106 protein-coding genes and 15 pseudogenes (2 of these 121 running past the window's edge) are annotated in these 111,274 nt (G+C 61.9%); 54 read left to right on the top strand and 67 right to left on the bottom strand.

The window, feature by feature from the left end; genetic code table 11:
• The 7 genes from KZO24_RS27640 to KZO24_RS27670 form a co-directional block, all read right to left on the bottom strand.
• On the bottom strand, positions 1-1,693 hold the 5' portion of the coding sequence (locus KZO24_RS27640; protein WP_486488267.1) for a TonB-dependent receptor. It extends 521 nt beyond the left edge of the window; the window shows 1,693 of its 2,214 coding nt (coding positions 1-1,693); the start codon lies at positions 1,691-1,693; the stop codon falls past the left edge of the window.
• Positions 1,694-1,791: 98 nt separating this feature from the next.
• A complete protein-coding gene (locus KZO24_RS27645) occupies positions 1,792-2,652 on the bottom strand; it encodes a CPBP family intramembrane glutamic endopeptidase (RefSeq protein ID WP_486488268.1) in 861 nt (286 codons plus the stop codon).
• A 121-nt stretch (positions 2,653-2,773) separates the two neighbouring features.
• Positions 2,774-3,028, bottom strand: a complete 255-nt coding sequence (locus KZO24_RS27650; RefSeq protein WP_486488269.1) for a hypothetical protein — start codon at positions 3,026-3,028, stop codon at positions 2,774-2,776.
• Positions 3,025-3,522 carry a hypothetical protein gene (locus KZO24_RS27655; protein ID WP_486488270.1) on the bottom strand — a complete coding sequence of 166 codons (498 nt, stop codon included), beginning with the start codon at positions 3,520-3,522 and terminating at the stop codon, positions 3,025-3,027. The genes KZO24_RS27650 and KZO24_RS27655 overlap by 4 nt, the downstream gene beginning before the upstream one ends.
• Before the next feature lie 48 nt (positions 3,523-3,570).
• Positions 3,571-5,187: a serine hydrolase gene (locus KZO24_RS27660; protein WP_486488271.1), complete on the bottom strand. Its 1,617-nt coding sequence runs from the start codon at positions 5,185-5,187 to the stop codon at positions 3,571-3,573.
• 147 nt (positions 5,188-5,334) lie between these two features.
• Positions 5,335-6,339 (bottom strand): dicarboxylate transporter/tellurite-resistance protein TehA, encoded by a 1,005-nt coding sequence (gene tehA / locus KZO24_RS27665; RefSeq protein WP_486488272.1) that lies wholly within the window; start codon positions 6,337-6,339, stop codon positions 5,335-5,337.
• Between the two features lie 149 nt (positions 6,340-6,488).
• Positions 6,489-6,923, bottom strand: coding sequence for a PPC domain-containing DNA-binding protein (locus KZO24_RS27670; RefSeq protein ID WP_486488273.1), 435 nt, complete (start codon positions 6,921-6,923; stop codon positions 6,489-6,491).
• A gap of 264 nt (positions 6,924-7,187) precedes the next feature.
• Here KZO24_RS27670 and KZO24_RS27675 point away from each other — a divergent pair, with 264 nt between their 5' ends.
• Positions 7,188-7,382, top strand: coding sequence for a hypothetical protein (locus KZO24_RS27675; RefSeq protein ID WP_486488274.1), 195 nt, complete (start codon positions 7,188-7,190; stop codon positions 7,380-7,382).
• Positions 7,383-7,406: 24 nt separating this feature from the next.
• Here KZO24_RS27675 and KZO24_RS27680 read toward each other — a convergent pair whose 3' ends face one another.
• Positions 7,407-8,099 (bottom strand): 2OG-Fe dioxygenase family protein, encoded by a 693-nt coding sequence (locus tag KZO24_RS27680; protein WP_486488275.1) that lies wholly within the window; start codon positions 8,097-8,099, stop codon positions 7,407-7,409.
• A gap of 209 nt (positions 8,100-8,308) precedes the next feature.
• On the opposite strand from KZO24_RS27680, the gene KZO24_RS27685 reads away from it, so the two are divergent.
• On the top strand, positions 8,309-9,742 hold the full coding sequence (locus tag KZO24_RS27685) for a catalase (protein ID WP_486488276.1): 1,434 nt from the start codon (positions 8,309-8,311) through the stop codon (positions 9,740-9,742).
• A gap of 284 nt (positions 9,743-10,026) precedes the next feature.
• Here the strand turns inward: KZO24_RS27685 and KZO24_RS27690 are convergent, their stop codons facing one another.
• Together KZO24_RS27690 and KZO24_RS27695 are read right to left on the bottom strand one after the other, a co-directional pair.
• Positions 10,027-10,650 carry a TonB-dependent receptor gene (locus tag KZO24_RS27690; RefSeq protein WP_486488277.1) on the bottom strand — a complete coding sequence of 208 codons (624 nt, stop codon included), beginning with the start codon at positions 10,648-10,650 and terminating at the stop codon, positions 10,027-10,029.
• Positions 10,651-10,947: 297 nt separating this feature from the next.
• Positions 10,948-12,117, bottom strand: coding sequence for an ROK family protein (locus tag KZO24_RS27695; RefSeq protein ID WP_486488278.1), 1,170 nt, complete (start codon positions 12,115-12,117; stop codon positions 10,948-10,950).
• 266 nt (positions 12,118-12,383) lie between these two features.
• On the opposite strand from KZO24_RS27695, the gene KZO24_RS27700 reads away from it, so the two are divergent.
• Both KZO24_RS27700 and modA read left to right on the top strand, forming a co-directional pair.
• The gene (locus tag KZO24_RS27700) at positions 12,384-13,007 is read left to right on the top strand and encodes a plasmid pRiA4b ORF-3 family protein (protein ID WP_486488279.1); all 624 of its coding nucleotides are present in this window, start codon (positions 12,384-12,386) and stop codon (positions 13,005-13,007) included.
• 140 nt (positions 13,008-13,147) lie between these two features.
• Positions 13,148-13,831 (top strand): molybdate ABC transporter substrate-binding protein, encoded by a 684-nt coding sequence (modA, locus tag KZO24_RS27705; protein ID WP_486488280.1) that lies wholly within the window; start codon positions 13,148-13,150, stop codon positions 13,829-13,831.
• Between the two features lie 320 nt (positions 13,832-14,151).
• On the opposite strand, the pseudogene KZO24_RS27710 reads toward modA, so the two are convergent.
• The 4 genes and pseudogenes from KZO24_RS27710 to KZO24_RS27725 form a co-directional block, all read right to left on the bottom strand.
• Positions 14,152-14,325: pseudogene (locus tag KZO24_RS27710) on the bottom strand (hypothetical protein); the annotation flags it as partial.
• Between the two features lie 12 nt (positions 14,326-14,337).
• Positions 14,338-14,430: a hypothetical protein gene (locus KZO24_RS27715; RefSeq protein WP_486488281.1), complete on the bottom strand. Its 93-nt coding sequence runs from the start codon at positions 14,428-14,430 to the stop codon at positions 14,338-14,340.
• 200 nt (positions 14,431-14,630) lie between these two features.
• Positions 14,631-15,200 (bottom strand): annotated as a pseudogene (locus tag KZO24_RS27720) (SDR family NAD(P)-dependent oxidoreductase); the annotation flags it as partial.
• A 517-nt stretch (positions 15,201-15,717) separates the two neighbouring features.
• The gene (locus tag KZO24_RS27725; protein WP_486488282.1) at positions 15,718-16,362 is read right to left on the bottom strand and encodes an alpha/beta hydrolase; all 645 of its coding nucleotides are present in this window, start codon (positions 16,360-16,362) and stop codon (positions 15,718-15,720) included.
• A gap of 328 nt (positions 16,363-16,690) precedes the next feature.
• Between KZO24_RS27725 and KZO24_RS27730 the strand changes: the two genes are divergently transcribed.
• A complete protein-coding gene (locus tag KZO24_RS27730; protein ID WP_486488283.1) occupies positions 16,691-17,146 on the top strand; it encodes a nuclear transport factor 2 family protein in 456 nt (151 codons plus the stop codon).
• Positions 17,147-17,348: 202 nt separating this feature from the next.
• On the opposite strand, the gene KZO24_RS27735 is transcribed toward KZO24_RS27730, so the two are convergent.
• Both KZO24_RS27735 and KZO24_RS27740 read right to left on the bottom strand, forming a co-directional pair.
• A complete protein-coding gene (locus KZO24_RS27735) occupies positions 17,349-18,779 on the bottom strand; it encodes a dihydrolipoyl dehydrogenase (RefSeq protein ID WP_486488284.1) in 1,431 nt (476 codons plus the stop codon).
• 42 nt (positions 18,780-18,821) lie between these two features.
• Positions 18,822-19,580: a hypothetical protein gene (locus tag KZO24_RS27740; protein ID WP_486488285.1), complete on the bottom strand. Its 759-nt coding sequence runs from the start codon at positions 19,578-19,580 to the stop codon at positions 18,822-18,824.
• A gap of 399 nt (positions 19,581-19,979) precedes the next feature.
• On the opposite strand from KZO24_RS27740, the gene dinB (KZO24_RS27745) reads away from it, so the two are divergent.
• A complete protein-coding gene (gene dinB, locus KZO24_RS27745) occupies positions 19,980-21,083 on the top strand; it encodes a DNA polymerase IV (RefSeq protein WP_486488286.1) in 1,104 nt (367 codons plus the stop codon).
• Positions 21,083-21,664: an alpha-ketoglutarate-dependent dioxygenase AlkB family protein gene (locus KZO24_RS27750; protein ID WP_486488287.1), complete on the top strand. Its 582-nt coding sequence runs from the start codon at positions 21,083-21,085 to the stop codon at positions 21,662-21,664. Before dinB (KZO24_RS27745) ends, KZO24_RS27750 begins: the two co-directional genes overlap by 1 nt.
• A 129-nt stretch (positions 21,665-21,793) precedes the next feature.
• Here KZO24_RS27750 and ltrA (KZO24_RS27755) read toward each other — a convergent pair whose 3' ends face one another.
• From ltrA (KZO24_RS27755) to KZO24_RS27765, 3 genes are all read right to left on the bottom strand, one after another.
• Positions 21,794-23,116 carry a group II intron reverse transcriptase/maturase gene (gene ltrA / locus KZO24_RS27755; RefSeq protein ID WP_486486653.1) on the bottom strand — a complete coding sequence of 441 codons (1,323 nt, stop codon included), beginning with the start codon at positions 23,114-23,116 and terminating at the stop codon, positions 21,794-21,796.
• Positions 23,117-23,804: 688 nt separating this feature from the next.
• Positions 23,805-24,704 (bottom strand): ImmA/IrrE family metallo-endopeptidase, encoded by a 900-nt coding sequence (locus KZO24_RS27760; RefSeq protein ID WP_486488288.1) that lies wholly within the window; start codon positions 24,702-24,704, stop codon positions 23,805-23,807.
• Positions 24,701-24,925 carry a helix-turn-helix domain-containing protein gene (locus KZO24_RS27765; RefSeq protein WP_486488424.1) on the bottom strand — a complete coding sequence of 75 codons (225 nt, stop codon included), beginning with the start codon at positions 24,923-24,925 and terminating at the stop codon, positions 24,701-24,703. The genes KZO24_RS27760 and KZO24_RS27765 overlap by 4 nt, the downstream gene beginning before the upstream one ends.
• A gap of 228 nt (positions 24,926-25,153) precedes the next feature.
• Here KZO24_RS27765 and KZO24_RS27770 point away from each other — a divergent pair, with 228 nt between their 5' ends.
• From KZO24_RS27770 to istB, 7 genes and pseudogenes are all read left to right on the top strand, one after another.
• Positions 25,154-25,396, top strand: a complete 243-nt coding sequence (locus KZO24_RS27770; protein WP_486488289.1) for a DUF2188 domain-containing protein — start codon at positions 25,154-25,156, stop codon at positions 25,394-25,396.
• 19 nt (positions 25,397-25,415) lie between these two features.
• The gene (locus tag KZO24_RS27775; RefSeq protein ID WP_486488290.1) at positions 25,416-25,694 is read left to right on the top strand and encodes a multiubiquitin domain-containing protein; all 279 of its coding nucleotides are present in this window, start codon (positions 25,416-25,418) and stop codon (positions 25,692-25,694) included.
• Positions 25,669-26,859 (top strand): ThiF family adenylyltransferase, encoded by a 1,191-nt coding sequence (locus KZO24_RS27780; protein WP_486488291.1) that lies wholly within the window; start codon positions 25,669-25,671, stop codon positions 26,857-26,859. Before KZO24_RS27775 ends, KZO24_RS27780 begins: the two co-directional genes overlap by 26 nt.
• Positions 26,856-27,308, top strand: a complete 453-nt coding sequence (locus KZO24_RS27785) for a ubiquitination-like system serine protease family protein (protein ID WP_486488292.1) — start codon at positions 26,856-26,858, stop codon at positions 27,306-27,308. Before KZO24_RS27780 ends, KZO24_RS27785 begins: the two co-directional genes overlap by 4 nt.
• A 6-nt stretch (positions 27,309-27,314) precedes the next feature.
• Positions 27,315-27,818, top strand: a complete 504-nt coding sequence (locus KZO24_RS27790) for a hypothetical protein (protein WP_486488293.1) — start codon at positions 27,315-27,317, stop codon at positions 27,816-27,818.
• A 135-nt stretch (positions 27,819-27,953) separates the two neighbouring features.
• A pseudogene (gene istA, locus KZO24_RS27795) lies at positions 27,954-29,446 on the top strand (IS21 family transposase).
• A complete protein-coding gene (gene istB, locus KZO24_RS27800; protein WP_486488294.1) occupies positions 29,443-30,210 on the top strand; it encodes an IS21-like element ISSsp5 family helper ATPase IstB in 768 nt (255 codons plus the stop codon). Before istA ends, istB begins: the two are co-directional and overlap by 4 nt.
• A gap of 72 nt (positions 30,211-30,282) precedes the next feature.
• On the opposite strand, the gene ltrA (KZO24_RS27805) is transcribed toward istB, so the two are convergent.
• From ltrA (KZO24_RS27805) to KZO24_RS27815, 3 genes are all read right to left on the bottom strand, one after another.
• Complete coding sequence (gene ltrA / locus KZO24_RS27805) at positions 30,283-31,764, bottom strand: group II intron reverse transcriptase/maturase (RefSeq protein WP_486488425.1); 1,482 nt, start codon at positions 31,762-31,764, stop codon at positions 30,283-30,285.
• Between the two features lie 855 nt (positions 31,765-32,619).
• Positions 32,620-33,618 carry a Ros/MucR family transcriptional regulator gene (locus tag KZO24_RS27810; protein WP_486488295.1) on the bottom strand — a complete coding sequence of 333 codons (999 nt, stop codon included), beginning with the start codon at positions 33,616-33,618 and terminating at the stop codon, positions 32,620-32,622.
• Between the two features lie 455 nt (positions 33,619-34,073).
• Positions 34,074-34,337, bottom strand: a complete 264-nt coding sequence (locus tag KZO24_RS27815; protein WP_486488296.1) for a hypothetical protein — start codon at positions 34,335-34,337, stop codon at positions 34,074-34,076.
• Positions 34,338-34,523: 186 nt separating this feature from the next.
• Between KZO24_RS27815 and KZO24_RS27820 the strand changes: the two genes are divergently transcribed.
• From KZO24_RS27820 to KZO24_RS27830, 3 genes are all read left to right on the top strand, one after another.
• Positions 34,524-35,312, top strand: a complete 789-nt coding sequence (locus KZO24_RS27820; RefSeq protein ID WP_486488297.1) for a hypothetical protein — start codon at positions 34,524-34,526, stop codon at positions 35,310-35,312.
• A 473-nt stretch (positions 35,313-35,785) separates the two neighbouring features.
• Positions 35,786-36,244, top strand: a complete 459-nt coding sequence (locus KZO24_RS27825) for a hypothetical protein (RefSeq protein WP_486488298.1) — start codon at positions 35,786-35,788, stop codon at positions 36,242-36,244.
• Between the two features lie 148 nt (positions 36,245-36,392).
• Entirely contained in the window at positions 36,393-36,575 is a 183-nt protein-coding gene (locus tag KZO24_RS27830) for a DUF6771 family protein (protein WP_486488299.1), read from the top strand.
• Between the two features lie 291 nt (positions 36,576-36,866).
• Here the strand turns inward: KZO24_RS27830 and KZO24_RS27835 are convergent, their stop codons facing one another.
• On the bottom strand, positions 36,867-37,607 hold the full coding sequence (locus KZO24_RS27835; protein ID WP_486488300.1) for an IS4/Tn5 family transposase DNA-binding protein: 741 nt from the start codon (positions 37,605-37,607) through the stop codon (positions 36,867-36,869).
• A gap of 14 nt (positions 37,608-37,621) precedes the next feature.
• Positions 37,622-38,203: a hypothetical protein gene (locus tag KZO24_RS27840; RefSeq protein WP_486488301.1), complete on the bottom strand. Its 582-nt coding sequence runs from the start codon at positions 38,201-38,203 to the stop codon at positions 37,622-37,624.
• 743 nt (positions 38,204-38,946) lie between these two features.
• Between KZO24_RS27840 and KZO24_RS27845 the strand changes: the two genes are divergently transcribed.
• Positions 38,947-39,135 (top strand): DUF3253 domain-containing protein, encoded by a 189-nt coding sequence (locus KZO24_RS27845; protein ID WP_486488426.1) that lies wholly within the window; start codon positions 38,947-38,949, stop codon positions 39,133-39,135.
• A gap of 158 nt (positions 39,136-39,293) precedes the next feature.
• On the opposite strand, the gene KZO24_RS27850 is transcribed toward KZO24_RS27845, so the two are convergent.
• Positions 39,294-39,863, bottom strand: a complete 570-nt coding sequence (locus KZO24_RS27850; protein ID WP_486488302.1) for a type 1 glutamine amidotransferase domain-containing protein — start codon at positions 39,861-39,863, stop codon at positions 39,294-39,296.
• A 541-nt stretch (positions 39,864-40,404) separates the two neighbouring features.
• Here KZO24_RS27850 and KZO24_RS27855 point away from each other — a divergent pair.
• A complete protein-coding gene (locus tag KZO24_RS27855; RefSeq protein WP_486488303.1) occupies positions 40,405-40,632 on the top strand; it encodes a DUF3072 domain-containing protein in 228 nt (75 codons plus the stop codon).
• A gap of 57 nt (positions 40,633-40,689) precedes the next feature.
• Here the strand turns inward: KZO24_RS27855 and KZO24_RS27860 are convergent, their stop codons facing one another.
• A complete protein-coding gene (locus KZO24_RS27860; RefSeq protein ID WP_486488304.1) occupies positions 40,690-41,178 on the bottom strand; it encodes a cupin domain-containing protein in 489 nt (162 codons plus the stop codon).
• 124 nt (positions 41,179-41,302) lie between these two features.
• On the opposite strand from KZO24_RS27860, the gene KZO24_RS27865 reads away from it, so the two are divergent.
• On the top strand, positions 41,303-41,527 hold the full coding sequence (locus KZO24_RS27865; RefSeq protein WP_486488305.1) for a hypothetical protein: 225 nt from the start codon (positions 41,303-41,305) through the stop codon (positions 41,525-41,527).
• On the opposite strand, the gene KZO24_RS27870 is transcribed toward KZO24_RS27865, so the two are convergent.
• Entirely contained in the window at positions 41,524-41,988 is a 465-nt protein-coding gene (locus KZO24_RS27870) for a ribonuclease E inhibitor RraB (RefSeq protein WP_486488306.1), read from the bottom strand. The genes KZO24_RS27865 and KZO24_RS27870 overlap by 4 nt on opposite strands.
• Before the next feature lie 43 nt (positions 41,989-42,031).
• On the bottom strand, positions 42,032-42,286 hold the full coding sequence (locus tag KZO24_RS27875; RefSeq protein WP_486488307.1) for a hypothetical protein: 255 nt from the start codon (positions 42,284-42,286) through the stop codon (positions 42,032-42,034).
• Between the two features lie 303 nt (positions 42,287-42,589).
• Here KZO24_RS27875 and KZO24_RS27880 point away from each other — a divergent pair, with 303 nt between their 5' ends.
• The 5 genes from KZO24_RS27880 to KZO24_RS27900 all read left to right on the top strand — a co-directional run bounded on the left by KZO24_RS27880 (position 42,590) and on the right by KZO24_RS27900 (position 47,069).
• A complete protein-coding gene (locus tag KZO24_RS27880; RefSeq protein ID WP_486488308.1) occupies positions 42,590-43,165 on the top strand; it encodes an SRPBCC family protein in 576 nt (191 codons plus the stop codon).
• Positions 43,165-44,355, top strand: a complete 1,191-nt coding sequence (locus KZO24_RS27885; protein ID WP_486488309.1) for a zinc-dependent alcohol dehydrogenase — start codon at positions 43,165-43,167, stop codon at positions 44,353-44,355. The genes KZO24_RS27880 and KZO24_RS27885 overlap by 1 nt, the downstream gene beginning before the upstream one ends.
• 11 nt (positions 44,356-44,366) lie before the next feature.
• A complete protein-coding gene (locus KZO24_RS27890) occupies positions 44,367-45,149 on the top strand; it encodes an SDR family NAD(P)-dependent oxidoreductase (protein ID WP_486488310.1) in 783 nt (260 codons plus the stop codon).
• A 44-nt stretch (positions 45,150-45,193) separates the two neighbouring features.
• On the top strand, positions 45,194-46,012 hold the full coding sequence (locus tag KZO24_RS27895; RefSeq protein WP_486488311.1) for an alpha/beta fold hydrolase: 819 nt from the start codon (positions 45,194-45,196) through the stop codon (positions 46,010-46,012).
• Positions 46,013-46,094: 82 nt separating this feature from the next.
• Positions 46,095-47,069: an SDR family oxidoreductase gene (locus KZO24_RS27900; RefSeq protein WP_486488312.1), complete on the top strand. Its 975-nt coding sequence runs from the start codon at positions 46,095-46,097 to the stop codon at positions 47,067-47,069.
• A gap of 67 nt (positions 47,070-47,136) precedes the next feature.
• Here KZO24_RS27900 and KZO24_RS27905 read toward each other — a convergent pair whose 3' ends face one another.
• From KZO24_RS27905 to KZO24_RS27925, 5 genes and pseudogenes are all read right to left on the bottom strand, one after another.
• The gene (locus KZO24_RS27905) at positions 47,137-47,433 is read right to left on the bottom strand and encodes a plasmid stabilization protein (protein ID WP_103098015.1); all 297 of its coding nucleotides are present in this window, start codon (positions 47,431-47,433) and stop codon (positions 47,137-47,139) included.
• Between the two features lie 20 nt (positions 47,434-47,453).
• Complete coding sequence (locus KZO24_RS27910; RefSeq protein WP_232491426.1) at positions 47,454-47,720, bottom strand: DUF2171 domain-containing protein; 267 nt, start codon at positions 47,718-47,720, stop codon at positions 47,454-47,456.
• 36 nt (positions 47,721-47,756) lie between these two features.
• Positions 47,757-48,047, bottom strand: a complete 291-nt coding sequence (locus KZO24_RS27915; protein WP_486488313.1) for a DUF3175 domain-containing protein — start codon at positions 48,045-48,047, stop codon at positions 47,757-47,759.
• Positions 48,048-48,063: 16 nt separating this feature from the next.
• Positions 48,064-48,450 (bottom strand): annotated as a pseudogene (locus tag KZO24_RS27920) (four-helix bundle copper-binding protein).
• 265 nt (positions 48,451-48,715) lie between these two features.
• Positions 48,716-49,327 carry a response regulator gene (locus KZO24_RS27925; RefSeq protein ID WP_486488314.1) on the bottom strand — a complete coding sequence of 204 codons (612 nt, stop codon included), beginning with the start codon at positions 49,325-49,327 and terminating at the stop codon, positions 48,716-48,718.
• Between the two features lie 808 nt (positions 49,328-50,135).
• Between KZO24_RS27925 and KZO24_RS27930 the strand changes: the two genes are divergently transcribed.
• The 4 genes and pseudogenes from KZO24_RS27930 to KZO24_RS27945 all read left to right on the top strand — a co-directional run bounded on the left by KZO24_RS27930 (position 50,136) and on the right by KZO24_RS27945 (position 56,458).
• Complete coding sequence (locus tag KZO24_RS27930) at positions 50,136-51,338, top strand: DUF6504 family protein (protein WP_486488315.1); 1,203 nt, start codon at positions 50,136-50,138, stop codon at positions 51,336-51,338.
• Positions 51,338-54,595: pseudogene (locus KZO24_RS27935) on the top strand (error-prone DNA polymerase). The gene KZO24_RS27930 and the pseudogene KZO24_RS27935 overlap by 1 nt, the downstream one beginning before the upstream one ends.
• A gap of 107 nt (positions 54,596-54,702) precedes the next feature.
• Complete coding sequence (locus tag KZO24_RS27940) at positions 54,703-55,578, top strand: 3'-5' exonuclease (RefSeq protein WP_486488316.1); 876 nt, start codon at positions 54,703-54,705, stop codon at positions 55,576-55,578.
• 67 nt (positions 55,579-55,645) lie between these two features.
• The gene (locus KZO24_RS27945) at positions 55,646-56,458 is read left to right on the top strand and encodes a S1/P1 nuclease (RefSeq protein WP_486488317.1); all 813 of its coding nucleotides are present in this window, start codon (positions 55,646-55,648) and stop codon (positions 56,456-56,458) included.
• A 16-nt stretch (positions 56,459-56,474) separates the two neighbouring features.
• Here KZO24_RS27945 and KZO24_RS27950 read toward each other — a convergent pair whose 3' ends face one another.
• The 5 genes and pseudogenes from KZO24_RS27950 to KZO24_RS27970 form a co-directional block, all read right to left on the bottom strand.
• Positions 56,475-57,317 carry an aldo/keto reductase gene (locus tag KZO24_RS27950; RefSeq protein WP_486488427.1) on the bottom strand — a complete coding sequence of 281 codons (843 nt, stop codon included), beginning with the start codon at positions 57,315-57,317 and terminating at the stop codon, positions 56,475-56,477.
• Between the two features lie 140 nt (positions 57,318-57,457).
• Positions 57,458-57,946, bottom strand: a complete 489-nt coding sequence (locus KZO24_RS27955) for an alpha-ketoglutarate-dependent dioxygenase AlkB (protein ID WP_486488318.1) — start codon at positions 57,944-57,946, stop codon at positions 57,458-57,460.
• Positions 57,946-59,040: a DNA polymerase IV gene (gene dinB / locus KZO24_RS27960; protein ID WP_486488319.1), complete on the bottom strand. Its 1,095-nt coding sequence runs from the start codon at positions 59,038-59,040 to the stop codon at positions 57,946-57,948. The genes KZO24_RS27955 and dinB (KZO24_RS27960) overlap by 1 nt, the downstream gene beginning before the upstream one ends.
• A 76-nt stretch (positions 59,041-59,116) precedes the next feature.
• Positions 59,117-59,200: pseudogene (locus KZO24_RS27965) on the bottom strand (short-chain dehydrogenase); the annotation flags it as partial.
• Positions 59,201-59,523: 323 nt separating this feature from the next.
• Positions 59,524-59,793 (bottom strand): integration host factor subunit alpha, encoded by a 270-nt coding sequence (locus KZO24_RS27970; protein ID WP_486488320.1) that lies wholly within the window; start codon positions 59,791-59,793, stop codon positions 59,524-59,526.
• A 358-nt stretch (positions 59,794-60,151) separates the two neighbouring features.
• Between KZO24_RS27970 and KZO24_RS27975 the strand changes: the two genes are divergently transcribed.
• Positions 60,152-60,397: a hypothetical protein gene (locus KZO24_RS27975; RefSeq protein WP_486488321.1), complete on the top strand. Its 246-nt coding sequence runs from the start codon at positions 60,152-60,154 to the stop codon at positions 60,395-60,397.
• A gap of 139 nt (positions 60,398-60,536) precedes the next feature.
• Here the strand turns inward: KZO24_RS27975 and KZO24_RS27980 are convergent, their stop codons facing one another.
• Positions 60,537-62,330 carry a putative bifunctional diguanylate cyclase/phosphodiesterase gene (locus KZO24_RS27980; protein ID WP_486488428.1) on the bottom strand — a complete coding sequence of 598 codons (1,794 nt, stop codon included), beginning with the start codon at positions 62,328-62,330 and terminating at the stop codon, positions 60,537-60,539.
• A 216-nt stretch (positions 62,331-62,546) separates the two neighbouring features.
• Here KZO24_RS27980 and KZO24_RS27985 point away from each other — a divergent pair, with 216 nt between their 5' ends.
• On the top strand, positions 62,547-63,626 hold the full coding sequence (locus KZO24_RS27985; protein WP_486486303.1) for an IS630 family transposase: 1,080 nt from the start codon (positions 62,547-62,549) through the stop codon (positions 63,624-63,626).
• A 285-nt stretch (positions 63,627-63,911) separates the two neighbouring features.
• Entirely contained in the window at positions 63,912-64,982 is a 1,071-nt protein-coding gene (locus KZO24_RS27990) for a PAS domain S-box protein (RefSeq protein WP_486488322.1), read from the top strand.
• 25 nt (positions 64,983-65,007) lie between these two features.
• Here the strand turns inward: KZO24_RS27990 and KZO24_RS27995 are convergent, their stop codons facing one another.
• The 4 genes from KZO24_RS27995 to KZO24_RS28010 are packed head-to-tail and all read right to left on the bottom strand — an operon-like array spanning position 65,008 to position 67,474.
• The gene (locus tag KZO24_RS27995) at positions 65,008-65,820 is read right to left on the bottom strand and encodes a trypsin-like peptidase domain-containing protein (RefSeq protein WP_486488323.1); all 813 of its coding nucleotides are present in this window, start codon (positions 65,818-65,820) and stop codon (positions 65,008-65,010) included.
• A 43-nt stretch (positions 65,821-65,863) separates the two neighbouring features.
• Positions 65,864-66,109: a hypothetical protein gene (locus KZO24_RS28000; RefSeq protein WP_486488324.1), complete on the bottom strand. Its 246-nt coding sequence runs from the start codon at positions 66,107-66,109 to the stop codon at positions 65,864-65,866.
• Positions 66,106-66,747: an HdeD family acid-resistance protein gene (locus KZO24_RS28005; RefSeq protein WP_486488325.1), complete on the bottom strand. Its 642-nt coding sequence runs from the start codon at positions 66,745-66,747 to the stop codon at positions 66,106-66,108. The genes KZO24_RS28000 and KZO24_RS28005 overlap by 4 nt, the downstream gene beginning before the upstream one ends.
• Before the next feature lie 16 nt (positions 66,748-66,763).
• Positions 66,764-67,474 (bottom strand): Bax inhibitor-1/YccA family protein, encoded by a 711-nt coding sequence (locus KZO24_RS28010; RefSeq protein ID WP_486488429.1) that lies wholly within the window; start codon positions 67,472-67,474, stop codon positions 66,764-66,766.
• Positions 67,475-67,836: 362 nt separating this feature from the next.
• Here KZO24_RS28010 and KZO24_RS28015 point away from each other — a divergent pair, with 362 nt between their 5' ends.
• From KZO24_RS28015 to KZO24_RS28025, 3 genes are all read left to right on the top strand, one after another.
• Positions 67,837-68,310 (top strand): Hsp20 family protein, encoded by a 474-nt coding sequence (locus KZO24_RS28015; RefSeq protein WP_486488326.1) that lies wholly within the window; start codon positions 67,837-67,839, stop codon positions 68,308-68,310.
• Between the two features lie 83 nt (positions 68,311-68,393).
• Positions 68,394-68,915, top strand: coding sequence for an Hsp20/alpha crystallin family protein (locus KZO24_RS28020; protein ID WP_486488430.1), 522 nt, complete (start codon positions 68,394-68,396; stop codon positions 68,913-68,915).
• Positions 68,916-69,460: 545 nt separating this feature from the next.
• Complete coding sequence (locus KZO24_RS28025; protein ID WP_486488327.1) at positions 69,461-69,832, top strand: response regulator; 372 nt, start codon at positions 69,461-69,463, stop codon at positions 69,830-69,832.
• A 51-nt stretch (positions 69,833-69,883) separates the two neighbouring features.
• Here KZO24_RS28025 and KZO24_RS28030 read toward each other — a convergent pair whose 3' ends face one another.
• Genes KZO24_RS28030 through KZO24_RS28040 form a run of 3 tightly spaced genes read right to left on the bottom strand, consistent with a single transcriptional unit; the run spans position 69,884 to position 70,743 of the window.
• Entirely contained in the window at positions 69,884-70,243 is a 360-nt protein-coding gene (locus KZO24_RS28030; protein ID WP_486488328.1) for a hypothetical protein, read from the bottom strand.
• Entirely contained in the window at positions 70,240-70,509 is a 270-nt protein-coding gene (locus tag KZO24_RS28035; RefSeq protein ID WP_486488329.1) for an usg protein, read from the bottom strand. Before KZO24_RS28035 ends, KZO24_RS28030 begins: the two co-directional genes overlap by 4 nt.
• A 9-nt stretch (positions 70,510-70,518) precedes the next feature.
• Positions 70,519-70,743, bottom strand: coding sequence for a hypothetical protein (locus KZO24_RS28040; RefSeq protein WP_486488330.1), 225 nt, complete (start codon positions 70,741-70,743; stop codon positions 70,519-70,521).
• 272 nt (positions 70,744-71,015) lie between these two features.
• On the opposite strand from KZO24_RS28040, the gene groES (KZO24_RS28045) reads away from it, so the two are divergent.
• From groES (KZO24_RS28045) to KZO24_RS28055, 3 genes and pseudogenes are all read left to right on the top strand, one after another.
• A complete protein-coding gene (gene groES, locus KZO24_RS28045) occupies positions 71,016-71,330 on the top strand; it encodes a co-chaperone GroES (protein WP_133494694.1) in 315 nt (104 codons plus the stop codon).
• A gap of 55 nt (positions 71,331-71,385) precedes the next feature.
• Positions 71,386-73,004 (top strand): annotated as a pseudogene (groL, locus tag KZO24_RS28050) (chaperonin GroEL).
• Between the two features lie 55 nt (positions 73,005-73,059).
• A complete protein-coding gene (locus KZO24_RS28055) occupies positions 73,060-74,157 on the top strand; it encodes a calcium:cation antiporter (RefSeq protein ID WP_486488331.1) in 1,098 nt (365 codons plus the stop codon).
• A 388-nt stretch (positions 74,158-74,545) separates the two neighbouring features.
• Here KZO24_RS28055 and KZO24_RS28060 read toward each other — a convergent pair whose 3' ends face one another.
• The 8 genes and pseudogenes from KZO24_RS28060 to KZO24_RS28095 form a co-directional block, all read right to left on the bottom strand.
• Entirely contained in the window at positions 74,546-75,007 is a 462-nt protein-coding gene (locus tag KZO24_RS28060; RefSeq protein ID WP_486488332.1) for a DNA polymerase Y subunit UmuC family protein, read from the bottom strand.
• Entirely contained in the window at positions 75,001-75,819 is an 819-nt protein-coding gene (locus KZO24_RS28065) for a Y-family DNA polymerase (protein WP_486488333.1), read from the bottom strand. The genes KZO24_RS28060 and KZO24_RS28065 overlap by 7 nt, the downstream gene beginning before the upstream one ends.
• Entirely contained in the window at positions 75,734-76,414 is a 681-nt protein-coding gene (locus KZO24_RS28070; RefSeq protein ID WP_486488431.1) for an ImuA family protein, read from the bottom strand. The genes KZO24_RS28065 and KZO24_RS28070 overlap by 86 nt, the downstream gene beginning before the upstream one ends.
• 414 nt (positions 76,415-76,828) lie before the next feature.
• Positions 76,829-77,071: a type II toxin-antitoxin system RelE/ParE family toxin gene (locus KZO24_RS28075; RefSeq protein ID WP_486488334.1), complete on the bottom strand. Its 243-nt coding sequence runs from the start codon at positions 77,069-77,071 to the stop codon at positions 76,829-76,831.
• Between the two features lie 547 nt (positions 77,072-77,618).
• Complete coding sequence (pncB, locus tag KZO24_RS28080) at positions 77,619-78,923, bottom strand: nicotinate phosphoribosyltransferase (protein WP_486488432.1); 1,305 nt, start codon at positions 78,921-78,923, stop codon at positions 77,619-77,621.
• A gap of 12 nt (positions 78,924-78,935) precedes the next feature.
• Positions 78,936-79,825, bottom strand: a pseudogene (locus KZO24_RS28085) (NAD(+)/NADH kinase); the annotation flags it as partial.
• A 9-nt stretch (positions 79,826-79,834) separates the two neighbouring features.
• Positions 79,835-80,797, bottom strand: a pseudogene (locus KZO24_RS28090) (SPFH domain-containing protein).
• Positions 80,798-80,813: 16 nt separating this feature from the next.
• A pseudogene (locus tag KZO24_RS28095) lies at positions 80,814-80,975 on the bottom strand (NrtR DNA-binding winged helix domain-containing protein); the annotation flags it as partial.
• A 173-nt stretch (positions 80,976-81,148) separates the two neighbouring features.
• Between KZO24_RS28095 and ligD the strand changes: the two are divergent.
• Positions 81,149-83,668 (top strand): annotated as a pseudogene (ligD, locus tag KZO24_RS28100) (DNA ligase D).
• 15 nt (positions 83,669-83,683) lie between these two features.
• On the opposite strand, the gene KZO24_RS28105 reads toward ligD, so the two are convergent.
• The 3 genes and pseudogenes from KZO24_RS28105 to KZO24_RS28115 form a co-directional block, all read right to left on the bottom strand.
• Positions 83,684-84,061 carry a response regulator gene (locus KZO24_RS28105; RefSeq protein WP_486488335.1) on the bottom strand — a complete coding sequence of 126 codons (378 nt, stop codon included), beginning with the start codon at positions 84,059-84,061 and terminating at the stop codon, positions 83,684-83,686.
• On the bottom strand, positions 84,058-85,038 hold the full coding sequence (locus KZO24_RS28110; RefSeq protein WP_486488433.1) for a sensor histidine kinase: 981 nt from the start codon (positions 85,036-85,038) through the stop codon (positions 84,058-84,060). Before KZO24_RS28110 ends, KZO24_RS28105 begins: the two co-directional genes overlap by 4 nt.
• 75 nt (positions 85,039-85,113) lie before the next feature.
• Positions 85,114-85,539, bottom strand: a pseudogene (locus KZO24_RS28115) (PAS domain-containing protein); the annotation flags it as partial.
• A 1,389-nt stretch (positions 85,540-86,928) separates the two neighbouring features.
• Here KZO24_RS28115 and KZO24_RS28120 point away from each other — a divergent pair.
• A pseudogene (locus tag KZO24_RS28120) lies at positions 86,929-87,036 on the top strand (transposase); the annotation flags it as partial.
• Between the two features lie 486 nt (positions 87,037-87,522).
• Here the strand turns inward: KZO24_RS28120 and KZO24_RS28125 are convergent.
• Entirely contained in the window at positions 87,523-88,893 is a 1,371-nt protein-coding gene (locus KZO24_RS28125) for a replication protein RepA (RefSeq protein WP_486488336.1), read from the bottom strand.
• Positions 88,894-89,648: 755 nt separating this feature from the next.
• Here KZO24_RS28125 and KZO24_RS28130 point away from each other — a divergent pair.
• Both KZO24_RS28130 and KZO24_RS28135 read left to right on the top strand, forming a co-directional pair.
• Positions 89,649-90,608 carry an AAA family ATPase gene (locus KZO24_RS28130; protein ID WP_486488337.1) on the top strand — a complete coding sequence of 320 codons (960 nt, stop codon included), beginning with the start codon at positions 89,649-89,651 and terminating at the stop codon, positions 90,606-90,608.
• 1,296 nt (positions 90,609-91,904) lie between these two features.
• Complete coding sequence (locus KZO24_RS28135) at positions 91,905-92,828, top strand: ParB/RepB/Spo0J family partition protein (protein ID WP_486488338.1); 924 nt, start codon at positions 91,905-91,907, stop codon at positions 92,826-92,828.
• 1,162 nt (positions 92,829-93,990) lie between these two features.
• Here KZO24_RS28135 and KZO24_RS28140 read toward each other — a convergent pair.
• The 5 genes and pseudogenes from KZO24_RS28140 to KZO24_RS28160 form a co-directional block, all read right to left on the bottom strand.
• Complete coding sequence (locus KZO24_RS28140) at positions 93,991-94,509, bottom strand: hypothetical protein (protein WP_486488462.1); 519 nt, start codon at positions 94,507-94,509, stop codon at positions 93,991-93,993.
• Positions 94,510-94,749: 240 nt separating this feature from the next.
• Positions 94,750-95,124, bottom strand: a pseudogene (locus KZO24_RS28145) (TniQ family protein); the annotation flags it as partial.
• Positions 95,121-96,044, bottom strand: coding sequence for a TniB family NTP-binding protein (locus KZO24_RS28150; RefSeq protein ID WP_486488339.1), 924 nt, complete (start codon positions 96,042-96,044; stop codon positions 95,121-95,123). The pseudogene KZO24_RS28145 and the gene KZO24_RS28150, both read right to left, overlap by 4 nt.
• Positions 96,041-96,580, bottom strand: coding sequence for a Mu transposase C-terminal domain-containing protein (locus KZO24_RS28155; RefSeq protein WP_486488340.1), 540 nt, complete (start codon positions 96,578-96,580; stop codon positions 96,041-96,043). The genes KZO24_RS28150 and KZO24_RS28155 overlap by 4 nt, the downstream gene beginning before the upstream one ends.
• The gene (locus tag KZO24_RS28160) at positions 96,558-97,697 is read right to left on the bottom strand and encodes a DNA-binding domain-containing protein (protein WP_486488341.1); all 1,140 of its coding nucleotides are present in this window, start codon (positions 97,695-97,697) and stop codon (positions 96,558-96,560) included. Before KZO24_RS28160 ends, KZO24_RS28155 begins: the two co-directional genes overlap by 23 nt.
• A 312-nt stretch (positions 97,698-98,009) precedes the next feature.
• Here KZO24_RS28160 and KZO24_RS28165 point away from each other — a divergent pair, with 312 nt between their 5' ends.
• Together KZO24_RS28165 and KZO24_RS28170 are read left to right on the top strand one after the other, a co-directional pair.
• The gene (locus KZO24_RS28165) at positions 98,010-99,158 is read left to right on the top strand and encodes a tyrosine-type recombinase/integrase (protein WP_486488434.1); all 1,149 of its coding nucleotides are present in this window, start codon (positions 98,010-98,012) and stop codon (positions 99,156-99,158) included.
• Positions 99,159-99,199: 41 nt separating this feature from the next.
• Positions 99,200-99,856 (top strand): IS4 family transposase, encoded by a 657-nt coding sequence (locus KZO24_RS28170; protein WP_486488342.1) that lies wholly within the window; start codon positions 99,200-99,202, stop codon positions 99,854-99,856.
• Positions 99,857-100,192: 336 nt separating this feature from the next.
• Here the strand turns inward: KZO24_RS28170 and KZO24_RS28175 are convergent, their stop codons facing one another.
• On the bottom strand, positions 100,193-100,504 hold the full coding sequence (locus KZO24_RS28175) for a hypothetical protein (RefSeq protein WP_486488343.1): 312 nt from the start codon (positions 100,502-100,504) through the stop codon (positions 100,193-100,195).
• Between KZO24_RS28175 and KZO24_RS28180 the strand changes: the two genes are divergently transcribed.
• From KZO24_RS28180 to KZO24_RS28195, 4 genes and pseudogenes are all read left to right on the top strand, one after another.
• Complete coding sequence (locus KZO24_RS28180) at positions 100,493-101,116, top strand: YbhB/YbcL family Raf kinase inhibitor-like protein (protein WP_486488344.1); 624 nt, start codon at positions 100,493-100,495, stop codon at positions 101,114-101,116. The genes KZO24_RS28175 and KZO24_RS28180 overlap by 12 nt on opposite strands.
• An 80-nt stretch (positions 101,117-101,196) precedes the next feature.
• On the top strand, positions 101,197-102,324 hold the full coding sequence (locus tag KZO24_RS28185; RefSeq protein WP_486488345.1) for an IS5 family transposase: 1,128 nt from the start codon (positions 101,197-101,199) through the stop codon (positions 102,322-102,324).
• A 146-nt stretch (positions 102,325-102,470) separates the two neighbouring features.
• A pseudogene (locus tag KZO24_RS28190) lies at positions 102,471-102,964 on the top strand (nucleoside deaminase).
• Between the two features lie 1,095 nt (positions 102,965-104,059).
• Positions 104,060-104,506, top strand: a complete 447-nt coding sequence (locus KZO24_RS28195) for a ferritin-like domain-containing protein (RefSeq protein ID WP_486488346.1) — start codon at positions 104,060-104,062, stop codon at positions 104,504-104,506.
• A gap of 325 nt (positions 104,507-104,831) precedes the next feature.
• On the opposite strand, the gene KZO24_RS28200 is transcribed toward KZO24_RS28195, so the two are convergent.
• The gene (locus KZO24_RS28200) at positions 104,832-105,062 is read right to left on the bottom strand and encodes a hypothetical protein (RefSeq protein WP_486488347.1); all 231 of its coding nucleotides are present in this window, start codon (positions 105,060-105,062) and stop codon (positions 104,832-104,834) included.
• Between the two features lie 261 nt (positions 105,063-105,323).
• On the opposite strand from KZO24_RS28200, the gene KZO24_RS28205 reads away from it, so the two are divergent.
• Entirely contained in the window at positions 105,324-105,797 is a 474-nt protein-coding gene (locus KZO24_RS28205; RefSeq protein WP_486488435.1) for an Hsp20 family protein, read from the top strand.
• Between the two features lie 874 nt (positions 105,798-106,671).
• On the opposite strand, the gene KZO24_RS28210 is transcribed toward KZO24_RS28205, so the two are convergent.
• On the bottom strand, positions 106,672-106,908 hold the full coding sequence (locus KZO24_RS28210) for a hypothetical protein (protein ID WP_486488348.1): 237 nt from the start codon (positions 106,906-106,908) through the stop codon (positions 106,672-106,674).
• 271 nt (positions 106,909-107,179) lie between these two features.
• Between KZO24_RS28210 and groES (KZO24_RS28215) the strand changes: the two genes are divergently transcribed.
• From groES (KZO24_RS28215) to KZO24_RS28235, 5 genes are all read left to right on the top strand, one after another.
• A complete protein-coding gene (groES, locus tag KZO24_RS28215) occupies positions 107,180-107,494 on the top strand; it encodes a co-chaperone GroES (RefSeq protein WP_486488349.1) in 315 nt (104 codons plus the stop codon).
• Positions 107,495-107,549: 55 nt separating this feature from the next.
• The gene (gene groL / locus KZO24_RS28220; RefSeq protein ID WP_486488350.1) at positions 107,550-109,172 is read left to right on the top strand and encodes a chaperonin GroEL; all 1,623 of its coding nucleotides are present in this window, start codon (positions 107,550-107,552) and stop codon (positions 109,170-109,172) included.
• A gap of 56 nt (positions 109,173-109,228) precedes the next feature.
• The gene (locus KZO24_RS28225) at positions 109,229-109,414 is read left to right on the top strand and encodes a DUF465 domain-containing protein (protein ID WP_486488351.1); all 186 of its coding nucleotides are present in this window, start codon (positions 109,229-109,231) and stop codon (positions 109,412-109,414) included.
• A 448-nt stretch (positions 109,415-109,862) separates the two neighbouring features.
• The gene (locus KZO24_RS28230; protein WP_486488352.1) at positions 109,863-110,153 is read left to right on the top strand and encodes an EAL domain-containing protein; all 291 of its coding nucleotides are present in this window, start codon (positions 109,863-109,865) and stop codon (positions 110,151-110,153) included.
• Positions 110,150-110,614 carry an EAL domain-containing protein gene (locus KZO24_RS28235; protein ID WP_486488353.1) on the top strand — a complete coding sequence of 155 codons (465 nt, stop codon included), beginning with the start codon at positions 110,150-110,152 and terminating at the stop codon, positions 110,612-110,614. Before KZO24_RS28230 ends, KZO24_RS28235 begins: the two co-directional genes overlap by 4 nt.
• A gap of 306 nt (positions 110,615-110,920) precedes the next feature.
• On the opposite strand, the gene KZO24_RS28240 is transcribed toward KZO24_RS28235, so the two are convergent.
• Positions 110,921-111,274, bottom strand: partial view of a PRC-barrel domain-containing protein gene (locus tag KZO24_RS28240; protein ID WP_486488354.1) — the 3' portion only. Its footprint extends 198 nt past the window's final position; only the last 354 of its 552 coding nucleotides appear in the window; the start codon falls outside the window, past its right edge — the gene reads right to left on this strand; it ends in the stop codon at positions 110,921-110,923.

Below are 111,274 nucleotides of genomic sequence, written 5' to 3' on the forward strand. Positions count from 1 at the left end.
GGATCAGGACGGTATTGGCGTCGACGTCCTGCACCTGCATGTCGGAATAGTCGTAGTGGAAGGCGCTCGCCCTGAGATACGCCATCGGACCGAAGTCCAGCTTCGTGCCGATCTCATACGACCAGAGGCTCTCCGGCTTGAAGGGGGTGTTCTGCCCGCTACCGACGTTGTAGCCGCCGCCCTTGAAGCCCCGGGAGGCGGTCGCATAGACCAGAGTTCCTGCCGTCGGCCGATATTCCAATGCCGCCTTGGGCGTGAAAGAGCGGAACCGCACAGGCGGCAACCGAGCATCATTCTGTAGCGCGAAGCCGACGAAATCGAGCAGGTTCGTGCCCGCGTGCCGATCCTGCGAGTAGCGTCCGCCCAAGGTTACCGCGAGCTTCGAGCCCACAGGAAGGGTCGCCTCCCCGAACGCAGCCCATGTGTCGGTCGCAGTGCTGCCATTCGCCTTCAGCAGGCAGCAGTCCGCGACGCCCTGCCCGCCCAAATATGCGGCGAGGAACGGGAAGAAGAACTCGTTCCGGATCGCGTTCCTCTCGCGAAAATAGGACAGACCGGCGACATAGCGCACGCGCGACCGGTCGGGATCGGAGGTCAGGATGATATCCTGGGTGACCTGCTCGGCCCGCTCCTGCTTGAACTGGGATTCGCCCAGCACCGTGCTGTTCGTGAGATCGTCGTAGTTTCGCGGACGGGTCCGGCGATATGCGCTCGTCCAGCTCAGTGTGCTGCCACCGAGATCGATAGCCACCGTGCTGCGCAGTCCCCAGTTCTTCGGCCTGTTGTATGGCATGATCGAGGTGGAGACCTGCCGGCGGCCATATTCACCGACCTCCCCCATCCCAACCCTCGCGTTGAACAACGGGCTATTATCGTAGCCGGGCCCGGAGAAGTGGAAGACGACCGCACGATCATCGGCGCTATAATAGTCGCCGGACAGATCGACCGTGACGTCCGGAGCCGGCCGCCACCTCAGTGAGAGGCGGGTCGTGACGTCGTGCTGATCCTCAGCATGGCGGATGATCTCCCCGCCGTCGGCGGTGCGGCCGAAGTAGAGGCGCGTATAGCCGGAATGATTGTTGCTGCCGACGGCCCAACGGAAGCTGAGGTTCGAGGTGATCGGTCCGCCGACGGCACCGACGACATCGACGTTGCTGTAGTTTCCCACCGTAGCCGATACGTCGCCTGTCCAGGTATCACTCGGGCTCCGGCTGACCAGGCTGATCGCTCCCGCCGTCGCGTTGCGTCCATAGAGCGTTCCCTGCGGGCCTTTGAGAACCTCCACGCGTTCGACATCGAACAACGCTGGAGCGATCGCCGACGGCCGGGACAGGTAGACGCCATCGGAATAGACGCCGATGCTGCTGTCGAAGCCGCCGATGAACGTGACCGCGCCCACGCCGCGGATGAAGAGCTGCGTCTCACCTTGATAGGCGGTCATCTGCATGCCGCTCTCGATTCTGGCCAATCCCTCAAACGTTCTCACGCTGGAGGCGCGCAGCCGGTCGGCGGTCAGGACGTCGATCGACGCCGGCACGTCTCGTTCGGCGCTCGGGCGGCGCTGGGCAGTCACGACGATCTCGGCCTCGCCGTCACCAGTTTGACTGTCGCTCGGTGCCATCGTCACGGAAGGCGCGCCGTCCTGCGCCAAAGCGGCACTGGACCAACACCCCGCCACGACGATGAATGCCATCGTCCTCGAAATCGCCACCCCGTCGAAACCCCGCCGCGCAATTGACCTCATGTGCGTTTCCGTGCCCCGGCCGCCCATTCCGATCATAACCTAGTGCATCAGGCCTTTGAACGAAAGAGGAACGCCCCACATATTCCGAAGTGATCCGCGCAACGACTGATCGGTCGAACGTCAGGTGGCGGCCGAGAGAGCCCGCGACTCCCGTCGTAGGACCGCCAGTGTCGCGGTGAATGCCGCGGCTCCGATGACGACCGCAACCAGCGAGCCCTCCGGCCCGAAAGGTCCCCCGTCACCCAAGACTGGAAGCCAGCCTTTGGAACGCTGACGAGAAGACTGCCGTCGCTCGACATCCCCGACACCGGCGCACCGAAGATACCGCCTTGTGCGAAGTTCCATCCCGCGTGGACACCGACCGACAGCCAGATCCGACCGGTCAGGAGATAGAAGCCGGCAAGCATTAGCCCCGCCTCGACCGCGATCGCCGCAGCCGTTATGATGGATGCATGGGGGTTCGCGAGATGTGCGCCGCCGAACAGAAGGGCGGAAAGGACGAGTGCCGGCCTTACGCGGATGGCGCATGCGAGCATGCGGAAGATCACCAGACGCGCAAGCAGTTCCTCCAGCATTCCGGTGCCCAATGCTTCGCGAACGTCGTGAGGAAAGTCCGACCATCGGCCGGTCGTGATTTCATAGGCTCCAGCCAGCCAAAGACCGCCCACGACAAGCGTCATCAACACGATGCCTAGCGCCACGCCTCCAACAAGTTCAGCCGGCATCCGACGGAGCGCAAGCTCCTCGACCCGGCGGCGCTCGAACCGCTGGACGAGACCAGCATATGCGCCATAGGCGAGCCCGACGGTGATGAATGCGATCCCCAGCAACAGCGTCCGGTTCGGCGCGACGCTGCGGACGATCGATTGAAGCGACAGGATCATCACCAGGACGATGAGAAGGCCCACGAGCCAGGCGAAACTGCGTAGCGGACTACGCGGTCCCGGCTTCAGGACCCCACTCGCCACGGGCAGATGTCGGGCGAGCCAAGCGGTCGCCGGCGGCTCGACCGGTCCCACCTGACGCCGTCTATGAAGCTTTCGCATAGGTGTAGCCCGCCTCCTGCAGCTCCACGAGATACGCCACGACACTGGGAACCAAAACGACGTCGTCGATCAAATTGTTCGTCAGGTCGGCGGCCACTGTATCGGGGTTACCGGTGCCCGACTTCGAGATGATCCCCCGCGCGATCGCGTGGATGGAATCATGGCACGCCACCATCACCGCGCCTCGACGCTGCAAGGTCGCGATGTTGTTGTTGCCGGCACCATAGAAGCCGTTCACGCTCTGGCGATCGTCGGCAGGAGACACCCCTCCCTCTCGGACACGAAGGAATTGCGGACGATCTGGCCACCAGCGTTCGCTGCCAGACCGTATCGATCCCACGTCGCCTGGTTGAACAGTGCCAGATGAGCGGTGCCATGAACGGCAGCGACCGGCAGGAAGTCGGGGTGGCCATGAGCGAACACCTGACCGTTCATCGCCTCGCGCATCAGGTTGAGCCACGGCGCGGCGATGTCCGAACTCTCCCACATCTGCTTCCTGTCGCCGCGATAGGAGAGCAGCAGGTCGGATGCCTCGTGATCCCACAGGTCACGTCGATCGATCATGAACGGCACTGTGTCGAAGCTGCGCCGGCGCGGAGCGGCCCGAAGCCGCCGCGAGAGTTCGGCGAGCGCACCGGATCCCGAAGCCAATGCGTTGCCAGCACCTGTCGAGCTGGCCTGACCAAATGCCGCACCCGGCATGGCCAGCAGCGCCGCGGCGCCGCCGAGCATCGTGAACGCGCGGCGCCGATCGAGGGGTGTTCGAACATCCCGGCCTCCTCAGTATGCGTAGACATTGGCGGCACGGCGCGCGATGCCGTCCATGAACATCGTCATGGCTCCGATCGTCGCTGGGTCCTCGATCTGATAGCGGGCAGCGAGCGTGTCGAGATTGGGGTAGCCGACCCAGGTGCGTCCGCGTGCATCCTCCCAAACCAGCATCCGCAGGGGCAGATCGAGGCCAATCGCCTGCGTCTCGGTCATGAGCTTGGTCCCCACCTTGGGGTTCCCAAAGGTGATGACGGTCGTCGGCCGCAGCTTGAGGTCCACGCCCTGCGCATTGGCGGCGTGGTCGACGGTCGCGAACACGGGGACCTTCGCGTCGGCAAGCGCGCTGCGTATCCGCGCGACCGTCTCGGCCGGGCCGTATTTGCTCTCCTCGACGACGATCTGCGCCTGGTCGACGCCCGGCCCGAGATCCGCCTTGTATGCCTGGGCGATCTGGCGGGCGAGGATCGTCAGATCGACACCCTCCTTGTTGGTCAGGAGCGTGACGCAGACGAGTTCGTCAGACGCCGTGAAACGGCTGAGGTAGGAGCTGAACCCAGGAGAATCCCCCTTCACCTCCATGAAGCCAGGATGGTGGGTGAACTCCCATCCGATCATCGCGGGGACCACTGTGCCATTGGCCAGCTTGCTCGGCATGTAGACGACGTCGCGATCCGCCAGCTCCTTGATCAGAACCGAACCGGCTAGGCCGATGTCCCACTTGCTGATGTCCTCGGCCGACGACCAGAGATCGCCGAAACCGAAGAGATTGGACGACGCCTCGGGTGCGACCTTCGTCGTCTGGCCGCCGACCATCCGGTAGCCGGTGGCCGGCTCGACCGGATTGATGAAGGGCTCCTCGGACTTGAAGTGCGAGTGCTGATTGTCGTTCGGATGCGCCGCCGGACGGTCGATCCTGGCACGCGCGCCAAACTCGTCGGCGAACATGGTGCTCTCGAGATGCATCGCGTCGATCTGGTGGCGACGGACGAACTCGCGATAGGGCACGCCGCTCGAATGCTGGACGACGAGCGCCAGCAGCGTCGCATCCGTCGCGCTCAGCGCGACCTGCGTTCCGCTCTTGAAGCGCAACGGCTCGGCCCGCACCAGGTTGAGAAGCTCGTGCGGCTTGTATTGCTTGGCCTCATCGATGTGCGCCCGATAGTCGGGAATGCCGGAGCTGTGCTGCATGAGTTGGAGAATGGTGATGCGGCTCCATGCCGCCGGGAGTTCAGGCACATACTTCGAAGCCGGATCCGACAGCTTCAGCTTCCCGGCCTCCTTCAGCTGCATGATCGCGACAGCGGTGAACGCCTGGGTGACCGGACCGATGTTCCACATGGTCTTGGTCGACGCGAGCTCGTCCAGCTCCAGGCTCGTCTTCCCATATCCGGCCGACCGGGGAATGTAGGGCGCCTGCACGATTGCCATCGTCAGTCCGGGCAGCTTGTGCTTCTCGATGAAGTCGGCGACCAGCTTGTCGATGGTTTCCCCGTAGGTGGCCAGCCGGTAGTCGCCGCGAGCGATCGGCAGGACCGGCGCCTGAGCCGTCTGGGCCATCGAAGCCGAGGGGACCATCGACGCGAGCGCGGCGGTGAGCACGAGGCGAGTGGAAAAGCTGGAGCGCATGTTCGTCCTTCCCTGCATGAGTTCGGCGCTTCGGGCGCCGAGAGTGGATGGACGCATCATTCGCAAGCGTGGGGCGGACCGGCCATTGGACGCTCGGCGAGTCCGCCCCCGACTTCGGTAGTGTCACACCTGACGTCGGTGTGGGCCTCAGCCCGCCTGGCCCACGGGAACGACGGCAGCGGCTGGCGCAGCCGCGGGCGGAACGAGTCGCCCACGGACAAGGAGGGCCAGCGTCCCGATGGCGATGCCGACGACGACAATGTTCGCCAGGAGGAACACGATCGGCGCGAGCGTGGCTATAGCACCTCCCGAATCCACCGGAGCCAGATGCACCATCGCGCCGGCGAGCGCCGTCGCGCCAAAGGTGAATGCCCAATAGCCCGGCCCGAAGGGCTGCTCTGCGATCCAGCGCGACAGGCGGATTAGCAGCATTGCCTGAAGAAGCCCGTAGCCAATAAGCAGATGCACCACGAGATCGGGGCTACCGTTTCCGACGGCCAGGTAGCTGACCGCTCCGACCGCCGGCGGGGCCAGCTGAATCCCGAGCGTCGGTCTCAGCGCGGGCGGCATGGATCCCGCGGTGTAGAGGCGCAGCAGCAGCACGGATTCCACGGCAAGCCAGGTGAAGAAGCCGGCGCCGAAGGCGAGCTGTCCCCACTCCTTCCATCCCAGGGAGGCCGCGACGGTGCCGGTGACGAAGCCGCCCGCGACCATCGGAAGGTAGAGAACAGGCGTGGTGGTACCGGGCGCACGACCGCCCTGCCAGAGGAGCCCTGTTCGCCACAGTGCGAAGAACAACGTGAAGCCGGCGCCAAGGAGGAACAGCGTGACCGCCAACGGACGTGAATAGACCAGCGCGCCCTGCGCGATGAGCAGCGTGCTGACGCCGGCGAGGCCGATGAAGCAGCACTGGACCGGATGCTCCGCCTCCTGCGCGGCGGCGGCCGGCGCCCAGACCCACTTCAGCGCGTAAAGGATTACGATTAGTAGCCACGCCGCAGACGCAGCGGCGAAGATGACATCCGCGACGACGGCCGGCGTTCCCCAGGCCGCATGCGCGGCCCGCCAAGCATTCGACAGCCCGGCGAGGCCAAGGACTATGCCGAAGAAGGATGCTGGAATGAGCGGTGGTCCGCCCGACTGTGTGCCCATGGGCGAATTCCTTTCTGACGCGCAGGATTGGCCGAGCAGGCGGCGTTCCTGCTGCTAGCGACGCCTGGCATCAGTCAGGGTGGGCCCTGACGAACTCGCGGCCAATCTGGACGGTGGTATGGCCGTCGCTGCCGAAGGTCGGGGCCAGCCTAGGGCAGATGGAGCACGTTGCCGCCCACGGAGAGCTCGACCCGGCGCTCGAGGCGCTCGGAATGCACGGTCACAGTGATCTCGAACGACCCCTTGCCTACGGTCAGTGCGAGCGCATGCCCACCCACAACGCCGAAGAGGACGTCACCGCCGCTGGCGTGGGCGTGAACCGATGGCTTGCCCTCCTTCCAGGCGAGCGTGCCGTTCAGGTTGGTGATCTCGAGCCGCTGGAAGTCCCCCGGATCATAGGCACCCTTCTCATGATTGAAGAAGCCGAAGCGAGCCTTCTCGACGAAGCCGAACCCGGAGATGCTTGCGCACGGGATGTCCTCCGCCTGCGTGATCGCCTCGAGGTGGGCGATGACGTCGTCGTCCTCTCTCAGAACCATCAGGTATCCCGTCGGGGTAGCTATATACCGGCGTGCGTCGCTCATCTCGTGCCTTCCTTCATCGCCCCCGAGCGATCTGCCACCGCAGGCCCGCAGCTGCCAATCCAGACGCTGGTATGGTGCCGGTTACGACCCGCGCGTCACGACGGTCTGCTCTGTCGAGTTTGACGGAACTCCGACGGCGTCCTGCCGGTCGATCTACGGAAGCTGTTGAAGAGATGCTGCGCATGGCTGCAACCGACGAATTTGAAGCCGAGCGCTTCCCAGCGACTAATCGTCGATCAGGCCGCCCCCGAGCCCGGTGTCGGCATGACCGTGCACGAGGCCATGCAGAAGATATGCGCCAACGTCATTAACGCGGGACTCATCAGGCGTCAGATCGCGGCCGGCGTCTTCGATCTTGAACTGATCGACAGCCTCCTCGGCCAGGCCATGGGCAGCAGCTACAAGGCCTCCGAGATCCTGATCGGCATCCACGAAGTCCCGGTCCGCCGGACCGCGTGACGACACGGCGATCGGCAAATAGTCTCAGCGGTTCAAAGCGCCGCTCCACGTTACCACGAGAACGTCGCGATGCGCCGCCCGATCCGGATAGACGGCACTGATCGCCGTCACGCCGTGCCGGATCCTCCGGTCGTCAAGCAGCACGGCCTCACCCGGATCGCGCAGGACGAAATCGTCCATGCGACCAGCCTCGTCGACAACCCGCGTCGACCCCGCCTGGACGTTGAGACGGTCAATGAGCATGACGAGCACCCAATCGACGCCGTCGCGGTGCATCCCCTCCGGCGTCGGCAGTCCGGGATCATCCCCACGTGCCTCGATCCGGAATTGATGAAGTTCTCCATTCCAGCGCGGATCGGCAGCTCCGGCCTCCACATGTGAGAAAATGCGGGTGCACGTCGAGATGATCCGGCGCGTGAGCCGGTGGTCGGTCAGCACATGGGTCGCAGGTTCGAACCACCGGTCCGTCCCGCCGTTCAACGCATTGTAGTTCGTGCTCTGGAAATGAGGCTGGTGGGGCTTTCGAACGATCTCGTCACCGTCGAACGCGAAGGCCGCATACCGCCTGCGGCGATACCGCCCGCCGTCGGCCATGTGCTGGTCGAGGGGCATGCCCTCCCACTGCCCCGCAAAGCTCGCAAACTCGTCCCGGTCGATGTTGCCGACCAGGCCGCGCAGATCATCCGCTGTGAGATGGACATAACCGGTCTCCAGCAACTCGCTGGCGATCCAGTTCGCGATTTCGATCTTCGTTTCGATGTTCGTGACCTCTGACGATACCCATCAAATCGGCGTTGGCACTCATGGGCGCAAGTTCCCTCCCGCCATACCTTGGTCGGTCACCGACCACACCCTTGGCGAATGCCTCTCGGAGCGAGCCCGGACTACCCTCGCGCCAACGAAGCATGATTCACGAGGGACACGACATGGCGCGAACCGATCTGACCACAGCCGCGGGCACGCCCGTCGTCGACAACGTCAACATCATGACGGCGGGACCACGCGGCCCCGCCCTCCTCCAGGACGTTTGGCTCATCGAGAAGCTCGCCCATTTCGACCGCGAGGTGATCCCGGAGCGCCGCATGCATGCCAAGGGCTGGGGTGCCTTCGGCACGTTCACGGTGACACACGACATCTCGGCCTTCACTAAGGCAAATATCTTCTCCGAGATCGGCAAGGAGACGCCGCTGTTCATGCGCTTCTCGACGGTCGCGGGGGAGCGCGGGGCCGCCGACGCCGAACGCGACATCCGGGGCTTTTCGGTCAAGTTCTACACCGAGGAAGGCAACTGGGACGTCGTCGGCAACAACACGCCCGTCTTCTTCTTCCGCGACCCTCTCCGCTTCCCCGATCTTAACCACGTGGTGAAGCGCGATCCGCGCACCGGTCTCCGGAGCGCCCAGAACAACTGGGACTTTTGGAGCCTGCTCCCCGAGGCCCTCCACCAGGTGACCATCGTCATGTCCGACCGCGGCATCCCACGCGGCTTCCGGCACATGCATGGCTTCGGCAGCCACACCTACAGCATGATCGACGCCGAGAACCGGCGCGTATGGGTGAAATTCCACTTCCGCTGCCGCCAGGGCGTCGAAAACCTGACGGACGCCGAGGCTGAGGCCGTCGTCAGCAAGGACCGCGAGAGCAGCGGACGTGATCTCTTGGAGGCCATCGACGCCGGCGACTTCCCGCGCTGGCAGTTGTGCATCCAGGTCATGACCGAGGATCAGGCGCGCGAGCACCGGCACAACCCCTTCGATCTCACGAAGGTCTGGCCCAAGGGTGAGTATCCTCTGATCCCGGTCGGCGAGGTCGAACTTAACCGGAACCCGGAGAACTTCTTCGCCGACGTCGAGCAAGCAGCCTTCACGCCCGCCAACATCGTCCCCGGCATCGGCTTCTCGCCCGACAAGATGCTCCAGGCGCGCCTCTTCTCCTATGGTGACGCGGCCCGCTACCGCCTCGGAGTCAACCATCACTCGATCCCGGTCAACGCGCCGAGGTGCCCATTCCACAGCTATCACCGCGACGGGCAGATGAGGGTCGACGGCAACCTCGGTGGCACCACGCCATACTGGCCCAACAGCGCCGGCGAGTGGCAGGATCATCCTGAGCTGAAGGAGACACCGCTGCCGATCGGCGATCTCGCCGACCATTGGGACCACCGTGTCGACGAAGACTATTTCGAGCAGCCGGGCATCCTCTTCCGCAACATGGACGAGGCGGCGAAGCGGCGGCTTTTCGAGAACACTGCGCGGGCGATTAGCGATGCCAGCGACGAGGTGAAGCAGCGCCATATCGCTAACTGCACCTCCGCCGATCCGGCCTATGGGGCGGGTGTCGCTGCGGCGATCGGTCTTTGACCGACAGTCGTTGCCGGCGGTCTCCGCCGCTGCTCCGCTCAGGACGGTCTACAAGCCGATCCTCGGGCGGTGCCGGCGGCGACTGAAGGCTTGGCCGCTCAGCTTCAACCCGGACCAATTCGATCTCATCTCCGAATTGGGTTCTGGCCCCTAGTTCTCCGTGACGACACGGTCCGCATAGGCCTGCTGCGCATCACGGACAGCTGCAGCGTGCTCTCTAGACCAGCCCCGAAGACATCACCGCGATCCTCTGCACCCACATCCATCCCGACCACACCAACGGACTAATCGACGCAGCTGGAGAGCTGTTCGGTGATCGGGCCGGAGACAGTGCCCTTGACGCGGTACTCGTCCTGCTCGGCGATGGTCGCGTCGGCGTGGGCGGTCAGGTGGTCGGATGGGCGCGCGGTGACGACGCTGATGACGCCGCCCGTCGCGTTCTTGCCGAACAGCGTGCCCTGCGGCCCGCGCAGCACCTCGACCCGTTCGAGGTCGGCGAGATCGACGAACCCCTGCGCCTGGCGCGCCATGACCACGCCGTCTATCACGGTCGAGACCGACGATTCCGAGCCCTGGTTGAACAGCGAAGTGCCGATGCCGCGCACCCGGAAGGTGGAGTTCGAGACGTTGTTGCCCTGCGTGTAGGTCAGCGAAGGCACTGCCGCGACGAGGCCGCTGGTGTCGTTGATCTGCTGCCGGCTCAGCGTCTCGGCGGACAGCGCGCTCACCGCGAGGGGAACGTCCTGAAGCCGCTCGGTGCGCTTCTGGGCTGTCACAACGATCTCGCCGCCAGCTTCGCCCTGCGCAGGTCCCTCCTGCGCCAGCGCTGCGGCGGGGCACAGGGCAGAGCCGCCCATCAGGGCCGCCAACAGAGCCTGCTTCATCGAGTGCGAATTGATGGATTTCACTTGCATGTTCCCCCGAGAATACGCACGCGCAGGACCTCCGCCAGAAGCCGATACTTCTCGCGTGCCGCGCATGCGGAACCGAAATGTGGACCGAATTGCCGGCGTCTGCCGGCGCTAGATCGCTTTGCTCATTTGGACACCGCCCTGATTTTTCGACTCGACATCAACCTGGCGTGATCACCTCGGCATGCCGGTGGCGAACGGGCGCAATCGCCACGTTCGCCATTTCTCTACCTAACCGATAGAATTAAGTTTGGTCAATGAACTAAAGCTCGCGACGGCAAAAGCATCGCTTTATCAACCAGTGGGGGCGTACCGGTACAACGCTTCCAGCGCGAGCGAGGCGGCACCTTTCCAGTAATCTTCCTCGGCTATCGTGCGGAATTCCACGCTGGTGCAGGGCAATAACGTTCGCAGCGTCTGCGCGGCGAGCGCGGAGTGGAACGCCGGGCTGATGAGGCCCGGCAGGGCTGCGGCGGCGGTGACGATCAAGACCCGGCCAGGATCGCTCTCGTTAATGTGCCCGGCAACGGCCGTGCCGAGCGCCCTCCCCGCGGTTTCGAACAGTGCCACCGCGGCCGCATCCCCCGCTCGAGCGCGGTCGACGAGGTCGACGAATTGCACACTCATAGTGGCAGCCGCCTCGCCCTGCGCGTGGCGAAGGATGCCCATGACGCTGGCATAGGCGGCGAGGCAGCCCGACCCGCCGCAGAAGCACGGCCGGCCGCCCTCAAAGGCGACCTTAACGTGGGCGAACTCGGAATTCATGCCATGGGTGCCGGTCTGGAGCAGTCCGCCGCGATATCGCGCAGCGCCCATCCCACGCTCCAACAGGGCGATGCACGAGAAGTCGTCGGCGATTTCGCCCGTGCCGAACCAGTGCTCTGCACGGGCGACGACGCTGGCACGGTTGTCGACCGTGACAGGAAATCCAAGCCTCGCGGCGACGCGCGAGCCGATCGCCTGGGGCTCGTGCCAGCCGTGCTGCGGCATCCAGTGTACGACACCGCGATACCGGTCCACCTGCGCGGGCAGCACGACTGCCGCATGACGCAGGAGCATGCGCGCAATGCCGCTGCGCCCGATCGCGGCGTCGATCACCTCTGCTGCCCGGTCCGCGAGACGGTTGAGCCCGGGATCGCCGAGGTCGCCGAACTCAGAATAGACCCGCTCGCCATTGAGATCGATTACGTCGAGCGAAACCTGACCATCGCTCAGCGGGATCAGGGCGATAGCGTATGCGGCCTCCGCCACGATCCGCAGGTCGATACGTGGCCGCCCCCGGGCCGAAGCGGCACCGGGCAGTTCGGCCAGTACACCTTTACGAACGAGCTCCGCCGTCAGCTCGGTGACCATGCCTTTGGAAAGTCCGGTGGCCTGGACCAGTTCGACCCGCGAGATAGCTCCGGCGCGGCGCACATGTTTCAAGAGCCGAACCCGGCTGGCGTCCTGTTCGATGGGAGTCACGCCCTGCTTCTAGTGGCCCGATCCCGATGCGCGCAATGATATTGCACCGGCGACGCTGGGCAAGGGATGTCCGAGGCCAACCGAGATTTAAGCGCATCGAGAATTTTCAATGATATTTGCAGGGCCCGCCCTCAAAGACGACCTTCAAGGTTCCATCCCGGCTCGCCCAAACTCGCCTTTCGTTCACGCGGGTTTCCATTTCCGGCCACCGATGGCCGGATGGCCTCGCGCTTGCAGGATTTTGTCGCGCGGGGCATGGTCCGGCTATGCGCAAGCCCTACGATCCCTACGCCTATATCATCCGCCTCGAAGCCCGGATTTCCGGCATCGAACCAGCGATCCACCGCACGTTGGAGCTGCCCAAGGATCTTAACTTCGCGCAGCTTCACGAGGTGTTGCAGGCGGCATTCGGGTGGACCGACAGCCACCTGCACCAGTTCTATGTCGGGGGCCTGATCATCGGGGCGCCGGAGGCCATTGAGGATGCGGCCTATGGTCCAAGGGTGTTTGAAGCTACGGACGTCCAGCTCAAGGATCTTACGTTCCCCTATGAGGTGGATCCGACGCTCACCATCACCTATCAATACGACTTTGGCGATAACTGGCAGCACAGACTGGTGCTGCGCCGGGGCGAGGTCGAGGATGCGGTCAAGTATCCCCGCTGCATCGTCGGCGATCGAGCGGCCCCGCCAGAGGATGTCGGCGGATACCGAGGATATGCCGACTTCTTCGAGGCATGGCTTGATGCCAAGCATGAAGAGCACAAGGCGGTGCGCCGATGGGCGGGTAAGAAGTTCGATCCAGAACGCTTCGACCTTGATGCGACCAACAAGGCCATCACCAAGGCCATGCGCGCTTGCGGAGGCGATTACCGGCAAAGGCAAATCTAAGCCGATTTTTAGATTGTGACCTTCCCCATCCTATTGAAGTATCTCCGCCCTGATTCCGGACATTCCCGAGGTACCAACCTGGTCCCCGAAATCGCTCGTTCGTCCAGGGATAGCATTCCGAGAAATGTGCCTATGGGCTTGTGCTCAAGCGATACGAAACCGAGACAGGCGTCCATGTCGATCTGAAGACCGGTCCTGCAGGATTGATGCGCGAGAAGATCGAGGCCGGCGACAAAGTCGACCTTTTCGTCTCCGCCAACATGACGCATCCGCAAAAGCTCCACGACGAGGGCAAGGCTAGCGCCGTCACAGTATTCGCGCGCAACCGGCTATGCGTCTATGCCGTGCCGGAAGTCGGCATGACGACCGCCAACGTGCTCGACCGCCTGCTCGACTCCAAGGTCCGCATCGGTACGTCCACGCCCAAGGCGGACCCTGGCGGGGATTATGCGCAGGAACTGTTCGACAAGGCCGACACCGTCCGCCCCGGCGCAACAGCCCGGCTGAAGGTGAAGGCCAGGGCCGTGGTTGGTGCGACCGTCGAGCCGGCAGTCGTCAAAGGCAAGAACCAGCGAGAAGCCATGCTCGAACGCGGCACCGACGTGTCGATCGGCTACTGCAGTTCGCGCAACACGACGCCTGACCCAAGCGTCACCAAAGTAGAGTTGCCGCCCGAACTTGCCGTCACGGCGGACTACGGCATGGCCATCGTCACGACCGGCAAGGATGCGCCAAGGGAGGCAGCTGCGGCTCGATTGGCTCTTTTCCTGCTCTCTCCTGCCACGCAGAGCATTTTGCCGGGGTATGGATTTAGCCTGCGATAATAGGACGCACATGCCGCCGGGAGAGCCGTCGGCGAACGCTCAGCGCCGGCCAGCGTCAGAGGCAGGATGTCGCCTGCAAAGCCGGGGTGGATGCCGCAGCCGTGGAACGATACGTTGCCCTCGCGGCAAGCCACTTCGATACGCGCGGTCTCCTCGGGCAGCCACTTGTTTGGCAGGAACGGACCGGCCGGCGACACGACGTTCTTGCCCGAGGCAAGCAGCTGGCACACCTGCTCCAGCGGCGGCGTCATCATGCTGGGCGAGAAAAGAACGCAGTCGGCCTCCATCGCCAGGATCGCGTCGATGTCGTCGGTCGCGCTGACGCCGGTGGCGGGCAGGCCAACCAGGTCTCCGGCATCCTTGCCGACCTTTTCCGGATTGGTAACGTAGACCCCGACAAGGTCTATCACCGGATTCTCGATGAAGTATCGGAGCGCAGCGCTGCCGACCGTGCCGGTGGCCCACTGGATGACGCGATAGGTCTGTTCAGTCATGATGCGTTATCCTCAGTTCAGGCCGCGGCTCTGGCCGCCATCGACGCGGTAATTGGCGCCGGTGATGAAACCGGAAAGCGGGCTGGCGAGCAGGCATGCCACCATGGCCAGTTCGGACGGCTTGCCGACCCGGCCGACGGGCGGAATCTCGAACACCTGCGCCTCGCCGAAGCGCTGGCAGACGTCCCGAAGCTCATGTCGGGATCGCCGAACTTTTCGCGCCCGAAGCGCAGCAAACCGTCGACCATGATAATGCCGGGCGTGAGGATGTTGGCCGTCACGCCGACGCCGCGCAGCGATCCCGCAAGGCTCACGGTGAAGTTGTTGAGCGCAGCCTTCGCGGCGGAATAGTCCGCGCCCATGTAATTGGGCTGCATCGCCACAGCGCTCGACACGTTGACGATGCGCCCGAAGCCCGCCGCCACCATGTCGGGCACGCACAGCTGGCACAGCTGCACTGCGCCTAGCGTGTTCGCGCGGTAGTTCGACAGAAAGTCGGTCGCGTCGATCTCCACCGGCGCCTTGGACGAGTTGCCTTCCGAATTGCCGCCGGCATTGTTGATCAGTATTTCAACGTAGCCGCCGAGCGCTGCGACCGCCTCGGCATGGACGGCCTGCGCGCCGCCATCATCGGCAAGCTCACCGATGGCGATCCCGGCCGCACCTATAGTGTTGGCGACGGCCTGAGCACGGTCGCGATTGCGGCCGTGGACGACAACCTGCGCGCCCTCCTCGGCCAGCATGCGGGCGATGGCCTCGCCGATGCCGCTACTGCTGCCGGTGACCAGCGCGCGCCGTCCTGCCAGGTTCAGGTCCATCCGTGTCTCTCCCAATCGCTTGCCGCGCAGACACCACGATGCGTGCCACCGTTCCATTCCCAAATGGGGATCCGCCGCCGGCCTGTCTCCGGGTGGCCGCCCTATTCATAGACAGGAACCTAGCCGCCGCGTCCGCAGCGGTCGCCAAGAGTTGGGTTGCGGCAAAAGCAGGGGTTGACGAACAGTTCAGCAAATGTCTGAAGTTGGTCGCGACCTGCCGGATGCCCCCTGCTCTGTCCGGCGATCTCCCCTTGTGAGACGCTCAGCGATCAAATCTTGGTCCCTCGATACAGACCGTCTGGTTCCAACAGCTCGCGACCGAGCCCGGACGTTCAGGCTCGCCCCAAGAATGGCTGATCTTGCCCCGAGCCACCGTTCGACGGGTTCTATGACCGGCCGGGTGACCCAGCGCACGGTCACACATGAGTGGATTCACGCTGGACGAGCTCTACGTCCAGCGTGACACGCCGTGTCGGCCGGGGGGATCTGCGGTTGTCGCAGGATGTTCTCGACGAGATGGACGTCGTGGCGGGCACCTGAAATCTGCCGCTGTCAGAGGGTGGACGCGCGGTGTTCAACCGATCACGGTCCCGGCGAATGCCGCAGCTGCCTCAAGGCCATCCTGCCCGACGCTGTGGCCCAGCCCTGGCGAGACGTGCATCTCGACAGGCACGCCAGCTGCCGTGAGTGCGGCGTTGGCAAGATCCATGGAACGGAACGGCACGACCTCGTCTTGCGTACCGTGGATCAGCAGGACCGGAGGGCGGCTGCGGATATCCCCTTCCAGCAAATCCGGTGCGACCAGCATGCCCGAAATCCCGACGATCCCGGCGACGGTTTCTTTCCGGCGCAACCCGACGTGGAGTGCCATCATCGTCCCCTGACTGAACCCGACGAGTAGCAGGCGGTCGCCGGTCAACCCGGCCGCTTCAAGTTCTGCAGTAAGGAAAGCATCGAGAGCCGGCGCCGCAGCTGCCGCGCCAGCCGCACGTTCCGCCGGCGAGAAGGTATCGATCGGCCACCACTGGTAAGCGGCTGCCATGTGAGGGATGTGCGAAGGGGCATTTGGCGCCACAAAGGCCGCATCCGGCAAGGCGGGCTGGATCATGCGTGCCAGCGAGATCAGATCTTCGCCATTGGAGCCGTATCCATGAAGCAGGACCACCAGTCCTTTGGGGGCCGTGCCGGAGAGCGTGGCGAGGCGGGGGCCGTCGAGCATCAGGATAATCCTTTTAGATTGGCGATCTCAGCATAAATGCCTGCATCATGAAATGCGAGGATCCGACCCATTGTCCCCTTCCCGCCATCGACCCTTTGTCGCCATTCCGCCCCCAATTTTTCGTTCCTAGGTGCGGTCCGTCCGCTAAGCGGCAGTCGCGACCAGACCCAGTCATTCGGCACCGCCTCGGCGAGCAGCCCCTTCTGAAGAAAGCTTCCGATCGCGCTGGCCGAGCGGATGATCCAGAAAGCGCTCGAGAGCTCGCCATTGCCCGCGGCAACAATTCGAAGCAATATATGCGTGGACACTTCAGTCGAGGAGGAAGTGCATGCTCAAGAAAATCGTATTGCTTGGGGCGCTCCTTGGTGCCGTACCCGCTCTTGCGCAACTTGCTCCCGGCGTTCGGATGCCGACGGAGATCGGCGCAGCTTACGGAAGACTGGGAAAAGCCATGAAGGCTCATGACGCTGCAGGTGTTAGGACCGTTTGGGCCGAAGATTTCGTCGTCAATTCGCCAAACAACACCGTGATCGGACGCGAGGATGTGATTCGCGTCATGGAGCGAGACTTTCTCGATTATAGGGACTTCCATAAGCACATCACCTTCGTCGGTGAGAAACCGGAGGTGACGATCGTTATGGGATATGACACGATGATCCCGATCAAGGGTCCAGGCGCTGGTAAGCAGGTTATGCGGCCATTCACCGACATCTGGGCAAAGCGAAGCGCGGGCTGGCAACTGATCGCCCGTCAGGCGACAATCGCTTCGGCGGAGAAGGAGTGAGATCGTCTGCAAGCTCGGCAGCAGGCGACCCATCCTTGCCGCTCAGACCCCAAACTCTGATGCCCAGGTCCGGTCCGGCCGCTTCCGGCAGATCTCGATCAACACACGCCGTCCCAAGGGGGTGCGGGCATGCCCCCCCGCCGGAACCGACCCTTCTCCACGCCGACATCTAGCTGGCTGCCAAGCGTGTAGAAACATACCTTCAGCCACCGGCAGGTGTACCTGCATCCTGATCAGGCGGGAAAGCGATCGGGGTCGCTGCGCAGATCGTACGCAGCGCCTGTTTAAGTCCCTCCTCGACGGTTGGGTGATAGAACGGCATGTTCAGCAGCTGTGTCGCTGTGAGGCCAGACTGCACCGCCCAGGCAAGCATGTGTGCCAGATGCTCGCCTGCAGGCGCGATGAGGTCGGCGCCGATCAGCCTGCCGTCGGGCGCTGCTGCATAGAGCGTCAGCGTCCCGCGGTTGACCCCATCCACCCGCGAGCGGCCCTGGTCCGAGAAGTCTGCCGTGCCGGTGACGGCCGCGTCCTCCTCCGCCTCGCCGATGGTCGCCAGGACCGGCTCGGTGAAGGTGATGGCGAAAGGCGTGTAGCGCTCCACGGTGATAGGCGCTGGCAGGGCGGCGGCATTGCGTCCGGCGATGGCGCCTTCGTGCGAAGCCTCGTGCAGGAGCGGCAGGTCCGCCGCCGCATCGCCGGCAAGGAAGACGCCGCTCTGCCCGCAACGCATCGTCGCGCGCTCATGCCGGGGAACGCCGCGATCGTCCAGTTCCAGTCCGGTACTGTCGAGGCCAAGCCCCTCGATCTGCGGCTTGCGTCCGACCGCGACCAGCACCTTGTCGAATATCGCCTCACCCTCGCTCGCACCGGTCCAGCTGAGACGGGCACCGTCGGGGTCAACGTGCGGAGTAACATCGACGCCGAGGTGAAGGGCCAGGTTCTCTGTCAACACGTCGCACAGTTGAGCGTGGACTTTTTTGCAGCGTACCTTGGCCATGCGCTCGTCCTTGTCGAATAGCGTGACTTCTACCCCAAGGTGGGCGAACGCCTGCGCCAGTTCGAGCCCAATGGCACCGGAACCGATCACCGCAAGACGCCTTGGCAGGTCAGCCAGCTCGAAAACCGTATCGCTAGTCAGCGCGGCTTCGCCCAGTGCCGCGAAAGGTTCTGGCAGGATCGGCGCGGACCCGGTCGCGATAACGACCGCACGCGCTTCTACCGCGCGCCCGTCATCGAGTATGAGGCGTTGCGGTCCATCGAAACGGGCGCGGGCTTTGATTTTCACGCCCTCTGGCAGGTGGTCGATGGACTCGCGGATGAGGCGCGCGAAGCGGTCGCGCTCTTCACGGACCCGCCGCAGGACCGCAGGCCCATCGACCCGCATGCCTTCAATCTCGATGCCGAACAAACTCGCACGCCCGATCCTTGCGGCTTCGCGGCTCGCGGCAATCAACAGCTTGGAGGGCATGCACCCCACCTGCGCGCATGTCGTGCCGCCGAAAGCAGGGTCGATCAGCAAGGTCGAAGCTCCGTTCTTGCGGGCAGCACGCTCGGCAGCGAGCCCGGCCGTCCCCGCGCCGATCACCGCAACGTCGGTCCGTAGAACCGTCGCGTGGGCTTGGTGGTCGTTCATGGGTGAGTGTCTTCCTTATAGTCGTGGGGCAATTTTCAGGGATCAACCGTGTCGCGCCCGGTGTTGGTCAAGTGTCTCGCGGATGGCTAAGAGCGCGCGGGTCACTTCATCGCTCCATCCGCCTGGCGGCAGGCGGCGCACGGCGGAATGAGCGGCGCAGACAATCTGAGTAGTCGCCCACTTTTCGGCCAGATGGTAAGTCCATGCGACGAAATCGTCGACAGCACCGGGACGATGCTGCAGCGCTTTTCCCAGCATAGGATGAAAGCGGAGCCGCGACTGGGGAAGGACGCTGCCGAGCAAGCCGGGCGCTGCAAGCACCATCAGCGTATCGTCGACATGGACGATCCCACTCGGTCGGTGCCGCACGAGAACGGAAGAGGCATGGACGCTGTCGTCGCCGGTCACGAGATCGAGCCCGGCGGGAACCGAAAAGTCCAGATCCTCGAACATGCCCTGGGTTGCCACGTTCTCGATGGTCTCCTCTTCCCAGGGCAGTTCCGGTGCCTGTTCGCGATGCCGCCTCGTGCCAAACAACTTCGCGCGGGGCGCCAGTTCATGGGCCGCCGTGCAATGCAGGGTGTGAAATGGATGAACGTTGACGATCGTGTCGATCGCGGCGCCGTTTTCGGTCATTTCCAGCAGCGCCTCGCGATCAGCGCCCGATACGCCATAGCTGTCGATCAGCGTGAAGCGCCCACCGGTCCGGCGCACCAATGACATTTGCGTGCCCAGTTCGATGATCTTGGCGACTTTGAACGAGCCTCGGAAGTTCCAGAAGTTCTCGGCAAGTTGCTTCATGTTCGGCTTGGCTCCGCCCCTGATAGTGCGATCGATTGACCGAGGGGATACGCGTGCAAGTCCTGGAAGCCGCCATCGTTCCTGTTCAATATGCCCGAGATTGGGCAGAGGCCGTGCGCAGTGGTGTAACGATAAGCTGTAACGAGACGATGGCCGGAAATCGCGGACGCGGGCCCAGACGGCACTCGACGGAGTGCGACTTACCCTGCTTGAACTGCCCGGCGCTATTCCGCATCCTGCCGATCTCGATTGAATGTTCAGACTCCGCATGCTCAGCGCACGACCACAAAAAGTTGGAAATCGGCTGTAGGTCGCATTCCCCGGCCGACAAAGATTTCCCCACGAAACGGCGAGCAGATATTTGTTCTCAATATGTTCCGGCCATGCTAGCCTGTGGCTATGGTGGAATCAGCTATCCGCAAGATCATCCATGTGGACATGGATGCTTTCTTCGCATCGGTGGAGCAGCGCGATGACTCGACACTGCGGGGGCGCCCTGTGGCCGTCGGTCATGGCGCGGCACGAGGCGTTGTTGCAGCCGCCAGCTACGAGGCGCGGAAGTTCGGCGTGAAATCCGCACTGCCGTCGGTCACCGCGCTACGTCGGTGCCCCGACCTGATTTTCGTGCCACCTCGGTTTGACGTCTATCGGGACGTGTCCCGACAGATCCATGAAGTGTTCGCTCGCTACAGTGATCTGATCCAACCTCTTTCGCTGGATGAAGCGTACCTCGACGTGACGGCAAACAAGGCCGGGATCGAGACGGCCTGGAAGACGGCGAAGGCGATCCGCGCGGCAATCCTGGAGGAGACCGGGCTGACGGCTTCAGCCGGGGTCTCATACAACAAGTTTCTGGCCAAGCTGGCGTCGGACCAACGCAAGCCGAATGGGCAATTCGCGGTCACCCCGGATATGGGCGCCGCTTGGGTCGAGACCTTGCCGGTCAGCCGCTTCCATGGGGTGGGTCCAGTAACGGCCGACAAAATGAAACGCCTTGGCATCGAGATCGGGGCAGACCTGCGGGCAAAATCGTTGGATTTCCTACAGCAGCACTTCGGGAGTTCGGCAGAATGGTATTTCGCGATCGTGCGCGGCATCGACCACCGGCCGGTCAATCCCAATCGCATCCGCAAATCGTCGGGGTCGGAAACGACGTTCGATCGTGATCTAACGGAGCCCAACGAGATTGAAGCAGGCATCTTGCAGATGGCTGACGATGTCTGGCGATGGTGTGAATCCCGACAGGCGTTCGGGCGAACTGTGACGGTGAAGATCAAATACGGGGACTTCAAACAGATCACGCGCCGACGCAGCCAACCCAACCCCATCGCATCCCACGAGAACCTGCGGAATTCTGCCATTGATCTTGTTCGTACCCTGCTTCCACCTGCCAAGGGCATCAGGCTGGTCGGCGTCACGGTGTCGAATTTCGTAGAGGCCGAAACGAAGGACGGGGCCGCGGAAATCGAATTGCCGATCTTTGTGGAGGATCAGGCGGCTTGATGCCCGACTTATTCGACACCCCAGTGTTGCCCGGCTTGGCTGAGAGGCAGAACATCTTGGACCGGGCGGAAGAACGAATACTTATCGGTAAAATTGACCAGACTGATCTCACGCCCTTCAAGTTCCAGAGTTGGACCGGCAAGCGGCTGACCATTTCGTTCGGCTGGTGCTATGACTTTGAGGTCGGACGGCCGATGGAGGCACCGCCAATTCCTGACTGGTTGGCGCCGTTCCGCGATCGAGCGGCGCAATTCGCGGATCTGGATTCGGAACAACTGATACAGGCGTTGCTAATCCGCTATGATCCGGGCGCGGGTGTTGGCTGGCACAGAGATCGTCCGGTCTACGAACACATCGCCGGGATATCGCTAGGTGAACCTGCCACCATCGGTTCCGCCGCCGACGCGGCAAAGGGTTCCAGCGGGCATCAATGCTGTTGGAGGCACGGACTGGTTATCACATCAGCGAATCTGCTCGATATGAATGGGAACACAGCATCGCCGAGATGGAGCGGCCACGATGGTCGATCACATTCCGAAGTTTATCGTCGAAAAAGTGAAGCGTCCTGCGCACTTCGGTAGAGTCAGGAAGTGGCGCGGTGTCGTGCGGCGCGCCTGTGGGGCTTGCCAGACGATCCGTTTCCACTCCCTGCTCATCGAACCGGACGTGCAGATCTCCCGCATCCGGCTCTCGGACAAGATATCACGCCTTCACCCACGGCGGGCTGCGGCCAAGTTCGCCAGACGTACGAGGCCGAAGCGCTCGTACAGCTCAGGGTCGTGATAGGCTCCCTCGCGCTTTCGTCTGGTCTTGTGCTTGGCCCGCAGCCACCGGCGCAACCGCACCACTGTGTAACTGTCGATAGCCCGATATGCCCTGCTCGTGGTTCCAACCGAGAAGTAGTTGGCCCATCCGCGCAGCACCCGGTTCATCTTGGCCACAAGGTATGTGGTATCCTGCCATGTACGCGCTCGGTCTGTCAGCTCGTGGATCGTAGCGATCACGCGCTGGATGCTTTTCTTTGATGGCCGGTGGCCCATGTAGGCTTTGCCGGTTTTCGCGGAGTACATCCGACCAAACGTGTATCCCAGAAAGTCGAACGTCTCGTCCGGCACCTTACAGATACGTGTCTTTTCCTCATTCACTGTCAGCTTCAGCTTTTCCATGATCCTGCGCATGTGATCTAGCGCAGCTTCCGCATTGCCCTTCGCACACAGGATCACGAGATCATCAGCATAGGTGACGAGCCGCGCGCCTAGACGTTGCCCAAGACCGAGCTTCCGCCACCCCAAAACGAACCGGCGCATGTAGAGATTTGCCAGCAGTGGTGAGATGGGTGATCCTTGCGGGATGCCGCGCCGCTGATCGCGGGCCTGCGTCGTTCGTGTCTTCCTGCCCTTGTCATCCGTTTCTTCGACAGCGCATTCCAGCCAGGATTTGATCAGATGCAGAACGCGCGGATCAACGATCCGGCGCGATACCGATTTCATCAGCTCAAGGTGGGGGATGCTGCCGAAGTAGTCGGCAAGGTCGGCGTCCACGACATCCGGTCGGCCATAGAACAGTTGCTCCTCCACCTCGACCACGGCCTGCTGGGCGTTGCGCCCGGCTCGGTAGGCGTAGATCTCGGGTGGGAGGTCGGCTTCAAAGATCGGTTCAAGCACCAGCATCGCTGCCGTCATGCAGACCCGATCCCGCACGGTGGAAATGCCCAGCGGCCTGAGTTTGCCGTTGGCTTTTGGTATGTAGACCCGTCTGATCGGTTCCGGTCGGTACGTCTCCTCTTTGAGCGCAAGCGCCAGTTCCGCCAGCCATCGCTCGACGCCGTAGTCCTCGATACCCGCAAAGTCCTGACCATCCACACCCGGCGCGCCCCTGTTGGAACGACACTGGGCATAGGCATGAGCCAGAATGTCATTGCGGCTAATCTTGTCGTACAGCGCGTAGAACCGATAGCCGACTTCTGCCTTCGCTTTCGCGTGCAACGCCTTCTGCAGTTTCTGGACGCTTATCGGAGTTGATAGGTTACCCAATCTCCTGCCCCTCACCACTTGCTGCGTTCATCTTGAACTGAGGCTCCTTCCCTCCACCGACATTACCCGGCTTCCTCGGTACTACGGGCCTCTCCGCCACCCCATTGCGCCCTTCCCTCCCTCGCGGGCGTCCAGTTGCCGATCACCCGGCACGCGATGGGGCTTCCCGTGTTGCGTGCACTTTCCTTGCGTACATGCTGTCGCCACTACCCCGGTGCAGCAGACGGGTTCAACGTCGCTCAAACTCGCCCGTCCATATCAACCTTCCCCGTAAGGGTTAACGGGTCGGCCTGCACATCGTCCTTTTCGAGGATTGCTCAGCGTTCACTCACGTTGCGGCCTGTACGCTCGCACGGTCACCTACGTGACCGTTATCCGGGGGCTTCAGACATTTCGTCACCTCCACGCCTGCCCCGGTTGCTTCCGGCTGGAGCATCGCCGGGTGGGCCTCTCACCCACTAGAAAGTGCCGCCTTTGCACGGCGCACACCCATTCCGGCCGCTTGCGATCGTAATTCTTCTTCTCAGAAGCGGACATAATTTCTTCTGTCCGTCGCGGACAAATTATGTCAGCGATTGCGGACGTTCCGGCATGGCTCCTTCTTAAGCCTATCCATTCACGGAGCTGACGGTCATTCATGTTGTGCGTCAGCGCAGCCTTGCGGTTGAGCCGGGGCGCTTAGTCCGCTCTAACTTCGGCCCAGCCGCCGCTGCATTAGATCAAGCGCGTCCTCAGTCGGTTCTTCATCGAGCCGGTTGCGCCACTCGGCCTCTTCGAGGTGGAGCAGCGAGATCGTGAAGTCATAGTGATCAGATGCGAGCGCGATCTCTTCGCACGGTTCGGCGAACCAAACTCCTGCATCATGCTCGGCGAAACCACCGTTCAGGATGCCGGGACTCGCTGCTATTGAAAGTGAAGGAATCGCGATGGGCGGACGCCCCGACGTCTTGAAATATGCTCCCGTTCTGAGCGCGGGGCCGCTCGATCGCGCCCAAAGGATGTACCCGTCGCGCGAGACGACCAGAACCGACCTGCGCTCGGTCAATTGAAGCCAGCGAAGCGTCGCTGCGATAAGCGATACGTCGTAGCGCTTTGCGCTTCGTCCAATATCGTCGAGCGTCGGCTTCTCCCTGGGGGTGATTTGCAAGGAAAAATCATCACGTGGCATGAGCAGCGCGACAGCAAACTCGTTCGCCTGCTGCTCGATTTGAGCATACTCGCTATCCCAGCGAACCATATCCTGATCGCCGCACTCCAGACCGTCTGGATGTGCAAGTCGATGCAGGAGGTAATGCCCGAATTCATGACCAAGGGTGAAGTTGATCCGTCCGGCCGACCTGATCGCATCGTTGTAGATAATCGCCCAACCCTTTTTGCCAGAGGGAGCGCAATACAGCGCGCCATCGAAGCCGGGCAGCGAAGCGCCCTTCACGAGCGTGATCGGCTCGTCCGGATATCGCTGCGCGGAATATTCCCGAGCTAGCTGAGGAACGTTCACCGGAAAGCGATCGGGCGTGCCACCATACACTTTGTTGAGCATGGTCGTGATGGAGTTAGCCCAACGGTTTGGCGACCACCCTTCGGTCATGAGTCTTCATCCCAGAGTTTTATGATTTGCCGAACCTTGGCTTTAGCGGACGAGTCCATCTTGCGATACTGGCGGTAAAACCGCGCATCTGCCGCGTCTTCCTGCGACATCTCTTCGCCTTCATCAAGTAGGAACTCGATGGTCGTGTCGAGCTGTTCAGCGATCTTTGCCAGCTTTTCAGCCGAGGGGCGGGGAGGGTTCTTGTTCTCCAGTTCCCAGATGTAGCTCTTGCTTGAACCCGCAAGCTCAGCGAGCTTATCGAGCGTTAGTTTTTTTCCTTACGCAGTTTCCTAATCTTATCCCCGAGGATGTTCGCCAAAACTTGTCTCTCCGCGTGTCGTGTTCGGTGTAGACGTATTTTATAGGCTTGACTCGCGAATGGCAACCGAGTCAGAATGTTCGGAGTAGAGGTACACCGCGTGCCTGAAAAGTTATACGGACAGACTGAAATGGGCAAAGGTCCCGATTCTCATCATGTAGTTCCCAACCCAGATGGCGGTTGGGACGTGAAGCGCGGTGGTGCGAGCCGCGCCAGCGTTCACACGGATACGAAGCAGCAGGCGGTCGATCGCGGTCGTGAGATCAGCCGAAACCAGGGCACCGAGCTTCGCATCCACAACAAGGACGGGAAGATCGCCAGCAGCGACAGCCATGGCAATGACCCCAATCCGCCCCGCGACAAGAACAACTAACCTGGAAGGAAGACATTCAATGACGAACGAACATGCAGCCGAAAAGGGCGGGAAGCCAGATCCAAAGACCGTGACCATCATCGTGAACGGCACCGAGTACGAGGTGGCGAAGGGCAAGATCACTTACGAGGAACTGCTCGTGCTGATCGAAGCGCCGGAGTTGCCCGAGAACCAGCGCTACCAGGTCATGTACAGCAAGGGCAACGGCCCGAAGCCGACCGGCACCCTCATGGAGGGCGAGTCCGTCGAGGTGAAAAAGGAAATGGAATTCGATGTCACACCGGCTAATCGCTCGTAGTCCCGACCTGCTCGCAATGCGGAATGACGGGTACAATCTCGAGATCCGTAACGGCTATCTGTTGGTCAAGGACGTTCCATACGTAACGGCTTCGGCGACAGTGCGCGAGGACGGCGTACTGATCGCGAAGCTCGATACCCAAGTGGTCGAAGGGCAGGAGCAAACGCGAAAGCCCGACAATCACGTCGCCTACTGGACCGGGGAGCATCCGTGCCATGCGGACGGCAGCAAGCTGCGCAGCTTCGAAAATCCGAGCGAGGCCCAGGATTTCGGCGGTGGCGTGAAGGCGGATTTTACGTTCTCGGCGTGTAACAATTACCGCGACTACGAGCATAAGATGCTCGGCTATCTCGGCTGGATAGTCGGCGAAGCGCGCAAGTTGCGCGACGTGACCGCGCAGCCCCACCCCGTCTACGCGACCGATGAAGAGGATGATGACATCTTCCACTACATCGACACGGCTTCGAGCCGCGTGCACATCGGCGCTGATAACGAAAAGCTGGAAAACCAGCGTGTCGCGATCATCGGCGTGGGTGGAACGGGGTCTTACATTCTGGATTTGATTGCCAAGACGCGCGTCGCGGAAATCCTTCTGTTCGACGGCGACAGCTTCGATACGCACAACGCCTTCCGCGCTCCTGGCGCATGGTCGCTCGCGGAACTGGAAGCCAAGAAATCAAAGGTGGAAAACCTTTACGACATCTACTCGAAGCTTCGCCGCAAGGGACTCGTGAAGCACGATGATGCATTGACGTCCGAGAACCTGCACCTGCTCGACGGGATCACCTTCGCGTTCATATGCATGGACAACGGCAAGGCCAAGCGTGCCATCGTGGATTGGCTGATCGCGAACGATGTAGCCTTCATCGAGGTTGGCATGGGCATCATCCGCGCACAGGCCGGGCTTCAGGGCATCGTACGCGTCGTCAGCAGCACGACTGAGAAACGGGATCATATCGACTCCCGGATTTCCTTCGGCACGGACGACGAGGCCGAAAACGAGTATTCCACCAACATCCAGATCGCCGAACTGAACTCGCTCAACGCGGCGCTTGCCGTCATTCGCTGGAAGCGCATGATCGGGTTTTACCGTGACGCCGGACGGGAGTATGCGACGACGTACCAGATCGCGACCGGAGAACTTTGCAACGAGGAGCGCGCGTGACGAGACGGGACCGGCTTGCGCATGCTTACGTAGAATTCATCCCGAAGGAGATCGACGAGGGCGTTCTTTATATCTCGCCGCGGTTCAACACCGCCACGCACCGCTGCTGCTGCGGATGCGGTTTCAAAGTCGTGACCCCTTTAAATCCTGCGAAATGGCATCTGGTCGATCACGGGGACACCGTCTCGCTGGCTCCGTCTATCGGCCTCGGCGCATTAGCTTGTCGGTCCCACTACTGGATCAGGCGAGGTCGTGTCGATTGGTACGCGGACATGACGGAAGCGCAGACGCGCCGCGCCCAGCGGCACGACGAATATGCGAGCCGCGTCCTGACCGGCGAGATCAAGCCCCCGCCCCCGGACACGACCGTCGCCAGTCAAGCCGCAAGGCCGGCCCGGCTTCCTGGCTGCTCTCAAGGCATGGTGGCACTCACTCTGGCGCTGAGGTGATCGCAAATGGAAGGTCATACGCATCGAGGCAAATGGTCATCGGCTGGCGTGCCCCACCGGGGCTGGCGCTGCGCGGGTATCGATGATCTTGGCGAGCCTGCCAAAGTTTGCGCGATGTGCGAGTGCGTCGAGATACGATACGTGCACTACATGGAGCATCCCGATTACCGCCAGACACTGGGCGTGGGTTGCGTCTGTGCCGAACATATGGAGGGTGACTACGTTGGGCCGCGCGAGCGCGAGACGCGCCTCAAGAACGAAACCCGCCGCAGATCGAAATGGATCGACCGGAAATGGCGAACGTCCCCTGCGGGCGTTTCCTTTCTAAACACGGATGGTTTCAACATCCAGGTGTTCGAGATGGAGGATGCGAAGCCGGGCTGGATGATCACGATCATGCGCCGAGAGACGCTTGATTGTGTACGTGGCCGAAAGCGCTTCTCATCAATTGAGAAAGCAAAACTTGCGGCTTTCGACGCCTTGATGTGGGCGAAGATCAAACTTTCCTGAGTGTGAGGAGATCGCGTGAGAACGGCGGTGGAATAGTCGGCCACGGTAGCGGCGGGATAGGTCCGCTGCGGGCGGCGTAAAAGTCGTCCACCTTGAAGCCTTTCTGCTTGGCAGGGAGGACTGGGGATTTTCAGCGTGGAACTCTATCTGAAGGTACGTCTGGCTTGCGCGGAAGGGCTGAGCCAGCGCAGCGCGGCGAAGCGTTTCAATGTGTCGCGCGACACGGTGCGCAAGATGCTGTCGTTTTCATCGCCGCCTGGTTACCGGCGCCAGGCAGCGCCTTGCCGTCCGAAGCTGGACGGGTTTGTAGCGATCATCGATGGCTGGCTCGACGGGGACCGGGGCGTTCCACGCAAGCAGCGCCATACGGCGAAGCGGGTATTCGATCGCCTGCGCCAGGAGCATGGGTTCACCGGCGGCTATACGATCATCAAGGATTACGTCCGGGAGCGCGAGCAGCGTAGCCGGGAGATGTTCGTGCCGCTGGCCCACCCGGCGGGCGATGCGCAGGCTGATTTTGGGGAAGCGCTGGTGGAGATCGGCGGGGTCACGCAGAAGGCGCACTTCTTCGTGCTCGATCTGCCGCACAGTGACGGGTGCTATGTGCGTGCTTACCCGGCGGCGGTGGCCGAAGCCTGGGTCGACGGTCACGTCCATGCCTTCGCCTTTTTCGGCGGGGTGCCCCGCTCGATCGTCTACGATAACGATCGCTGCCTGGTGGCGAAGATCCTGCCCGACGGCACGAGGCAGCGCGCATCGCTGTTCAGCGCTTTCCTGTCGCATTACGTGATCCGCGATCGCTACGCACGCCCGGGCAAGGGGAACGAGAAGGGCAATGTGGAAGGGCTGGTGGGCTATTGCCGGCGTAACTTCATGGTGCCGATCCCGCAGTTCCCGACATGGGAGGCGTTCAACCTGTGGCTCGAGGAGCAGTGCCGCAAACGCCAGAGAGACAAGCTGCGCGGGGAGAGCGAGACGATCGGCGAACGCCTGGTGCGTGATCTGGCCGCGATGCAGCCCCTTCCAGCCTCCCCTTCGAGGCTTGTGACCAGACCAGCGGACGTGTCTCGTCACAGTCCCTGGTGCGTTACAAGACCAACGACTATTCGGTGCCGGTGGCCTGGGGGCATCAGGAAATCTGGGTCCGGGGTTATGTCGATGAGGTGGTGATCGGCTGCCGCAGCGAGGTCATCGCCCGGCATCCCCGTTGCTGGCGGCGGGACGAGGTCATCTTCGATCCGCTTCATTATCTCCCGCTGATCGAACAGAAGATCAATGCGCTGGACCAGGCGGCGCCGCTGCAGGGATGGGAACTGCCCGAGGCGTTCGCGACACTGCAACGCCTGATGGAAGCGCGCATGCACAAGCATGGCAAGCGCGAGTATGTGCAGGTGCTGCGCTTGCTGGAGAGCTTCGATATCGCCGATCTCCAGGCGGCGGTGGAGCAGGCTATCGACCTGGGCGCCGTCGGCTTCGATGCCGTCAAGCATCTCGTCCTGTGCCGGGTCGAACGCGTGCCGCCCAGGTTGGACCTGGACGTCTATCCCTTCCTCCCACGCACCAAAGTCGAGAAGACCTTTGCCAGAGCCTACATGAGCTTGCTCTCCGATGGGCAGAAGGCCGCATGAGCGGTCAGGCCCCCGAGATCCTGCTCGCCCACCATCTCAAGTCGCTCAAGCTGCCCACCTGCCTTCGTGAGCATCAGAAACTGGCCCGGCAATGCGCGGCCGAAGGCCTCGACCATATCCGCTTCCTCGCCCGGCTCATCGAGATGGAGATGATCGACAGGGAGCGTCGCATGGTGGAGCGGCGCATCAAGACCGCACGCTTCCCCGCGGTCAAAAGCCTCGACAGCTTCGACTTCACCGCCATCCCCCGACTCAACAAGATGCAGGTGCTCGAGATGGCGCGCTGCGAATGGATCGAGCGCCGCGAGAACGCCATCGCTCTGGGGCCATCGGGCACGGGCAAAACACATGTGGCCCTCGGACTGGGGCTGGCGGCATGCCAGAAAGGGCTGTCCGTCGGCTTCACCACCGCCGCCGCGTTGGTCAGCGAGATGATGGAAGCCCGCGACGAGCGACGCCTCCTGCGCTTCCAGAAGCAGATGGCTGGATACAAGCTGCTGATCATCGACGAACTGGGCTTCGTGCCGCTCTCCAAGACCGGGGCCGAATTGCTGTTCGAGCTGATCTCACAGCGCTATGAACGCGGCTCGACTTTCATCACCAGCAATCTGCCCTTTGACGAATGGACCGAGACCTTCGGATCCGAACGTCTCACCGGCGCGCTCCTCGACCGGTTGACCCATTACGTCAGCATCCTGGAGATGAATGGCGAGAGCTACCGTCTCGCCCATAGCCGCGCCCGCAAGTCAAAAACCAACCCTTGAAAATCGAGCCAACGCCCGGGGAGTGGCCCTCGGGGTCGAGTAGCCGCGGCGGATTACTCCACCGCGGCTCTCTCAGAACCGGACATGCGGACCACGCATCCGGCTCCTTGGGTCGATATCAGAGTGCCAGTACGAACTGGTCATTGACCCGTGGGGGTTTAGCTCGTGCCATCGAGCTTTGAGCGAGATCAGTCGTCCATGGAACCATGAAGGAGGGTAAGCCCTCACGATCCCGGGTCGATTGGATTTCGCCCAGTTCCCTTTTCCGCAATACGCGGTGCCACCAGCGGCTTTGCGACTGACCCCGCGCGACAAAAGGTACCGGAATAAGAAGCGCGGACGCTTCTTTTGACGCACGATGATCGCCCTGAGCCGACGGCGAACGTGGGCGTCAATGACCCCCAGTTCAGACGCCACCTCTGCGGTACAGAGGCGGTAATATGCCGACCATCCGTTCAGGTATCGACCAAGGTCGGCCATACAGGTCATGATCGATCTCCCCCAGTTGGGCGGAGTCATGTCCCGAATAGTCGTCAGCAGTCGACGCTTCGTTTTGCGGGACAGCGCGACCTCGATTGAGGACACACCATCTGTGCAGCGGAAGCAAAAGCCGAGGAAGTGGACCTGCTCCGGTTTCCGGATGTCGCTTTTCTCCTCATTGACCTGAAGGCGCAATCGCTTCTCCAGAAAACGCCGAAGAGATGCCATGACACGGATCCCGGCTCGCTCACTGCGCACAAAGACGTTGGCGTCATCGGCGTAGCGGACGAAACGTAGCCCGCGCCGCGCCATCTCCTGATCGAACTCGTCGAGAACGATGTTTGATAGAAATGGCGAAAGCGGGCCGCCTTGCGGAGTTCCTTCAACGACTTCGATACGTGTGCCATCCGGCATCACCACGGCCGACTTCAGCATTCGTCGTATCAGGTTGAGAATCCGCCGGTCGGCCACCCGCTGACTCATTCGATCCAGCAGGCGTTGGTGATGAACCCGGTCAAAAAATTGCGCCAGATCCAGATCAACCACCGTCCGAAAGCCCTCTTCCAGATATTCAGTCGCTTCAGCAATTGCCGTATGAGCACCACGATTACGACGGAACCCATGACTGCTGGGATGGAAGGTTGGTTCAAATATCGGCTCCAGAATCTGGAGAACCGCCTGTTGAACCACCCTCGTTCTCACATTGGGAATGCCCAGACCGCGCTGACCTCCACCGGGTTTGGGAATCCAGACCCGACGAATATCCCCTGGGTAAAAGCGTTCCGCCAACAGTACACTGCGCAGTTCAGTCAACAGACGCGGAGCTTGCGCTTCGGCCTCCTCAACCGTCTGGCCGTCGATCCCCGGTGCCCCCTTATTGCGTACAACGGACAGTAGCGCCCGCGCGAGATTTGCCTCGGACGCTACCGCCTCCAGCAGCCGATTTGAATCGGCTGCCCGGGTGGAAGAACTTGTCATGGTTTTGTGCTTCGCTGTGTGCAGTAGCCATGACCGACGCTCGGGTTCGCCCGAACCTCCGACATCGCCACCCCCTCGCGGGCTGTCGGCGAACACGAAGCTCAATTGATGATGTCCTTTCCTTCTCAACCCATCTCTCCCTTTGCTCAGCCGACTTTCACCGGCTTCATCGCTCCTACGGAGAGATCCGACTTCTGCAGGGGCATCGGCGGTCGTCGTTTCCTCCTACCCGCCTACCGCTCACGCGGACCCCAACAGATCTCCCGGGGTAAGAACACTGGATATGCCGCCGCCGCCGCCCTCACTACCGCCCCGGTCTCGGTTGGATTTTGGGCGTCGCGTTTGTAGGCACGCTCACCCGACCGGATCGGCCTGTCCAAGGGTTCACTCGCGTTCGGTGCTGCGGTTCGTCTAAGACTTCCTCCCCACACGGCCTCGCGGCATCAGCGCCTTGCGCATCTCACGATGGGCACGCTGCGTGCAGTTGTCTTCGACTTACGGTTGCTACCAACTCGCCCCGTAAAGGACTTTCACCTCCTATCCAGTGCCCATGCCCGGCACACCTACGCCCTCACGCCACTCCCCGGGCGTGCGCCACACTGGCCTGCTTTTACTCCGCCCCGTGGCCGACTTTTGCGCCGCCGTTGACAATCGCGGATGGGTCACCCGTTGGGCCAGTTGGCGTCCCTCGGCTCGGTGGACGAATGGCAAGTTCTGATGAGGCCACGGAGAGCGAGGAACGGCTGAAATGGCGGCGGTAACTGACGTCAGCACCGCTGAGCCCAGAATGTCGGCTATTCCAGTATCATTGCTCCGAAGCCGACCGTCGCAAAGGTCCCAGGGCCGGTCATTCCGGATGCACTGCGCATGGCCCCCGATCCGGCTAGTCTACGCAGCGGGATCGTCACCCGGCCACCTCGCCGCCAAGCGACAGGGTGGCCGATGTTTCGATTACTTGGCCTTCGCAGCGGGACGCTTCCACCGCGTCTTGGCGCCAGGAACTGCGGCCGGGGTCTCGGTTGCAGCGCCTGTGTCGGCGGCGTCTTTTCCAAACAGATCCAACTTGCCGCGGCGCTTCGGCTTTTCTGCGGCGGCCGGGGCGTCGGCGGTTTCCGCGGCCGCGGTTTCTGCGGGCGAGCTTTCTTCCGACACCGGGGCAGCCGCTTCGGACTTTGCCGCAGACTTCGGCGTCCGCGCCATGCGCTTCGTGGGTTGCTTCTTGGGCGCTGCGCCGCGTGCCGGAGCCTTCGCGGCAGTCTTCGTCGCAGCCGGCGGCGCGACGGGAGTTTCGACGGCCTGCTCGGCGACCTGCGGCTCAACTGGACTGTCCGCTACCTTTGCGACCGGCGCCGTCATCGTTTCCGCTGAAGTGGCGGTGAGTTTCGGGGTCGCTTTCGCTTTGCGAGCAGGCGCCTTGGCGGCCTTTACCGCAGACGTCTTGGGAGCCTGCTTCTTCGGCTTGGCGGCAACGGGTGCGCCAACGTCGCTCACTCCCCCAATTTCGGCGCCGGCTACAGCATCTGCTGGTACGGCCGGGTCTGTCGCCTTCTTGTTACCGAGACCGATCCGTTCTGCGATTTCCCGGCGCTTGGCTGCGAAGGACGGAGCAACCATAGGATAGCTGGCCGGCAGACCGTAGCGTTCGCGGTAGGTTTCCGGGGTCAGGCCGTGCCGCGTCAGGTGACGCTTGAGCGTCTTGTAGGGCTTGCCATCGATAAGGCTGATAAGGTGATCGGGCGACGCCAGGCTCTTACGCGCCGTTACGGCCGGCGTGAAAGTCGGCTTTTCTGCTTCCGGCTCCACCGGCACTGCATTCTGCGTCAAGGCAGCCCGTGTCGACTGGATGAGCCCCGCGAGCTCTGCCGACGGCACCGTGTTGTTGGATAGGTATGCGCTCAGCAGTTCGACAGTCAGCGATGCAATGTCGGACTGCTTTTCGGTTTCGGCCATGCTTGCGTGCTTCCCTATTTTCGGCAACCGGCGGTGCCATTTGAATGCCAGCGGCATTTGGCAGCCGAAAACATTCCAACTGCATCCTCGCAGCAAATAGACCCGAGAAGTAAATTTTCATAGTCTTCGTACTACGCCGCACTCGGACCGACAGGTTCGCCGAACTCGGGCGCGTTATGATGTCCGACCGAGACGCTCACTGGCAATAGCGCCCGCTTGCGAACATGCCCGCCGGGCATATCGACGAGACGTCGAGAGAGAGAAGCGGGCCGCACCGAAGAACCTTGCCCGCTGATGTTGTGCGAGCCAGGATCTACCATACTTTTGAAGAGTCAGAGCCGATCAATCGTCGATGGGAACGACGCCATGAGAGCGCTTATACTTGAAGATCAACACCGGATTGTCATCACGATATTTAGGTGCTTCGGGGATCCAAATGGCAATGGTGGGTCATGTCAGTGGTCACTATCATCGAGTGCATCGTCCGGGTCTTGGTCGTCCGGGTCTTGGTCGTCCTCCTCTGGGTCATCGAAAACCAACGGGTCGAGATCAAGTTCAGCGATAACTTCGAGTTTGCCCCCAGCGACGACTATCTGGTCCCCATCTTCAAGCTCGACAACCGTTGTCTCGGATTCCTTGCCGGACTTGACGCTCACCACATCATCACCGTCAATCTCGATTTCGTCACCTTCAGGTGTTTCGAACGTCGATACAGTCATATTTGCTTGAGTTCCTCAGTTTCGCGTCTCGAGCCCGCCAACCGGACTATCGTTCCCCAGCTTCGAGCAAACCTGCGCCACCCCCACGTGATCCCTACATTATGGAGATTGGCTGGCCACGCAATCGGTTGTACGCCCGTATCAAGCCGCTCGATATGCTGCGGCTTGCAGTGGAGAACCGGGGCGATGCGCTTCGCAAGTGGCGCGACTTTTGGCCTCGCGATTGCCTGTATGATGGCGGCGATCGCCCATGCTGCAACGGCGGATTCGCCAATGGCTCCGCTCGACCTCAGGAAAGCGTTTGCCACCCGTTCACCTTGGCGACTGACAGCGACGCAGGGCCCGATGGTCGAGGATCCAGCCGGCCAGCTAGCGCCTGGCGCGATAAACCTATGCCTGAGCAACGACGCTGGCCGGAGCTGTGACCCAACACCGAACCTTGCGCTGCGCCTTACAAGCGATGGCGACGTGTTCGCGCAACCGCACTTCCTGCTTCGAGCTCAGGTCGTCCGGCCTCCCGGCATGCCCCGATTTCTTCTGCTGGAGCTCGCCAGCTTCCATGCTGGAAATGGCGACCAGCGCGTATCTTTGCAGCTGTACACCTATGATCAGGCGAAAGACTTTTTCCGGCTCGCATACGCGCATCGCACAGGGCGAAATAACAACCAGGAGATTCGTTACATCGAAGCTGGCCCGCTGTCCGGCGTTGTTATCGCCTCGGCCCCGACCAGCGACGCTCCCTTCGGATACTGGATCACAGTCGATCGTCCGAATGGCAGCGGAGTGTATCGGCAGGTACTTCGGTTCCGGAGTGCCACAACCTATGGCGACGGTAATCCGCTAGCGGTCATCGATTCCGAGATGCCCAATATCCAGCGACGGCTGGGGATCTGGCATCCAGGCATGGCGCTTCCGCTGCCAGCCAGAGCCTGCCCGCGCGCCCACCTTGTTCGCGGGGCGCTCTGGTGCGATTGAATTTCCCGTACTATTATCGTTACGGAAGCGGCCGGACCGCTCGCATCCAAGGCATCGGGACCTTCAAGAATCTCGTTCCTGCCGATGGCTGTGAATCGATCGCGAATAGGCGAGGCCAACCTGTAATAAACCGGGGCACGCACCCAGTCGGCGATACTCGTGCTGCCATATCGCTGCGGGTGTTACGCCCGCCACCGCCGGCGTCTTCACCGAAAGGAGCCACTGCGCCTGGCCCGCGGATTTCTCTATCGCGGCGGGCGTGTCGGCGCCCGTGCCTCCACGCCTAGTTCGGGAATAGCGATCGCCGGGCAATGCATTGTAAAGCCCGCCATCTTCATGGCATCGCTTTCGATCGTGATCGGGCAGGGCCGCCCTTCCTGCCGCGATGACAGCGCTGTTGGCGCGGGATACGATCGACAACGCTAATGTGTTCGGCAGCTAATTTCTAAAACTATCTCAGGCGGGACGTTCAAGTGCACAAAATTCGTGATCGTGTTGGCTTGGCGCGAGCGAACGCGAGCATCGGCGATATGCAAACGCTGGTTGGTATTGCGGTGTTATTGCTGAGCTGTGAGAGCCACATAGCGGTTGCTCATCGTCTAGACCCAAAACCGAAAGCCGAACGCGAAGCTGGCATACCGCATTCCTGCGAATACGCTCCGACCTTGTTGGTCCAGCATTCCAGCCTCCCGGCATCGCGTAGAGGCGGCGTTACAGCAACCCTGGAGGCGCAGGACGATGCACAGGCAACGTTCGGACTGTTCAGCGAGGCAAACCGGATTATCGCACTTGGGTGGGTCAGGATCGATTGGACAACGAACCAGCTGCTGGACCTGACCGACGATATCGAAGCGCCCAACCGACTGACGTTTCGACCTGAAGACTGGGATCGGGTGGCCTTCTGCTTGCGGAAGCTACCAAGTACGCCCTAACCGACGCTGCGCCCGGCAATGGCGGCGGAGGCGACAATGCACTAACTATCTATCCGGACCACCCGGTGGAGGCTGCTCAAAATCGCGATCACAATAGGACCCAAACCTCGCTAGCCATGGCAAATGGGTGCAGCTTATAGGCGCGGGTATGAATGACACACTCACACCCGTTATCCTTCAGTGCATCGCGCGCGCTCCGCAATGGGTCCGCCATGATCTGGAGTCCAAAGATCCCGTGATCCGCGTCCGTGCCGAGGAGACTCTTGCGGCGCAGATCGGCGCGGCCCTTCGTCAGAACAAAGACATCAAATTAGGCCAACCGACTGCCTGACCACTCCTCAGCCCGCAGCCGATAGCTGGGAAGCGCCACGCCTGACGCATCTTGTTACCGGAACGATTTCTTACGTCCGTGATATCGGGAAATAAGGAGATTTGGAAATAATCGGCAATATTATCGGAGCGATTGGTGGCAACCAGGCCGCCAAGCATTCCCAGGGGCTCAACGGAACAGTTGGAGCGTTACTCGGGCTCGCCGCACCGGCCATGCTACGTCGCCTGCGCCCTCTCGGATTGCTGGCTGCCGTCGGCAGCGGCAATGCCTACAAGAATGCAACGACCGGCGCTAGGCCAACAAGCTCGTCGCCGCAAACCGACCGCTTTCCAAGAGCCTACCCCTACGCAGGCTTGAACGGTCAACGCAGCTGCGCACGAGGAATTTGGTACCGAGCTCTTCAGCCAAGCAATAAAGCTCATAAATATCGCTTTCCCGGTCTCCGATATGTACACATCGCCCCGGCTCTCCAGCCAATTCGGTAGACCGGCGCAAATTATCAAGCCAACGGATACTTTCCTTTTGATCAATGGGAATTCGAGTCAAATTGACCCTGCGCTTGAGCTCTGCTGTTCCCTTGAACTTGGAACGTGACCAGAATTTCGCGGCTGTGAGACCCAACGGCAGTCCCTCTGGCGTAATTGCAAGGCTGACATGCATCAAAAGCCCGCAGATCGTGAACTTCTGGAACCGACCATCCTTCAACTTGCGACCAGTCGAACTCTTCGTAAATCCGATCTTATCCGGATCCGCGCGCTTGAAATTGAATTCGGTGGTATCCTGCAAGATGAGAATGGGACCTTCGGTTGCCTGGATGCGCAAGGCGGATGCTGCAAAATGCCCTTCCAGGATTTTGTCTTCGCTCACGTTCTCGTTCGAGAAGAAGCGGTAGGCCGCCTTAGTATTTGACCAGTCCTGAAAAGCCGTTGGCAGGGATTGCCCGGGGCGCTCTTCAAGTGCTTCAAGCATCACTCCAAGTCGTCGGTTCAGCCGCACGTCACCCAAATTGGTCTCGGCCGTTTCCTTGTCCACCCAGCTATGTTCCATCACGGCACCTCACTATCCGAAGGTGCCGGAGAATGAATCATGGGTGATTCCCGCCAGGCAATGGGTCCGCGGCAGGCGCGAATCAAGCGCGCGACCACTTGTGGGTAAGAGCAAGCCGGCACAGCCCGACCGGCTTGCCGGATCATGTCGGCCCCAAACACGCCCATTCCCGTCGCGAGACCGATGGCCGCCAGCAATTGGTCGCTCTGTGGCGGCATGACGATTCCAAATTGGCCGAGGGCATAGGGCAGCAGGAACCCGGCCAGCGTCACGGTGGGCGGCACCGCCATCCACCAGCGCCATAGCGTTCGTCCTGCAAATAGTCGCACCCCGGCGACCAAAGGGATGTTGGAGGCCGTGAGCGCCGCAACGAGTAACGATCGAATGAGCACGTCCTGCGGCCGGTTGATCCACTCCAGTCCGGCAAGACCCACGCAGTAAAGAAGCAGGCTCGCAGCCCAAAGCAGGTTATGAAGCTCATCTTTGCGCCCGCGCCACAGCGACAGGAAGATGACCGTAAACGTCACCGATGCCAGTACGCTGCACAGGCGCAAGGTCGCAAGATCGATCGAAGTCAGCATGTCCCGGCGCCCGCATACGCCCGATAGGTTAACAATGGTTCCGGCTTCCGCTGGTTCGCGGCGAATGCGCATTCGGCGTCGGGCTTCCTTCCCAGACCCCCGCGCTTCATCGGCATCAAGGTAAACCATCGGACTATCGCAAATTATAACCTCCGCGGACCGGCCGCCCAACCCAATCGAAACCATATGAGGGCACAGGGGATTAAGGGCTTATCGACACGCCGCAGGAGAAGTCAGAGTGGCCAGCCAACCGATAGAGCATCCCGGGAATGACAATCCGGGTGACGTCCCTGTTGAATATCCTGAGCCGGGCAGTCCGGGCGCACCCGATGACGTTCCACCCGTCGGTCCCGACTTTGATCAGCCGGACACGGCACCTGTCGAACTTCCCCCGCCTGACTGACAGGCCTTCAGCTCACAGCCCACGACCTCGGGCTCCTAGGAGCTGAATTCTTTGAAGTAAGCAGCGCCGCTTTCAGTGCTGAAAAGGTGATGACGCCGAGCACAAGAGCGTAGTGCTGGCGGGTAGCGCCGGGGCGGACTGAGCAGCCCTCGCCGATCTCTTGGGAATTACACGCCAGAGACTCGGGCCGCTGGCATCGCCTCGGCACGGTGAATGCCTCCTGCGGTCAAACCGACTCCAAAATCCTTCCTGATGATGGGCAATCGATCCCCGAAAACGTGAAACCCACCAAGTGAAACCGGATGCTCGAAAGGCAATCTTGCAATTGCTTGGCGAACGCATGGAGGGTGCAACAATCTGCCCGAGCGAAGTCGCTCGCGCCATAGCATCTGAGGATCAATGGCGAGAGGCGATGCCGGCGGTCCATGCTGCGGTCGATGAGATGCCAGCCGATGGCATCATCAATTTAAGCTGGAAAGGCCGGAATCTGAACAGGCGAAGCGGGGCATACCGTATCAGACTACGATAGATCGGCCTGTTGCAGAAATCGCCCGGACACCGGTGATCGCCTCCGAAGAGATGAACCGGAAGTGATGTGCAATCCACACCCCCTGCGTCGGACAAGCAGAGTTCCAGCCTGTTTTGTCGGGTGGGACCACCGATTGAGCCAGCCCCACCCGCTGCTCATCAGACGCTGCGTGCCTGCGCAGGATGCCTGCCTTCCGCGAATTCCTCGATCAATTTCGCGCAGAAGGCGGGAAGGTCGTCCGGGGTCCGGCTGGTGATCAGGCCTTCGTCCACGACGACCTCCTCGTCGATCCAACGGCCTCCGGCGTTCTCGATGTCGGTACGAACGGATGGGAACGATGTGACGGTCCGCCCGTCGAGAACGCCGGCCTCCACCAGTACCCAAGGAGCGTGGCAGATGGCGCCGACGGGCTTGCCGGCCTCGAAGAAATCCCGCACGAACCGCACGGCTTCCTCGCTACTGCGCAACTTATCCGAGCCGACGCTCCCGCCAGGGATGACAAGTGCGTCAAAGTCGTCCGCAGATACTTCGGTGAACGTCTTGTCCACGGGATAGCTGCTCCCTGGGTCAAGATCGTTGTTGTTCGTCTGCGCGGTCCCGCTCTCCAGACCTATTGCGGTGACCTTCGCACCAGCCTGTTCCAGTGCTTCCTTGGGCTTGACGAACTCGGGCTCTTCCGTGCCGCGTGGCGCAATGAGAATGGCGATCGCACGATTGTCGAGGGACATGGCATCTCCTGTCGAGTGGTGGGCGCCGCCGCCATTCCGATGGTACGGAAGGCTATGCGCCCGGCTTCCAGTGAACTGCCTAACGCGGCTCTTGATCCGCTCGGCCCGAGATCGTGCTGTGTCTTTGCGTGGGACTGCCCCACAGGCAAGGCGCTCTGATCCAGCCTTCCTGTCACGCATGTCGCGGGGGAACGTGCCGCGAGGGCACCGCCAGATTCGCCAATGGGTGCCGCACGTCTGCTGGCGACGGGATAAGGTCGGTTCCCCGTTTCGCCAACACGCGTCGTGCGGATCGAGCACCCGCCAATTTCACGTCGTTCCTCGCACATGGCGAAGGTCAGGAGCTGTGGCCGACGTCGCACCGCGAAACGACAGCCCCGTTTGAGCAGAAGATTCCCGGATGCGTCCCGGATCATAAACGGCACACCTGACGCCATACCGACATTTGCTGTCCTCGGTACGCTCCGCGCAACGGGGATCGTGCAGGAACCATATCGCCAACCCCCGTGTTGTGAACAAATCACGAACAAGGAACTGCCAGATGACCAATGAACTGCACAATCCCAAGCTGGACGATCACCCGGCATCGAATACCGAAAAGGATCCGTCTGATTGGGTGTCGGGAGACGACCCGATGACCGGAGCTCAGGCATCCTATCTCACAACGCTTTGCGAGGAGGCAGGCGAGGATCTGCCGCCCGGGGATCTCAGCAAGGCAGACGCGTCACAGCGGATCGACGCGCTCAAAGCCAAATTGGGCAGGAACTGACAAGCGACAGTCTGCCAAGTGACAGCCGCGCACAGGACGAAGTGTCCGACCAGGGCTTCAGGCAGATAAGACGGCCCCCGATGCGCCGGTTATCGGATCCTGCGCTGGATCCGGAAGCGCAGCTATGCGCGCGAGGGCGCCATCGTCGGCGCTCCGGCAGATGTCCCAGTCCTGGCCCTGAGGGTATGCGCCGACAACCTGGAAGTCGTCGCTGGCCTCCAGGCAGCGGTGTCCTGTACCTGCTGGCAGCATCACCGCGTCGCCGGCGGTGACGATGATCTGCTCGCCATCCGGCCCGCCCAGTTCAAGCACTGCGGTGCCGGCAAACACGCCAAGCGCCTCGTGCGCCGTCGAGTGGTAATGATGGTAGTCATAGACCCCGTCACGCCAGTCCGGACGCCAGCCATTATCGGTGAACAGCATTTCGAAGCGCCCGGCACCCAGCTCACCCGTCACCTCGATCGCGCTCCTGTATATCCGGACGGGCACGTGCGGATTGTTGGGCACCCACGCATTGGCGCCCAGTTGCGTCGTCTCGATTTCCATCACTTGCCTTTCGTCGTACCCCGCCGCCGCGCTGCCTTGTCGGCCAGTTCGATCCATACCGGCGCATGGCCGCTCGTTTTCTCCCTTCCCCGCGCTCCGGCAGCCGCGCATCCCTCGTGAACGCATGGCCGTGATCAAGGGCGACAGTTTGCCTGAGATTCAAGGAGAACGGCGCGGTCGTATCGAGAGCGGGCGCGATAATGCGGAGCGGCGCGTCGCGCACCTGCCTCCCGCCATCTTCAATCTCGGGAAAGCCACCGGGCCTCACGATCTTCGAGGGCAAGGCCGATGCCGCGACATGCATGCCGAACGGCTCGCAACGCACATCTACGCGAGCGGCACACGCTAATCTTCCTTGTGATCCCTCTCAAGAAAGTGCCAGCCGTTTGCCCTCCCCTCTCGAAGTTCGGCGATTTCCTGCAAGTCCTTCTGCATTGCCGCGATTTGTCGAGCGTGAGCGATGAGACGTGTCGCGACCCGTACTGCGCAGGGCGCGGCCCCGTCCTTCGGCTCAACGATCTCCGCACGGACGTACTCGTTCTCGATCGCGACAGCGAAAGCTTGTGCCGAAGCCCGGTTCAGGAAGACAAAGGGGAAGATCACGGTCTTCTCCTCCGGCGCGTGCAGTCCATGCTGTGGCCCGCAGTTTTGCTCCGTTTCCCCGGCGCCGGGTTCCCGGTCCCAATCCCCGTCAAGGCCAGCACGAGCGGGCTCCGTGGCCGGGCGCGGCGGCATACCTTCGTGAGATGGAGGACAGATCATCTCGTTTTCCACCTCGCGGTTGTCTGGCCTGTCATCATCCGCTTGCATGATGTCTCTCCTCAGCCTCCCGTGTCGCGATCATCCAGCCTTTCTATTCGCCGGATCGGCGGGGAGCGCGATCGACATCCCCGTCACGCCGTTCGCTTTCCGGATAGTCCTCCGGGTCGACTTCGCCCACGACAGGGCGATCGTCCACTTTTTCAGGCTTCTGACCCCCGCGCGTGCGGGGGTCGTGAGCCTCGTCCGGGCCAGCGTCCCCCATTCCGCCGCGAGGCGTTTCATAGGGGTCATCGCCGGCGCGCTGCCGGGCCTCCTCACCATTCTCGGGCGTGATCCCATCGGTCATGGCATGTCCTTTCCGTTTGCCGACGCAAAAGCACGGACGCAAAAGCATGGACGTCCTCTGCCGTTCCCGACGAGCGGGCGTCCGCTAACTTCGATCAAGTCACGGGGGCGTCTCCGCATCTAAGCGACTGATCCATGTTAACGTCACGTCGTCATCAGGGAACGCGGCCGAGCCCGATGGCTTGATGAGGGCACAAGCGCGCCAGCACAATCGCACCAGCGCCATGCCGATAAGGGCTGGAAAGCTCCGGGCTGCCCGCGACCGATATGCAGCCAGCGTACTCATCCCGGATAAGGACCCGCAATGACGGACATTCGCGACGATGCCCCACCCGCCACCGCCAAACACGCAAGCGCCACGCAGAATGCGGCGCGCGAAGGCCTGTCCGGCGAGGGCGACACCCTCATCGCCCGTTCGGTGACGATCAACCGCAGCCGGGACGATCTCTATCGGTTCTGGCGGGATTTTCCGAACCTCGCGAAGTTCATGGAGAACGTGAAGCGTATCGACGTGCTCGATGATTGCACGTCGCACTGGGTCGTTGCCGGCCCCGGCGAGACGACGGTCGAATGGGACGCGCAGATAACTCAGGATGTTCCGGGCGAAGCGATCGCCTGGGCATCGACGAACAGCCCTGACGTTTCCAACAGCGGGCGCGTGGAATTTCGCGACGCGGGCGAGAGAGGCACGGTCGTCACCGCGACGATCTTCTACAAAGCCCCCGGCGGATTTGTCGGGAAACTGATCGCCAAACTGTTCCAGCGCGAACCCGGCATTCAGGCGCGCCGCGACCTCAGGCGCTTCAAGCAACTCATGGAAACGGGCGAAGTGGCCACTGCGGCGCGCACGCTCAAGCAACGCGAAGAGGAGATTGCCTGATGCGTGCACTCACCTGGCACGGCAAGCACGACGTTCGGGTCGACACCGTGGATGACCCCGAAATCCTCAATCCGCGTGATGCCATCATCAAGGTGACGTCCACGGCGATCTGCGGCTCCGATCTTCACCTCTACGACGGCTTCATCCCGACAATGAAGGCAGGCGATATCCTCGGTCACGAATTCATGGGCGAGGTCGTCGAGACAGGTCCCGGATCGACCCTGCGCAAAGGCCAGCGCGTGGTCGTTCCCTTCACCATCGCGTGCGGGAGCTGCTATCATTGCGGCAAGCACCAGTATTCCGCCTGCGACAACGGCAATCCGGCAGACAATCAGGACATCGCCCAGGAACTCTACGGCCAGCCGATGTCCGGCCTGTTCGGCTACAGTCACATGACCGGCGGCTACGCGGGCGGCCAGGCAGAGTACGTGCGCGTGCCTTTCTCCGATGTGGGGCCTATCGTCATCCCGGACGGCATCGACGATGACCGGGTCCTGTTCCTTTCCGACATTCTTCCCACGGGCTGGCAGGCGGCCGAGAATGCAGAGATCGAGCCGGGCGATACGGTGGTCGTGTGGGGATGCGGCCCGGTCGGGCTTTTCGCCGTCCAGTCCGCCTTCCTGATGGGCGCAGAACGCGTGATCGCCATCGACCATTTTCCGCGGCGCCTCGAACTCGCGAGGCGGTTTGGCGCGGAGACGATCAACTATGAGGAAACCAGAACCTACGAAGCCCTGATCGAGATGACGGGCGGTATCGGCCCGGACGCCTGCATCGATGCGGTAGGCCTCGAGGCTCATGGGTTCTTCGCGGACAACGTCTGGGATCAGATCAAGGTCTCGACTTTCACGGGGACCGACCGGACGCACAGCATACGACAAGCGATCCACGCCTGCCGCAAGGGTGGCCGGATCTCGATGCCCGCCGTCTATGGCGGCTTCGTCGACAAGTTCCCGCTTGGCGCGTTCATGGAGAAAGGCCTGACCCTCAAGACCGGCCAGACCCATGTGCAGCATTACCTGCCGGGCCTGCTCAACGCCATCGTCGAGGACAAGATCGATACCACGTTCCTCATCAGCCATCGCCTGCCGCTGGAACAGGCGCCGGACGGGTATCGCATGTTTCGCGACCACCAGAATGACGTGACCAAGGTCGTGCTGAAGCCCGGCCTCGATCGCGTCGCCGCCTGAGGAGAACGCCCATGGGCGACAAATTCGCCATCGTCACAGGCGCGTCCACCGGGATCGGTTTCGAGCTTGCGCATTGCGCGGCGCGGGCCGGGTACGATCTGCTGGTGGCCGCCGACGAAGCGCTGATCGAGGCAGCCGCACGCGATTTCAGCCTGCAGGGGGTCAACGTCATGGCGGTGGAAGCCGACCTTTCGACGCTGGACGGCGTCGATCGCCTGCTTGCCGCAACCGGTGGGCGAGCGATCGATGTGCTTTGCGCCAATGCGGGCGTCGGCACGGGCGGGGCCTTCCTGCAGCAGGAGGTTGCGACCTGGCGCCATTCGATAGACACCAATGTCACCGGGACGGTCTATCTCCTGCAAAGCGTGCTGACCGGGATGGTCGCGCGCGGCTCGGGCAAGGTTCTCGTGACGGGGTCCATCGCGGGCTACATTCCCGGCAGCTTCAATGCCGTCTACAATGCGACCAAGGCTTTCATCGACAATTTCACCGAAGCCCTGCGCAATGAACTCAAGGACATCGACAGCGTCACGCTCACCACGCTGATGCCCGGTGCAACCGAGACCGAATTTTTCGCACGCGCAGACATGCTCGACACGCAGCTGGGCCAAAACGACAAGGCAGACCCTGCGAAAGTCGCTCGCGACGGCTGGGATGCGCTGATGGCGGGCAAGGGACACATCGTGTCCGGCTGGTCCAACAAGCTGCAGGTCGCCGGTGCCGGCATCGTCCCACAATCCGTTCTGGCGCAGCAGCATCGCAAGATGGCCGAGCCGGGAAGCGGAAACCGCTGAATACCTCCCATTTTTCCCGAACAGACAGTCGGAGCAGGTAATCCATGCAAATCGAGACGCCGCAAGGCCACGTCATCCACGTCAAGGACATGGGCGAGGGAAAGCCCGTCATCCTCATTCACGGCTGGCCGCTGACAGGGGACATGTGGGAATATCAGACGCTTGCTTTGCTCGAGGCCGGGTATCGCGTCATTACCTACGACCGGCGCGGGTTCGGTCAGTCGGGCCACCCCTCCGGCGGATATACCTATGATGTGTTCGCTGACGATCTCGCCGCGGTCATCGACAAGCTCGACGTTCCGAAAGTGTCTCTGGTGGGCTTTTCGATGGGTGGAGGCGAGATCGCGCGCTACCTGGCACGCTACGGCTCTGGCAAAGTGGACCGCGCGGTGCTCGTATCCTCGGTCGTGCCGTATCTGCTGAAGGACGACAGCAATCCGGACGGCGTCGATGCCGCGGTCTTCGAAGACATGAAGGCGCAGATCCGCGAGGATCGGTTTGCCTTCCTCCAGACATTCGCCAAGATGTTCTATGGCGTTGGCCTGGTCTCCAGGCCGGTGTCGAGCGCATTGCTCGACTGGACGTTCGCGCTCGCGATCATGGCGAGCCCGAAGGCCACAATCGACTGCGTCGATGCCTTCGGGCGTACGGACTTTCGGCCGGACTTGTCGGCCTTCGATATCCCGACGCTGGTGATCCACGGCACCTCCGACAAGACGGTGCCGATCGATCCGGCAGGACGTGCAGCGGCCGCCAGCATCGCTGGCGCGCAACTGGTAGAATACGACGGTGAGCCCCACGGCCTGTTCGCGACCGCACCCGACCGGCTCAACCGCGATCTGCTCGCGTTCCTTGCCGGATGAAGACCATCCCCTCCTTTTGATGCCCCTTAATGCCCCCTTCGATACAAGGGGAGCAGGTTCCGAGGACAAGGAGATCAGCTGTATGACTGAACCCAGTACACGCCGGGACGTCCTGAAGAGCGCGACATTGGCCGGAGCGACTCTCGCCGCGGTCCCGTCCCTGGCGCAAGACAGCAGACCGATGCAGGATCCCACGTCCAATCACACCAGCGACCCGTTTCCCGAGCAGCGGCAGGAATGGCCCGCGCTCCAGCGCGACATGAAGCCGGTGCCGGACTGCGGCGAGGCGACATATCGTGGAAGCGGCCGTCTCAAGGGGCGCAAGGCGCTTTTAACCGGCGGCGATTCCGGCATTGGCCGCGCCGCAGCGATCGCATTTGCCCGCGAGGGCGCGGACATTGCAATCAACTACTATCCGACCGAGGAGCCGGACGCTCAGGACGTCGCGCGGCTGCTGCTGGCGGAAGGGTGCAAAGTGAAGCTGCTTCCCGGCGATCTCACAGATGCCGGTTTCTGTCGCAATCTCGTGGCGCAGGCAGCGCAGGCTCTCGGAGGTCTCGATATCGTCGTCAACAATGCGGCCTATCAGCAGTCCAAGGCGTCGATCGACGAGATCAGCGAGGAACAGTTCGACCGGACCATGAAGACCAACGTCTATGCGATGTTCCATATCAGCAAGGCGGCCATTCCCCTGATGAAGCCGGGGGCCTGCTTCATCAATACCGCCTCGGTCAATTCGGTCAGTCCGGGAGAAGAGCTGCTGGATTACGCGACGACCAAGGGCGCGATCCTGATCTTCACCAAGGGGCTGGCCAAGCAGCTTGCAGCCAAGGGTATCCGGGTGAACGCCGTCGCCCCCGGTCCGGTCTGGACGCCGCTGCAGGTGGCAGGCGGGCAATTGCCGGGCAAGCTGAAGGAATTCGGGCAGGACACGCCGCTGGGCCGTGCAGGTCAACCTGCCGAGCTGGCCTCGCTCTATGTGACTCTTGCGGAAAGCGGGACGAGCTTCACCTCGGGCAGCGTATTCGGCGCCAATGGAGGAACCGGGATCATCTGACCGGGCGCAAGATCAGTGTCAGGTGCGCACCCATGACCACGCGCACCTGACACCGTCAGGGTCGGCTTCAACCGCCCCCTTTCTTCCGGCGGGTCTCCCAACCTTTCTTGGCGGCCGCCGACCGCTGTTCGTGACTCTGGCTGGACCCGCCGATGCGCCCCCCTTTACGAGACGAGGCGTGGTTTTCTTTCCTGCCGCGACCCGAGCCCGATTTGTTACCGCCGCCGGATTCCTTGTTGACCGTAGCCCAGGCCCGCCGCTCGGCTTCCTTGTGGCCGACGCCGCGGTCCTCGTAGCCTTCCTCGATGTGTTCCGCCTTGCGCTTCTGCTTGTCGGTATAGCTGGATTTGTCTCCACGGGGCATGATGCGGTCCTTTCTCTTCCTCAGGAACCCCGGTCGCTCAACGGTTCACCCCCTTCTTCCTCCTCCAGCAGAGCGGCCTCGGCCCCCGCTGCAGACAGCCGTACCTGATTGCCCTCCACTGCGGCGACCAGACCACCGGCGATGTAGTGATGATGGTCGCTGTGCGATCCGCTGTCGGCCTTGGTCATCTTGATCCGGTCACCCTCGACCCTGTCGACGGTGCCGATGTGCACGCCATCGGCGCCTATGATTTCCATGTGCTCGGTAACCTGACTGAGATCGGTCATGTGTCTTCCTCCTGGTGTGTTTCAGTGGGCGAATGATTATTCCGCTGCATGAGTTTTCTTCCCGAACGCCTTGCGCAGTTCGTCCTTCGCCTGCTCAAGGACATCGCGTTGCTGCTTGCCGAGATTGTCTCCGGCACGGTTGATGTAGAACGTCAGCATGCTCATTGCGGACTGAAGCGGCGTGCCCTTGCGCCGTTTGCTATGCTCTGCCGAACGATTTAGGGATGCGGCGATCTTGGCCGGATCTCCCTGCTTGAAGAGGCCTTCGTCCAGGTCCAGGGCATCCGAACGCTCTGTGACGTCCTGCGACCACTTCTTCTGTGTCACCGCTCTTTCCTTTCCCTCAGTTGAGGCCGGGGAGCGCCTTGCGGCAGTCGGCAGCGCATCCGCGGCACATTTCCGCACAGAGCCGGCAATGCTCATGCTAATGCCGCGCGCATTCGCGTGCGCAGGGCTCGCAGGTAAAGATGCATCTCTCGATCATCGCGCCCAAGATCGCGACATTGCTTCCCGTACGCCGCACGGCGATACGGCTGGTGACAGCGCAGACGTCCGCACAGTCGACGCAAACACGAATGCACTGGCGCATCTGCTCCGCTTCCGCGAGGCAGGCATCGGCACAGGAGGTGCACAAGGCTCCACAGAAAAGCGCATGCCGGCAGGCAGTGGCGAGGCCTTCGTTCAACGTCTCGACTTCCGGATGGAGTGCGATCATGTTGTGAAGTGACATCTGCCAATCTCCTCCGAATGCGACCGGGGCAAGAAGGGCTAATCGCGTGACGAGGCGGATGCTCCGCGGACTTGATCCATGTTATCGATATGTCATGAATTCGCGAAGCAGCCCGGGCTAGATTGGTTCGGCGCGGCACAGGTCCCGTAAAGCAGCGATCACGGCGTGGCGGTGTGGCGGTGTGGCGATGTAAGACGCATTATCGAAGGGCTCGGGAATCATCGCGGCGTCGTAGCCGGTCAGGAAAACGGATGGCACGTGTCGATCAGCCAGCAGATGCGGGGAGCGCAAACGACATACCTTCGCCAAGGTCGATGTCGATCATCGCGCAGTCGGGTGTCTGGATATCCAGCTGCCTGAGCGCTGCATCGACATTTGGGCATGGCCCGATCACCCGCCCACCGGCACCTTCAATTTCTTCGCGCAAGTCTTGGGCGATGAAGAATTCGTCTTCGACCACCAGGATGGTTTTACCGCCAAGTTCAACGTTCGCTCGACCGGGTTCCACTGCAATCCCTTTGGCTATCGTTCGCGGTCGAACCAATGGATGGTTCCCTCCGAGGGAATGCGTCACTGGACGCTCACCCGCGATGCCCAGGGCGTCGCCTGAGCCGTGCTGAACAAGCAGGGTTTGGGCGCCAACACCTTGTCTCAGGAGGTGCTGGGGGAATTCGCGCAGATCCTCGACTGCATCGAACAGCGCGCGCCAAGGGCCTTGGTGATCCGTTCGGCCAAGCGCGAGGGCTTTCTTGCGGGCGCAGACATCGGCGAGTTTCGCGGCGTCACTGATGAGGCCGCGATCCGCGGGTGTATCGCCAAGGCCCATGCCGTGGTCGACCGACTGGCGGGGGCTGACGATCCCCACGATCGCGGTCATGCACGGCTATGCCACGGGCGGCGGGCTGGAGATCGCGCTCGCCTGCACGCAGCGCATCACCGTCGAGGGTAGGGGCCGCCCCTTCCGAGCGCCTGCTTCACACCGGTGTCGGCCGCGCACGGTGGCACATCGATCTCTTACGTCAGCGCGGCGGCGTTCCCTTCTCTCTTGTTCTTGAGGCTTGCGATGACCAGGGGCGCCTCGCTCTACCTGCCGCAGTTGCCGATCGAACGGCTGCGCCGGCAGGAGCGACCATCCGCGCCGCGTGATCGCGCCGCCCCTCGGCCGGACTTCGGGCCGCGTTTCACCGAGCCTGTCGATGACGACCCCGGACCCTGCTCCGTGCCTCGCGGTGGCGGATGGCGTCCCGGTGCGCGTTGGGCGCAGGACCCCGAGCTTCGTGCGAAGCCGAGGGTGGGTGATATCGATGCCCTGCCCGCCCATCAGCGCCCGACCATGCGTGAAATGGGCCGGCGCAGCGAAGCAGCGGATCATCCTTTTCGCGCCATGGGCCCCGATGATGCAGGCGTGCCATGGCCGGCAGCGCCTGCACTGGCAGAGATGGCGCACCTGGCAAGGCCGATCGTGCTGATCGAACGGGCGGGGCAGCGCGACATCATCACGTCCGCCTGCCCCATCGCGCGCGCACTTGGCCTGCATCCCGGAATGGCTGCGGCACATGCACGCGCTCTTGTGACGGACCTTGATGTCCGCGATGCGGCGCCGGGGGACGACCGGGCATGGCTCGACCGGCTCGCGCTTCACGCTGCTCGCCACTGGACACCCGTGGCGAGCGTCAGTGCACCAGATGGTGCTCTGGCTCGAGCTTACCGGTACGACACATCTTTTCGGTGGCGAGGAAAGCTTCTGCCGCCGGGTCGTGCGTTTCCTCGCGCGCCTCGGCTTCACCGCGCACATTGCCATTGCCGGTACGCCGGGCGCTGCCCATGCCCTCGCCCGTTTTGCTGGCAAGCCGATCATCGTACTGCCTCCCGGCACCGAAACCCATGCGATTGCCTCGTTGCCGCTTGCGGCGCTGCGGCTTTCCGACGAGGCATTGGGAAGCGCTGCCCGGTTCGGTCTGCAGTGCATCGGCGATCTCTACGCGATCGCCCGAGGACCGCTTGCAAGGCGCCTCGGTCTTCGCACCGTCGAACGCCTCGATCAGGCACGCGGACTGGCAGCGGAACCCATCGTGGCAGTGGTGCCGTCCACAGCGCCGTATTCGGAGCGCCGGATGCTCGAGCCGATTGGAACGGCAGAAGCCATCAACCAGGTCATCAGCGATCTCGCCGATGCCTTGGTCCGCGAACTGGAACGGCGCCGCCTGGGGCTGCGTACTGCGGTCCTCACCTGCACGCGCGTCGATGCCGTCGAGGAGCGCATCGTGATCGGCACTGCAGGCGCCACGCGCGATGCGCGACATCTCGCGCGCATGTTCGCCATGCGTGTCGAACGTATCGACCCCGGGCTCGGCATCGAGGTGATGCGTCTCGTTGCCCCACGCGTCGAGCATCTGCAGCCGGTCATGATAGGGACCTTTCCTGGTCCTGACGGCAGGGAGCCCGAGCTCGCGCCGCTCATCGATCAGCTTGCTGGGCGGGTCGGGGAGAGGGCCCTGTTCCGCGCCGGTCCGGTCGAAAGCGATGTGCCCGAGCGCGCGGTGCGACGCGCTCCCCCTCTCGCATTGCCTCAAGGATGGCCGCAATGGCGCCGACCGGTACGTCTGCTTCCCCATCCCGAACCGCTGTCCGGCGTCGTCGCGCTGATGCCCGATCACCCGCCCCGGCGGTTTGCCTGGCGCGGCACGCTGTACAAGGTCGCGATCGGCGAAGGGCCCGAACGCGTTCATGGCGAATGGTGGCGCTCGGCACGCGAGATGTGGGCCGTGCGCGACTACTTCATGGTCGAGACCGATGGCGGTGAACGCTTCTGGCTGTTCCGGCGCGGCGACGGGCTCGATGCACCGACCGGTGATCTGAGCTGGTACATCCACGGCGTGTTCGGGTGATGGCACGCTACGTCGAACTCCAGGTCACCAGCCACTTCTCGTTCCTGCGCGGTGCGTCGGCACCTGAAGAACTCTTCGAGACAGGCGTTGCATTGGGGCACCTTGCGCTCGGCCTTGCCGATCACAATACGCTTGCCGGGATCGTGCGGGGCTGGGACGCGCAGAAGACAAGCGGCGTCCGGATGATCGCGGGATCGCGCATCGATCTCACCGATGGCCGCGCGCTGCTGCTCTATCCCCGCGACCGCGCCGCCTGGTCGCGCCTCACCCGACTGCTGTCGCTTGGCAAGGGACGTAGCGGCAAAGGCCGGTGCATCCTGTCCTGGAGCGACGTTGTCGAACACGCGGCGGGTTTCGTGGCAATCCTGCTGCCCGATCAGCCGGACAGCCGCACCGCGGCCAACCTGCAGGATCTTCGCTCCGTTTTCGGGCGCGACGGCTTTTGCGCGCTGTCGCTGCGGCGCCGGCCGGGCGACATGGCCCGTCTCCACGGCCTGGACAGGCTAGCGCGCGAAGCGGGCGTGCGTAGCGTTGCTACCGGCGACGTCCTCTATCACGATCTCACGATGCGTCCGCTGCAGGACGTGATGACCGCGATCCGGGAAAAGACGACGATCGATGCACTGGGCTTCCGGCGCGAGCGGTTCATGGATCGCAATCTCAAGTCGCCTGAAGAAATGGAGCGGCGGTTCGCGGCATTTCCCGATGCGATCCAGGCGAGCGCCGACATCGCCGAGCGCTGCCGTTTCGACCTTGGCGAAATCCAATACCAGTATCCCTACGAGCAGGTCATGGCCGGGCGCAGCGCGCAGCAAGCTCTCGCGAGCCTTACCGCGGATGCGGCGGCGCGCATGTTTCCCGGCGGCCTGCCGCAGGCCTATGCGAAGCAGATCGATCACGAACTGACGCTCATCGACCGGCTCGGCTATGCGCCCTACTTCCTGACGGTGAATGCGATCGTCACTGAAAGCCGCCGGCGCGGCATCCTGTGCCAAGGGCGAGGATCGGCGGCCAACAGCTGCGTGTGCTTCATGCTCGGCATCACCTCGATCGATCCGATCCGGCACGAGCTGCTGTTCGAACGCTTCGTCTCGGGCGAGCGCAAGGAACCTCCCGACATCGACGTCGACTTCGAGCACGAGCGCCGCGAGGAAATCATCCAGTGGATCTACGAGACTTACGGCCGTCATCGCTCGGCACTTACCGCTGTCGTCACCCGCTACCGCACCCGCGGAGCGGTGGCCGAGGTCGGCAAGGCCCTCGGCCTTCCCCGCGACCTGACAAAAATGCTGACCGGCCTGGTCTGGGGCTGGTCGATGGAAGGCATCACCGACGAACAGATCGAGAGCCTCAATCTCAATGCCGACGATCATCGCCTGCGCCTGACGCTGGAACTTTCGCGCCAGCTGATCGGCACGCCCCGACACCTCTCGCAGCATCCCGGCGGCTTCGTGCTGACGCAGGAAGGCTCGATGATCTGGTGCCCATTGAACCGGCACGCATGGAGGACCGCCAGATCATCGAATGGGACATGGACGACATCGATGCCCTGAAGTTCATGAAGGTCGATGTGCTGGGCCTCGGTATGCTCGGCTGCATGAACCGCGCGTTCAACCTGCTCGAACAGCACAAGGGCGTGTACAAGACCATGGCCGATCTGCAGGACGATGACCCGGACGTCTACGCCATGATCCAGAAGGCCGACACCCTCGGGGTCTTCCAGATCGAAAGCCGCGCGCAGATGTCGATGCTGCCGCGTCAAGCCGAAGGAATTCTACGACCTCGTCATCGAAGTCGCGATCGTGCGCCCGGGGCCCCATCCAGGGCGACATGGTCCACCCCTACCTTCGTCGCCGCGAAGGCAAGGAGACGCCGGAATATCCCAGGCCCGAGCTCGAGGCGGTTCTGAAGAAGACCCTCGGTGTGCCGCTGTTCCAGGAGCAGGCGATGAAGGTTGCGATCGTCGGTGCCGGCTTCACGCCGGTCGAGGCCGACCAGCTGCGCCGCGCCATGGCGACCTTCAAGTTGACCGGCGGCGTCAGTCACTTCTACGACAAGCTGGTGAACGGCATGATGGCCCGCGGCTATCCCGGGGACTTTGCCGAACGCACCTTCAAGCAGATCGAAGGCTTCGGCTCCTACGGCTTTCCGGAAAGCCATGCCGCCTCGTTCGCCAAGATCGCCTATGCCAGCTGCTGGATGAAGCACCATCATCCCGATGTCTTCTGCGCGGCACTCCTCAATGCCCAGCCCATGGGTTTCTACGCCCCGGCCCAGATCGTGCGCGATGCGCGGGCACATGGCGTCGAAGTCCGGCCGGTCTCGATCAACCACAGCCACTGGGACTGCAGCCTCGAACCGGGTCGAGGCCGCCTCCATGCGGTCCGCCTCGGCTTTCGCCAGGTTCGCGGTCTTGCCAACATCCATGCCGCCGCGATCGTCGCGGCCCGGGGCCTGCCCCCTTCCAGAGCGTCGAGGAAGTCTGGCGCCGTGCCGGAACCCCGCGCGCCGCGATCGAACGGCTGGCGGAAGCCGATGCCTTCGCCGCTCTGGCTGAGGATCGACGCCAGGGCCTGTGGAAAGTGAAGGGTCTGGGCGAGGCTCCGCTGCCGCTTTTAGCAGCGGCCGACGCGCGCGAGGCGGGGTTCTTGCCCGAAGAGGTTGAACCCAGCGTCGATCTGAAGGCCATGCGCGCGGGGCGCGAGGTCGTCGAGGACTATCGCGCGCTGCAGCTTTCGCTGCGCGGTCATCCGCTGCAGTTCCTGCGCTCCCGGCTCGATGCCATGCAGGTAGTCCGGTGCGCCGACCTGCCGTCCGTTCGTGATGGCCGCAACATCGAGGTTGCTGGTGTCATTCTCGTTCGCCAGCGACCCGGCTCGGCAAAGGGAGTGCTCTTTGTCACGATCGAGGACGAGACGGGGGTCGCCAACGGCATCCTGTGGCCGGACAAGTTCGAGATCTATCGCCGCCAGATCATGTCCGCCTCGATGATCGCCATGCGCGGACGTCTCCAGAAGGAAGGCGATGTCATTCACATCATCTGCGATCGCATCGTGAACCACGACGACATGCTGCGCGCGATCGCGCAGACCCACTTCACCGTCACACCCGGACGCGGCGACGGCGCCAGTCACGGCGGCGGGCCCGATCCGCGTGAGCCCGGCATCCCGCGCGGCCGGACGCTGGCCCCGCCGCCTTTCCCGACCACTCACCCTCGCGACGATCTCATCGCGATCCGCAGCCACGATTTCCATTGAGCCCTTTCCCTTGAGCCAGCGGGCTCACGAGCCCGGCTCGCGGTTGTCCCCGTCTCGATCTTCCGTTGTCTTCCCGCCGCGCCTGACACGCCCTATCAGGCCCGACCATGACGAGCCTCGAGCCTTCCCTTGCCGAAGCCGCCCGCATGCTTGCGACACATCCGGACTTCAAGATCCTGCGCAGACTGGCGCAGGTGCAGCGCCTTCATGATGGACCGGCCCATGGCGCGATGCGTGTAGGCGTTGCCATCGACGTCGAGACCACCGGGCTCGATCGCGAAACCGACCGGATCATCGAACTTGCTGTCCAGCGATTTCGTTTCGACGAGCGTGGCCGCATCCTCCAAGTTGGCACGCCGCGGGCGTGGCGAGAGGATCCGCAGGCTCCACTCGATCCGCGCATCACCAAGCTCACGGGCCTCACCGACGAGGTGCTGGCCGGCCAGAGCATCGATGAGGCAGCAGCCATCGAAATCCTGGCTTCAGGGGACCTCATCGTTGCCCATAATGCCGCCTTCGATCGTCCGTTCGTCGATCGCCGCCTCCCCGCGATCGCCGGCAAGGCATGGGCCTGTACGATGGCCGAGATCGACTGGCTCGAGCTTGGCTTCGATGGCCGGGCCCTCGCGCAACTCGTCGCGCAGTGTGGCTGGTTCTACGAGGGGCACCGCGCCGAGAACGACATCCTGGCGCTCATCTACCTTCTGGCGCATCAGACGCCCGACAGTGAGACAATACTCGCCAGGCTGGCGACTGCTTCGCAACGGCCCAGCTTCCGGGTCAATGCCGTGGATGCACCGTTCGAAGGCAAGGACGCGCTGAAGGCGCGAGGCTACCGCTGGGATCCTGCTATGCGCTTCTGGTGGCGGACCATCGGGGAAGAGGAGATGGAAATCGAGCGCACATGGCTGCTCCAGGATATCTACACCGGTCACGGCGAGCCGGCATTCCTTCCGCAGTCCGCCTGCGAGCGATACCGCTAGTGATGTAGCATCGACATGTCTGAAACCGCAGGGCTTCCCCAGCCCTTGCGTGCTCTATGAAGCGATCATGCACAAATCGATCCTACTCGCCGTCTCGCTCGCCGCTTCTCTCACCGCCACCACGCCCGCCCATGCCTGGGGACCGGTCGGTCACCGCATCACCGGCGCAATCGCTGACGAGAACCTGAGCGGTCTCGCCCGGGCCAATGTCCACCTGCTGCTCGGCAGCGAGGATCTCGCCGAGGCGGCGACCTGGCCCGACGACATGAAGTCCGACCCGGATGTGTTCTGGCAGAAGCAGGCGAGCCCGTGGCATTACGTGACCGTTGCCGGCGACGACTACGCTGCATCGGACACGCCGCCGGCGGGTGACGCGAAAACCGCGCTCGCGCGCTTCACCGCGACGCTGCGCGATCCCAAGGCCACGCTAGACGACAGGCGCCTCGCCCTTCGTTTCATCGTCCATATCATCGGCGATCTGCATCAGCCGCTCCATGCCGGCACCGGAATCGATCGCGGCGGCAATGCGGTTTCGGTCACCTGGTTCGGCAAGCCGAGCAACCTGCATTCAGTGTGGGATTCGGCGCTGATCGAGCAGCGCTCGCTCTCCTATTCCGAGTATGCCGCATGGCTGTCGCGATCGATCACACCAGCCGAGGTCATCGCATGGAACGAGCGCGATCCCGCAGTCTGGATCCACGAGAGCATCGCGCTGCGCAGGACGATCTATCCCACCGATCCAGCCCTCTCGTGGGATTACGCCTATGCACATCGCACCGAGATCGATGATCGGCTGAAACGCGCAGGTCTGCGCATCGCGGCCTACCTCAACTGGGTCTTCGACGCGCCCCTTCCTCCAAAGGGCAACGCGAAGCGCTAGCAATCGCGCCCGAGGGCTAAAGCATCTCGAGTGGCCGGCGTCCGCCCGGTGCCGGAAACGCCCGCTCGAGTGTCGCGAAGTCCGCCTGTGTCAGGACGAGGTCCACGGCCGCACGGTTGTCGCGCACGTGGGCGATCGAGGCCGCCTTGGGAATGGGCAGCACTCCGGGCCGCGTCATGAGCCAGGCAAGCGCCACCTGCGCCGGGCTGGCATCATGCCGCGACGCCACCTCATCCAGCGCATGATGGTGGAGCAGCCTGCCCTGCTCCACGGGGCTATAGCCCATGACCGGAACGCGGCGCCTTTCGAGCCACGGAATCAGGTCGAACTCGGGGCCGCGCCGGGTAAGGTTGTAGAGGATCTGGTTCGTGGCACAGGTGCCGCCGCCAGAAGCGACAAGTTCATCCATGTCGTCGGTGTCGAGGTTGCTGACGCCCCAGCGAGCAATCAGCCCCGCCGCCACAAGCATTTCCATGGCATCCACAGTCTCGGCGAGAGGCACGTTGCCGCGCCAGTGGAGGAGATACAGGTCGAGCCGGTCGGTCCCCAGTCGGCGCAGGCTTGCCTCGCAGGCACTACGCAACCGCCTGGCAGACGCATTCTGCGGGTAGGCCTTGCTGACAAGGAACACCGCATCGCGCCGACCGGTGATCGCCTCGCCAACGACGCGCTCGGCCTTGCCGTCGGCATACATCTCGGCAGTGTCGATCAGGGTCAGGCCAAGATCGATGCCTTCGCGCAAAGCGGCGATCTCGGCGGAGCGGCGATCAGGGCGTTCGCCCATCATCCAGGTGCCCTGGCCCAATGCGGGAACGGCGGTGCCATCGGGAAACGAAATCGTCTTCATGACCGGATGAATGCTCCGCAGGCGTCCCGGTTCGCATCATGTTTCATATGGCCCGGATCGACGGTCCGCATGCTCGCGACTCAAAACCTCTTCGCCAGGCTGCGGAACGTCATCGACCAGCGCGGGCGCTCCATCTCGACGATGCTGTGCTCCTACTCGTGCCGGGCAGCGCCGCGCATGTGGTAGATGCCCCGTGGCTCGAGAGGCGCCGATGCCCGTTCGAAACCCTCGCCCCGCCGACGCCGGAACCGCATCGTCGCCGGCTCGCCCAGGGAAATGCCGACAACATCTGAGTAAATCGGGCGGTCACGGTGCCAGCCGATACCAGCGCCGGGACCGTAGCGGATCAACAGCGCCTGGATCATCTCACCGGGTTCGAGCCCGGCGAAGGACGCCGCCCGGTCGCGGAAGGGTGCCAGCCAGTCCGGGATCGGCGGGGCCTCCTTCGGCTGGCCCAACTCGAAATCATAGTTCCAGCCGAACGACGTCGTCAGCCGCTTGCCCGTCCAGCCCTGGAAGCGGAACGGCGTGAGATCGCATGCGTCGATATGCGCGATCAGCGCGCGCTCCTCAGCCGCGTCGATGATGTCGCCGCGCAAGGCCAGTCCCGGCAGGACGTGCGCTTCGAACAGATCGAGCATCAAGCTGCCTTTCCTTGACGGAACATCGGCAATTCAGCCTCTTGTGCGACTGGCGGCTCGACGAAGTTCGAGACCGTGACGCCGACAAGGCGGATACCCTTGGCGGGAGGAAGGACCGAGCGGACGAGGTCCAGGGCGGATCGGCGCAGGTCATCCTGGGTCGTCACCGCGCCCGCCTGGCTGCGGCTGCGCGTGATCTGCTGGAAGTCGCCGTACTTGACCTTCACTGTCACGGTGCGACCGAAGGCACCCCGGCTTTCGCACCATTTCCACACGTCGTCGGCCATTCGAAGAATGCCCGCCTCGATCGCAGCCGGATCGGTCAGGTCGTGGTCGAAGGTCGTTTCCGCACCCGAGGACTTGCGAACCCGGTCCGGATTGACCGGCCGGTCGTCCTGCCCACGCGAGATCGAATGATACCAGCCGGCGGAACTTCCAAAATGCTGCTGGAGAAACTCGAATGACTTCGCCCTGAGATCCGCTCCGGTCTCGATCCCGAGACGCTTCATCTTGTCCGCCGTCACCGGCCCGACACCGTGGAAACGGCTGACCGGCAGCGTCTCGACCCAGGCCGGTCCCATGTCGGGCGTCACCGCGAATTGCCCGTTCGGCTTGCGCTGATCGGAGGCGAGCTTGGCGAGGAACTTGTTGTAGGAGATACCGGCCGAAGCGGTCAGCCCGGTCTCCTCCAGGATCGCCGCACGGATTTCCTTTGCCGTGCGCCACGCGGTCTCGATGCCGCGCCTGTTTGCGGTGACATCGAGATAGGCCTCATCCAACGAAAGCGGCTGGATGAGATCGGTGTAGCGCGCAAAGACCCCATGGATCCGGCGCGACACGTCCTGGTATACGTCGAAGCGCGGCGGCACGAACACGAGGTCCGGGCAACGGCGCATCGCCGTCACCGATGGCAGCGCGGAACGGACTCCGAACGTGCGGGCCTCGTAGCTTGCTGCGGCCACGACGCCCCGCGCCGCCGCATATCCGACGGCCACGGGACGTCCGCGAAGGGATGGATTATCGCGCTGCTCCACGGATGCGAAGAAGGCATCCATGTCCACGTGAATGATCTTGCGGACGGTGGTATCGACCATGCCTGCGGCATTACCACAGTCGGAACATGATGAGAACATGCGATCGCCTCAAGGCGACCATCCATTCGTCGTGTCTGGCGACCGGCGCCGTCCCGCCGTCGATCGTGAACTCCGTTCCGGTGATGCTCCCGGCGAGGTCCGAGGCGAGGAAGACGAAAAGACCTCGCGACCTCAGGAACACTTCGGTCGCATTCGAGGCGTTCATCGATCTCGCGCGTCAGGTCATAGCCTCTGGTACGAACCCGGCCCGCACGGCATCCCATCTGGTTTCGGCGGTCGGGGGCATGCCCCTCGAGGCCGCATCGAATGGCTTGTGGGATGATCTGCATGCAATGGTTTCGTACCCCGGCCGCTGAATGTCAGGTGACCAAAGATGCAGGCGGGGATGTAGCGCCGGAAGGGCTCAGATGGGTTGAACGATGCGTCATCGGCGCGGCGATTTGGGGCGCAGCCGAACTGATTCGCGCCCCGCCGCAATGAATGTCAATCAGGGATCGGGGCCACCCGTGCCCTCAGGCCCATGCCGGGGTTGAAGGTCACGACACGTCGCGCGCTCACAATTGCCTGCTGGCCCGTCTTCGGGTTCCGACCGATGCGGGGTGCCTTGTCATTGAGCAGGAACGTGCCGAAGTTCGTGATCTTCACGTTTTCTCCGCGCTCGAGAGCAGCCGCCATCTCCTCAAGGATGGCATCGACCATGTACGAGGCGTCGCGGATCGAGATCCCGACCCGACGGCTGATGGCCGCTGCCATTTCCGCGCGCGTGAGTGTCCTGGATTGCTGCGGCAAAGAATGTCTCCTCAGGCACAAACCATAACGCGGCAGCCACAGAAATAGCATTCGGCAAACACGGGAATTTTTTCGTCGGGACTACTTTCGGCAGCCCCCTGCAGTCCGCCGCTACCGGTCCCGATGCGCTGTTAGGCAGGAATAATCAGAGCGACAACGCACTTGAGCACACAGGATCGGCGTGACAGCGCACCTTGCGCGCTTGCGACTCAACTTGCCGACGGATCGTCATAGTCCGTCGCAGCACCGACGCCGCTCGACGCGACGTACATCAGCAATTCATCCTTTGGGGGTTCTGATAGCTTTCAACCCGGAGGTCTTGATGAAAATTCTCAAAATATCTCTAGCACTTGCGATGGTTGCCAGCAGCATCGGCGTGGCGGCGACGGCAGAGGCTCATCCGCGTGGAGATCGACATCGTTACGAGCAGCGCCACTACGACCGCCATTACCGAGACCATCGTCGCTACGAGCGTCCGCGCCACTGGAGCGACCGCCGGTATCGCGGCAATCATCGCCGTTGCTGGACGGAGTGGCGGCACCACCGCAAGGTCCGCGTCTGCCGATGATCGCGCTTCCTTAAATCTCGGCGTGGACGATCGGGAGCCTTGAAAGGAACTTCACCCGTCGTCCGCTGCCGGCCTTCTCTACCGCAGTAGGGCCTTGAGAGAAGATGGCCCGGGATTATCGATGCTGACGAGTTGGTCGTCAGCTAGAACCCGCTACTGCCTGCTGTGCAACGACGGCGCCTTGCCCACGCTCGAGCATGATAGTGCCAGCGTCTACCGGATCCATGGCTGGCCAGTAAAGGTATCCCTGTCCCAACAGACATCCCAGCTTGCAAAGTCGGTCCTCCTGTTCACGCGTTTCGACCCCTTCGGCAACCACCTTGATGCCAAGATCATCGGCGATCCGGATCAGCCCGCCCACGATCGCGGCGCTGGGTTGGGAATACACCACACCATCGACGAAGGACTTGTCGATCTTGATGATATCGACCGGCACCTGCAACAAATGGGTCAGTGAAGCGAAGCCGGTGCCGAAGTCATCCAGCGCGATCTTCAGTCCCTTGGCTCGCATGGCGGCCATCGCCGTGCGCACAACCCCGGCGTCGTCGTCCATATAAACGGACTCGGTGACCTCCAGGATAACGTGCTTCAACGGCACGTCGTGCTTCCCGAACGCCTCCGCAACCAGCGCGTATATCGCACCATTATGAAAGTCAGCTGAGGACACATTGATGCCGACATGCTGGAAAGGGATGCCCAGATCCAGCCAGTAGCGCACGTCTGCGGCAACTTGCGCGATCATGTTCGCGGTGAGCGCACTTGCAATGCTGGCGTCGGTCGTGGCCTCGTGGAAAAGATGTGCAGGCAATACTGACTTGCCGATGTGCATACGGCACAACGCCTCGACACCAACCACCTCGCCGGTCTCCAGCTTGATGATCGGTTGATAATGGGCCCTGATACGATCTTCGCGCAAAGCCGCATCGACATCCCGGATGGCTGTCAGCCTGCGCGTCATACGCGATCCGATGCCCGGCCAGTACCGCATATACCCGCCGCGCCCGGTCTCCTTCGCGTGATAAAGCGCGAAGTCGGCGTTCTGCCGCACCCGCTCTGCGACCCGGTCTCCTGCAGAGCATACCGCAAAGCCGATCGTCGCGCGCGGGACGATAACGCTGCTGCCACAATCGACAGGAGGGCTCACCGCTGCCAGGAAGCTTTCCATCGAACTTTCCATATTACGCAGCGTCGCGGTCTGGGTGATGATCAACGCGAACTCATCCCCGCCGATACGAAACACGCGGTCCGATCCGGCTGCACGGGAGAGCCTCTCCGCGACATGTCGCAGAACATGGTCCCCGGCCTGATGCCCGAAAGTGTCGTTCACCACTTTCAGGTTATCGAGGTCGACAAGGCACAGGGCCCAACCACCCGGCACTGCGCAGTCGAGCTCCGCCAGCGCACCGTCAAACGCGGCACGGTTGCCCATGCCGGTCAGCACATCGGTATTGGCGCGCCTCTCATGCTCGAGCACCCGACGATGGCGATCGAGTGCGATGGCGCAGAGGTGCACGCACTGGGCCACGATCTCGCGCTCCAGCGGGGAAGGTCCGCGGCACTCGCGGTAATAAAATGCAAACGTCGCGACTGCACGAGGCTGCGATCCGAAGATCGGACTGGACCAGCATCCCCGCAGGCCCAGTGGAAGGGCGAGGTTCCGGAACCGTTCCCAACGCGGGTCCGTCGCGATGTCGCTGCATACGATTTCTTCGCCGAGGTAAGCCGCCGTGCCGCAGGCGCCGACACTCGGACCGATGGCCAACCCATCGATCGCCGAACAGTAGTGCGCTGGAAGGCTTGGCCCGGCGAGCGTACACAGTGTTCCGGCACTATCGACGGTAAGGACCGAGCAGATGACCCCGGGAACCATCCGCTCAACCTCTCGGCACAGCCTGACCATCGTAGCGGAGAGTGGCTCGCCCGTCGCAATCATCTCCAGGATGGTGTTCTGCAGTCCCGTCACGTCCGACCTCAAGCCTAACCCTCTCCTGATCGCTCCGGCCTACCAAACTAAACGATAACGACCGGCCAAGACGCCGACAGAACTATGTCCGATCCGGAGGTATTACTGGTCGATCTAGTGGTCAAGGTCTGACAGAAGAGTCCTGAAGTGGATTCCCGAAGTTTGCCGGTTGTGCGATAAGGGTGGATGCGCAGCGGTATCTCAATCAGCCTTTCCCCATCCGACCGAGACCGGCTCGATCGGATCATCAAGGACCGCAACTCGGCGCAGAAGCATTCATGGCGCGCCGAGATCGTGGTCCTGACGAGCGAGGGTGTCGGCACCAACGAGATCATGCGGCGAACTGGGACTTCGAAGACCTGCGTATGGCGATGGCAAGAGCGCTTCATGCAAGAAGGAGTCGAAGGACTGCTTCGCGACAAGACCCGTCCGTCGCGGATCCCGCCCTTGGCTCCCGAGGTGACCGACCGGGTCGTTGCTCGGACGCTCGAAGATCCGCCCGGCGAGACCACCCATTGGACGGCGCTGATGATGGCGAGCGAGGTTGGGATCAGCGTCAGTTCGGTGCAGCGGATCTGGCGATCTCATGGCCTGCAACCCCACCGCGTTCGCCAATTCAAGCTATCGAATGATCCGAAGTTTGTCGAAAAGCTTCGCGATGTCGTCGGGCTATATGTCTCGCCGCCCGCGCACGCGATCGTGCTGTCATTCGACGAAAAAAGCCAAATCCAAGCGCTCGATCGCTCGCAGCCTGGCCTCCCGCTCAAGAAGGGACGGGCCGGAACCATGACCCACGATTACAAGCGCAATGGCACAACCACGCTCTTTGCTGCGCTCAACGTGCTCGATGGCACCGTAATCGGCCGCAACATGCAGCGGCACCGTCATCAGGAATTCATCCGTTTTCTGAACCTGATCGAAGCACAGGTGCCCGCAGGAAAGGCGATCCACGTCATCCTCGATAACTACGCCGCCCACAAGCATCTCAAAGTGCGCGAGTGGCTCGGCCGGCACCCGCGCTTTACCTTCCACTTTACGCCAACCTCATGCTCATGGCTGAATGCCGTTGAGGGCTTCTTCGCCAAGCTGACCAACCGCCGTCTCAAACGCGGCGTCTTCCACTCGCTCATCGACCTCCAGGCGGCCATCAACCGCTTCCTTGCCGAGCACAATGAAAGCCCAAAGCCATTCGTCTGGACCGCAGACCCAGATAAGATCATCGCCGCCGTCAGGCGCGGGCATCAAGTGTTAGATTCCTGCCACTAGCTCGGGCACTTCCCTGCCGCTGGTCGCCTCCGCCGAGCGCTAGCAGCACAACGCCACATGAAATAGGGCGGTTGTTCGACCACCATACTTTTGTTACGTTTGCTGCGTCGACTCTAGGTGGCACTCAGACTCTGCGGCTTCGGGGCGGGTCGAAAATTCCAAGTCGGTCCGATCTGGCCAGCCATCGCTCGGCGCGGCGTTCGAAGACGGCAGCGCCAAACCCCGCGCGAATTTCGGCCGCGAACGCCTTGGCAACGACCATTCTTACAATGCGTGGAGAAAAGGATGAGTGATCTTGGTGGAAGCCCGTCGGGCGTCGCGACAGCTGAGGCGATGCCCGGCCTCGCTGATGCGCGGCGCGGCGCAAAGGACGAGATCGCACAGCATCTGGCGGCGATCGTCAGATCCTCCGACGACGCCATTCTGACGAAGGATCTGGATGGGACCGTCACCAGCTGGAACCGGGGAGCGGAACTGCTGTTCGGCTATCGCGCCGCCGAGATCATTGGCAAGCCGATCATGCTTCTCCTGCCGGACGATCGGCAGGACGAGGAGGCACCGATCCTGGAGCGCCTGCGCCGAGGCGAGCGCGTCCGTCATTACGAGACGGTGCGGCGCCGCAAGGACGGGAGTCCGGTAGCAATCTCGCTCAGCGTATCACCGCTGCGCGATGCGAACGGCACGGTCATCGGCGCTTCCACGATCGCGCGCGACATCACGGAGCGAAAGCATGCCGAGGAGCGGCAACGTCTGCTGCTGCGTGAGATGGATCATCGGATGAAGAACCTGTTCGCGCTGGCCGCCAGTCTCGTCGGCATGAGCGTGCGCGATGCTGCGAGCCCCCAAGAGCTGGCTTCCATCGTCCAGGAGCGCTTCAGCGCGCTCGCGCGTGCGCACGCCCTGACAATGCCGAAAGACCTTGCAGCCCGCGCCTTAGCCGGCACCAGCGATCCGGTTCGGCTCCACGTGCTGCTCCAAACAATCCTGGCGCCATATGAAAGCGCTGGCGGAGAGCATGGCCGGCTGCAGATCATCGGCGATGATGTCGCATTACCCGGAAACGCGATGACAACGATCGCTCTCATTCTCCACGAGCTCGCCACCAATGCCGCCAAATATGGCGCATTGTCGTCGCTTTCCGGCACCGTCACGGTCGAGTGCGTCGCGAAAAAGGATACGCTCACCCTGACGTGGGAGGAGCACGGCGGCCCTGAAAGCAATGGGGCGGGAGAAGAAGGGTTCGGCAGCTTGCTCGGGCGCCTGGCCAGCGGACAGCTCGGCGGCACCATCGAGCGCGAGTGGCGGCCAGAGGGGCTGCGGGTCACGCTAACAGTTCTGCGTGATCGTCTGAGATGATACTCTTCAGCCTATCTCTTCCGACTTAAGACCCGCTCGCTGCGGGTGAGCGCACGCCGGCTATCCGCTCGACGACCTGGCGCGCTGTGCGCGATGGCACGGCCAGGCCGATGCCGACATTGCCGCCATTCGGGCCGATGATCGCGCTGTTTACGCCGACAGCCTCGCCGCGCATGTTGATCAATGGCCCGCCCGAATTGCCGGGGTTGATCGGCGCATCGGTCTGGATGTAGCGGGCGCGACCTTCGGGCGAGCCGCGCAGCCCGCTGACGATCCCCGCCGTGACGGTCTGACCCACTTCGAACGGGTTGCCGATAGCGACGACATAGTCGCCGACCTGGGTCTTGTCCGAGTCACCCAACGGAAGCTGCTTCAACCCGCGCGCGGGAATGCGGAGCACGGCAATGTCGGTGCGCGGATCGCTGCCCAGGAGCTCGGCTTCGACCTGCCGGTCACCGATGCCAACGGCGATGGCACGGGCGTTCTCGACGACATGGTGATTGGTGACGACCAGCCCGCGCGCGGCATCGACCACGAACCCGGAGCCCGCCGAGATCCGTGGCGCCAGTGCCTCGTCGGGCACGCCGAGGAAGAAGCGATAATAAGGATCGCGCAACAGCGGGTTCTGCGCATAGGGCGACGCTTGCAGCACCGCGATGTTCACCACAGCGGGCGCGACACGCTCGACAAGCGGTGCGACCGTCAGCTGATTGAGCGGGACGGTGTCGACGGAGACCCGTGTGTTTTCCGGCGCAGTTATCGTTCCACGGTCGGAGTTGAGCCAGGCCACGCCCGCGCCGCCGGCCACGCCCGAGGCCAGGCCGATCGCTGCCAGCAAGGCCAGCCAGCCGGGGGCGAACGCAAGCCCGATCCATGTGAGCTCACGGGCGGCCATCCTCCCACTCGAGCGGGTCTGCGACCGCTGTGTCGGCGGTTTCGATGATCTCGCACAGTCGGGACACGGGCGCGGATATAGGGTGCGGCGACGCCGAAAAGTCCAGCGGATCGCCGCGAACTCGTGCGACGGCCTCGATCAGATCGGCCCGACCGCCGCCGGCCTCCAGTATTTCGATGGCGAAGCGATCCTCCAGCGATCCGGCGATCGCGATCACGTCTTCCCGCGTCATGCCGTCTCTCCTTTCGTTTCCTCCGGCCGCTGGCGCAGCCGCAGCCCGAATCCGATCAGCACCACGCCGGCGATGACAGCGTAGATCGCGATCACCCATGCAACCGACAGGATCGTGGCCGGAGGGTTCACATAGAGCGCCACGGGCACCGCGAGCCCGAGCAATATCGAGAGCGCACCCAACAGCCCGAGCAGCCACTCGCCTTCGATCTCCTTGCGCAGGCGGACCGCTGCAACGATTTCCAGCACGCCGGTGAGGATGGCCCAGGCGCTCAGCATGCCAAGCGTCGCCAGAGCATAGCTGATCGTCGCCACAAAGGGCACGGCCACGAATAAGACCGCGACCGCGATGCCGATGATGCCGCGCAGGATCAGCGTCCACCAGCGCTCTTCCTTACGGGTCGCGCCGCGCACGCCCGAGATCGTCGAAAGCAGGCCATCGACGCCGGCATAGGCGGCGAACACCATGGTGAAGGCGAACAGCGCGCTTACCGGAAACAGGAACGCGACCACGCCCAAGGTGAGCGCGAGAACGCCGCGGACGACAAACCATCCCCAGTTGCGGCTGAGCAGCGGTACGCCGGTGCGGGCGTCACTGCCCGCACCGGCATAGGGTAACGTGGCCGATATGCTCGTCATAGCTTGGCCTCCTTCATCACTCCTCGCGCTGGCCGAACACGCTCAGCAGCAGCTGGAACAGGTTGATGAGATCGAGATAGAGCGACAGCGCGCCCATCACCGCCAGCTTGTCCGCGCGCTCTGACCCAGCATAGGCAAGATACTCGCTCTTCAGGCGCTGGGTGTCCCAGGCGGTGAGCCCGGTGAACACCAGCACGCCGACGATCGAGAAGACGAGCTGGAGTGTCGTGGAACCGACGAACAGGTTCACCAGGCTGGCGATCACCACGCCGATCAACCCGACCATCAGGAAGGTGGACCAGCGCGACAGGTCGACGTTGGTCGTATAGCCCCACAGGCTCATGCCAGCGAACACCGCAGCCGCGCTGACGAAGGCGAGCGCAATGCTGGTGCCGGTGAAGACGAGGAAGATGCTCGCCATCGACACGCCCATCACGGCCGCAAAGGCATAGAACGCCGTGCGCGCTCCTGCTGTCGTCATCCGCTCGACGCGGAACGAGAAGAACAGCACGAAGGCCAAGGGTGCGAAGATCGCCACCCATTTCAGCGGCGTACCGAAGATCGGCTGGTAAAGCGCGGGCGTGCTGGCGATCAGCAGCGCGACGAGCGCGGTGATACCGAGGCCCAGCGCCATGTTGCGATAGACACCGAGCATGTGCCGGCGAAGACCTTCATCGTAGGTGGCCGCGCCTCCCGAGCGCGCCGACGATGGCGGCGGGTAGGTCATAGGGTCAAAATTTCTATTCATGCCTCACTCCATTGATCTTCAAGTCAATGAGGCACTCGGCCAGCTTCGCCTTGAAGCTGCGCGATCCTGCACCGAGCGCACTCGATGCGGTCCGACATCGCGGAGGCTTTGCAGCCGCCGCCAGAGGAGCCCGGTCCGCAGGCAAGATCTTGTAACCGCTTCTGTAAATTCAAGAGCACGCGCGGGCAAAAAGTGTGTGCGCAAAAACCTCTTGAAAGCCCTCGACGCGCACCTAGATTTTCGTTGCCGGACGCCGTTCGGGTCCGGTGGACATAGAGAGCGTCGGCTCTTACGTTACCGGCGCCTCTCATGCCCAGATCGCTTCATAGGAGGATTTGGAAATGAGAACTGACTTTGACTTCGCGCCCTATCGGCGCTCGACCGTAGGCTTCGATCGCCTCTTCAACCTGCTCGAAGCAGGCACCCGTGAAGACGATGGCTATCCGCCCTTCGACATCCTGAAGGATGGCGAGGACAGCTATCGCATCACGCTGGCAGTCGCCGGCTTCCGCCCCGAAGACATCGAGGTGGTGGCCCAGCAGAACCAGCTCACCGTCACCGGCAAGCGTGCCGAAGATAACGGTAAGGGTGACTATCTGCATCGCGGCATTGCCGCGCGCGCCTTCGAGCGGCGGTTCCAGCTTGCCGACTTCGTGGAAGCCGGCGATGGCAGCTTCGAGAATGGCTTGCTGAGCATCGCGCTCAAGCGTGTCGTTCCCGAGGCGATGAAGCCGCGCAAGATTGAGATCAGCGGCAGCAAGCCTGCCCAGGATCGGATTGAAGCGCCCAGGGATGAGGCCCTCGAAGCGGCCTGATCCTTGGTTTACCTGGCTTGCCGGCGCCGCACTCAGCGGACCGGCAGGCCTTACCCTTCCAGCCAGAAAAGGAGATGACCATCATGGCTTTTCGTGATCTCATTCCCTGGAGCCGGCAGGAGAACCGGCTCCCCGTCCCGGTCAGCGCCGAGCGCGGCCGCGACAATGATACCAATCCGCTGCTCTCGCTACACCGCGAGGTAAACCGACTGTTCGACGACGTCTTCCGCGGCTTCGGCGTGCCCGCCTTCGCCGGCCTCGACCGCACTGCCGGCTGGCCCCATGTCGAGCTCGGCGAGACCGACAAGGAAATCCGCGTCACGGCGGAACTGCCTGGCCTCGACGAGAAGGACGTGGAGATCATCGTCGAAGACGGTGCGCTGACGCTTCGCGGCGAGAAGCGGTCCGAGGTCGAAGACAAGGATCGTGGCTATACAGAACGCAGCTACGGCAGCTTTGAACGGCGTATCGGACTGCCGCAGGGCGTCGATCGTGACCACGCCGACGCAACTTTCAAGAACGGTGTGCTCACCGTCACCCTGCCGAAGTCGGAGGCGGCGAACGAGAACGTGCGCCGCATTCCGGTCAATGCGGGCGCCGCATGACCGGCAGGCCCGGGACTTCGGTCCCGGGCCGAGCTTTCTTTTCCGGCGGCGGTTCTGGAGGTTTAGCCCAGCGTTACCATCGACAATCGCCGGCTGGCCCTGAGTCACTCGGGCGCGTTGGCCCTGGAAGCTGTCGCGATCATCAAGCCAATGCCGATCGCCGTCACCCAAACGGGCCGGGCGCAAAAAGGCATGTGGCGGCTACGCTTGCGCGGCGCTGGGGTCCCCGCGCCGATCCTCTGACAGGCTGGAGCGGTGGCGGCGATGCGCCAGATAGAGCTTCGCTTTGCAGCTCTCGAAGATGCGGAGCGTTATTGCCGGGGCGAAGGTCTTCGGTTCGTAGTCCGCGGCTCATCGGCTTGGCTCGAGCGATTTCTCCGCGCTGCGACAGATCACCGCCGCGGCCATGTTGCCGGCCAAGCCGACCGCATCCGCGATGCTGCCGGAACTAATCTGTATCGGCCGCATTGTGTCATCAATGCTGGTTGCCTGAGCATAATCTTATCGCCGCACCAGGCGCGACATTGTTTCGGTGAGGAGCGGCAATGGAACAGCAGAAGATATTGATCGCAGAAGACGACCCGGTGATCCGAATGATGATCGAGGACGCTCTGAACGAGGCGGGATATGCGGTCTGCTCCACCGCATCCGGCGAGGAAGCAAGAGGGCAGCTCAACACCAACGGACAGGATATCGTCGGTTTAGTCACCGATATCCGTATGCGGGCGCTATCGGGCTGGGATTTAGCCCATCTGGCCCGTGAAGCCAGCGCTGAAATGGCGATCGTCTATGTGAGTGCGGATAGTGGCGCCGAATGGCCAGTTCATGGTGTCCCCGAAAGCGTATTCGTGCAGAAGCCGTTTGCCGCAGCACAAATCGTCACCGCCCTGTCCAATCTTCTCAACAAGACGAGTTGAGACGCGCGCGAATAGAACTGCTTGCCATCTTCGCCAGCCTCCCAGGGACCGCTACGGTGCAGCGTCCAGCGCACGTAACACGCGGTCGAGCACGGCTGCATTCGAAGCGACCTTGGGCAGCGCTTGCCGCGCAAAGTGGCGCAGCCGCGCGATGTCGCGACGCGGCAGTCGTAATGTGATCAACGTCTGGCCGAGCACGTCATGGGGCACCCTCTGCGCCGCCTTGCCCGATTTCAGGAAATGATCGAGCAGCCGCTTGCGGTCAGCGAAACTCCAGCCGAGCTTTTCCAGATCCTCCGGCGGCACCGACAGCAGCGCGAGCGCAAACTCCATGATGTCGTCGAACGGCAACGCAACGCGGACGCGGCGGCCGCCACGCTCGCGCCACTTTCGCAGCGGCCCGCTCGTCATTGTAACCTGATGACGCCATCGACAGCGCGCCACTCGGTCGGACGAACAAGCTGGTCGTGCGCGATCTGCACCGAGTGGAGCGCCGCCTCAATTTCCCGGCGCCAATGGTCGAGGAAGTCGAACAGGACCGGGAAATCGGGCGCGAGATCATACTCCTGCCAGACGTACAGCTGAAGCAGCGAGGGGGCGTCCGGCCGGTAATAATGAACCTCAGCCGTAGTCAGCCCATAGCCGTGCAATTGCGAGAGGAAAGCCCGATCGCTCATTGAAGCTGGCTACCCAGAATCCCTGCCTTCGTCGAGCGACCGCATGGCGGCGAGCACGTCATCGATCGGCACGGCGCGCTTCGCGCCCAGCGGCTTGCGAAGCGCCGGCCTGTCTCGCACGGCGGACCGATCCGAGGCCCAGGATGCGAGGATCGCGCGCTTCACCTCCGGTTCCAAGTCCGGGTGACGCGCAACGTCGAAGGGATGAAGAAAACGTTCAAACGGCTGCGACATGGCCAAATCTCCTTTCCTTGTGTCGCTCTACTATGACTGCGGCGAGGAATGCCGCGCGGACAAATTTTGGTGCGACGGCCGAGCGCGTCAAGATCATGTTCGGACACCAACCGTCTGCCCTTGAACGCGCTTTGGCACTTGGCATCTACGAGTGCCAAAAAATCTTGTTCCACCTCTTGAACGAGAAAATCGCTTCAATTAATTTTGCGAGACCTGTCGTTCGGATGAACGTCAGGGTTGTCACATCATGTTTTGCATCTGGAGGTTCTGCCATGCATTTCCGTCCCTTGCACGACCGTGTGGTCGTCCGCCGCATCGAAGCCGAGGAGAAAACCTCGGGCGGCATCATCATCCCAGACACCGCCAAGGAAAAGCCGCAGGAAGGCGAGGTTGTGGCCGTTGGGCCCGGCGCCCGCGACGATAACGGCACGCTCGTCGAGCTGTCGGTCAAGGCCGGCGATCGGATCCTGTTCGGCAAATGGTCGGGTACCGAGGTCAAGATCGACGGCGAGGATCTGCTCATCATGAAAGAGAGCGATATCCTCGGCGTGATCGACAACGTCGTCCCGCTCAAGCAGGCGGCCTGATCGGCCGCCTTTATCCCTCGAACATTCAGGAAGGACATAGAAAGGAGTAGCAGCGATGGCTGCAAAGGAAGTCAAATTCGCCTCGGACGCGCGTGATCGCATGCTGCGCGGCGTTGATACGCTCGCGAACGCGGTCAAGGTGACCCTGGGCCCGAAGGGCCGCAACGTGGTCATCGAGAAGTCGTTCGGCGCTCCGCGCATCACCAAGGACGGTGTCACCGTCGCCAAGGAAATCGAGCTCGCCGACAAGTTCGAGAACATGGGCGCGCAAATGCTGCGCGAGGTAGCATCCAAACAGAACGACAAAGCTGGCGACGGTACGACAACGGCCACCGTCCTCGCCCAAGCGATCGTACGCGAGGGCTCCAAGGCCGTCGCTGCCGGCATGAACCCCATGGACATCAAGCGGGGCATCGACCTTGCCGTCAATGCCGTCATCAGCGATCTTGAGACGCACGCCAGGCAGGTCAGCGCCAACAGCGAGATCGCGCAGGTCGCGACGATCTCGGCCAATGGCGACGAAGAGGTCGGCCGCATTCTCGCCGAAGCGATGGAGAAGGTCGGCAACGAAGGTGTGATCACAGTCGAGGAAGCCAAGAGCCTGGCGACCGAACTTGAGACTGTGGAGGGCATGCAGTTCGATCGCGGTTATCTTTCGCCATATTTCGTCACCAACGCCGAGAAGCTCCGGGTCGAGCTGGACGATCCCTACATTCTCATCCACGAAAAGAAGCTGTCGAACCTGCAGGCACTCGTGCCGCTGCTCGAAAAGGTGGTTCAGTCCGGGCGGCCGCTTCTGATCATCGCTGAGGACGTCGAGGGCGAAGCGCTGGCGACGCTGGTCGTCAACAAGCTGCGTGGTGGCCTTAAGATCGCCGCGGTCAAGGCACCAGGCTTCGGCGACCGCCGAAAGGCGATGCTCGAGGATATCGCGATCCTCACTGGCGGCAACGTCGTTAGCGAGGAGCTTGGCACCAAGCTTGAAAGCGTCACGATCGATATGCTTGGCCGCGCCAAAAGATCACCATCGACAAGGACAACACCACGATCATTGATGGCGTCGGCACCAAGGCCGATATCGACGGCCGCGTCGCGCAGATCCGCCAGCAGATCGAGACGACCACCTCCGACTATGACCGCGAGAAGCTGCAGGAGCGGCTGGCCAAGCTCGCCGGCGGCGTTGCCGTGATCCGCGTCGGCGGTGCGACCGAAGTCGAGGTCAAAGAGAAGAAGGACCGCGTCGACGATGCACTGCATGCCACCCGCGCCGCCGTCGAGGAAGGTATTCTACCCGGTGGCGGCGTGCCGCTGCTGCGCGCGCTGAAGGCGCTCGATGGCCTCAAGGCAGCCAACGACGATCAGCAGTCTGGCATTGATATCGTCCGCCGGGCGCTCCGCGCCCCGGCCCGCCAGATCGCCGAGAATGCCGGCGAGGACGGTGCCTGGATCGTCGGCAAGCTGCTCGAAGCCGAGGACTATAACTGGGGCTTCAATGCGGCCACCGGCGAGTATCAGGATCTCGTCCAGGCTGGCGTGATCGACCCGGCCAAGGTCGTTCGCACGGCGCTTCAGGATGCAGCTTCGGTCGCATCGCTCCTCATCACCACCGAAGCGCTCGTCGCCGAGGTGCCCAAGGAGGTCAAGCCTGCACCGGCGCCGGCCATGGACTATTGATGAGTGGTGGGGAGCTCGCGCGGGCTCCCCACCATTTTTCTCGCGGATTACGGCAATGGCGATCATGGCCCGATGCATCTCTTCGGTGGTGCCGATCTGGTCGCGCTGGATCCCGGTCCTCGGGCTGGCGTCGCTACTAGTCCATCCCTTCAGATTCGAAAACGGCGGCCTGATCGGCGCCAGTATCCTGCTCGTGGGCTGCATTCTCGCCGCCGTACACCACGCAGAAGTCGTCGCGCACAAGGTCGGCGAGCCGTTCGGCACATTGATCCTGGCCGTTGCCGTCACGGTGATCGAGGTCTCGCTAATCCTCTCGATGATGCTCACCGGCACCGCAAACCCGACTTTGCCGCGGGACACTGTGTTTGCGGCGATCATGCTCATTCTCAACGGCCTGGTCGGCGTTTGCCTTTTGATTGGCGGTCTGCGTCATCGCGAGCAGCGCTTCGTGCTCGAAGGCGTCAACGCAGCGCTTTGCGTGCTGGCGGCAACCGCAACGCTCGTGCTCGTTCTGCCCAGCTTCGCAGTGCCGGCAGGTGCGCTGAGCTATTCGAAGGCCTATCTCGCGTTCACTGCTGTCGTATCGGCTGCTCTGTATGCCATCTTTGTTTTTGTTCAGACCGTTCGTCACCGAGATTACTTTTTGCCGCCAGGCGGCGGCGATCTGACAACAGACGCGCACGCAGCGCCGCCGAGCACGGGCCAAGCCATGCGGTCGCTTGCGTTTCTGCTTCTAGCGCTGGTTGACGTCGTCCTTCTTGCCAAGGCTTTATCCCATCCGCTTGAAGCAGCCGTCGCTTCGGTTGGTTGGCCCCGAGCTATGGTTGGGATCGTTATCGCGGCTCTGGTACTGGCGCCTGAAAGCCTAGCAGCGGTGCAGGCGGCGCGGCGCAACCGCCTCCAGACGAGCCTGAATCTGGCGCTCGGATCCGCACTGGCGACAATCGGTCTTACCATCCCCACAATTGCGATCGCCGCATTGATGCTCGATCACCGGACCTCGTTTGCCATCGACAGCAAGGATGTCTCACTTCTCGCCCTTTCACTACTTGTCGCCATCATTTCGTTCGGGACAGGTCGCACGACGATCTTGCAGGGAGCGGTCCATCTTGTACTGCTCGCCGCGTACATTTTCACGGCAATCATACCGTAGCCATCGGTTTAGGCACAGGGTGGGTCAGCTTGCCAACCACACCTCGTTTATAATGCGTATCCGCACCATTTGTGGAGCACTGTGGGACTGAGTGTGGGGCAGAGCGGTAGATATTTAATTTTATTTTGAATTCAAACCCTTGGTCCACCTGAAAAATCCCTACCGCTCAGACGCCGCCAATCGGCTATAACCAGTATGTGCAGCATATATTTCGAAGAAAGCCCCTCGGTTATGCCTCCATGGTTGAGACTTCGCCGTTGCACAATCGAGACCCGAACACATCCGCTGCTGCCATCTACGCGAAATAATGCGATTCTCAGCCAAAATCGGTGATTACCCGGTGATTACTTTCATGAATCTGCACCGCGGCATGAGGAATTTTTCTTATTCAGAAACAATATCTTATGTGGAACTTGTCCATATGGTGTGGTACCTCACGGCTCGGCCGGGAAGTGCCGATCGCCACCACCTGCTCGCCGCCATCGATCCGCAAGGCGCAGAAGCGCAGCGAGCGCGCACCCAGGCCGCGGCTCTGGAGAACCTCGGCGAGATCCTTCAGAAGATCATGCATGACCTGACCAATCTCATCGGCCGTGCCGATCGGTTCGAGCAGACGTCGTTCCACCGCTGGGGTGACGATATCCTCACGCGGCGTGATCGGCTCAGCCTTGCCGCCGAGCGCCTGATCGAGCCGATCGATGGCGGCGAGACCCAGCCTGCGTGCCAAAGGCCCGCGCGCAACGGGAAGCAGGTCGGCGATCGTCTCGAAACCGAACTTGCGCGCAGCGGCCAGCGCGCCGCTTTCGAGGCGCAGCGCCGCGACCGGAAGCGGCGACAGCGCCTTCAGCACGCCGGCGGGGGGATGATGGCGATGTCATCGCGGCCGTAGCGGGCCAGTGCGTGCGCGGCGCCGGGCGTATCGGCTATCGCGATGCGCGCTGTGAACCCGGCGCGGCGGCAGAAGGCCCGCAGCCGCTGGCAGAAGCGTTCCTCTCCGCCATGCAGGTGCGCGGCACCGGTCAGGTCCAGCCAGATCCCGTCCGGCGGCGAGACCGCGACGACCGGTGACCAGCGGCGAATGCCGAACAGGGCGAGGCGATCGAGCAGCGCAGCATCCGCCTCGGGATCCGCCGCGCGAAAATCGAGATCGGAGACGAGCGCACGGGCGTGGGTTGCCGCCATGCCGACATGGATGCCCAATGCTCTCGCCGCCGGACAGGCCGCAACGATCTCGTCGCGGCGGCCGACCTTGCCGATGAGCGCCAGCGGAGCAGCCATGACCTGCGGTGCATCGCCCTCCTGCTGCGATACCACTGAAGAGACCGTCCGCTTGAACGGATGCTCGGCGGCCTCGGAGCGCCGTCCCAGCTCCCGCATCGGCGGCTTGGCGTGCAGCGGCAGCGCCGCGCTCTCGCGCTCGACATCGACGCCTGAGCGGTCCTCGCCCCTGACCGCGCCCTGCCCTTCTCCAGCCTGCCGCTCGCGAGCCCAGCGCGCACCCGGTCGCCATCCGCCCCCACGAGGGACCGAGCAGGCACCGGGATTGTCGTCGACGGGAAGCTGGAGTGCGCGCGGCTCAGGCCGCGGCGCGGCGAACCGGTCCTGCCGTCTCAGCCGTTCGATGGCGAGGAACGGCAGGAACAGCGAGACGACCCGTCGCATCGCATCCCTCCACGATCAGGGAAAAGCCCTCGCCGCCGCGCTGGCGTGCCAGTTCGACCAGCCAGCGCGGGCGGCCGACGCCGGCAACGGCGAGCCACTCGGAGGACGCGCTGGCAATCCGCCAGCGTGTCCAGGCGGCCGATGGTTCGAGAAGCGGATCGCGGTCTCGTCCCCGATGGCGCCGGAGCAGAAGCACCGGGAGATCCGCCTCGGCGGCGGCAAGCTGCAGCCGGCGGGTGGCAACCATTGAAACCTTGCTGACTTCAGCGACGACGGCGGCAGGCGTTCCATCGCGCAACGCGTCCTCGACCACGGCGAGCACCGCCGCATCGTCGCGCGGCTGCGCGTGGATGACATCCGCGGAAGCGAGGCCCGCCTGTTCCAGGCCAGGGGCATAGAGGTCATTGCGGCAGCTGACCCACAAGACCGGCGCAGCGGCGCGGCGGGCTTCGCGCGCGGCGATGCCCGCAAGGAACAGGGTAGCGGCCGCGTCATCGACCAGCGAGCAGGTCAGCGCCGTCGCTTCGTGCAAGGCGCCGGCTCGCAGACCACCACTGGCCAGACGCGCATCCAAGGCATCGGCGCCGAACGGGATGATCCGATGATCGGCGATCGGCGATCGGCGTCGCTATGGCGCGAAGGGCATCGATGCCCATCTGCATGTGAGACGGAACAGGGGTCATTGTGATTCTCGAGACTCGAGCTTGTTCTTTTTATGTTCTCACTTCGAATGGCGCGCGGTCAACCAGTTTGAATCGCCCCCACGTCCGAAATGGGGACAACCCTGTGCAAGCGACGCTCTACCACCAGCTTCCGAAACGGATCTGGCTCGCGCCTGTTGGATAGGAGAAAACGCAAGCAATCCGGACGAGCGGGATGCGGAACGCAAGGCGCGCTTCGGCGTCAACTTCCGCCATCCCGACACGGGCGTTTGGGACAGAACGATCATTCCCGAGAACGGTTATTAAAGGCAAGATTCGGGAAAGTCTGTAGTTCCCGGATGCTCAGGTCAGGGCTCGTGAAGGGCCGGGACCAAATCGCGGGCCCCGCTGATAATTCGTTGTACGATGACGATAGCCCTGTTCACGGTATATGCGATCAACATGCGATGTCCGAATGTTAGTGTTCTCAGACCTGCAATCAACTTGTCGCGAGGGGATCCGCAGTGAGCAAAATCAGCCAACGCGGCAATGCGCTCTTCGATTTTGGCAAGGTAGCCGTTTGCAGTGGGCAGGTCAGTTTCCGCTCTCACCCCTTTGGTGAAGTGTGATCAGATCTTTTGATCGCCAAAGCCGACAACTGGACGTTGTAGGTCATGCCTGGGCGACGGAAGCCCGTACCTGAGCGAAGGCCTTGTCGAGCACCATTGGGGGGCGAGGGTCGGCCAAAGCCTCCGCAACGCGAACCCGGATCAGTTCATCCAGTACCGCCTCTTCACGATCTAGCGCGCGCAGGCCTGCTCGCATCACTTCACTATCGAGGCATATCGACCGGAAGCCAGATGTCGTTCAGCATGCGATGCCATCTCACCGAGCGTTACCGAAATTGCTTTCGCGGCCATGCTTACCTGCATTCAATATGATTTTATCATACCGATTATTTCGCGGGGAAGCTGGTGACTGATTAACGGGATAATCCCAGGAGAGATGCTCCGCGTGAAGGCCACTGTCGGCTCCCGGCGAGCGGGAACTGACTCTTGGGCCTGAGAAGATCGACACCTGCCGGGCTGGCAGACCGTCAGCAGCTGGGTGTCACGAAGTGGATGTTGAGAGTCTGCAACGGTTCTTCGTCGGGTGCTCCTAGACCGACACAGGTGAGGCGGCGTGATCCTCCGCACCGAAGAGCTTCAGATAGCGTTCGATCTCTTTTGGATCACCCGTCGCTTTGGCGGGATTGTCGGACAGCTTGACAGCGGGCCGGCCATTGGCGCTCGTGACCTTGCAAACCAGCGAGATAGGTTCCAGCGCAATGCCGCCATCTGGGTCGCAACCGCGAAAGTCATTGGTGAGATTGGTGCCCCAGCCAAAACTCATGCGCACGCGGCCATGAAAATGATGATAAGTTGCCTCGATGCTGTCAACGTCCATGCCGTCGGAGAGGATCAGCAGCTTCTTGCGGGGATCGACGCCCTGTTCCTGCCACCAGCGGATAATCTGCTCCCCTCCTTCGATCGGCGGCGCGCTATCAGGACGGAAACCTGTCCAGTCGGCAATCCATGCAGGGGCGTTCTTCAGGAAGGCGCTGGTGCCGAAGGCATCTGGCAGGGCAATCAGCAGATTGCCATTATAATGGGCACGCCACTCCTCCAGCACCTGATAGGGCGCCCGCGCCAGTGCCGTATCATCTTCGGCCAGCGCCGCGGCGACCATGGGCAATTCATGCGCATTGGTGCCAATCGCCTCTAAATCGGCGTCCATGGCAAGAAGGACGTTTGAGGTGCCGATGAAGCGATTGCCAAGCCCTTCTTTCAGCGCTTCCACGCACCAGCGCTGCCAGAGGAAACCATGTCGCCTTCTTGTCCCGAAATCCGACAGGACGAGGTCGGGCAATTCCTTCAGCCGCTCGACCTTCTCCCACAGCTTCGCCTTCGCGCGCGCATAGAGGATATCGAGTGCGAACCGCCCCTTGTCGCGCATCGCGGCGCGCGACTTCAGCTCGTTGAGAATGGCGAGAGCGGGTATCTCCCACATGGTCGTGTGCGTCCATGGCCCCTCGAACCGAAGCTCATATTGCCCGTCGACCTTGCGCAGATCATAGTCGGGCAAGCGGAAGTCGGCGAGCCACGCGATGAAGTCCGGGCCGAACATCTGCTGCCGCCCGTAGAAGCTGTTGCCCGCTAGCCAGATCAGTTCCTTTTTGGCGAAACGTATCTCCCGCGCATGGTCGAGCTGGGCGCGCAGCTCTCCCTCGTCTATGATGTCGGCAAGGCGCACTGACCTCGTGCGGTTGATGACCGAGAAGGTCGCGTGCACGTCCGGATGGATGTGCCGGATCATCTGCAGCATCAGCAGCTTGTAGAAATCGGTGTCCAGCAGGCTACGGACGATAGGGTCCAGCCGGAAATTATGGTTGTAGGTGCGGGTCGCAATATTGGTGACGGCCATGATGTATCCCTGTCCGGTGACCAGCCTCAACGTTTGGGGCGCTGGCGACAAGATCACTGTCCGCCCCCAGTCGAAGGCAATGAAATCCTGCTCCATGCCGTCGGCAAAGATGGCACCGCCATCGTTCATGCGAGAGGTGACGACCAGCGGCGTGTCCGTCAACTTCGCACCGCGCATATGCGTGGCCGTGGCGACGCTGGGGAACGGCTCGCGCACCCAATAGGCGACGGCGCGCTCCTCCCTCCCAAGCGCAAGGTCGATCCCGGTGGCTTCCGCAATCGAGCGCGCCCAACCTGTGGCGCCTGTGCCCGATGCGACGATCAGGCCCGACGAGCTGTGGTCTTCCGCTTCGCCGCCGGCCTCGATCCGATAGCGGGCCGACTGGTGACTGCGATGTCCCACGAACATCTCGTTGAGCGCGGTCAGCGTCTGACCACTGTCGAGGGCTGCCTGCACCCTGGGTCGCTGCTCGATGGTCGCAGCGCCCACGATACTGGCCGGGAGCAGTTCGCCGAATTTCTCGACTGCGATCCGGGCCAGGACGCCGTCATAGAGCTCCGGCGATGGATTGACCCCGATCACTGGCTGCTCGGCCAGATATTTGGAGACGTTGGCGACGAGGCCATCCTGTCCCACCGGGACCACCACATCATCGGGCGCGAAGAGGAAGCGGTCGAGGTCAGCGCGTTTCACTAGCGCCTGCCGCCATTCCGCCGGCACCGCGCCCGCGCCGTTGCCAGTATCGCATGGAAGCGATGATGGCCCTCTTCGACCGTCTCGATCCTCTGGCCACGCGTTTCCAGGAAGAAGCGCGCCTGATCGCGCGTCGCGGGGCGAGCGACAAGCAGTTCATAGCCAGTCTCCGGGGTCACGAAGACGGCGCGGGGCGTTGCGGCGGCCACGGTGTCCTCCTAGCGCGTCTCGATCATCGCCGGAGCTTTACGAAACTCGCAAAGCAGCGTCGCCAGCAGATCGGGGGTTATGTTGACATGCTCGATGGTCTCCAGCTTCCCGGCCAGCTGCTGCGCAGCAAGGCCCATCAAAATGGCGGGCGGCAGGTCGCGATAGACGGCAATGCGCTGTTGCTCCGCATCGGTCTTCGCACCCTCAACGGTACGGACACGCTCCGCCTCTGCCGCTGCCTCGACCTGGCCGCCCTCAGCAAGACCTGCCGCGCGGCTGCGGGCATTGTCCGCTTCCTCCGCAATTAGCAGTTTTTCGCGCCGAGCGAGCTCGGTTTTGGTGGCCAGCTCGTTTTCGCCGATGGCACGTTCCTTCTCAACCGCCAGCGCGCGACGCTCGAACATGGCCTCGTCCGTCTTTTGCTGGAGCGCCTCGAACGTCAACGTCTGCGGCGCCCGTTCCAGTTCGCTGCTCGGTACAAGGTTGGTGAGGCAAACCGCGGCGGCCGGCGCCGGATCGTTCACCAGGGCGGTCTCCAACCTGACGCGCAGTGGCTCCGGTCCGGCATCCAGCAGGGCGCGCACCGGCGCCTGTGCCAGATTCAAGCACGGCCTGATTGGCGATGCCGGTGATCCGCGCCTCGATCCGCTCAATCGGCTCGCCCTGTGTCCGACCACTGGCGAGGTTGATCGAGAAATCGACGCGCTCCGCCAGCCGCTCCGGCTCCGTGACGTGCCAGCCGATGGCCCCTGGACCGATACGGTCTGGAAATCCTGGCTGCGTCCTTTGACGAACAGGGTCATCTCACGGTCGTCCATGGGAATCTCTGCGATGCTGGCGGTCTCCGGACGAAACCAGAAGACGAGGCAGCGGACGCTCTGCCGGATACGACCGTTGCGGAAGCGGATGATGTGGCTGCTCGCCTCCGCACGGAGCTGGCCGACGAGACCGAGATTGCGAATGGTGGCCATAATATCCTCCCTGGGATCAAGGCAGCCGTTGGAAACCAAAGAGTTCGGCGGGTCGGTAAGAAGTCCCCACTTTTCGGGTGCCCGTGGCGATGAGCCAGCCCTTGTCGATCATTCGCCGACGAAAAGCGGGTTTGTTAAGCGCAATGCCTAGGATCGCCTCATGCACATCCTGCAGCTGGGCGCGCAGATTTCGGCCACCTTCGACCTCACGATCGATGGATGGCTCGCTCGCCTACGGCGCTAGCGAACCTTCCTGTCCGAACCGGTTTTTTCCCCATGCCCCAACAGTGAGGCGAATGGGGGAACGGCCGCGGCGCCCTGCGGGTTGAACAGGACTCGACCGGAGCGGACATGGCAAAAGCTTCAACACCGAAAACGGCATCGACATCGGCGGAAGAGCGGCTTGGCAAATATCGCGCCAAGCGTGATTTCGCGCGAACCGCTGAGCCCACAGGAACTGCCGCGCCGACGGCGGGCAATGGCTTTGTCGTACAAAAACATGCCGCCAGCCGCCTCCATTATGATTTTCGCCTGGAGCTGGACGGCACGCTGGTCAGCTGGGCGGTGACGCGGGGACCAAGCCCCAATCCCGACGACAAGCGCCTGGCAGTCCGCACGGAAGACCATCCGCTGGATTACGCCCGTTTCGAGGGAACGATCCCGAAGGGCGAATACGGCGGTGGCACGGTCATGCTGTGGGACAATGGTACCTGGGAGCCGGTGCCGGGAAAGAGATCCGAGCGAGACTTTGGTCGAAGGCCATCTGCATTTCACGCTGCGCGGGCGCCGGATGCAGGGCGAGTGGGTCATGTTTCGCCTCAAGCCTCGCGGGAGAGAAAAGGGTGAAAACTGGATTCTTCGCAAGGTCGAGGATGAGCATGCTGGTGGCTCGGACGATCTGATCGGGGTGCATCTCACGAGCGTCGACAGCGGCCGAACAATGGAAGAGATCGCCGCAGGCAAGACGATCCGGAAACGCAAGGCATCAGCCAAGGCGACGTTGATGAAACCTTACATGGCTGCGCCGGGTCAGAGCCAACGCAAGAAGAGGAACGGACAGCTGCCGCCCTTCCCACCGGTCCAGCTTGCGGCCCTCGTCGATCACGTGCCGTCAGGCGATCGCTGGCTGCACGAGCTGAAATACGACGGCTACCGAACGCTCATAGCCGTGGGGGCGGCGAAGGGCGTGCCTATACGCGCTCCGGTCTCGACTGGTCGGATCGCTTTGCAGGCCTGATTGCAGAGGCGGCCCAGCTTGACGTCACCAGCGCGTTGATCGACGGCGAGGCTGTAGTCACGCTCGCCGATGGTCGGACCAGTTTCCAGGCCCTCCAGGCCGCGCTGAAGGACAATCCGGGCGCAATCGACTATTTTGCCTTTGATCTGTTGGAGGTGAACGGCAAGGACCTGACCGGTCTGTCACTGATCGACCGCAAGGAAAGGCTGGCCACGCTCCTGGCAGAGCAGAAGGGGCGCCTGCGCTACTCCGACCATATCGTCGGTGATGGAGAGAAGCTGCTGACGAGCTTTTGCGATGCCGGGTTGGAAGGCGTGATCTCGAAACGCACCGACGCGCGGTACAGCGGTTCGCGCAGCGGAAGCTGGGTGAAGACCAAGTGCATACGCCGTCAGGAATTCGTGATCGTTGGCTGGACACCTTCGGACAAGCAGCGCGGATTCCGCTCGCTGCTGCTCGGCGTGAACGAGCATGGCCGGCTTCGCTATGCGGGCAAAGTGGGCACCGGCTTCACCGGCGACGAGATAGAGAGGCTGTTGGAGATCATGGCCCCGCTCACCCAGAAGGAGCCTACTGTCGAGGCGCCGCGCGCCGCGGTACGCGGGGCTCGCTGGATCAAGCCGAAGCTTGTCGCGGAAATCGCGTATCTGGAGTTCACTGATGAGGGCGTCTTGCGTCACCCCAGCTATCTCGGGCTGCGCGAGGACAAGAAGCCGGAGGCGGTGGTGATCGAGAAGGAAGCAGCGATGGACGTGGCCACTGCTGCCCCGGCCAGCACCGTGAAGATCAGCAACCGCGAACGGGTGATCTTTCCCGAAGGCAAGCTTACCAGGGGTCAACTGGCGGACTATTACGAAACCGTCGCGCCCATCATGCTGCCATGGGCCGGGAGCCGGCCGATCAGCCTGGTACGCTGCCCCCAAGGCCGGGCGAAGAAGTGCTTTTTCCAGAAGCACGACGCCGGCAGCTTTGGCGATGCAGTCAGGCAGGTGGGTATCCGGGAGAAGGATGGGCATGAAGAAGCCTATCTCTTCGTTGATACGCCGGCCGGCCTACTCACTTGCGTACAGATGGGCACGATCGAATTTCATGGCTGGGGGCGCGCATCGAGGATGTCGAGAAACCCGACAGGCTCGTTTTTGACCTCGATCCTGACGAGGGCCTGGGCTTCAAGGAGGTCGTGTCAGCCGCCTTCCAAATGCGTGATCTTCTGGCCGAAATGGGCCTTACGACCTTCCCGATGGTGACCGGTGGGAAGGGCGTTCACGTTATCGCGCCGCTCACCCCCTCGGCGGATTGGCCAATGGTGAAAGACTTCGCCCACCGCTTTGCCATGGCGCTGGAGCAGTCGGAGCCGGCCTGCTTCACCGCCGCCCTTTCAAAGGCCAAACGGACGGGACGGATCTTCATCGACTATCTGCGAAACCAGCGCGGCGCGACCGCCGTCATGCCCTACAGCGCGCGCAACCGTGAACATGCGCCGATCGCGGTCCCTGTCACCATGGGACGAACTGCGCGATCTCGATAAGCCATCACGCTGGCATATCACTGATGGGGCCGAAATGCTTAAGCGCGCAAACTCGAAAGAACTCGCGCTTTGGGGACGGGCCGATCAGACGCTCCCTGATCTTTAAACGGGACCGAATGGCTCAACGACCTTTTGGCTGGGCGAGCGCCTGTTCAAGAGCGCTCTTCAAGGTCTCTTGTGTAAATGGCTTCTGAATGACCAGGTCATTGCGGTAGGATGGATCGAGCCCCTCTTTTCCATATCCTGTGGCGAAAACGAACGGAATACCGCGCATACGCAAAATGTCAGCAACCGGGTAACTTCGCCCACCCGCCAAATTAACGTCCAGTACGGCTGCGTCGATTTGATATGTCGCGGCCAGTTCGAGAGCCTGCGCCGCGCGCGCGACGGGACCAACGACGACGCACCCGAAACTCACCAGAATATCCTCGACGAGCATGGCGACCATTGCTTCGTCTTCCACGATGAGGATGCGACGCTGGGCTAATTCGCTGCTCATCCCGTAAGCTCAGCGGTGGGTATCTCGATATGACAAACCACCCCTGCCCCGGGATAATCCAGCGTCACCGTCCCGTTGAGTTCGTACGACAGACCGCTCTGAAGCAGACGGGTTCCAAAGCCACGCTGGGTCGGCGGCGTCACCGGCGGCCCACCGCTCTCCTGCCACAGCAAATGCAGGCCGTCGGGATCCCTGTTCCATTCAACGGCCACATGCCCTGTAGCGTTGGACCACGCTCCGTACTTCACTGCGTTGGAGGAGAGCTCGTGCAGGGCCATGGCGATAGCGAGTGCCTGCTGCGGTCTTACCCAATGCTCAGCGCCGTTGATCTGCAGCCGATCTGGAGCACGCGTGTCGGCGAAGGGCGCAAGAGCATCGCTGACGATCTCGGCAAGGTCGGCGTTTTCCCAATTCGTCCGTGTAAGGACCGAGTGAACATTGGACAAGGCGATCAGCCGGCCTTCAAACGCCCGGCGAGATGCCGGTGTCGCAGCGTCGCCCCTGAACGTTTGGGCGGCGATGGACTGGATGGTGGCGAGTGTATTCTTCACCCGGTGATTGAGCTCATTGATGAGAAGCCGCTGATGCTCCTCAGCCCGTCTGATCTCCGTGATATCGCGGGTGGTGCCGGCGATGGCCTCGACTTGGCCGGAAGCGTCGAAGACGGGCATGAAGATGTAATCGTATGTCCGCCATCCCAGCGTTGCATGGGGAAAGCCAACCTCGCCCCGAATACCTTTGCCGGTTGCCAGCACCTTGTCGATTTCGCGCTCGTGCATCTCGGCGTGCCAAGGTTCGTACCCGTTTTCCAGCAGGGATTTGCCGACCGATTCGTCGAGCGATTTCCCCCACATATCGAGGAGAGCGCGGTTCGCGAAGGTGAAGCGGTAATCACGATCAAAGGCGTAGATTAGGTCGGGCGTAGCGGAAATCAGTTGCTCGTAAAGGCGCTTCTGCTCGGCGAGCTTCTCGCCCATCTCGTCCACCCATGCCTGGGCCTCGCGGCGCGCTGTAATGTCTCTAGCCGCGCCGAACCATTCGACGATTTCGCCATCGTCGTCCAGTACAGGCACCGCCCTCGAATGGGTCCATCCCACGGACCCGTCTAGCCGCCGGACGCGGTGCTCCAGGTCGAAAACCTCCTTTCTCTCAATCGCCTGCACCACTCGTTCTCGCACGGCGGCCTGATCTTCTGCGAAAAGATAATCGTCCATCCAACCCTGGCGGGGTTCACTGGCGCTTACCAGGAAGCCGCGCCCGTCAAGTTCTTGTAATTGTGACCAATCTGGGCTCATGCGATAGACAACATCCGTGCTAGCTGTGACAAATGCTCTAAAGCGTGCCTCGCTCGCGCGCAGCGCAGCGATCTGCGTTTCGCTTTCCCTGTTTGACGTCGCCACAGCTGTCCCCATTGGCCCAAGTGCTCGATTTCGTAATTCGTGTCGTAACGCCTGGAACGCATGCATGCTCCATCCCATTTTGAAGCAACAGTCTGATTTTGGCGCCGAGGGGTCAGCCCCTTAAAATGATCGATCGGCGCGTGCTTTGTAGCGTCGGGATTATTCCGTTGATGGGCTCTCGAACTCGGACGTCAGCGATCTAGATTTCGACGCGGCGGCCTCGCCGTCCGAGAGGAAATCATTGTCAAGAAAGGAGGTATGCAGTGCCCCTCTCTCCTGGTGAACACCCATTCGATCAGGGTGCCCGGCCTCAGCTGGAACCTGAGGTTCTACATGCCATCGTCAGTCGATGGCCGTCCGATAACCGGCAACCACCTCGCCCCTTGTGGCGGAAGAGGCATCCAAACGATGCCCCTTCCAATGCGTGACAGGGAGGTGCGTGATGCCGGAAAAGCTATACCGCTACTTCGCACGTGAGTTGGACGGTCTGGAGGCGGCCTTGTTACTGACCTCATCGGCACTTTGGGTAAGGGCCGACATGGCTTTATTGCGCAGGTTCAGGTCGATCACGACAGGCCAAATGCAACGGTGGTCGGAAACGCTTGCGGATATTGGAGAGCCTAGTCCCAGGATCGCCGCGTGAATATTGAGCTTGCCAGCTCTTCGCGGCCCGTCAAAGGAGCCCGGACCTTGCATGGAAGCGACGAGGTCCGGGACGGCCTTACCGCTACCTGCCTTCCCCCTCACCCATGCTTGGGGATGCCGCCCACCAGCGACGGCCCGACCGGAAACAGTCGAGGCACCCGTCAACAAGTCGGCGTGCGATGTGCCGATTGCCCGGCATGGCTCGGGGACCTCTGACCCATGATGGTTTTGTGAATGGTGCTGGAATCCGGCGAGGCGCGCAGGCCATCATCCCCCTCGATCCATGATGGCTTCAGTGCGCTTCGGAAGGCAAGCAGGCGGTTTCTTGCAGGCGCTGGTATCCCTCTGGAGGAAGCGTTCTGGACAGATGAGCGCGCTTATCGTGATGGCGCCGTCACCAGGGCCCTGCGCGCTGCCGCTTCGCAAGGACAGTATATTCAGGGCTTCCTTGCGATCTACGCCGATGAGGTTCGCTCCCCCTGCTCTACAGCCAGAACGCTCTTCCGTTGCGTGTCCGCGAGGTCATCGATACCCCCTTGGTGTCGACGGGCCTTTCCTCGTTCTGGTGGTGTGCGAGCTTGCAGAAAATGACGATGCGCCCGGTCCCCCGCTACGCCCAGCCAATCTATCGAGCCCAGCGGTTCATTCCCGTCGCATCGGAGTTCGAGCGCGACGTTCTGAAGGTCCTGGGGCACCTTCAAACAGCACGTGAGAGCTCGATGCCTAAGTCACCAGGGAAACCTCCGATTGCGCGTTCTCCCATGATCAGACTGGGCGTACCGCGACAATCACTCTTGTGGCCACCAACCAAGCGGGCAAGCAGTGTTGAGCGCCACTTGGCAGCGGTGCCGTGTCCACTTCATGCGTAACGCGTTGGCACACGCCGGCAAGAGTGGCCGCCGCGTCGTCTTGGCGTTCATCGCCACAGCATGACGCTTGAGAGCGTTGCGGGATTAAGCGATAACAGCGCCATCACGTTGCCCCACATGGCAGCCTGATCACCCGGCTTGGCCGGAGATCGACGTGGCCACGCCCTCGATCCCATACCACGCAATGGGACACGATCATCGCTACGCGCAAGAAACTCGGACCCAGCGTGAGTTGGCGCTTTCCATAACACCGGCGAGCGTTTCATCGTCGAACTTGGGGCAGGAAAGGCGACCGCCCAGTCTGTCGGCCTGAGGCTGATTTCGGTCGCTGATTAAGGTACGCATGCATGTTCTAGCTTTTAATGCGTACCTTAATCAGCGAGTTTTCCGAACACAATTCACGCGCTCAGCACCTTACAAAACACTGGACATAGGCGGTTTGCTACGTCGCTGATTAAGGTATGGGCCTTCTACCAAACTGACCCCAGCCATGCGCCATCAACCGCAAATTCTCCAATGGAAGAATCAAAGTTTCATTGAGACATTCTCAGGCAGGTTTGCGCCATTTCTCGACATACCGCTTCCAACGATCCTTGAGCTCATCACCCTCGATGCTATCCAGTTCACTACCCAGGAGTTTCCTGAAGGCGTCTGCCATTATTGTCACGGAATTGTTCGAACCGTAATCCCTCCCGATACGATATAATTCCGGCTCAGCGAATTCCAGTGCTCCACTCTTGGGGAAACGGATCGCCTGAACGGGTTTGGCGACCTGTGGCTTGTCGGAACTGTACAATCTCAGTAGCCCGGTTTCCTCGGGCGCTGGCTGCGCAAGCTTCCTGGAACGCTTTTCGTCTCCTTGAATGAGCAACATACCCTTGGTCGGCTTCTCTGCATAGCGTAGCCGAATGATGAGATCGCTCATGTCGACCGAATGGCGCGCCTGCTGGTATACTCCGGACACTTCGTCCCAGGCAGCACGCACAGATTGGCGGAACTTCGTCATCGTGCTCGATTGATTGCCTAGGTGTTTCGCGAGATCCGCCCAACTGAGGCGCACCTCGGTGCCTTGCGGAATACGCGGAAGGCGATATGCAAGCCACGTATAGAGATCGAGCTTGGTCGCACTATCCTTGAGGGCGACGATCGCTCGCTCGTTGAAGGGCACGGAGTGTTTCAGAAGTTCGCCGTAAAACTCTTCCGATAGAACGAAGTGCGAGACAAACGTCCCCTCTCCCGTCCTAAGTCCTGCATACTGATTAACGATCCGCATGTCGTTGACCGCGAACGCGCGCGGCTGCTGGCCGGGGCCTTTCTCGCCTCTCTGTCCTTTGTTGGACTGGGGTGCGCTGTCGTCCCAACGGATCGTCCATTGGCAATTGAGAATACGATCGATCTGATCCTGAACACTCGTTCGCGTCCCGCGCTTGCCGCCTGACGATGTGTTCGTGATACCCATGCGCCTCAACCAGCTTGAGAACGAGCTTCCGAGATAGATTTCGCGGGTCCGCGTCCGCACAGCCTCCGTCATGATGTAAATCATAATCAGGCGGGCATGGCGCCCGTACGGCACCCCCTTGTTTACAGCAACGAATTCCCCATTGGGACCTATGGGTTCCTGCCGTTCCATAGGTTGAATGATAAGGGAGATGTTCCCGTCCCGCCTGATGACGGGCGCAGCTTGATCTTTGGGTGCCTTGACCGGCAGAGACATTGCGCAGAGCGCCGAGTGCATGAAGTTTGGAAGCGATTCCTCCTCCATGACATAATGCACGGCATCGAAAATCCGCTTCGCGTCGGGTGTCTCGGCCAATGCCCTCACTTCCGCGACAGGGCTGTGTTTCAGGGCGTCGACAAACTGGGCTCCCAATGGAAGCATGATCTGAGCACCAGTCTCGCCTTGCTTGCGCCTTGCCACAGAATCACCCTTCGAAATTCGCTATTCGAGGGTGCGATCTTGCCGAAAAGCGGTCCGGAAGCAAGCTATTGGCGATTAATTAGCTGGAACCGCGAAAAAAGCGCCAACAGCTCGCTGATAAAGGTACGATGCGATAATCAACGGACCCCGTTCTAAAAAATCTCCCATCGCGCATTCCGGAGGAAGGTATCTCCCAAAGGGAGTAGGATTCGTTAGTAGGATAGATCGCGTACCTTAAACAGCGCCCCATCGTACCCTTTTCAGCGCCTCGTTGTACCTTTGCCAGCGCTGTACCATACCTTTGTCAGCGAGGCGTTTGGTTTTATCCACAGGGGCCGGACGCATCCAGCGCAGAAGCCAAAGTTTATTTTCGGTTTTTGGGGGTGGATGGTCCGAAACTGCCAATCGGTCGCTGCTGTGGGTTTTCCCGACAAGAGAACCGACTTTATCTCTGCGCAACCGCGCTGAAATGCCGGCATGAGCTTGGACCAAACGCACGTCCGCGTTGAGAGACATGATCGTACCGTAATCAGCGATGTGAAGCGACAGCAATCCTGTCGATTTTGGCGGTGATTCCGACGGAAAAGTGACAAGTCGTCGCTGGTTCAGGTATACCTGAAAAATTGAAAGCCGCCCTTCCCCGCGCGATTGACGGTGGACCGAGATTTTCGTTGTCGAATTTGTTCAGCGGAACTAGTAAAAATTGACAACGGGACGGTTCGTCTCGGTATATCGAAAGCCAGACGAGGACAAGCATGGCGTCCCTTCCCTCAGATTTGGGCAGCAGCACCAAAGAGCTGATCACCCGTTACTATCACATGGCGAGCATGGTGTTGAGCAAGCTCCAGGAGCGCAACATTCAGCACAGCCCGCCGCGCAGCGGACCGACATTTTCGATCTCACAGGCAGCAAGTCTGGTAGGTCGATCGGCCTCGGCGATCCGGATCGCAGAAGCAGAGGGACGGCTGCCGCATCAGGAGCGGGATCTCACTGGTCGTCGTAAGGGTTACACGCTCAAGGACCTCGATACGATGCGTCAGGTTTTCGACACGCGGCCCTGGCGTGAGGAGACCGACCCGCCCGCAATCATTGCTTGCCAGAACTTCAAAGGTGGAGTTGGCAAGTCCACGATCGCGGTCCATATGGCGCAGTACCTGGCGATCCATGGATATCGTGTTTTGTTGATAGATGCCGATGCCCAAGCATCCGCGACCATGCAGTTCGGCTATATTCCGGACAAGGATCTCGACGAACTCGACAGCATCTACGCGCTGCTTCAAGGAAAGCCGGAGAAGGGCATCGCCCAGATCATCCGAAAGACCCACTTTCATAATCTTGATCTGATCCCGGCCAATCTCAAGCTCTATAACGCCGAGTACGAAGTCGCTGCCCGCATTGGCGTTCACGGGTTCGGTGTCCTTACGACTCTCGCGCGGGACATCCAGAAGGTCGCTTCCAACTACGACGTGATCGTCATGGATCCCCCGCCCGCACTAGGGATGGTTTCGCTATCGGTGATGTACGCCGCGAACGCCCTGCTGATTCCTGTGCCGCCCAGCATCGTGGATTTCGCGTCCACGACCGCGTTTCTCGGTATGCTGGAAGAAACGATGGGCGCACTGGGTGAACATGACATCCAGCCGGAGTACGGTTTCGTGGGAATGGTTATCTCGAAGAGTGAGGCGAATATCGAGATCCCAGAGGCAGATTGTTGATATTACCAACGCCGTTTTCGGGCGCAGCGTCTTCTCGCAGGAGCTACGTAGCTCCGCCGAGTTCAACAACGCCGCGAGCCAGTTGAAGACAGTGTTCGATCTCACGTCGTCCACTACCAATCATGCGGTCAGGACCCGCTGCCTCAACCAGCTCAATCAGCTGGGTTGGGAGCTCGAAGAGAATATCAAGAAGCTATGGCCATCGCGGCATGGTCTGGATTGAAGCCCGAGCAGCATACCCCTATGATTCAACCCCGGCCATTGAGCCGGGGTTTGTTTTTCGGCCCCGCAGCTTTGCAGCCGTATATGGCGAGCGAGCGCGACGGCGATGCACCATTGGATGGAAAGGGCAGGGCGCCTTCCCTCGTTCAGCTGAACAGTTATCATTCCGATATAATGTCAATCACGCCGCGGCGTGCTCCCTCGAGTCTCGGAAATTTTGATCTTCGATGGTGTTTGCGGCGAGGATGGGTTGTCCTGACGCGGCGTTTCTCCAGTGGAGAGATCGCCGCATTTCAGAGGTTCATCAGCCTCGACATGCGGGTTTAACGGTCAGACGGCCGGCCACATATGGTCCCCAAGACGTCAAGCCACAACCATTCTCCGATGGAAGAATCGGGGCTTCAACGATAAGATGCAGGCCTATTCTCCAATGGAGAACGCGAGTACGATCGACCAATCGAGGCGGTGAATCTTTCGCGCTGAGATATATCGGCCCATCATTGCGGACGATTCTCCATTGGAGAATCGTGGCGGGCGGCCTGGCACGGAGCATGCTCTTGAGCCCGCTTGTCCGGTTCGTCCGTAGCTGGATGGCCATTGTCGTAGTGCACCGCCTGTAGCGAGGCTCGAACTGTAAACTTTGGCAGGGCGCGTTAGCGGGTTGAGAAAATCTCGGCCCGCTCGGCGTGAACGCGCGCGCCTGAGATGTTGGCGGTGCGGCCACAAAGTGCCGCCGAAGATTGTGCCGCGTTAGTCGGTCTACGAGTGAGCGAGCGCTACATGGGCTAGTTTGCAACCCGTCGCATACTCAACAAATCAGGTAGGCGTCTGGAGCATCATACGTCGTCTGCCCCGGGGTTTGTACGAAGCCGATTGTGCGCCTTCGTTGAAGCGGAAAGGGATAGGTCGTGCTTTCTCCGCCCTCGCACCCACTGATGCGTGTCGCAGAGCATGTCCGGAGCACGGGGAGGGGCTCTTGCACATCTTGAACACAATCCGATAAACCCAAGCCGACTGGCGAAAGCGAGATTCGTTGGCGGGGGTTCCGTCAGGGTATGTGAAGGACAAGATGTTATGGCGCGTAAACCGGGATTTGGGGCATCTATCGCCTCGGAGGTGGTCGAAGCGTTTGGAGACAGTGAGGCTCCCCTACTCCCGACCGGTGACGTCCTGGTCAGCCGCGGTAAGGCGCTGAGCAAGCTCGGTGCCGATGTCCAGTACGAACAGTATGAGTGGGTGGACCCGGCCCTTTGCAAGCCGTCGCATCAGAACGCTCGGCGTTATGACCACCTCACGTACGAGGATTGCGAAGAGCTCATTCAATCGATCCGGTCGGAAGGTCGGCAGCGGATGCCTGCGATCGTTCGTCGAACGGACGATCCTGCGGTCCCGTTCGAGATCGTTGCAGGCTCGCGCAGGCACTTTGCGATCAGCTGGCTCAGGGCGAATAACTATCCCGATTTCAAGTATCTCATCGACGTACAGCCACTTGATGACGAGGCCGCATTTCGGCTGAGCGATCTTGAGAACAGGGCTCGCGCCGATGTCTCCGATATCGAGCGCGCGCGAAGCTACCAGATGGCACTTCGCACACATTATAAGAACGATACCGCAGCAATGGCTGAGCGGCTGGGCGTGGCGCGTGCCACGATCTACCGTTACATGGCGCTCGCCGATCTTGATGAAGTTTTCATCTCGGCGTTTGGTGATCCCAAAGTTGTAACAATTTCGCAGCCTCGTACCATCGCTGCGATTATAAAAGAGGGCGGGCAGGTCGCCGAGCGGGTACGTGCGGAGGCCGTCCGGCTGGCTGGGGTGCAGGCCTCGCGCCTCAAGGAAGGTGAGAAGCTCATATCGCCGGCGGAGGTGGTTGCTGCCTTCCGGAATGCCGCCAAACCGCCGCGGCCGTTAGTGGTCGAGAATACTTCTTTCACGATCGGTGCTGCTGACGGTGGGGAAATCCTTACGTACACGCGTGCGTCAAAAAGAAGGGGATGACGATCACGTTGGCATCAAAGATCATCGCCGAGCGATCGGAGGTTGAAGCTGCGTTCGCGCTTCTGCTTGATGAGCTTTTTGGGGAGCCCTCCCGCTAATTCCGCCGGAGAGAACAAAGCGTGAAACAGGGCTAGAATCGTCTTTAAAGCCCCTTGCAGGAGCTTGTCTCCGTCTGCACCCGCTTGGGTGGCGTACGGTGGTTTTCTCGCTGTAAGCCCTCTTTCCGGGGATTAGTGTTTCCGGGTTTACAGCAGATTTGACGATGATCTCTCCGCCCGCGAACAGTAGGTTCATCTTCAAAACCCGCGCCGGCGGCTTCGGCAACATGCAATCGCTTCTGGATGGGGCGGGATCGATCGGAAGCCTGTACAGCCGCTTTCGAAAATCCGATGCGCCCGCCGCCAGGTTCGGTAATGGCTGGGGAGGGCGGTGAAGCGAACGCGATCACTTACCTCGGCGCCCCTCTTTCTTCTAGCCTCCGATACATCTCCCACTCCAGGGCAGTCGCCTCGTTTTAGAAAGGCGAGTGTTGGTTTTAGCTCGCCGGGGCACGAGCTGTCGCTTGGCGCGCCGCTTCGACGAGCGCGTTAGATTTCATCCGGAATGGCCCGCCACCGTGCTCGGCGATATCAGGTAGCGATGCGGGCAGGAACCGCCATCCTCCCGAACGATATCGCAAGGCACTACGGCTTTAACCTGTTCGCTCGGCGATGAACTGGCCTGGATCAACGCCGTCACAAATCCAGAGCGGGGCAGGGGCTAAGGCATCCTCGAGAAAGCGCGTTGCGTGACCTGACGGTATGATAGCCTGCAACGCGCAGTATATCAGACGGTGCAAGCGGCGGCTCGCGAAGCCACCGATCGGTGGAAACCAACGCAAAACCGCCACTTTCCGCACGGATGTCAACTTAAACCTGAATAACTATACACCTGCTGAGATTGAACCAAAACCAACCTGCAATAAGTGCAGTTATTGCATAACCATATTAGCCGCGCTAGAATGCCGTGAGAACGCTGTCGGTTTCGGAATATGGCCGGACTCGTGGGCCTTCCACGTCGCAGCCCGTCGGAGTGTCAGAATAACCCCGGACTCTTTTCAGAATAATCCGGACTCCGCCGCGCGCTCAAAACCCGCAACAAGAAGGGTCGTCACAGGCTCTGGTTAAACACGCGCGAGCGACGATCCGATCCTTGCTATTCGGCTCTCAAGATCAGCGATCCGGGCGTTACGTCGCCTTCCGCGTCGAGCGACGACAACGCGGTCGACAAAAGCAGGTGACCAGCGTTTCATCGCTTCGATATTTTGTTGGAGCGCGTCTTCGTCCACCGAGGCGACAAACGTCTCAATTGCCGGCGGCTTATGCTCGCCAAACAGAACTCTGCCAGTCTCGATGCGAGGGTCGAGAATGCCTTTGACCGCGGAGAGCATTGAGCGACGCATGGCCATGCTGGCGATCGCCATCGGGTGCAACTTGTCACTCGAGTGAAATTCGGGCGGATCCGATCCGGGGGTCATGGCCGGACAGACGTAGCTGTTCAGGGGGATGTCGGTCCGTGCCCAGGAACGATGATGGCCGACGAGCAACTGCCAGATGTCGCGCACTTCGTTGAGCAGTTGGTCGGCCGAAGTGAAGTTGAAACGGTGTTGGTCTGGTGTCCTGCCACGAAGGGCGGTCGCCACTGCAACCTCCAACTCGATGACGTGATCCCAGCAATTCACGGCGTTTTGATCGGCGACAAGTGTCTCGGGAGCCGCCCTCTCAAGTGGGCGCCAGCAGCCCCGGCAGATCATGCGCAACGGGCCGCTCGCGGCAGCTGAGAGCCTCCAGCGAAAGCAGCCGCACGCAGCACATCGGTCCTGGAGCGGCCATTTGTGTTTGTGGCAAAAGCCGGATACCGCCAGTACCCAGTGCCGGCGCAGATAGGCTGGCTGGCCAGCGGCATAATCTTCGGCCAGACACCGCGTACACCAGCTCACGTGCAGTCTTGGAATGGGGCGAAGGGTCTCATGCTCAGTCTGGAATGGCGGCGCGTCCCACGCGAGGAAATCAAGCGGTATGCCCGGATGGCGGCGCCCGATGGTGATCTCTGCGAGGCTGGAGGGAGGTACGCCGAACTCTAGTGACACCGCTTTCAACCAGGCAGCTGGCGGGTGAATGTCCGGGAGACGCCAGCGGCCCCTGCGATCGAGAACGACCTCCGGGTCCTGAAAAACTCGACCGCGGACACGCCAGTTCTGTCGGGCAAGCCAAGAAGTCAGCAGCTCATCGGGAAATGGCGCCGGCGGCGGGATCACGCGACGCGCCGACGCAAAGTCCGGTTGGTATTGGCGATCACCTGCATCGATACTAGGGGAAGCAACAGCGCCTCGTCATCGAAGCTGCTCGTGTCGATCATCTCCCGCTTGTTACGGATCGCGGCGATGGCGAGGGCTTCCATAAGGCGGAAAATCCGACCCGTTACGCCCTGGCTCAGGTTGAGGACGCGTTGACGCACGTCATTTGCATCGAGCTGCGAGGGCAGGCGCAGCGGAAGCAGTCCGGAAAAGCTGGCCATGAGCTGTCGGAACGCCTGATCGTTGCGCCACAGGACCAGTTCGAATGCAGCAAAACGATCAGCAAGGTTGGGATCGGTCAAGACCGCAATCCGCGCGTCCTCGGTACCGGCGCATACGATTGGTATCTTCAAATCGTTTGTCAGGAAGCGGATCGTATTAAGGAAGATGCGCTGCTGCCGCGGCGACCCGGCCAGCATCTTGTCGATCTCGTCGAGCACGAGAACCCTCACGCCGAGTTCAGCGAGCATTCGACGCGAAAGCGAGCGGAGCGATCGCAGGGACATATGCTCGAACTCTGTGAGGTTCATCGCCAACAGCAGCTCGGTGTAGAACTCCTCCTCGCTTGGCTGCGGAGGCATCTGAACGACCACCACCGGCATTGTCGTGAGCCCGGCGCGCTGGTCGTACGACGAGGCGTGCAGCTCGGCGAACCTATTCACGATCTCGCTCTTGCCCATGCCGGTGGTACCGAACAGCAGGAGGCACGGCATCCGGCCGCGTTGCGGATAGGTCAGCACATCCTCCAGCCGTCTGAGCGCTTCTCCGGCTTGCGGAAGCGCCATCCAGCGGTCTCGCCGCAGCCAGTCGATCCGTTCATCGTCCGGCATCGATGCCGTATCCCGGTAAGCGGGAAACAGGTGATCGTAGAGGTCGGTCATGTTCGCTCCTCGATCGTGAAGGGCACGACAGGTTCGGTATCACCGGGCGGTGCCGCGTCCATTGGCGTTGGCAATGAGAGCATCTCTGAGTGTGGCGGGTCTTGCCCCAGGGCGTAGGATATTCGCTGTGCCGATCTGCGCGCGGATTTAGTCCGGTCGATGGCCTCGACGATTATCCGCCGCTGTTCGCGCACCATTTCGAACAAGGAGTTTTCATCGACTGCAAGGCGTCCGCGTTCGCGCAATGCCTTCACGGCAAGGTCATGCTCAAATTTGGTGATTGGAGGACGGCGCCGATCGCGTAGGGGTACCGTGAGATGCTCGCCATCTGGCAGCTCGACGTAGACGCTCGAAAGATTGAGCGGGCTGTATTTGATCGGGAGCTTTCTGTCGCAGTTCGCGGCGAGGGGCGCCAAGGCGCCGTGCCAGTAGAAAGCGTGGAACAGCTCGACACCTTCCCGCCGAATGCGGCGCATCTCGAAGGGCAGAAAATCGAGAAGGAAACGGTCCGCGTCAGCCGGCAGCCGCAGCGGCACCGCGCGTGTAGTATTGGCGTCGTTCCACGCCGTCAGCGGTGGAACGCCCAGTTCGCGATGAACCGAACCATGATAGAATTCCGACTTGAAGCGTGAACCAGAGCTCAAATTCCTTAAGGGTCATGCACGACTGACCCTCCGCGTCATAATCGCCTTTTGCCTTCACGTTGGAGAAGGTCGTGCCCGGGAGCAGATGCACTTCGCCAATCATCGTGCCGATCAGGCGCTCAATGTGTCCCCCATAGTGCGGTGTGGCGATGGGACGATATTTCAGTTCGATCCCATGCTGCTGGCATCCACGCGCGAGTGCATGGGAATGAAACTCCCGAGCGTTGTCGAGATGGAGGGCATCGGGAATACCATAGACGGGGTATTCGAGCCTGATCTCCCGCTCTTCAAGCCAGGCTGTCTTTCCGAGGACTGCATGGCGAATGGCCATGCCCACCGACGTAGCCGAGGGGCTCTCGAGCGAGATGTAGAAACCAGGGATGACGCGGGTTGCAAGATCGATCTGCAGGGTGAGAGTTGGCCTGCAGAGCGGCCTCCGAAAATGCTCGTCGACTATGATGATATCGGCGGGAGTGTGATCCATCTGGACCACCTGCAAGGCGTGGTCGGCGAAGTATGATCCCACCACAGGCCGGTGACGATCGCTGGCGGCTTTGCGACCGTCGCGTGCCTTCACCAGTCGGTTTCGTTCTACGAGAGCGACGCGTGCTGCGATCGTCCCACGGGCGGGCGGTTTGAGGCTGCCTTCGTGGCATACTTCTTTGACCCTCCGGACCAGTTGGGCCATCGTCGGCTTCGGGCGGGTCAGGTAGAAGCTTTCGATCGTCGTATCGATGATCTGATCCAGTTGTGGATCCAGGCGGGATCCGCCTTTCGGAAAGCCGCGTCCTTGATCCAGAAGCGAGGTCGTGACGGGATCCTTTCGGTATCGTGCGACAAGTTCGAAGACCCTCGTCCTGCTCAGGCTGAGTTCGGCGCAGGCGCACAGGAGGGCAGAACGGGTGAGGGTTGGCATCGCGACGAGCGCACGAATTACCGGCTCGCGATCGCAAGCGATGCGCCATGCGCCGGTATCGGCGCGCGTCAGGGTAGTGCCTGTATCGGCCATCACCTTACCCACGAAAGCGCTGGAGACTCGCTCAGCGCAGTCCACGGTTATTCTATCAAAAAATGCTTCAGACCGCGAGAGTCCGCTGTTATTTAGAAATATGAATGAACGAAATGCGCCATTTTCCAGTCCGGTCTTATTCTGAAACCGACACAATGAGATATTATCATTTTATATGAAGCAGTTACGCCGAACCGTGTCCGAATACCACCGGACTCGAATTCTCCTAAACCCCCGGACTGCAGCCGTTTGATCTACGAAGAGACGCCATCGCTCGAGAAGACCGCCCAGGGCGGGGCAGGCCTGCTGCTGCTGCCCCTGGTGACCACATTGCGTACGGCCGAGCGGGTCGTGATCGATGCGCCCCTGCTCGAGGCCTTCCAGGCCGCCGCCTCGCGCCATACCCTGCTGGCGCTGCGCTCGGACCTGAGTGCGTTCGATCTGTGGTGCCGCGAGCACCGCCGGATCACGCTGCCGGCGAATGCGCAGGATGTCGCCGACTATCTCAAGTACCGGGCAGGGCAGGGGGCCAAACCTGCCTCACTCGCGCGCTACAAAGCCTCAATCGCCCGGCTGCACCAGTTGCTCGGCCAGGTCGATCCCACCACCGCGCCGCTGGTCAAGCTGACCCTGGCTGCGATCCGCCGCGACAAAGGCGTGGCCCAGCGCCAGGCGGCGCCGCTGCGCTTCAAGGGGCCCGTTTCGGACATTGAGCGCGATCCGGCGCGCGGATTGAACCTGCGCGCGCTGCTGGAGAGCTGTGGCGCGGATCCCATGGGCCTGCGCGACCGCGCGCTGCTCAGTTTTGCCTACGACACGGGTCTGCGCGCCAGCGAACTGGTCGCGGTTACGTTGGAAGACATCATCCCCGCAACCGATCCCGACGCCCGGCTGCTGACCATCGCGCGTAGCAAGGGCGACAGCGAAGGGGAGGGCGCCACCGCGTTCCTCAGCCCGAGGACCGTGCGCGCGGTGGACGCGTGGGCGGCAGCGGCCGGCATCGTCACTGGCCCTTTATTCCGGCGGGTCATCGTGCGGCACTACAAGGCGCGGGCCCGGGTACCCGGACGCGACCTGTCGACGATATCGGGGCGGGAGATTTGGGGCCTGCGCAAGACGTTGCCTAAGCCTGCAGTTCCGGCGCGCACCGAATACAGCTTCGGCGATACCGCTCTGCATCCGGGCTCGATCGGGCCAATCTGGCGGGCGATCATTCGGCGGGCTTTCGACCAGGGGGCTTTGCCGGATCTGACGAAAGATGACCTGGCGCACCTGCTAACGCAGGTCAGCGGCCATTCTACGCGGGTCGGGCTCAACCAGGACCTGTTCGCCAGCGGCGAGGATCTTGCAGGGATCATGGATGCTTTGCGCTGGAAAAGCCCACGCATGCCGCTTGCCTATAATCGGAACCTAGCCGCCGAGCACGGGGCTGCCGGACGACTCATGAAGAAGCTTGGGTAAGAAGGGGAGGGGAGGGGCTAAGGACGGAGGCCCCATGGCGCTTGGCGCAAGATGGCAAGACGACCATCGCCCAAGTTATGGAAAGGACGCCGTGCAGCGGGACCCACGAAATCCAATTCCGCAATGCTAAAGGCAAGGAGCAGCGGGCAACGCTATCAATACGATATGCGACAATGACGGTCCGGCCCCCAATCGGAAAACAGAAGAAATACATAAACCAAGACCTTCAGGTCATCCATGCCGAAGAAATCAGTCCGCCGGAAGATCGCGAACGGATTAACTGGAAGCTTATTACAAATTTACCTGTCAAAAACCACGCCGATGCCGTTCATAAGCTTGGCTGGTACTCCAAGCGCTGGAAGATCGAGACATTCTTCCGAACCCTGAAAACCGGGTGCCGGATCGAAGAACTTCGCCTGACAACGGTCAACCGCTTGGCCAATTGTATCGCCTTGTGCTGCGTCGTTGCCTGGCGCGTGTCGTGGCTGACGATGCTGGCTCGTGAGGCTCCAGAGGCCACGCCTGCTGCCGTCTTCACCGAAACAGAGCGCAACGTTCTCGATAGCTCGACGCCAAAGTTGAGACGCGCGCCAGCCCGCAACCTCGCCTTCTATGTCAGAGCCGTCGCAAGGCTCGCAGGCTACCTTGACCGCGCGTCTGACCCCCACCCGGCACGACCGTCATATGGAGAGGAATGACGCGACTCGCCGATCTCGTCGAGGGAGCTCGAGATCTCGAGGCCCCCAGCAGGCACTTGTGGGTAAGAGCAAGGTCTGCTTCCCGATTACGCGTGAGCGCTCGCCATCCCAGTTATCTTTGGACGCGGCGCGCCGGGAGAACGAAATTGATCGCCGCTAGTGCGTAGCGGCGGCATACAACTGAATCGCGTGTCATCGGCGCGCTTCCAGGCGGCATGATGCACCTCGGACCGAGTTCGAATGGTTGATCCTTTTGCAGTAATTTCAGCCGTCGTTGCGACCATCGTGCCCTTTGTGCGTTGACGTATGGTGATGGCCCAAATCGAAAGCTCCCTCCTAGTTGCCGCCAATCGCCTGCACCATCGCGGGTTCACGACCCCGATCATGTATTGCCGAGACGAAGACGTTCTTATCGGCAGGATCGAAGGGATAGGAGACGACGTTTCCTGGCGTACCGTTGATCTGGTGGCTTTCAAGTCTGCGTTTATGGCGCACGTTGACGCCTACCTTCAAAGCCAAGGCCGGCAAGTCCACGCAGCTCAAGCGGCTACGCCCGTTCGCCTGATGTGAGCGCCGGGCGGAGCCGGGCAGGCATGAGTACGAAAGGCTCATCACCCCTGTGTAAAGGATCGCGAAGTGCTCGAACACGTACCTACCTGGCTCGGGAGCCTTCTCAAGGATGTCCGCGCCGGACACTCGAAGCTGGCAATCGTTCGCGAAGACATGGGCGAGCGCCTCTTTCCCCTGTCGAGCCCCGCGTTCGCGGATGGTCAGCGCCTTCCGATCAGGTGCACGGCTGACGGGGAAGGCATTTCGCCGCCTTTAAACTGGGGACCTCTCCCGGAAGGTACGGCATCGTTGGCGCTGCTTGTCGAGGATCCTGACGCGCCCGCCCCATATCCGCTCGTTCATGCCCTTGTCTGGAATATCCCGCCCACTGTCGGAAGACTGCCCGAGGGTGCGATCGTGCCGGACGGGGAGGGCGCGGCGGACGGCAGCGACGTAGGACGAAACAGCTATCTGGCGGAAGGCTGGCTGGCGCCGGATCCTCCGAAAGGCCACGGCGTGCATGATTACGTATTCCAACTTTTTGCACTCTCGCAGGTTCCTGTGCTCACTGCCAACCCCGGCCGCTCCGCATTTCTGGAGGCTATACATGGGAAGGTCCTTGCCGCCGGCCTGCTCATCGGGACCTATTCGCGCGACGAGCCGACAGTTTCGGGTACAGCCGGAGTCGGCCTGCGCCCCGCCGGTGTTTAACAGGCTGCGGAAAAAGTAGCTTGCCCTGAAGAGGCATTGCTGATTCCAGGATTGCGACGAGCGATGTTGAAGGGATCGGGATGCGCGGCGATGATGAGCGGAGTGAGGGGCTGTTTTCGTACGTGAGCTGCGAGGCTCGGGTACCGGCGAACCACCCGCTCCGCGCCATCAGAGCGATTGTCGACGAAGCGCTGGAGGTGCTGTCGGCGGATTTCGATGGCCTGTATTCGCGTATCGGCAGGCCTTCGATCCCGCCCGAGAAGCTCCTTCGCGCCTTGCTCTTGCAGGCCTTCTATTCGATCCGCTCGGAACGCCAGTTGATGGAGCAGATGGACTACAACCTGCTCTTCCGCTGGTTCGTCGGCCTGGCGATGGATGCGCCGATCTGGGATGTCACGGTTTTCACCAAGAACCGCGAGAGGCTGCTGGCAGGCGACATCGCCGCCAGGTTCCTGTCCGCCGTCATCGGGCAGCCGCGCGTACAGGCGCTGCTGTCGGACGATCATTTCTCCGTGGACGGCACCTTGATCGAAGCGTGGGCCAGCGTGAAGAGCTTCAGGCCCAAGGATGAAGGCGGCCCCGGCGATGACGGTGACAGTGGGTCGGTGTCTAGCCAGAGCAAACAGGCGACGCGGCCGACCGGCCGCAATGCCGAATGCGACTTCCGGGGCGAGAAGCGCAGCAATGCGACCCATGCCTCGACCACCGATTCCGATGCCCGGCTGTTCAAGAAGGCGCGTGGCCAGGCAGCGAAGCTGTGCCACATGGCCCATGTGCTCATGGAAAACCGCAACGGTCTCGTGGTCGATGCAACGCTCACCCATGCCACCGGCACCGCCGAACGCGAGGCCGCGTTGACCATGCTGGGGCGCATGGAGGGACGTCATCGGATTACGCTGGGCGCCGACAAGAACTACGACACGGCTGGCTTCGTCGCGGCGTTGCGCGAGATGGACGTTACCCCGCACGTGGCCCAGAACAACACCAATCGTCGTTCCGCCATCGACGGACGGACGACACGCCATCCCGGCTACGCCGTCTCGCAGAGAATCCGCAAGCGGATCGAGGAGGTGTTTGGCTGGGCCAAGACCTGCGGCAACATGCGAAAAACCCGTCATCGCGGCCAGGATCGCGTCGGATGGTTCTTCACGCTCACCGCTGCCGCCTACAACCTCATCCGACTGCCGAAACTGCTGGCGGCGGCCTAGCCGCGCCGCTCACATCGCCAGGACCGGCCACACGGCAGGTCTCTACGACTTTCACCCGAAAATGACCGACTACCGTGCCCAGGACCTTTGAAATCGGGCCGATGACGACCACTGCGACGCCTTTTTCCGCAACCTGTTAAGAGACCATGATAGACGAAAACGACAGGGCCTGGATGCGTGAGGCCATCGAACTGGCAAAAACGAAAGGCGCAGCGCCGCAGGACACTCCAATTGCAGCCATAATCGTACTGGATGGTCGCGAGCTCTCCCGAGGTGTTAATAAGACTGAGGAAACCTGCGACGCGACCGCCCATGCCGAAATGATGGCTTTTCGTGGTGCAGGGCGGGTTCATGGCGACATGGACCTTCGCGGCGCCACGCTATACTCGACCCTGCAGCCGTGCGGTATGTGCACGATGGCCTCGATCTGGACCAAGGTCGGTCGCATCGTCTATGGTGCAGGCCGCGGCGACGTGCATCAGATGTATTTCGAAGACCGCCACCTCGACTCCATGGATTTTATCACGGATGCGTTTCGTGATGATCTTGCGCTCGAAGGGGATGCCTTCGCGCGGAATGTGCCGCCCTCTACTTCGCGCCTGGCGACGAGGTTCCGACGGAGGAACAGGGCAATCTCTGAAAAGCGAAGATGTCAACGACCAGCGACCGGACATAGAAGACTACGGTATTGTAGGTATTGACCCATGTATAACCGTGCCCGCATGAAACGTAAGATCGAGACGATCTGCGGTCGGTTGCTGATCTGTTCAGCGAAGCCGCGCACGACAACCGCTTCGACCCCCGGGAGCTGTGCCCGCGGGGGCGCGCCTATGTGATGAGCGACGAGGGAAACAGGTTCGGCCGGACGTCATGAGCTGGGATGTCCTGGGCGGCAAGGCCACTGGGACGATGACCAACGGGCGCAACCTCGCGCTGACGGCGGCAGCTGGGCCAGCGCCCCGCAGAATCGCTGCCTGGTGCCGCTCACAGAGCCCAGGAGTTCATGCCCCCTAACATGACCTTCGCGAGCGCAAGCCGCCGCCGTAGGGTGAGATGTGGTTTTTCGTGCCCGACAGCGGGCGTTCGCGGTTGCAGGGTTCTGGCAACCGACCGAGTCCGGAAACGCCTTCGCGATGGTCACGTGCGACGCAAATTCGCTGGTCAAACCTATCCATTCCAAAGCAATGCTTACCATCCTGCGGCTCTCGGACATCGCGATCTGGCTCAGGGTCTCCTACGGCGAAATCCGGTTTCTTCAACGTCCGTTTGAAGCTGAAAGAATGACAGTGCGCGGCCGGGTCTTCCCGACGCGAGAACCAGCGAACTTGCTGCTGGATCAGGCAAAGGTGCTATTTTTTGTCCGGCAGGGTCATCCCGGAGTTCGGGTCATTGCCGGCAAGCGAGGTCGCACGACTGACCTTTCTAGACCGGCCGCTTGTCGCTTGCTGCCGCGATGGTGATAATCCAGTCGAAAGTCTCGGAAATGTCGCCTGACCAGTTCTAGTCCAGACCAGTTCACTCACGGCCCGACTAACGTTCGTGCGCTTTGAAATGCGGATATGCTCAAGATCCTTTGACGCCTTGAGCGCCGGTCGAGGTTGCACATCGGCCAAGCGCGCCCGTCCCGCTAGCCTTTCGTTCGTCAAAGCGGCGTGGTGGGGCGACGAGATGTTCGCGCTGAATGGATCAAGTTCGCCCGCAGCTGGTTAAACCGTTTTCCCACAAGGAGAACATCATGACCACGGATAGCACCATCTCAACGCTCAACGGCCTGATCAAGACGACCCTTGATAGCATGAAGGGCTATGAGGACGCTGCCAAGGATGCGTACAGCACCCAGTTCGCTACAATGTTCGCGGAGTTCGCGCGTGACCGTAGTGCGGCGGCGACCGACCTGCAGGCTGAAGTTCGCCGACTGGGCGGAACCCCGGAAGACGATAGCAGCCTTCTGGCCGCCGCTCACCGGACCTTCATGGATCTGAAGCAGGCAATTACCGGCAAGGAAGACAAAGCGATCATTCAGGAAGTCGAGCGTGGTGAAGACCACATCAAGGCCAAGTTCGAAGACGCCTTGCGCGACACAGACCTGGATTCGTCTTCACGTTCGGTAGTGGAAAAGGCTTTCGTTTCGGTCAGGGAAGGCCACGATAAAATGAGCGCGCTCAAGCACAGCATCGCATGACAACTTGAGGCCGCCCGCTTGCGGGCGGCCTCATGCCGTATCGACGCCGGTTCATCTGCTTCTCCGTCGTCATCCCGTTGAAGGGAGTAAATGTACCCCTGACGGCGAGACGCGACGCGGCGCGCCATGCCGGTTGGCGAACCGCAGCATCCGCGCGCAGGCGTTCCGGCGTCGGTTTCCGCTCAGAGCCCTACCTCAGCACGTTTTGGGCGCAGATGTTAAACTTGATCCCGGCACCAGTGTTGAGTGAAGCTGCTGACTCTGAAGCACCAGCAGCCCATGGTTGTGAAGCCATCGATGGAATGGCGCTGCAAGGCGCGGCCAGTTAAGTGGCGCCTGCTTCGGCACCAACAAACATCCCATACCATTGTCCGGTAATGGTGCGGATCATTAACATCTCTCTATCGTCTCCCTCGGGCTGAAGCCGATAGCGGTCGTGATCGGCATTGTTCCCGAGCCATTGCCGCGCCCAGGTCATCGCTGCAAACTTGCTATCGAGGTCGCCCTTCCTTACCGCGATGCTGCCGTTGTCCTCGCGAACCAACTTCCACTCCATTGCCTAGAACCTCCCTTCTCAGGCTTAATCGCGGGGTGAATTTCCGAAGGCAGATTAGGTTCCCGCCCACCTGCCGACGCCTCCACCGCACCGTGCCCACCCCTCTGCTTATTTTCTTGGCCGAAACATCTTGAAAGGCGCGTGACCAAAATTAGCTCAATGATACCGGACGCCGAATCGGGTCCGGTTGGACATCGAGAGCGCCGGCTCCTGGTTACCGGCGCATCCCATGCCCAAATTGCTTCATTGGAGGATTTGGAAATGAGACCGAGCTTTGATTTTACCCCCTATCGCCGATCGACGGTCGGGTTCGACCGATTGTTCAACCTGCTCGAAGCGGGGGCGCGCGAGGACGAGGGCTATCCGCCCTTCAACATCCAGCGGCTCGACGACGACAATTTTCGCATCACCGTCGCGGTCGCCGGCTTCAAGCCGGAAGATATCGATATCGTCGCGCAGCAGCACCTGCTCACAGTGACCGGAAAGCGTGTCGATGACGCCGACGAGGGCGAATACCTGCATCGCGGTATTACGTCGCGGGCCTTCGAGCGGCGCTTCCAGCTCGCCGATTTCATAGAGGTCGCCAAGGCGAACTTCGAGAACGGCCTCCTGACGATCGAACTGACGCGTGTGGTGCCTGAAGCAATGAAGCCGCGTCGGATCGAGATCGGCGGCAAGGCGTCCGACACCAAGCGACTGGGCGAGTTGAAGGAAAAGGCGAGCGAAGTGACCTGATCCTCGCGCCCGTTGGCCTGCCGCCGCCGCCTCCGGACACCCCCGGCGGGCGGCGTGCGGCAGGTTCAGCCTTTCATCCAGCCGGAAAAGGAGATGTCATCATGGCAGTTCGTGATTTCATTCCCTGGGGCCGCAGGAGAACGGGCTGCCCGTTCCGGTAGCGTCGATCGGGAAAGGGGCCAGGATTCGCGCACGTCGAGCGCATGTCGGGATGGCCGCGCCTGGAGCTGGGCGAGACCGACAACGAAATGCGCGGCAGGGAGGAATTGTCCGGCCCAGGCCAAAGACGTCGAGATTTTCGTCGAGGACAGCGGATTGACACTGCGCGGCGAAAATCGGTCACATCGATGGCAAGGAACCGCAGCTACTCGGCGCGCAGCTATGGTTGCTTCGAGCGTCTCATCGGCCTGTCCGGCGGCATTGAACGCGCAAGATCGCAGTCACCTTCAAGAACGGCGTTCTCACAGTGACGTTGCGCAGGACGAAGACGGCGGAGCAGCGCGGTCGTTGAATTCCCGTGAATGGCCGCGCCGGCTGAGGGCGGGGTGCGGACTTTCGATTCCGGGCTTGCGGCAAACGACATACAGGACGTTTGCCGTCGCGGGTAGGTTCTCGTCCCCGCATGGCGCCAACGCGCTCATTAAGCCTCTGGCGATGACGACAAAGGATGCCAATGAGGCGGATGTTCGCGGTGGTGGTCAGTTTGTTTGGGCTCGATGCCCTTTGGCGGCTCGGCCGCATGCTATGACGTGATCGAGCCGCCTTATGCGTTGAGCAAAGGTCCCGCCAGCGCTTGCTGTTCACAAGGGGGATCCACAGAAGCGCGATTGTTAGCCGACGGGCTGCCAGCTGCACAATAAAAAATTCTGGCCGATCAAGGCGAGGGGTGGGGATCTTGCAAGGGCCCGTCTATCAAATGCATGGCGGCAAGGATGTCATCGACCGGCACCGCGTGCCTGGCGCCGGGCGGCTTACGCAGGCCGGGATGGTTGCGCACCGCGGCGCGGTCGGACGCCCAGGATGCAAGAATGGCGCGCTTTACTTCCGGCTCGAGGCTCGGGTTGCGCGCAACGTCAAAGGGATGAATAAAACGCCGAAATGGCTGCGACATGGCTTTGCCTCCTTCCGCTGTGTCGCTCCTTTTCATCTGCGGGCCCGCGGGCCAACGCTGTGAATTTTGGAACATGGGTGAGTCGCGTCAAGAGGGAAATTGGCCTGATAACAAGCCGGTACTGCTGACATTGGCACTCCCTGCCTGCGACTGCCAAAATTTTTCGTGCACCGTCTTGACGCAAAAAATGACTTTTCCTAATTCCGCGTCACCTGTCGTTCGAAAGAACGTCAGGCCTATCACATCTCAGTTTTGCATCTGGAGGTTATGCATGCATTTCCGCCCCTTGCACGACCGTGTGGTCGTCCGCCGCATCGAAGTCGAGGAGAAGACTTCGGGCGGCATCATCATCCCCGACACCGCCAAGGAAAAGCCGCAGGAAGGCGAAGTGGTCGCCATCGGCACAGGCCTGCGCGACGATAGCGGCGAGCGCGTTGAACTCGCCGTCAAGGCGGGCGATCGCGTGCTTTTCGGCAAATGGTCGGGGACCGAGGTCAAGATCGACGGAGAGGATCTGCTCATCATGAAGGAGAGCGACATCCTGGGCGTGATCGAGGCCGCCGCTCAGCTCAAGCAGGCCGCCTGACAGCGACCTGCATCCTCTGAAACTCGGAAGGAAATCGAAAAAAGGAGACGAGGCAATGGCTGCCAAGGAAGTGAAGTTTGCGTCCGACGCGCGTGATCGCATGTTGCGCGGCGTGGATACGCTGGCCAACGCAGTGAAGGTGACCCTTGGGCCCAAGGGCCGCAACGTGGTCATCGAGAAATCGTTCGGCGCGCCGCGCATCACCAAGGACGGCGTTACCGTCGCCAAGGAGATCGAACTCAAGGACAAGTTCGAGAACATGGGCGCGCAGATGCTGCGCGAGGTCGCGTCGAAGCAGAACGACAAGGCCGGCGACGGCACCACCACAGCGACCGTGCTCGCCCAGGCAATCGTGCGCGAAGGCACAAAGGCCGTTTCGGCAGGCATGAACCCGATGGACCTGAAACGCGGTATCGACCTCGCCGTCGGCTCCGTGGTCAAGGACATCGAAGCCCATGCGCGCAAGGTCAGCGCCAACAGCGAAATCGCGCAGGTCGCAACCATCTCGGCGAACGGCGACGAGGAGGTCGGCCGCATTCTCGCCGAAGCAATGGAAAAGGTCGGCAACGAGGGCGTCATCACGGTCGAAGAGGCCAAGAGCCTCGCGACAGAACTCGAGACCGTCGAGGGCATGCAGTTCGATCGCGGCTATCTGTCGCCTTACTTCGTGACCAACGCGGAGAAGCTCAAGGTCGAGCTCGACGAACCCTACATTCTCATCCACGAGAAGAAGCTGTCGAACTTGCAGGCAATGATCCCGCTTCTCGAGCAGGTGGTGCAGTCCGGCCGGCCGCTTCTTATCATCGCTGAGGACGTCGAGGGCGAGGCGCTGGCGACGCTTGTTGTCAACAAGCTTCGCGGCGGCCTCAAGGTCGCGGCGGTCAAAGCGCCCGGCTTCGGCGATCGCCGCAAGGCGATTCTGGAAGACATCGCGATCCTGACTTCCGGCAACGTGGTCAGCGAGGACCTCGGCACCAAGCTCGAGAACGTGACGATCGGGATGCTCGGTCGAGCCAAGAAGATTATCATCGACAAGGACAATACGACCGTCGTCGATGGTGCCGAGGCCCGCTCGGACATCGATGCCCGCGTCGCCCAGATCCGTGCGCAAATCGAGACCACGACAAGCGACTACGATCGCGAGAAGCTGCAGGAACGCGTGGCCAAGCTCGTCGGCGGCGTCGCGGTGATCCGGGTCGGCGGCGCGACCGAAGTCGAGGTCAAGGAGAAGAAGGACCGCGTCGACGACGCGCTTCATGCCACCCGCGCAGCGGTGGAAGAGGGCATCCTGCCCGGGGGCGGCATTGCGCTCTTGCGTGCGCTCAAGGCGCTTGACGGCCTCGAGGCGGCGAACGACGACCAGCAGTCGGGCATCGATATTGTCCGCCGCGCACTTCGCGCGCCGGCAAGGCAGATCGCCGACAACGCCGGAGAGGATGGCGCCTTCATCGTTGGCAAGCTCCTCGAAAGCGAGGAGTATAGCTTGGGCTTCAACGCCGCCACCGGCCAGTATGAAGATCTGGTCGGCTCCGGCGTGATCGATCCCGCCAAGGTGGTTCGCACCGCGCTGCAGGACGCCGCTTCGGTTGCCTCGCTCTTGATCACGACCGAGGCGCTCGTCGCCGAAGCCCCCGAGGACGACAAGGGCGCTAAGGCCGTCCCTGAAATGGCGTATTGACACACCAAGGGTCCGGCTATCGCCGGGCCCTATCATCGAACATGAGGAGCTCGACGATGCACGACCACTATCTGCGCTACCTCGAGCGCGAACATGCGCGTCTCGAAGGCGAAATTCGCGAAGAAGAGAAGCGCGTACATCCGCGCCATTTCCTGATCGGCCGGCTCAAGAAGATGAAGCTGGCAGTGAAGGACCAGATGGCGGCCTGCTCGGAACACGATACCGAGCGCCAGGCCGCCTGAGCGAATGCCCGGTACGGACGGGCAGCACGGTTGCCTTTGGTTCACAGCACCGTGCCTTTGTCGGAAAGCCGATGGCGCCCCTTTGCGTGCGATGATCGTCCGCCGTTTCGGGGAAACTCGCGAGGATGGACAGAGGAGCCCCGAGCCAGCCGCCGGGGCTCCCTTTCTCAGTCAGCAATAGCGGATGGTCCAGCCAGGAAATTTGGCAAAGCATCCGCGGGTGACGGAATGGCTGCCTGGGGCTGGCGAGCATAGCCAGAGGAACATCAGACTGCCGATGAAAAAGGGGCATTTTTGTCCCGGGGGCTCTATGCTGAGCGTATGCTGACGGAAGCTGCCGTACCTAGCCCGGTCGGCGCTCGCGGTATTTCGATGGTAGCCTGCAGCGCGTGGGTGTCAGTTTTCCTCGCAACATAACTCCGAACGCAAGGTCTGTCTTAGCTCCGGGGTGTGTCTGGGCTTCGAAGCACTTCTGCGTTGGCACCACCAACGCGGCTTGCGCTCGCCTGGCGCCATCGGAGCCGCGCTCCAAGACAGCGAAGTTTCATCCAGATTGACCGATCGCATGATCGAGCGTGTCATTGCCGACTTGTTGTTTTGGCAGGAGAGCGGCGTGGACATCGGACACATCGCCATCAATGGTGCCCCGGGAGATTTTCAGCGGGGGCACTTCGCCGATCGCATCCTAGACCCTTTGGCACGTGCGGGGCTTGCGCCGTCCCTGCTGGATTGGAGGTGACGGAGTCAGTGCTCGTAGGGCAACTGGCTGAGACGGTCAGCGAAACCCTCACAACCCTTTCGGATGCCGGCGTGAAGATTGCGCTCGACGACTTCGGCACGGGCTATGCATCGCTAACCCATCTCAAGCAGTTTCCGGTCGACACTCTGAAAATTGATCGTTCGTTCATTTCCCGGCTAGACGCGCGTGAACGCGAAGATGCCGCGATCGTCGGCGCGGTGATACATCTGGCCAGAAACCTCGGCATCACTACCGTCGCCGAAGGCATTGAAACGCCATTTCAAGCCGCGTACGTCGCGCGGCAGGGGTGCGATATCGCGCAAGGGTTCCTCTTCGGCAGGCCGATGGCTGCCGCCCATGTCAGCGAAGTCTTGCAGAACTGTAGCGCCCCTTCTGTGCTTTGTCTCATTGCCTCGGAAATGCACGCCCGAGGAAAGAACCCTGTTTTGACCGGAGGATAACGCTGTGGTCGAGTGCGCCCTGATGACAGGTTCCCCCGCGCCGCTACATCAGGTTCACACGCATATAACCGGCATGTTCTCGTGCGCGGCGAACGCTGCGATTCTGGAAAATCCCTTTCCTTCTGGCGGTTTCCCGGCCGTATGTCGCTGGGCCAACGGAAGCCGATATTTCTAGGGCAGGGACAAGGCCGACAAGTGCCCTGGTGACCGTTTTGGCCGGTTGGGCGCTGTGGGTGAGATACAGAAGATCACGCACGAAGGTGTCGGCGAGCACGAGGGCGGTCGCTCACCGACCGTCAGGAGTATTCATCGACGCCCTACGGCCATTTCTGGTGCGGCGGGCCAGTCTCCCTCGGCGAGCGGGGGCAGGCTTTCGAACCAGTCGCGACGGCGCCGCAGCTTCAGCCGGTCGCAAGCGAAGTCGATCTGTGTCCGATCGACGGCGCGGAGTTCCTCGCCAATACCGCCGACGCCCTTCGATGCGACCACGACATAGCTGACGGTGCCGTCCTCACAGGTAACAAGCGCCTCGACCGCCTTTCCGATCCGCTCACCGTCGGCGGTCGTGACGGGCATGCCGGCCATGCCCGTAGCGGTAAACAGCGTCGGATAGGCTGAGCGTCGACTTGCCTCAGTGGCGGATTTGCCGCCATCCTCATA

The organism is Novosphingobium sp. NFX11, from assembly GCF_057376415.1.

Excerpts from the sequence above, each read along its gene's own strand:
- KZO24_RS27655 (WP_486488270.1), bottom strand. The coding sequence starts at position 3,522 with ATGCTCGGCGGCGCCGCGGCGCTGCTGGCCATGCCGGGTGCGGCATTT.
- KZO24_RS27660 (WP_486488271.1), bottom strand. The coding sequence starts at position 5,187 with ATGCGCTCCAGCTTTTCCACTCGCCTCGTGCTCACCGCCGCGCTCGCG.
- tehA (WP_486488272.1), bottom strand. The coding sequence starts at position 6,339 with ATGGGCACACAGTCGGGCGGACCACCGCTCATTCCAGCATCCTTCTTC.
- KZO24_RS27670 (WP_486488273.1), bottom strand. The coding sequence starts at position 6,923 with ATGAGCGACGCACGCCGGTATATAGCTACCCCGACGGGATACCTGATG.
- KZO24_RS27675 (WP_486488274.1), top strand. The coding sequence starts at position 7,188 with ATGACCGTGCACGAGGCCATGCAGAAGATATGCGCCAACGTCATTAAC.
- KZO24_RS27685 (WP_486488276.1), top strand. The coding sequence starts at position 8,309 with ATGGCGCGAACCGATCTGACCACAGCCGCGGGCACGCCCGTCGTCGAC.
- KZO24_RS27700 (WP_486488279.1), top strand. The coding sequence starts at position 12,384 with ATGCGCAAGCCCTACGATCCCTACGCCTATATCATCCGCCTCGAAGCC.
- KZO24_RS27715 (WP_486488281.1), bottom strand. The coding sequence starts at position 14,430 with ATGGTGGCATGCCTGCTCGCCAGCCCGCTTTCCGGTTTCATCACCGGC.
- KZO24_RS27725 (WP_486488282.1), bottom strand. The coding sequence starts at position 16,362 with ATGCTCGACGGCCCCCGCCTCGCCACGCTCTCCGGCACGGCCCCCAAA.
- KZO24_RS27730 (WP_486488283.1), top strand. The coding sequence starts at position 16,691 with ATGCTCAAGAAAATCGTATTGCTTGGGGCGCTCCTTGGTGCCGTACCC.
- KZO24_RS27735 (WP_486488284.1), bottom strand. The coding sequence starts at position 18,779 with ATGAACGACCACCAAGCCCACGCGACGGTTCTACGGACCGACGTTGCG.
- KZO24_RS27740 (WP_486488285.1), bottom strand. The coding sequence starts at position 19,580 with ATGAAGCAACTTGCCGAGAACTTCTGGAACTTCCGAGGCTCGTTCAAA.
- dinB (WP_486488286.1), top strand. The coding sequence starts at position 19,980 with ATGGTGGAATCAGCTATCCGCAAGATCATCCATGTGGACATGGATGCT.
- KZO24_RS27750 (WP_486488287.1), top strand. The coding sequence starts at position 21,083 with ATGCCCGACTTATTCGACACCCCAGTGTTGCCCGGCTTGGCTGAGAGG.
- KZO24_RS27760 (WP_486488288.1), bottom strand. The coding sequence starts at position 24,704 with ATGACCGAAGGGTGGTCGCCAAACCGTTGGGCTAACTCCATCACGACC.
- KZO24_RS27770 (WP_486488289.1), top strand. The coding sequence starts at position 25,154 with ATGGGCAAAGGTCCCGATTCTCATCATGTAGTTCCCAACCCAGATGGC.
- KZO24_RS27775 (WP_486488290.1), top strand. The coding sequence starts at position 25,416 with ATGACGAACGAACATGCAGCCGAAAAGGGCGGGAAGCCAGATCCAAAG.
- KZO24_RS27780 (WP_486488291.1), top strand. The coding sequence starts at position 25,669 with ATGTCACACCGGCTAATCGCTCGTAGTCCCGACCTGCTCGCAATGCGG.
- KZO24_RS27790 (WP_486488293.1), top strand. The coding sequence starts at position 27,315 with ATGGAAGGTCATACGCATCGAGGCAAATGGTCATCGGCTGGCGTGCCC.
- istB (WP_486488294.1), top strand. The coding sequence starts at position 29,443 with ATGAGCGGTCAGGCCCCCGAGATCCTGCTCGCCCACCATCTCAAGTCG.
- KZO24_RS27810 (WP_486488295.1), bottom strand. The coding sequence starts at position 33,618 with ATGGCCGAAACCGAAAAGCAGTCCGACATTGCATCGCTGACTGTCGAA.
- KZO24_RS27815 (WP_486488296.1), bottom strand. The coding sequence starts at position 34,337 with ATGACTGTATCGACGTTCGAAACACCTGAAGGTGACGAAATCGAGATT.
- KZO24_RS27820 (WP_486488297.1), top strand. The coding sequence starts at position 34,524 with ATGCGCTTCGCAAGTGGCGCGACTTTTGGCCTCGCGATTGCCTGTATG.
- KZO24_RS27830 (WP_486488299.1), top strand. The coding sequence starts at position 36,393 with ATGAATGACACACTCACACCCGTTATCCTTCAGTGCATCGCGCGCGCT.
- KZO24_RS27840 (WP_486488301.1), bottom strand. The coding sequence starts at position 38,203 with ATGCTGACTTCGATCGATCTTGCGACCTTGCGCCTGTGCAGCGTACTG.
- KZO24_RS27845 (WP_486488426.1), top strand. The coding sequence starts at position 38,947 with ATGGAGGGTGCAACAATCTGCCCGAGCGAAGTCGCTCGCGCCATAGCA.
- KZO24_RS27850 (WP_486488302.1), bottom strand. The coding sequence starts at position 39,863 with ATGTCCCTCGACAATCGTGCGATCGCCATTCTCATTGCGCCACGCGGC.
- KZO24_RS27855 (WP_486488303.1), top strand. The coding sequence starts at position 40,405 with ATGACCAATGAACTGCACAATCCCAAGCTGGACGATCACCCGGCATCG.
- KZO24_RS27860 (WP_486488304.1), bottom strand. The coding sequence starts at position 41,178 with ATGGAAATCGAGACGACGCAACTGGGCGCCAATGCGTGGGTGCCCAAC.
- KZO24_RS27865 (WP_486488305.1), top strand. The coding sequence starts at position 41,303 with ATGGCCGTGATCAAGGGCGACAGTTTGCCTGAGATTCAAGGAGAACGG.
- KZO24_RS27870 (WP_486488306.1), bottom strand. The coding sequence starts at position 41,988 with ATGCAAGCGGATGATGACAGGCCAGACAACCGCGAGGTGGAAAACGAG.
- KZO24_RS27875 (WP_486488307.1), bottom strand. The coding sequence starts at position 42,286 with ATGACCGATGGGATCACGCCCGAGAATGGTGAGGAGGCCCGGCAGCGC.
- KZO24_RS27880 (WP_486488308.1), top strand. The coding sequence starts at position 42,590 with ATGACGGACATTCGCGACGATGCCCCACCCGCCACCGCCAAACACGCA.
- KZO24_RS27885 (WP_486488309.1), top strand. The coding sequence starts at position 43,165 with ATGCGTGCACTCACCTGGCACGGCAAGCACGACGTTCGGGTCGACACC.
- KZO24_RS27890 (WP_486488310.1), top strand. The coding sequence starts at position 44,367 with ATGGGCGACAAATTCGCCATCGTCACAGGCGCGTCCACCGGGATCGGT.
- KZO24_RS27895 (WP_486488311.1), top strand. The coding sequence starts at position 45,194 with ATGCAAATCGAGACGCCGCAAGGCCACGTCATCCACGTCAAGGACATG.
- KZO24_RS27900 (WP_486488312.1), top strand. The coding sequence starts at position 46,095 with ATGACTGAACCCAGTACACGCCGGGACGTCCTGAAGAGCGCGACATTG.
- KZO24_RS27905 (WP_103098015.1), bottom strand. The coding sequence starts at position 47,433 with ATGCCCCGTGGAGACAAATCCAGCTATACCGACAAGCAGAAGCGCAAG.
- KZO24_RS27910 (WP_232491426.1), bottom strand. The coding sequence starts at position 47,720 with ATGACCGATCTCAGTCAGGTTACCGAGCACATGGAAATCATAGGCGCC.
- KZO24_RS27925 (WP_486488314.1), bottom strand. The coding sequence starts at position 49,327 with ATGACCGCGATCGTGGGGATCGTCAGCCCCCGCCAGTCGGTCGACCAC.
- KZO24_RS27930 (WP_486488315.1), top strand. The coding sequence starts at position 50,136 with ATGGTGCTCTGGCTCGAGCTTACCGGTACGACACATCTTTTCGGTGGC.
- KZO24_RS27940 (WP_486488316.1), top strand. The coding sequence starts at position 54,703 with ATGACGAGCCTCGAGCCTTCCCTTGCCGAAGCCGCCCGCATGCTTGCG.
- KZO24_RS27945 (WP_486488317.1), top strand. The coding sequence starts at position 55,646 with ATGCACAAATCGATCCTACTCGCCGTCTCGCTCGCCGCTTCTCTCACC.
- KZO24_RS27955 (WP_486488318.1), bottom strand. The coding sequence starts at position 57,946 with ATGCTCGATCTGTTCGAAGCGCACGTCCTGCCGGGACTGGCCTTGCGC.
- dinB (WP_486488319.1), bottom strand. The coding sequence starts at position 59,040 with ATGGTCGATACCACCGTCCGCAAGATCATTCACGTGGACATGGATGCC.
- KZO24_RS27970 (WP_486488320.1), bottom strand. The coding sequence starts at position 59,793 with ATGGCAGCGGCCATCAGCCGTCGGGTCGGGATCTCGATCCGCGACGCC.
- KZO24_RS27975 (WP_486488321.1), top strand. The coding sequence starts at position 60,152 with ATGAAAATTCTCAAAATATCTCTAGCACTTGCGATGGTTGCCAGCAGC.
- KZO24_RS27980 (WP_486488428.1), bottom strand. The coding sequence starts at position 62,330 with ATGATTGCGACGGGCGAGCCACTCTCCGCTACGATGGTCAGGCTGTGC.
- KZO24_RS27985 (WP_486486303.1), top strand. The coding sequence starts at position 62,547 with ATGCGCAGCGGTATCTCAATCAGCCTTTCCCCATCCGACCGAGACCGG.
- KZO24_RS27990 (WP_486488322.1), top strand. The coding sequence starts at position 63,912 with ATGAGTGATCTTGGTGGAAGCCCGTCGGGCGTCGCGACAGCTGAGGCG.
- KZO24_RS28000 (WP_486488324.1), bottom strand. The coding sequence starts at position 66,109 with ATGACGCGGGAAGACGTGATCGCGATCGCCGGATCGCTGGAGGATCGC.
- KZO24_RS28005 (WP_486488325.1), bottom strand. The coding sequence starts at position 66,747 with ATGACGAGCATATCGGCCACGTTACCCTATGCCGGTGCGGGCAGTGAC.
- KZO24_RS28010 (WP_486488429.1), bottom strand. The coding sequence starts at position 67,474 with ATGACCTACCCGCCGCCATCGTCGGCGCGCTCGGGAGGCGCGGCCACC.
- KZO24_RS28015 (WP_486488326.1), top strand. The coding sequence starts at position 67,837 with ATGAGAACTGACTTTGACTTCGCGCCCTATCGGCGCTCGACCGTAGGC.
- KZO24_RS28020 (WP_486488430.1), top strand. The coding sequence starts at position 68,394 with ATGGCTTTTCGTGATCTCATTCCCTGGAGCCGGCAGGAGAACCGGCTC.
- KZO24_RS28025 (WP_486488327.1), top strand. The coding sequence starts at position 69,461 with ATGGAACAGCAGAAGATATTGATCGCAGAAGACGACCCGGTGATCCGA.
- KZO24_RS28030 (WP_486488328.1), bottom strand. The coding sequence starts at position 70,243 with ATGACGAGCGGGCCGCTGCGAAAGTGGCGCGAGCGTGGCGGCCGCCGC.
- KZO24_RS28035 (WP_486488329.1), bottom strand. The coding sequence starts at position 70,509 with ATGAGCGATCGGGCTTTCCTCTCGCAATTGCACGGCTATGGGCTGACT.
- KZO24_RS28040 (WP_486488330.1), bottom strand. The coding sequence starts at position 70,743 with ATGTCGCAGCCGTTTGAACGTTTTCTTCATCCCTTCGACGTTGCGCGT.
- groES (WP_133494694.1), top strand. The coding sequence starts at position 71,016 with ATGCATTTCCGTCCCTTGCACGACCGTGTGGTCGTCCGCCGCATCGAA.
- KZO24_RS28055 (WP_486488331.1), top strand. The coding sequence starts at position 73,060 with ATGGCGATCATGGCCCGATGCATCTCTTCGGTGGTGCCGATCTGGTCG.
- KZO24_RS28065 (WP_486488333.1), bottom strand. The coding sequence starts at position 75,819 with ATGCGACGGGTCGTCTCGCTGTTCCTGCCGTTCCTCGCCATCGAACGG.
- pncB (WP_486488432.1), bottom strand. The coding sequence starts at position 78,923 with ATGGCCGTCACCAATATTGCGACCCGCACCTACAACCATAATTTCCGG.
- KZO24_RS28105 (WP_486488335.1), bottom strand. The coding sequence starts at position 84,061 with ATGAGCAGCGAATTAGCCCAGCGTCGCATCCTCATCGTGGAAGACGAA.
- KZO24_RS28110 (WP_486488433.1), bottom strand. The coding sequence starts at position 85,038 with ATGGGCGAGAAGCTCGCCGAGCAGAAGCGCCTTTACGAGCAACTGATT.
- KZO24_RS28130 (WP_486488337.1), top strand. The coding sequence starts at position 89,649 with ATGGCGTCCCTTCCCTCAGATTTGGGCAGCAGCACCAAAGAGCTGATC.
- KZO24_RS28135 (WP_486488338.1), top strand. The coding sequence starts at position 91,905 with ATGGCGCGTAAACCGGGATTTGGGGCATCTATCGCCTCGGAGGTGGTC.
- KZO24_RS28150 (WP_486488339.1), bottom strand. The coding sequence starts at position 96,044 with ATGACCGACCTCTACGATCACCTGTTTCCCGCTTACCGGGATACGGCA.
- KZO24_RS28160 (WP_486488341.1), bottom strand. The coding sequence starts at position 97,697 with ATGGCCGATACAGGCACTACCCTGACGCGCGCCGATACCGGCGCATGG.
- KZO24_RS28185 (WP_486488345.1), top strand. The coding sequence starts at position 101,197 with ATGCGCGGCGATGATGAGCGGAGTGAGGGGCTGTTTTCGTACGTGAGC.
- KZO24_RS28195 (WP_486488346.1), top strand. The coding sequence starts at position 104,060 with ATGACCACGGATAGCACCATCTCAACGCTCAACGGCCTGATCAAGACG.
- KZO24_RS28200 (WP_486488347.1), bottom strand. The coding sequence starts at position 105,062 with ATGGAGTGGAAGTTGGTTCGCGAGGACAACGGCAGCATCGCGGTAAGG.
- KZO24_RS28205 (WP_486488435.1), top strand. The coding sequence starts at position 105,324 with ATGAGACCGAGCTTTGATTTTACCCCCTATCGCCGATCGACGGTCGGG.
- KZO24_RS28210 (WP_486488348.1), bottom strand. The coding sequence starts at position 106,908 with ATGTCGCAGCCATTTCGGCGTTTTATTCATCCCTTTGACGTTGCGCGC.
- groES (WP_486488349.1), top strand. The coding sequence starts at position 107,180 with ATGCATTTCCGCCCCTTGCACGACCGTGTGGTCGTCCGCCGCATCGAA.
- groL (WP_486488350.1), top strand. The coding sequence starts at position 107,550 with ATGGCTGCCAAGGAAGTGAAGTTTGCGTCCGACGCGCGTGATCGCATG.
- KZO24_RS28225 (WP_486488351.1), top strand. The coding sequence starts at position 109,229 with ATGCACGACCACTATCTGCGCTACCTCGAGCGCGAACATGCGCGTCTC.